107 protein-coding genes and 1 tRNA gene (1 of these 108 only partly in view) are annotated in these 112,572 nt (G+C 66.9%); 64 read left to right on the top strand and 44 right to left on the bottom strand.

What is annotated here, in order from left to right; genetic code table 11:
• A protein-coding gene (locus HWX08_RS30175; RefSeq protein ID WP_174921183.1) for a lactonase family protein crosses the window boundary here: on the top strand, positions 1 to 533 show its 3' portion. It extends 712 nt beyond the left edge of the window; 533 of the gene's 1,245 nt are visible here — the last part of the coding sequence; its start codon lies off the left edge, out of view; its stop codon occupies positions 531 to 533.
• 102 nt (positions 534 to 635) lie between these two features.
• Here HWX08_RS30175 and HWX08_RS34490 read toward each other — a convergent pair whose 3' ends face one another.
• Both HWX08_RS34490 and HWX08_RS30165 read right to left on the bottom strand, forming a co-directional pair.
• Entirely contained in the window at positions 636 to 5,264 is a 4,629-nt protein-coding gene (locus HWX08_RS34490) for an FtsK/SpoIIIE family DNA translocase (protein ID WP_244122795.1), read from the bottom strand.
• A 177-nt stretch (positions 5,265 to 5,441) separates the two neighbouring features.
• Positions 5,442 to 5,987 (bottom strand): META domain-containing protein, encoded by a 546-nt coding sequence (locus tag HWX08_RS30165; protein ID WP_069257245.1) that lies wholly within the window; start codon positions 5,985 to 5,987, stop codon positions 5,442 to 5,444.
• 213 nt (positions 5,988 to 6,200) lie between these two features.
• Between HWX08_RS30165 and purT the strand changes: the two genes are divergently transcribed.
• The 4 genes from purT (at position 6,201) to HWX08_RS30145 (ending at position 10,011) form a co-directional block, all read left to right on the top strand.
• Positions 6,201 to 7,415: a formate-dependent phosphoribosylglycinamide formyltransferase gene (purT, locus tag HWX08_RS30160; RefSeq protein ID WP_069257244.1), complete on the top strand. Its 1,215-nt coding sequence runs from the start codon at positions 6,201 to 6,203 to the stop codon at positions 7,413 to 7,415.
• 24 nt (positions 7,416 to 7,439) lie between these two features.
• Positions 7,440 to 7,625, top strand: a complete 186-nt coding sequence (locus tag HWX08_RS30155; protein WP_069257243.1) for a DUF6726 family protein — start codon at positions 7,440 to 7,442, stop codon at positions 7,623 to 7,625.
• 84 nt (positions 7,626 to 7,709) lie between these two features.
• Positions 7,710 to 8,090 carry an MliC family protein gene (locus HWX08_RS30150; RefSeq protein WP_174921184.1) on the top strand — a complete coding sequence of 127 codons (381 nt, stop codon included), beginning with the start codon at positions 7,710 to 7,712 and terminating at the stop codon, positions 8,088 to 8,090.
• 442 nt (positions 8,091 to 8,532) lie between these two features.
• Positions 8,533 to 10,011 (top strand): DEAD/DEAH box helicase, encoded by a 1,479-nt coding sequence (locus tag HWX08_RS30145; RefSeq protein WP_481969489.1) that lies wholly within the window; start codon positions 8,533 to 8,535, stop codon positions 10,009 to 10,011.
• A gap of 184 nt (positions 10,012 to 10,195) precedes the next feature.
• On the opposite strand, the gene gluQRS is transcribed toward HWX08_RS30145, so the two are convergent.
• Complete coding sequence (gluQRS, locus tag HWX08_RS30140) at positions 10,196 to 11,089, bottom strand: tRNA glutamyl-Q(34) synthetase GluQRS (protein ID WP_174921186.1); 894 nt, start codon at positions 11,087 to 11,089, stop codon at positions 10,196 to 10,198.
• A 21-nt stretch (positions 11,090 to 11,110) separates the two neighbouring features.
• A complete protein-coding gene (locus HWX08_RS30135; protein WP_069257239.1) occupies positions 11,111 to 11,965 on the bottom strand; it encodes a sulfurtransferase in 855 nt (284 codons plus the stop codon).
• A gap of 216 nt (positions 11,966 to 12,181) precedes the next feature.
• Here HWX08_RS30135 and dnaE point away from each other — a divergent pair, with 216 nt between their 5' ends.
• From dnaE to HWX08_RS30120, 3 genes are all read left to right on the top strand, one after another.
• A complete protein-coding gene (dnaE, locus tag HWX08_RS30130) occupies positions 12,182 to 15,715 on the top strand; it encodes a DNA polymerase III subunit alpha (protein WP_174921187.1) in 3,534 nt (1,177 codons plus the stop codon).
• A gap of 307 nt (positions 15,716 to 16,022) precedes the next feature.
• Positions 16,023 to 17,108, top strand: coding sequence for a glycosyltransferase family 9 protein (locus HWX08_RS30125; RefSeq protein WP_174921188.1), 1,086 nt, complete (start codon positions 16,023 to 16,025; stop codon positions 17,106 to 17,108).
• 273 nt (positions 17,109 to 17,381) lie between these two features.
• Positions 17,382 to 18,560 carry a glycosyltransferase family 9 protein gene (locus HWX08_RS30120; RefSeq protein WP_069258041.1) on the top strand — a complete coding sequence of 393 codons (1,179 nt, stop codon included), beginning with the start codon at positions 17,382 to 17,384 and terminating at the stop codon, positions 18,558 to 18,560.
• A gap of 130 nt (positions 18,561 to 18,690) precedes the next feature.
• On the opposite strand, the gene HWX08_RS30115 is transcribed toward HWX08_RS30120, so the two are convergent.
• The 3 genes from HWX08_RS30115 to HWX08_RS30105 all read right to left on the bottom strand — a co-directional run bounded on the left by HWX08_RS30115 (position 18,691) and on the right by HWX08_RS30105 (position 21,822).
• Positions 18,691 to 19,971 (bottom strand): O-antigen ligase family protein, encoded by a 1,281-nt coding sequence (locus tag HWX08_RS30115; RefSeq protein WP_174921189.1) that lies wholly within the window; start codon positions 19,969 to 19,971, stop codon positions 18,691 to 18,693.
• Between the two features lie 135 nt (positions 19,972 to 20,106).
• Positions 20,107 to 20,949: a glycosyltransferase family 2 protein gene (locus HWX08_RS30110; protein WP_174921190.1), complete on the bottom strand. Its 843-nt coding sequence runs from the start codon at positions 20,947 to 20,949 to the stop codon at positions 20,107 to 20,109.
• A 120-nt stretch (positions 20,950 to 21,069) separates the two neighbouring features.
• Entirely contained in the window at positions 21,070 to 21,822 is a 753-nt protein-coding gene (locus HWX08_RS30105) for a glycosyltransferase family 2 protein (protein ID WP_174921191.1), read from the bottom strand.
• Between the two features lie 224 nt (positions 21,823 to 22,046).
• On the opposite strand from HWX08_RS30105, the gene msbA reads away from it, so the two are divergent.
• A complete protein-coding gene (msbA, locus tag HWX08_RS30100) occupies positions 22,047 to 23,798 on the top strand; it encodes a lipid A export permease/ATP-binding protein MsbA (RefSeq protein ID WP_069257233.1) in 1,752 nt (583 codons plus the stop codon).
• Positions 23,799 to 23,904: 106 nt separating this feature from the next.
• A complete protein-coding gene (locus tag HWX08_RS30095; RefSeq protein WP_174921192.1) occupies positions 23,905 to 24,285 on the top strand; it encodes an RcnB family protein in 381 nt (126 codons plus the stop codon).
• Between the two features lie 64 nt (positions 24,286 to 24,349).
• Here the strand turns inward: HWX08_RS30095 and HWX08_RS30090 are convergent, their stop codons facing one another.
• The 4 genes from HWX08_RS30090 to HWX08_RS30075 form a co-directional block, all read right to left on the bottom strand.
• Complete coding sequence (locus HWX08_RS30090) at positions 24,350 to 24,916, bottom strand: FUSC family protein (RefSeq protein ID WP_069257231.1); 567 nt, start codon at positions 24,914 to 24,916, stop codon at positions 24,350 to 24,352.
• 41 nt (positions 24,917 to 24,957) lie between these two features.
• Positions 24,958 to 26,220, bottom strand: coding sequence for an MFS transporter (locus HWX08_RS30085; protein ID WP_069257230.1), 1,263 nt, complete (start codon positions 26,218 to 26,220; stop codon positions 24,958 to 24,960).
• Positions 26,217 to 27,179, bottom strand: coding sequence for a PRC-barrel domain-containing protein (locus HWX08_RS30080; protein WP_174921193.1), 963 nt, complete (start codon positions 27,177 to 27,179; stop codon positions 26,217 to 26,219). Before HWX08_RS30080 ends, HWX08_RS30085 begins: the two co-directional genes overlap by 4 nt.
• 266 nt (positions 27,180 to 27,445) lie before the next feature.
• Positions 27,446 to 27,781, bottom strand: coding sequence for a YggL 50S ribosome-binding family protein (locus tag HWX08_RS30075; protein ID WP_069257228.1), 336 nt, complete (start codon positions 27,779 to 27,781; stop codon positions 27,446 to 27,448).
• A 237-nt stretch (positions 27,782 to 28,018) separates the two neighbouring features.
• Between HWX08_RS30075 and HWX08_RS30070 the strand changes: the two genes are divergently transcribed.
• Entirely contained in the window at positions 28,019 to 29,044 is a 1,026-nt protein-coding gene (locus tag HWX08_RS30070; RefSeq protein ID WP_174921194.1) for a pentapeptide repeat-containing protein, read from the top strand.
• Between the two features lie 47 nt (positions 29,045 to 29,091).
• Here HWX08_RS30070 and rng read toward each other — a convergent pair whose 3' ends face one another.
• The 9 genes from rng to upp all read right to left on the bottom strand — a co-directional run bounded on the left by rng (position 29,092) and on the right by upp (position 36,935).
• Positions 29,092 to 30,561 carry a ribonuclease G gene (gene rng / locus HWX08_RS30065; RefSeq protein WP_069257227.1) on the bottom strand — a complete coding sequence of 490 codons (1,470 nt, stop codon included), beginning with the start codon at positions 30,559 to 30,561 and terminating at the stop codon, positions 29,092 to 29,094.
• Between the two features lie 7 nt (positions 30,562 to 30,568).
• Positions 30,569 to 31,201, bottom strand: a complete 633-nt coding sequence (locus HWX08_RS30060; RefSeq protein ID WP_069257226.1) for a Maf family protein — start codon at positions 31,199 to 31,201, stop codon at positions 30,569 to 30,571.
• Between the two features lie 51 nt (positions 31,202 to 31,252).
• Positions 31,253 to 31,723, bottom strand: a complete 471-nt coding sequence (rlmH, locus tag HWX08_RS30055; RefSeq protein ID WP_069257225.1) for a 23S rRNA (pseudouridine(1915)-N(3))-methyltransferase RlmH — start codon at positions 31,721 to 31,723, stop codon at positions 31,253 to 31,255.
• 25 nt (positions 31,724 to 31,748) lie between these two features.
• Positions 31,749 to 32,201 (bottom strand): ribosome silencing factor, encoded by a 453-nt coding sequence (rsfS, locus tag HWX08_RS30050; RefSeq protein WP_069257224.1) that lies wholly within the window; start codon positions 32,199 to 32,201, stop codon positions 31,749 to 31,751.
• A gap of 4 nt (positions 32,202 to 32,205) precedes the next feature.
• Positions 32,206 to 32,937 carry a nicotinate-nucleotide adenylyltransferase gene (locus HWX08_RS30045; RefSeq protein ID WP_174921211.1) on the bottom strand — a complete coding sequence of 244 codons (732 nt, stop codon included), beginning with the start codon at positions 32,935 to 32,937 and terminating at the stop codon, positions 32,206 to 32,208.
• Positions 32,934 to 33,857, bottom strand: a complete 924-nt coding sequence (hemF, locus tag HWX08_RS30040; RefSeq protein WP_174921195.1) for an oxygen-dependent coproporphyrinogen oxidase — start codon at positions 33,855 to 33,857, stop codon at positions 32,934 to 32,936. The genes HWX08_RS30045 and hemF overlap by 4 nt, the downstream gene beginning before the upstream one ends.
• Before the next feature lie 118 nt (positions 33,858 to 33,975).
• Positions 33,976 to 35,253, bottom strand: coding sequence for a phosphoribosylamine--glycine ligase (gene purD, locus HWX08_RS30035; RefSeq protein ID WP_069257221.1), 1,278 nt, complete (start codon positions 35,251 to 35,253; stop codon positions 33,976 to 33,978).
• Between the two features lie 104 nt (positions 35,254 to 35,357).
• Positions 35,358 to 36,086, bottom strand: coding sequence for a YebC/PmpR family DNA-binding transcriptional regulator (locus HWX08_RS30030; RefSeq protein WP_069257220.1), 729 nt, complete (start codon positions 36,084 to 36,086; stop codon positions 35,358 to 35,360).
• Between the two features lie 198 nt (positions 36,087 to 36,284).
• Entirely contained in the window at positions 36,285 to 36,935 is a 651-nt protein-coding gene (gene upp, locus HWX08_RS30025; RefSeq protein ID WP_006481871.1) for a uracil phosphoribosyltransferase, read from the bottom strand.
• Between the two features lie 210 nt (positions 36,936 to 37,145).
• Here upp and HWX08_RS30020 point away from each other — a divergent pair, with 210 nt between their 5' ends.
• The 16 genes from HWX08_RS30020 to HWX08_RS29940 all read left to right on the top strand — a co-directional run bounded on the left by HWX08_RS30020 (position 37,146) and on the right by HWX08_RS29940 (position 54,767).
• Entirely contained in the window at positions 37,146 to 37,925 is a 780-nt protein-coding gene (locus HWX08_RS30020; protein WP_069257219.1) for an SDR family oxidoreductase, read from the top strand.
• 63 nt (positions 37,926 to 37,988) lie between these two features.
• The gene (locus tag HWX08_RS30015; RefSeq protein ID WP_006478230.1) at positions 37,989 to 38,381 is read left to right on the top strand and encodes a methylglyoxal synthase; all 393 of its coding nucleotides are present in this window, start codon (positions 37,989 to 37,991) and stop codon (positions 38,379 to 38,381) included.
• A gap of 500 nt (positions 38,382 to 38,881) precedes the next feature.
• Positions 38,882 to 39,856, top strand: a complete 975-nt coding sequence (locus tag HWX08_RS30005; protein WP_069257218.1) for a quinone oxidoreductase family protein — start codon at positions 38,882 to 38,884, stop codon at positions 39,854 to 39,856.
• Positions 39,857 to 40,188: 332 nt separating this feature from the next.
• Positions 40,189 to 40,281: a K(+)-transporting ATPase subunit F gene (kdpF, locus tag HWX08_RS30000; protein ID WP_006752209.1), complete on the top strand. Its 93-nt coding sequence runs from the start codon at positions 40,189 to 40,191 to the stop codon at positions 40,279 to 40,281.
• Positions 40,278 to 42,083: a potassium-transporting ATPase subunit KdpA gene (gene kdpA, locus HWX08_RS29995; RefSeq protein ID WP_174921197.1), complete on the top strand. Its 1,806-nt coding sequence runs from the start codon at positions 40,278 to 40,280 to the stop codon at positions 42,081 to 42,083. The genes kdpF and kdpA overlap by 4 nt, the downstream gene beginning before the upstream one ends.
• A gap of 54 nt (positions 42,084 to 42,137) precedes the next feature.
• Positions 42,138 to 44,222 carry a potassium-transporting ATPase subunit KdpB gene (gene kdpB, locus HWX08_RS29990; RefSeq protein ID WP_069257216.1) on the top strand — a complete coding sequence of 695 codons (2,085 nt, stop codon included), beginning with the start codon at positions 42,138 to 42,140 and terminating at the stop codon, positions 44,220 to 44,222.
• Positions 44,223 to 44,247: 25 nt separating this feature from the next.
• Positions 44,248 to 44,829 carry a potassium-transporting ATPase subunit KdpC gene (gene kdpC, locus HWX08_RS29985; protein WP_069257215.1) on the top strand — a complete coding sequence of 194 codons (582 nt, stop codon included), beginning with the start codon at positions 44,248 to 44,250 and terminating at the stop codon, positions 44,827 to 44,829.
• A gap of 151 nt (positions 44,830 to 44,980) precedes the next feature.
• Positions 44,981 to 47,824, top strand: a complete 2,844-nt coding sequence (locus tag HWX08_RS29980) for a DUF4118 domain-containing protein (protein WP_069257214.1) — start codon at positions 44,981 to 44,983, stop codon at positions 47,822 to 47,824.
• On the top strand, positions 47,817 to 48,515 hold the full coding sequence (kdpE, locus tag HWX08_RS29975; RefSeq protein ID WP_011352732.1) for a two-component system response regulator KdpE: 699 nt from the start codon (positions 47,817 to 47,819) through the stop codon (positions 48,513 to 48,515). The genes HWX08_RS29980 and kdpE overlap by 8 nt, the downstream gene beginning before the upstream one ends.
• Positions 48,516 to 48,647: 132 nt before the next feature.
• Complete coding sequence (locus HWX08_RS29970; RefSeq protein WP_107311414.1) at positions 48,648 to 48,932, top strand: putative hemolysin; 285 nt, start codon at positions 48,648 to 48,650, stop codon at positions 48,930 to 48,932.
• Between the two features lie 166 nt (positions 48,933 to 49,098).
• On the top strand, positions 49,099 to 49,419 hold the full coding sequence (gene sugE / locus HWX08_RS29965; protein WP_069257212.1) for a quaternary ammonium compound efflux SMR transporter SugE: 321 nt from the start codon (positions 49,099 to 49,101) through the stop codon (positions 49,417 to 49,419).
• A 212-nt stretch (positions 49,420 to 49,631) separates the two neighbouring features.
• Positions 49,632 to 50,249, top strand: coding sequence for a DUF4126 domain-containing protein (locus HWX08_RS29960; protein ID WP_069257211.1), 618 nt, complete (start codon positions 49,632 to 49,634; stop codon positions 50,247 to 50,249).
• The gene (locus tag HWX08_RS29955) at positions 50,246 to 52,861 is read left to right on the top strand and encodes an ABC transporter permease (RefSeq protein WP_174921198.1); all 2,616 of its coding nucleotides are present in this window, start codon (positions 50,246 to 50,248) and stop codon (positions 52,859 to 52,861) included. Before HWX08_RS29960 ends, HWX08_RS29955 begins: the two co-directional genes overlap by 4 nt.
• A gap of 43 nt (positions 52,862 to 52,904) precedes the next feature.
• Complete coding sequence (locus HWX08_RS29950; RefSeq protein ID WP_069257209.1) at positions 52,905 to 53,315, top strand: group II truncated hemoglobin; 411 nt, start codon at positions 52,905 to 52,907, stop codon at positions 53,313 to 53,315.
• Between the two features lie 106 nt (positions 53,316 to 53,421).
• Positions 53,422 to 54,153: an alanyl-tRNA editing protein gene (locus HWX08_RS29945; protein ID WP_069257208.1), complete on the top strand. Its 732-nt coding sequence runs from the start codon at positions 53,422 to 53,424 to the stop codon at positions 54,151 to 54,153.
• A complete protein-coding gene (locus tag HWX08_RS29940) occupies positions 54,150 to 54,767 on the top strand; it encodes a DUF924 family protein (protein WP_174921199.1) in 618 nt (205 codons plus the stop codon). Before HWX08_RS29945 ends, HWX08_RS29940 begins: the two co-directional genes overlap by 4 nt.
• A gap of 172 nt (positions 54,768 to 54,939) precedes the next feature.
• Here the strand turns inward: HWX08_RS29940 and HWX08_RS29935 are convergent, their stop codons facing one another.
• From HWX08_RS29935 to HWX08_RS29880, 12 genes are all read right to left on the bottom strand, one after another.
• A complete protein-coding gene (locus tag HWX08_RS29935) occupies positions 54,940 to 56,832 on the bottom strand; it encodes an ArnT family glycosyltransferase (RefSeq protein ID WP_174921200.1) in 1,893 nt (630 codons plus the stop codon).
• A gap of 229 nt (positions 56,833 to 57,061) precedes the next feature.
• Positions 57,062 to 57,823 (bottom strand): SDR family oxidoreductase, encoded by a 762-nt coding sequence (locus tag HWX08_RS29930; RefSeq protein ID WP_069257205.1) that lies wholly within the window; start codon positions 57,821 to 57,823, stop codon positions 57,062 to 57,064.
• Between the two features lie 22 nt (positions 57,824 to 57,845).
• A complete protein-coding gene (locus HWX08_RS29925) occupies positions 57,846 to 58,427 on the bottom strand; it encodes an LOG family protein (RefSeq protein ID WP_069257204.1) in 582 nt (193 codons plus the stop codon).
• Positions 58,424 to 59,182, bottom strand: a complete 759-nt coding sequence (locus tag HWX08_RS29920; protein WP_069257203.1) for a TetR/AcrR family transcriptional regulator — start codon at positions 59,180 to 59,182, stop codon at positions 58,424 to 58,426. The genes HWX08_RS29925 and HWX08_RS29920 overlap by 4 nt, the downstream gene beginning before the upstream one ends.
• A 203-nt stretch (positions 59,183 to 59,385) precedes the next feature.
• On the bottom strand, positions 59,386 to 59,925 hold the full coding sequence (locus HWX08_RS29915) for a diacylglycerol kinase (protein ID WP_174921201.1): 540 nt from the start codon (positions 59,923 to 59,925) through the stop codon (positions 59,386 to 59,388).
• Positions 59,922 to 60,956 carry a glycosyltransferase family 4 protein gene (locus HWX08_RS29910; protein WP_069257201.1) on the bottom strand — a complete coding sequence of 345 codons (1,035 nt, stop codon included), beginning with the start codon at positions 60,954 to 60,956 and terminating at the stop codon, positions 59,922 to 59,924. The genes HWX08_RS29915 and HWX08_RS29910 overlap by 4 nt, the downstream gene beginning before the upstream one ends.
• A 29-nt stretch (positions 60,957 to 60,985) precedes the next feature.
• Positions 60,986 to 61,924 carry a UDP-2,3-diacylglucosamine diphosphatase gene (locus tag HWX08_RS29905; protein ID WP_174921202.1) on the bottom strand — a complete coding sequence of 313 codons (939 nt, stop codon included), beginning with the start codon at positions 61,922 to 61,924 and terminating at the stop codon, positions 60,986 to 60,988.
• Positions 61,925 to 62,149: 225 nt separating this feature from the next.
• The gene (locus HWX08_RS29900; RefSeq protein ID WP_069257199.1) at positions 62,150 to 62,656 is read right to left on the bottom strand and encodes an RDD family protein; all 507 of its coding nucleotides are present in this window, start codon (positions 62,654 to 62,656) and stop codon (positions 62,150 to 62,152) included.
• A gap of 6 nt (positions 62,657 to 62,662) precedes the next feature.
• Entirely contained in the window at positions 62,663 to 63,424 is a 762-nt protein-coding gene (locus tag HWX08_RS29895) for a DUF3106 domain-containing protein (protein ID WP_069257198.1), read from the bottom strand.
• Positions 63,425 to 63,450: 26 nt separating this feature from the next.
• Positions 63,451 to 63,876, bottom strand: coding sequence for a DUF3619 family protein (locus tag HWX08_RS29890; protein ID WP_107311422.1), 426 nt, complete (start codon positions 63,874 to 63,876; stop codon positions 63,451 to 63,453).
• Positions 63,873 to 64,436 carry an RNA polymerase sigma factor gene (locus tag HWX08_RS29885; protein ID WP_069257196.1) on the bottom strand — a complete coding sequence of 188 codons (564 nt, stop codon included), beginning with the start codon at positions 64,434 to 64,436 and terminating at the stop codon, positions 63,873 to 63,875. The genes HWX08_RS29890 and HWX08_RS29885 overlap by 4 nt, the downstream gene beginning before the upstream one ends.
• Before the next feature lie 74 nt (positions 64,437 to 64,510).
• Entirely contained in the window at positions 64,511 to 64,873 is a 363-nt protein-coding gene (locus HWX08_RS29880) for a hypothetical protein (RefSeq protein ID WP_174921166.1), read from the bottom strand.
• On the opposite strand from HWX08_RS29880, the gene HWX08_RS29875 reads away from it, so the two are divergent.
• From HWX08_RS29875 to HWX08_RS29850, 6 genes are all read left to right on the top strand, one after another.
• Positions 64,791 to 66,554: an acetolactate synthase 3 catalytic subunit gene (locus tag HWX08_RS29875; RefSeq protein WP_069257195.1), complete on the top strand. Its 1,764-nt coding sequence runs from the start codon at positions 64,791 to 64,793 to the stop codon at positions 66,552 to 66,554. The genes HWX08_RS29880 and HWX08_RS29875 overlap by 83 nt on opposite strands.
• A gap of 110 nt (positions 66,555 to 66,664) precedes the next feature.
• Positions 66,665 to 67,156, top strand: coding sequence for an acetolactate synthase small subunit (gene ilvN / locus HWX08_RS29870; RefSeq protein ID WP_011352712.1), 492 nt, complete (start codon positions 66,665 to 66,667; stop codon positions 67,154 to 67,156).
• A 96-nt stretch (positions 67,157 to 67,252) separates the two neighbouring features.
• Entirely contained in the window at positions 67,253 to 68,269 is a 1,017-nt protein-coding gene (ilvC, locus tag HWX08_RS29865; protein WP_021162800.1) for a ketol-acid reductoisomerase, read from the top strand.
• 127 nt (positions 68,270 to 68,396) lie between these two features.
• Positions 68,397 to 69,041, top strand: a complete 645-nt coding sequence (locus tag HWX08_RS29860; protein WP_011352710.1) for a phosphatidylserine decarboxylase — start codon at positions 68,397 to 68,399, stop codon at positions 69,039 to 69,041.
• Positions 69,042 to 69,056: 15 nt separating this feature from the next.
• Positions 69,057 to 69,929 carry a CDP-diacylglycerol--serine O-phosphatidyltransferase gene (gene pssA, locus HWX08_RS29855; protein WP_069257194.1) on the top strand — a complete coding sequence of 291 codons (873 nt, stop codon included), beginning with the start codon at positions 69,057 to 69,059 and terminating at the stop codon, positions 69,927 to 69,929.
• Positions 69,930 to 70,244: 315 nt separating this feature from the next.
• Positions 70,245 to 71,789 (top strand): 2-isopropylmalate synthase, encoded by a 1,545-nt coding sequence (locus HWX08_RS29850; RefSeq protein WP_069257193.1) that lies wholly within the window; start codon positions 70,245 to 70,247, stop codon positions 71,787 to 71,789.
• An 83-nt stretch (positions 71,790 to 71,872) separates the two neighbouring features.
• Here the strand turns inward: HWX08_RS29850 and HWX08_RS29845 are convergent, their stop codons facing one another.
• The 3 genes from HWX08_RS29845 to HWX08_RS29835 form a co-directional block, all read right to left on the bottom strand.
• Positions 71,873 to 73,423, bottom strand: a complete 1,551-nt coding sequence (locus tag HWX08_RS29845) for a SulP family inorganic anion transporter (RefSeq protein WP_174921203.1) — start codon at positions 73,421 to 73,423, stop codon at positions 71,873 to 71,875.
• Between the two features lie 38 nt (positions 73,424 to 73,461).
• Entirely contained in the window at positions 73,462 to 74,103 is a 642-nt protein-coding gene (locus HWX08_RS29840) for a carbonic anhydrase (RefSeq protein ID WP_174921204.1), read from the bottom strand.
• Positions 74,104 to 74,486: 383 nt separating this feature from the next.
• Positions 74,487 to 74,999, bottom strand: a complete 513-nt coding sequence (locus HWX08_RS29835; protein WP_107311424.1) for a hypothetical protein — start codon at positions 74,997 to 74,999, stop codon at positions 74,487 to 74,489.
• A 168-nt stretch (positions 75,000 to 75,167) separates the two neighbouring features.
• Between HWX08_RS29835 and HWX08_RS29830 the strand changes: the two genes are divergently transcribed.
• From HWX08_RS29830 to HWX08_RS29695, 28 genes are all read left to right on the top strand, one after another.
• Positions 75,168 to 76,427: a branched-chain amino acid ABC transporter substrate-binding protein gene (locus tag HWX08_RS29830; protein ID WP_174921205.1), complete on the top strand. Its 1,260-nt coding sequence runs from the start codon at positions 75,168 to 75,170 to the stop codon at positions 76,425 to 76,427.
• 118 nt (positions 76,428 to 76,545) lie between these two features.
• Complete coding sequence (gene rpsO, locus HWX08_RS29825) at positions 76,546 to 76,815, top strand: 30S ribosomal protein S15 (RefSeq protein WP_006398792.1); 270 nt, start codon at positions 76,546 to 76,548, stop codon at positions 76,813 to 76,815.
• Positions 76,816 to 77,105: 290 nt separating this feature from the next.
• Positions 77,106 to 79,253, top strand: a complete 2,148-nt coding sequence (pnp, locus tag HWX08_RS29820; RefSeq protein ID WP_069258040.1) for a polyribonucleotide nucleotidyltransferase — start codon at positions 77,106 to 77,108, stop codon at positions 79,251 to 79,253.
• Between the two features lie 152 nt (positions 79,254 to 79,405).
• Positions 79,406 to 80,425 (top strand): NAD(P)H-quinone oxidoreductase, encoded by a 1,020-nt coding sequence (locus tag HWX08_RS29815; protein ID WP_069257188.1) that lies wholly within the window; start codon positions 79,406 to 79,408, stop codon positions 80,423 to 80,425.
• A gap of 141 nt (positions 80,426 to 80,566) precedes the next feature.
• A complete protein-coding gene (tpiA, locus tag HWX08_RS29810; protein ID WP_174921206.1) occupies positions 80,567 to 81,322 on the top strand; it encodes a triose-phosphate isomerase in 756 nt (251 codons plus the stop codon).
• A 72-nt stretch (positions 81,323 to 81,394) separates the two neighbouring features.
• Complete coding sequence (secG, locus tag HWX08_RS29805; protein WP_031401913.1) at positions 81,395 to 81,772, top strand: preprotein translocase subunit SecG; 378 nt, start codon at positions 81,395 to 81,397, stop codon at positions 81,770 to 81,772.
• 111 nt (positions 81,773 to 81,883) lie between these two features.
• Positions 81,884 to 81,968: transfer RNA gene (locus tag HWX08_RS29800), tRNA-Leu, on the top strand.
• A gap of 154 nt (positions 81,969 to 82,122) precedes the next feature.
• Complete coding sequence (locus HWX08_RS29795; RefSeq protein ID WP_006398798.1) at positions 82,123 to 82,482, top strand: NADH-quinone oxidoreductase subunit A; 360 nt, start codon at positions 82,123 to 82,125, stop codon at positions 82,480 to 82,482.
• Positions 82,483 to 82,545: 63 nt separating this feature from the next.
• Complete coding sequence (locus HWX08_RS29790) at positions 82,546 to 83,025, top strand: NuoB/complex I 20 kDa subunit family protein (RefSeq protein ID WP_006398799.1); 480 nt, start codon at positions 82,546 to 82,548, stop codon at positions 83,023 to 83,025.
• Between the two features lie 21 nt (positions 83,026 to 83,046).
• Complete coding sequence (locus HWX08_RS29785; protein ID WP_039370593.1) at positions 83,047 to 83,649, top strand: NADH-quinone oxidoreductase subunit C; 603 nt, start codon at positions 83,047 to 83,049, stop codon at positions 83,647 to 83,649.
• Positions 83,650 to 83,658: 9 nt separating this feature from the next.
• Positions 83,659 to 84,912 (top strand): NADH-quinone oxidoreductase subunit D, encoded by a 1,254-nt coding sequence (locus tag HWX08_RS29780; protein ID WP_069257186.1) that lies wholly within the window; start codon positions 83,659 to 83,661, stop codon positions 84,910 to 84,912.
• A 172-nt stretch (positions 84,913 to 85,084) separates the two neighbouring features.
• The gene (gene nuoE, locus HWX08_RS29775; protein ID WP_069257185.1) at positions 85,085 to 85,570 is read left to right on the top strand and encodes an NADH-quinone oxidoreductase subunit NuoE; all 486 of its coding nucleotides are present in this window, start codon (positions 85,085 to 85,087) and stop codon (positions 85,568 to 85,570) included.
• Positions 85,567 to 86,877, top strand: a complete 1,311-nt coding sequence (gene nuoF / locus HWX08_RS29770; RefSeq protein ID WP_006478267.1) for an NADH-quinone oxidoreductase subunit NuoF — start codon at positions 85,567 to 85,569, stop codon at positions 86,875 to 86,877. Before nuoE ends, nuoF begins: the two co-directional genes overlap by 4 nt.
• A gap of 82 nt (positions 86,878 to 86,959) precedes the next feature.
• Complete coding sequence (nuoG, locus tag HWX08_RS29765; RefSeq protein ID WP_069257184.1) at positions 86,960 to 89,290, top strand: NADH-quinone oxidoreductase subunit NuoG; 2,331 nt, start codon at positions 86,960 to 86,962, stop codon at positions 89,288 to 89,290.
• Positions 89,291 to 90,358, top strand: coding sequence for an NADH-quinone oxidoreductase subunit NuoH (gene nuoH, locus HWX08_RS29760; RefSeq protein ID WP_069257183.1), 1,068 nt, complete (start codon positions 89,291 to 89,293; stop codon positions 90,356 to 90,358).
• Between the two features lie 15 nt (positions 90,359 to 90,373).
• Complete coding sequence (gene nuoI / locus HWX08_RS29755) at positions 90,374 to 90,862, top strand: NADH-quinone oxidoreductase subunit NuoI (protein WP_006478270.1); 489 nt, start codon at positions 90,374 to 90,376, stop codon at positions 90,860 to 90,862.
• 103 nt (positions 90,863 to 90,965) lie between these two features.
• Positions 90,966 to 91,616, top strand: coding sequence for an NADH-quinone oxidoreductase subunit J (locus HWX08_RS29750; protein ID WP_021162815.1), 651 nt, complete (start codon positions 90,966 to 90,968; stop codon positions 91,614 to 91,616).
• Positions 91,617 to 91,634: 18 nt separating this feature from the next.
• Positions 91,635 to 91,940: an NADH-quinone oxidoreductase subunit NuoK gene (nuoK, locus tag HWX08_RS29745; RefSeq protein WP_006478272.1), complete on the top strand. Its 306-nt coding sequence runs from the start codon at positions 91,635 to 91,637 to the stop codon at positions 91,938 to 91,940.
• A gap of 17 nt (positions 91,941 to 91,957) precedes the next feature.
• Positions 91,958 to 94,012 (top strand): NADH-quinone oxidoreductase subunit L, encoded by a 2,055-nt coding sequence (gene nuoL / locus HWX08_RS29740; RefSeq protein ID WP_069257182.1) that lies wholly within the window; start codon positions 91,958 to 91,960, stop codon positions 94,010 to 94,012.
• Between the two features lie 16 nt (positions 94,013 to 94,028).
• The gene (locus tag HWX08_RS29735; protein WP_021162817.1) at positions 94,029 to 95,519 is read left to right on the top strand and encodes an NADH-quinone oxidoreductase subunit M; all 1,491 of its coding nucleotides are present in this window, start codon (positions 94,029 to 94,031) and stop codon (positions 95,517 to 95,519) included.
• A 39-nt stretch (positions 95,520 to 95,558) separates the two neighbouring features.
• The gene (gene nuoN, locus HWX08_RS29730; protein ID WP_069257181.1) at positions 95,559 to 97,013 is read left to right on the top strand and encodes an NADH-quinone oxidoreductase subunit NuoN; all 1,455 of its coding nucleotides are present in this window, start codon (positions 95,559 to 95,561) and stop codon (positions 97,011 to 97,013) included.
• Positions 97,013 to 97,309, top strand: a complete 297-nt coding sequence (locus tag HWX08_RS29725; protein ID WP_034190810.1) for a DUF2818 family protein — start codon at positions 97,013 to 97,015, stop codon at positions 97,307 to 97,309. The genes nuoN and HWX08_RS29725 overlap by 1 nt, the downstream gene beginning before the upstream one ends.
• 38 nt (positions 97,310 to 97,347) lie before the next feature.
• Complete coding sequence (locus tag HWX08_RS29720; protein ID WP_069257180.1) at positions 97,348 to 97,938, top strand: NUDIX domain-containing protein; 591 nt, start codon at positions 97,348 to 97,350, stop codon at positions 97,936 to 97,938.
• Positions 97,939 to 98,074: 136 nt separating this feature from the next.
• Positions 98,075 to 98,497, top strand: coding sequence for a DUF1178 family protein (locus HWX08_RS29715; protein ID WP_069257179.1), 423 nt, complete (start codon positions 98,075 to 98,077; stop codon positions 98,495 to 98,497).
• Positions 98,498 to 98,551: 54 nt separating this feature from the next.
• Complete coding sequence (locus tag HWX08_RS29710; RefSeq protein WP_174921207.1) at positions 98,552 to 99,748, top strand: acyl-CoA dehydrogenase family protein; 1,197 nt, start codon at positions 98,552 to 98,554, stop codon at positions 99,746 to 99,748.
• A 19-nt stretch (positions 99,749 to 99,767) separates the two neighbouring features.
• Positions 99,768 to 100,901 (top strand): acyl-CoA dehydrogenase family protein, encoded by a 1,134-nt coding sequence (locus tag HWX08_RS29705; RefSeq protein ID WP_174921208.1) that lies wholly within the window; start codon positions 99,768 to 99,770, stop codon positions 100,899 to 100,901.
• A gap of 37 nt (positions 100,902 to 100,938) precedes the next feature.
• Positions 100,939 to 101,400 (top strand): MaoC family dehydratase, encoded by a 462-nt coding sequence (locus tag HWX08_RS29700; protein ID WP_069257176.1) that lies wholly within the window; start codon positions 100,939 to 100,941, stop codon positions 101,398 to 101,400.
• The gene (locus tag HWX08_RS29695) at positions 101,397 to 101,873 is read left to right on the top strand and encodes a MaoC family dehydratase (protein WP_069257175.1); all 477 of its coding nucleotides are present in this window, start codon (positions 101,397 to 101,399) and stop codon (positions 101,871 to 101,873) included. The genes HWX08_RS29700 and HWX08_RS29695 overlap by 4 nt, the downstream gene beginning before the upstream one ends.
• A gap of 47 nt (positions 101,874 to 101,920) precedes the next feature.
• Here HWX08_RS29695 and HWX08_RS29690 read toward each other — a convergent pair whose 3' ends face one another.
• The gene (locus tag HWX08_RS29690; protein ID WP_069258039.1) at positions 101,921 to 102,613 is read right to left on the bottom strand and encodes a glutathione binding-like protein; all 693 of its coding nucleotides are present in this window, start codon (positions 102,611 to 102,613) and stop codon (positions 101,921 to 101,923) included.
• Between the two features lie 245 nt (positions 102,614 to 102,858).
• A complete protein-coding gene (locus HWX08_RS29685) occupies positions 102,859 to 103,650 on the bottom strand; it encodes an oxepin-CoA hydrolase, alternative type (protein WP_069257173.1) in 792 nt (263 codons plus the stop codon).
• Positions 103,651 to 103,855: 205 nt separating this feature from the next.
• Between HWX08_RS29685 and HWX08_RS29680 the strand changes: the two genes are divergently transcribed.
• Positions 103,856 to 104,512, top strand: a complete 657-nt coding sequence (locus HWX08_RS29680) for a glutathione S-transferase family protein (protein ID WP_174921212.1) — start codon at positions 103,856 to 103,858, stop codon at positions 104,510 to 104,512.
• Positions 104,513 to 104,554: 42 nt separating this feature from the next.
• Here the strand turns inward: HWX08_RS29680 and HWX08_RS29675 are convergent, their stop codons facing one another.
• Positions 104,555 to 105,727 carry a pyridoxal phosphate-dependent aminotransferase gene (locus HWX08_RS29675; RefSeq protein ID WP_069257172.1) on the bottom strand — a complete coding sequence of 391 codons (1,173 nt, stop codon included), beginning with the start codon at positions 105,725 to 105,727 and terminating at the stop codon, positions 104,555 to 104,557.
• Positions 105,728 to 105,760: 33 nt separating this feature from the next.
• On the bottom strand, positions 105,761 to 106,240 hold the full coding sequence (locus tag HWX08_RS29670; RefSeq protein ID WP_069257171.1) for a putative toxin-antitoxin system toxin component, PIN family: 480 nt from the start codon (positions 106,238 to 106,240) through the stop codon (positions 105,761 to 105,763).
• 57 nt (positions 106,241 to 106,297) lie between these two features.
• Between HWX08_RS29670 and yaaA the strand changes: the two genes are divergently transcribed.
• Positions 106,298 to 107,080, top strand: a complete 783-nt coding sequence (gene yaaA / locus HWX08_RS29665) for a peroxide stress protein YaaA (RefSeq protein ID WP_069257170.1) — start codon at positions 106,298 to 106,300, stop codon at positions 107,078 to 107,080.
• 88 nt (positions 107,081 to 107,168) lie between these two features.
• Positions 107,169 to 108,323, top strand: a complete 1,155-nt coding sequence (locus HWX08_RS29660; RefSeq protein ID WP_069257169.1) for a M14 family metallopeptidase — start codon at positions 107,169 to 107,171, stop codon at positions 108,321 to 108,323.
• 83 nt (positions 108,324 to 108,406) lie between these two features.
• Here HWX08_RS29660 and HWX08_RS29655 read toward each other — a convergent pair whose 3' ends face one another.
• From HWX08_RS29655 to HWX08_RS34225, 5 genes are all read right to left on the bottom strand, one after another.
• Positions 108,407 to 109,063, bottom strand: coding sequence for a BspC domain-containing protein (locus HWX08_RS29655; protein ID WP_174921213.1), 657 nt, complete (start codon positions 109,061 to 109,063; stop codon positions 108,407 to 108,409).
• Between the two features lie 139 nt (positions 109,064 to 109,202).
• Positions 109,203 to 109,877, bottom strand: coding sequence for an energy-coupling factor ABC transporter permease (locus HWX08_RS29650; RefSeq protein WP_069257167.1), 675 nt, complete (start codon positions 109,875 to 109,877; stop codon positions 109,203 to 109,205).
• A gap of 75 nt (positions 109,878 to 109,952) precedes the next feature.
• Positions 109,953 to 110,789: a response regulator transcription factor gene (locus tag HWX08_RS29645; RefSeq protein WP_069257166.1), complete on the bottom strand. Its 837-nt coding sequence runs from the start codon at positions 110,787 to 110,789 to the stop codon at positions 109,953 to 109,955.
• A gap of 211 nt (positions 110,790 to 111,000) precedes the next feature.
• The gene (locus tag HWX08_RS29640) at positions 111,001 to 112,218 is read right to left on the bottom strand and encodes a DUF2863 family protein (protein WP_069257165.1); all 1,218 of its coding nucleotides are present in this window, start codon (positions 112,216 to 112,218) and stop codon (positions 111,001 to 111,003) included.
• Positions 112,219 to 112,377: 159 nt separating this feature from the next.
• Positions 112,378 to 112,572, bottom strand: a 195-nt coding sequence (locus HWX08_RS34225) for a hypothetical protein (RefSeq protein WP_208454969.1), incomplete at its 5' end; no start/stop codon positions are given.

Below are 112,572 nucleotides of genomic sequence, written 5' to 3'. Positions count from 1 at the left end.
ACGGCAGCCGCGGGCTGATCGGCCCGACCGACACGCGCTACACGCCGGTGAAGGCCGGCTCGGGCCCGCGCCACCTGGTGTTCAGCGCCGACGGCCGGTACGCGTACGTGACGAGCGAGCTCAACGCGTCGGTCGAGGTGTTCGGCTACCACGACGGCAAGCTGACGCCGATCGAGACGCTGCCGATGAGCGCGCCGGGCTTCAAGGGCAAGGTCGGCGGCGGCGCGATCCATTTGTCGCCGGACGGCCGCTTCCTGTACGTGAGCAACCGCGGCGACGCGAACGACCTCGTGATCTATGCGGTGAACCAGGCCGACGGCCGGTTGAAGCAGGTCGGCCGCCAGTCGAGCCTGGGCAAGACGCCGCGCGAGTTCCTGATCGACCCGACGGGCAAATGGCTGATCGTCGGCAACCAGGACAGCGATACGTTCTACGTGTTCAGCCGCAATGTCGAAACCGGGCAGCTCGGTCCGAATCCGCAGAAGGTGGCGGTCGGCAAGCCGGTCGATTTCAAGCTGGTGCCGGTGCAGTAAACGAAAAAGGGTGCTGCCGATGCAGCACCCCGTTGTTTTACGCGGCGGCCGGTTTCCCGGTGCGCCCGTGCCGGTTGACGGCGGCCGCCCGGGCCGCCGCACTCAGTCGGCCGCGGCCGGCACGAGCACCTCGCGGCTGCCGTTGATGCCCATCGACGACACGAGCCCGGCCGCTTCCATCTGCTCGACGAGGCGCGCGGCGCGGTTGTAGCCGATGCGCAACTGCCGCTGCACCGACGAGATCGATGCGCGCCGCGTGCGCACGACGAACGCGACCGCTTCGTCGTACAGCGGATCGGCCTCCGCGTCCGGCGCATCGCCGAACAGGTCCTGCGTCGCGCCGTCGGCGGCCGGGCCGTCGAGAATCCCTTCCTCGTACTGCGGCTCGCCGAACTGCTTCAGGTACTCGACGATCCGGTGCACTTCCTCGTCGGCGACGAACGCGCCGTGCACGCGCTGCGGATAACCGGTGCCCGGCGGCAGGAACAGCATGTCGCCCATCCCGAGCAGCGATTCGGCGCCCATTTGATCGAGAATCGTGCGCGAGTCGATCTTCGACGACACCTGGAACGCGACGCGCGTCGGGATGTTCGCCTTGATCAGACCGGTGATCACGTCGACGGACGGACGCTGCGTCGCGAGGATCAGATGGATGCCGGCCGCGCGCGCCTTCTGCGCGAGGCGCGCGATCAGCTCTTCGATCTTCTTGCCGGCGACCATCATCAGGTCGGCCAGCTCGTCGATCACGACGACGATCAGCGGCAGCGTCGACAGCGGTTCGGGGTCCTCGGGCGTCAGCGAGAACGGGTTGCCGATCTTCTTTTCCTTTGCCTGCGCATCGCGGATCTTCTGGTTGAAGCCCGCGAGATTGCGCACGCCGACGGCCGACATCAGCCGGTAGCGCTTCTCCATTTCTCCGACGCACCAGTTCAGTGCGTTCGCCGCGAGCTTCATGTCGGTGACGACCGGCGCGAGCAGGTGCGGGATGCCTTCGTAGACCGACAGCTCCAGCATCTTCGGGTCGATCATGATGAGCCGCACGTCCTCGGGCGTCGCCTTGTACAGCAGCGACAGGATCATCGCGTTGATCGCGACCGACTTGCCCGAGCCGGTGGTGCCCGCGACGAGCATGTGCGGCGCCTTCGCGAGATCGGTGACGACCGGATGGCCGGTGATGTCCTTGCCCATCGCGATCGTCAGCTGGGAGGCCGAGTGCTGGTACTGGCGCGACTCGATGATTTCCGACAGGCGGATCATCTGGCGCTTCGCGTTCGGCAGTTCGAGGCCCATGCAGGTCTTGCCGGGAATCGTCTCGACGACGCGGATCGACGTGAGGCCGAGGCCGCGCGACAGGTCCTTCATCAGCCCGACGATCTGGCTGCCGCGCACGCCGAGCGCGGGCTCGATCTCGAAGCGCGTGATGACCGGGCCGGCCGATGCGCCGACCACCGTCACCGGCACCTTGAATTCCTGCAGCCGCTGTTCGATTACCTGCGCGGTCTGCGCGAGGTGTTCGTCGGTGATCATTTCGATGTCGTCGGACGCGGGCTCGAGCAGGTCGAGCGTCGGCAGTTCGACGTTGAACGACGCGGGCGCGTGGAATTCGAACGCGTTCGGACGCGGCTGGATCGCGGGCGTGGCGGGGGCCGCAGCGGCGGTTGCGTCCGGGGCGGACGTCGCGGTGGCCGGTGCTGCGTCCGGCAGCGCAACCGGGGTCGTCGGTGCGGACGTGACCGCGGTCGGGGCCGACAGGTTCGCGCCGGGGATCGATGCCGCTGGTTGCAGCGGGGCGACGGTCGACGGAGCTGCCGATGCCGTGGAGAAGTTCGGTACGAACCCGCTTGCCGGCGACGCGGCCGTGGCGGGTGGGGACGCGAACGTCGTGGCCGCGAGTGCCGCAGGGGCGGATGCGATCGACGGGGGCTGTGTCGCTGCGGTTGCGCCGAAGGATGTCAGCGAGCCGGCTGGAGTGACGGGCGACGCTGCGACCGGTTGTGCCGGAGTCGCCGCGGCCGTGGTTGTGGCGGTCGGTGCGATTGCGCCGGAGTACGTTGCCGTCGAGTCGGACGCGGCCGGCTGCGATGCGGCAGCGTCGGTGGCGCCGAATGTGCGAAACGTGCCGAATGCGGTACCTGTCGATGAGGTTGCCGGATTGACTTGAAGCATCGAGGCGGGCGCGGAAGACGGTGCGGTGATCGCGCCCGGTACGACATGCACGGGCGTCGCCGCGGCGGTTGCCGACGCGGTCGAAGCGGAGGGCGAAGCCGATGTGCCGGCCGTCGACGGCGTCACGGCGAGTGTAACGGACGGGGCGGACGGGGCCGACGTCGAGGTGCGGGGGAGCGAGCCATAAGTCGTGCTCGCAACGTTCACCGGCGCGACAGATGCAGCGATCGGTGTCGAAGCCGCCGGTTGCGAAAGCGAAGCCGACGCACCGCCGGATACGCCGATCGGGGATGCCGGCACGACGGATGCGACGGTCGATATCGATGCGTTCGGTCGCGAAAGCGAAGCGGATACAGCGCCGGTCACATCATCCGAAGAAGACGTAGCGGTGACAGGCGCCATGCTCGATGCGGATGCAGGTGCTTGCGCGGTCGAATCTTGGGCGGCGCCTGCAAGCGGCGAAGCACCGGCAGCCGAAGCCGTTTGCACGGCGGCGAACGGTTGAGCCGTGACCGGCGATTTCGGCAGTTCCGCTGCGACGGCGGTATTCGTCGTGGCAGGTTGCGCGGTCGACGGCGTCCACGTCGATCCCGCTGGCGCGGCGTCCTGAGCGATTGCCGGCCGTTCCACCGTATCCGGCGTGGCGGCGCCCGATGCCGAGCCCGACGAAGCCGCTACCAGGGCTGCCGCAAACGGCCTGGTTTCGGCATGCGTGCGCGATGTCCTGTCGGCGCCCGCCGAAGAGGGAAGGGCTGCGAACGGCACGGTGTTTCCTGCCGGTTTCACGTCGGCGTGCGCTTCGGCGATGCCGTGCCGCTCACGGTCCAATATCGCGCGATCGATTGCGGGAGCCGGTTGCGCGTTGGACTGGTCGTCGTTATCGAGCGATGCAGGAGGGCGACTCACGACGCTGTCGTGAATCGAGTCGGGTTGCGCAGCGGCTGCATTGGCCGGTTCCGGTCCCGTCACGTCGATCGATGACCCGGCGACGGGGTTCCACGCGGATGCGTCGAATGCGGAAACCGGCTGGCTGGCGAGGTCGTCCCACGGCGCGAGGTCGACGGGCGCGTCGAACGACGGTGCGGACGTGAGATCCGATGCCGGCGCGGCAGCGGCATCGTCGATGTGCCGCATCTCGTCGTCGGCGCGATGCGGGAAAGCGGCATCGTCGACGACGGTATTCGACAGCGCATGCGGCGTGACGTCGTCGGACGCCACGGCGCCCGCATCGCCAACCGGTGCCGGGGCAACGGACGCTGGCGGCATGAACGCGTCGAGCACGATCGGTGCATTGTCGCCAACCGCCGGCGCTGCATCTTGCGCGGGCGGAACACGCGCGTCATGCGCCGCGAGGCCGAGGGTCGCGGACGCGATCCCGGTCGACACGGCCGCCGATACCGGCGCGGCACTGCCGGCTGCCGCCGCGGCCACACCGGCCGCGGTTGCGGAAGCGGCCGTTGCGTGTGCTGCGTCGGCCGACTGCGCACCGCCCAGCGTCGCCCATTGCGCGGTGCTGGCTTCGATCGAGCGCAGTGTGTCGTGCACGCTCGGCGCTGGCGTGATCGGTGCGGCGGGCTTTTCATTCCACGCATAGAGCGGCGCGCGCGCCGGCGTTTGCGGCGCCGGACGACGACGTGCGGCATCCGGCGGCAGGCCGGTCGAACCGGCACTCACGGCGGGGCGCACCGGCGCGCGTGGCGGCTGCGCGGCGGCCGGTCGCGGCGCGACGGTGGTGCGGGGCGGGGTCGGCTTCAACGCGGCGGTGGTCGGCCGCACGGCGGTCGGCCGCGGGCGGACGGGTTCGAATCCGGCGGGAAGCGGGGCCGGATCGGGGCGCGGGACTTGCGCGTTCGCTGCCGCGCGCGCGAGGCTGGCGGTGCTGCCGGTCGTCGGCGGCGGCATCGCGCTGGCCGGGGGAATCGGTGCGGGGGGCGTCGGCATGCGCTGCGGCGCGGTCGGCTTCAACCAGCCCGACGGCGCGACGGGTTCCACGTGGGGGCGCGGCGGCGTGCTGCTACGCGGCTTCGGCCGCGGCTGCGGGTCGGGTTTCCACAGGGTCGGACGCGAGTACCGGCCGTTCCGGCGCGGCGCCATCGAGTTGACGGTATGTGCGGTGGTCGGCTGGACGATGTCGTCGTCGCGATGCAGCGCGCTGCGCGGCAGGTCGGCGATGCCGCGCGCATCGTCGTCACCGCCGTCGCGCGACAGCTTGACGCCGAACGACGTGTCGACCCACGCGGCGAACTGCCGCCAGCCGATGCCGGTCAGCCAGGGCAGGCCGGCGAAGAACAGCACGACCATGGCGACCGGCGTGCCGATCGGGCCGAGCACGCGGGCGAAGCCTGCCGAGAACGCATGGCCGAGCGCGTTCGTGTCGGGGCCCGACAGCGGGCTCGTGAGCGTGCAACTCGCGACGAACACGGCGGCGAAGCCGAGCCACAGGCGGATCGAGCCGCGGCCGGCGAGCCCGCCGCCGCCGGGCAGCATCGCCTGCACGAGACGCCAGAAGAGAAGGAGGAACCAGACGGCGGAGATGCCGAACCAGCCGAAGACAACCGTGTGCATGCTTTGAAACAGGAGTGGGGAGGGGCGCGCGGGGCGCGACCCGCCGAGTTTAACCGGCCGGCGAACAAGACTCTAACGCGGCGTGCATCCGATTCACGCCGCGCGACGCGTGTGCGCGGTACACGCGCGTGGCGCGCTGCGCGAAGGCGGTCGGTCGGCCTTCGCGCGCGCGTTGCATCAGGGGCTCCGGTGCGTGAAGGTCAGCGTCGCGCCGGAAGCGGTCACGATCTGCAACTGCTTCGGCTCGCGCATCTGCACGCCGGTCTTGTCGATGTGTGCGAGTGCGTCGAGGTAAGCGGCTTCGAGCTGGCCGCCGAGCGTATTCGGGCAGGCCATCCGCGTGCCGGCGAGCGGCCCGAAGCTCAGCAGGCCGTTCTTGATCGCGTAGGTGCCCATGTAGCGGTTGCAGCCCGAGAACCCGCTGGCGCGCCGGACGCCCGAATCGGTCGACAGCGCGAGCTTGATCGGCTCGCCGTTGTCGCCGTGCGGGATTGCGCGCTGCGTGCCGTCGGCGTTCAGCCAGCTGGTGAGTTCCCAGCTCGTGTCGTCGAGCAGCTGGACGGCGGCCGGGTTGTACGGGTCGGGCGCGGGGGCGGCGGAATCGGGGTGGGTCGGCATCGCGCAGGCGGCGAGAAGCGTGGCAAGCGTCAGCGCGCTGAGCGGCGCGCGCAGCGGGCGAAGCAGGCCGGTGCGTGCGCGTGCGGCCGCGAACAGGTGGGACATGAGCCTCGTTCCTCATCGGATTCTGATCAAGGCGTAAGAGTAACGCACCCGCCCCGCGGCAGGCGAGCCGACACTTCGTGCGTGAAAACGTTCGCAGGCCGCTCGCGGGCGGCCTGCGGCCGCGCGCCGGTGCGGGCAAACGCGTCAAACCGGGGTCGTCGCGCGTGTTAACATCGAAGCCGTTTTCGTCCTCCACCAGAAGCGGGTAATCACATGCAGATCGGTCAGCGGCTCGGTACGCCGCTCTCACCTTCGGCCACGCGCGTCATGCTGCTCGGCGCCGGCGAACTCGGCAAGGAAGTCATCATTGCGTTGCAGCGGCTCGGCGTCGAAGTCGTCGCGGTCGACCGCTATCCGGACGCACCGGGCCATCAGGTCGCGCACCGCGCGCACGTGATCGACATGACGGACGCCGCCGCGCTGCGCGCGCTCGTCGAGGCCGAACGGCCGCACCTGATCGTGCCCGAGATCGAGGCGATCGCGACCGACGCGCTCGCGGCGATCGAGGCGGCCGGTCTTGCCGAGGTGATCCCGACCGCACGCGCGACGCAGCTCACGATGAACCGCGAAGGGATTCGCCGGCTGGCAGCCGAGGAGCTCGGCCTGCCGACGTCGCCGTATGCGTTCGCGGATTCGTTCGACGCGTTTAGCGCGGCCGTCGCGAAGATCGGCATGCCGTGCGTCGTGAAGCCCGTGATGTCGTCGTCGGGCAAGGGGCAGTCGGTCGTGAAGACCGAAGCCGACGTGAAGCCGGCGTGGGACTACGCGATGGCGGGCGGCCGTGTGAACCACGGCCGCGTGATCGTCGAGGGCTTCGTCGATTTCGACTACGAGATCACGCAGCTCACCGTGCGTGCGATCGATCCGGCGACGAATGCCACGCGCACCTATTTCTGCGAGCCGGTCGGCCACGTGCAGGTCGCGGGCGACTACGTCGAGTCGTGGCAGCCGCAGCCGATGAGTGCGGCGGCGCTCGAGAAGTCGCGCGAAATCGCGCACAAGGTTACCGAGGCGCTCGGCGGGCGCGGATTGTTCGGCGTCGAGCTGTTCGTGCGCGGCGACGACGTGTGGTTTTCCGAGGTGAGCCCGCGGCCGCACGATACGGGGCTCGTCACGCTCGCGTCGCAGCGCCAGTCGGAATTCGAGCTGCACGCCCGCGCGATTCTCGGGCTGCCGGTCGATCCGGCGCTCGGTACGCCGGCCGCGTCGGCCGTGATCTACGGCGGGCTCGACGAGCGCGGGATCGCGTTCGAAGGCGTGCGCGACGCGCTCGCGGTGCCGGGCGCCGACCTGCGCCTGTTCGGCAAGCCGGAAAGTTTCGCGAAGCGGCGCATGGGCGTCGCGCTGGCGACCGGCGCGACCGTCGACGAAGCCCGTGAACGCGCGCGGCGCGCCGCGGCGGCCGTCCGGCCCGTGTCGGCGCGCTGACCTCACCAGGATCTGGAGAAAACGATGGCGCCGATCTGGCTGCGTATCGGAAAGCTGGGCGCCGCGCTGGCGCTTGTCGCGAGTCTCGCGGGTTGCGGCCTCGCGGCCGCACCGTGCCGGGTGGCCTCGGCCGGGCTCAAGATCGTGCCGCTCGTCGGCCATGTCGCGGCCGCGCCGACGGACGCGTGTGCCGACGTCATCGATCCGTGAGCGCGACACCCGCGCGATCGCCAACAATAACGAATTGCGCGCCCCGCGAGGGCGCGTTTCCACCCGTCTCGTGAGAGGACCCGCATGATTCGCCAAACCCTTGCCGCGCTCGCGTTTGCCGGCACCGCCGTTTCCGTCGCGCATGCCGCGCAACTGACCGTCGAAGAGATCGACGCCGATTCGCGCCAGTTCACCGTCTACCAGTGCGCGAACCAGAAGCAGCCCGTGCGGGTGTCGTACTGGCTCGCGGGCAATGGCCAGAGCTTCGCGCTCGTGCCGGTCAACGGGAAGCAGATGCTGTTCGTCGATACGGTGTCGGCGTCGGGCGCGCGCTACCAGGCCGGCCGCTATACGTGGTGGACGAAGGGCAAGGAGGCGACGCTGCGCGACGAGATCGCCGACCAGAATTCGCCGCCGCTGCTGGGCGATTGCGTCCAGGTCGAGAAGAAAAAGAAGAAGGGCTGAGCGTCTGGCGGGAACGGGTCCGCCGGGGGCGGTGAACGGCTCCCGGCCCTGTCCGCGCGACGCGCGGGCGGGCAGCAAGCGGGCAGTCCCGGGATCGAACCCCTGAAATTTCCCACCAGCCGATCGGCATAGTCCGACCGGGCCGTCCGCCGGTCGCGCGGGCCTGCCCGGGCCCGCCGCGCGAACCGCCGTTGCGTCCGTTCGCGGCGTTGTCACGGACAGATGGCCGTGCAGTGCTACAATACGGCCCTTTCCGCCGGCATTCGCGCCGAACGGAGTCCGCACGGCCTGGCGTCCAGCGTTCGCATTGAACCGGTCCCAAGCGCCAGAGCGGCGCCGCGCGGCGTGCCGCGGCTCCGTCTATTTCCGAATTGTGATGAGCGCAGGCCCGGCCGGCCTGACGCACGATGTCCCCGCCGCGCCTTTTGAGCGAAACGCCACCATGTCCGATTCTGTCGCCCAGCCCGTCGACGCAACCTTCGATCAATTCGGCCTTGCCGCCGATATCCTGAAAGCCATTGCGGAGCAGGGTTATACGACGCCGACGCCGATCCAGGCGCAGGCCATTCCGGTCGTGCTCGCCGGCCGCGACGTCATGGGCGCCGCGCAAACGGGCACCGGCAAGACCGCGAGCTTCTCGCTGCCGATCATCCAGCGCCTGCTGCCGCAGGCCAACACGAGCGCGTCACCGGCGCGCCACCCGGTGCGTGCGCTGATTCTCACGCCGACCCGCGAACTCGCCGACCAGGTCGCCGCGAATGTGCACGCGTATGCGAAGCACACGCCGCTGCGCAGCGCGGTCGTGTTCGGCGGCGTCGACATGAACCCGCAGATGGCCGAACTGCGCCGCGGCGTCGAGATCCTGATCGCGACGCCCGGCCGCCTGCTCGACCACGTGCAGCAGAAGACCGCGAATCTCGGCCAGGTCCAGATCCTCGTGCTCGACGAAGCCGACCGGATGCTCGACATGGGCTTCCTGCCCGATCTGCAGCGCATCCTGAACCTGCTGCCGAAGGAGCGTCAGACGCTGCTGTTCTCGGCCACTTTCTCCGGCGAAATCAAGAAGCTCGCGTCGACGTACCTGCGCAACCCGCAGACGATCGAAGTCGCACGCAGCAACTCGACGAACGCGAACGTCACGCAGATCGTCTACGACGTCGCCGAAGGCGACAAGCACGCAGCCGTCGTGCAGTTGCTGCGCGATCGCGGGCTCAAGCAGGTGATCGTGTTCTGCAACAGCAAGATCGGCGCAAGCCGGCTGGCGCGCAATCTCGAGCGCGACGGTGTGGTCGCGTCGGCGATTCACGGCGACAAGACGCAGCTCGAGCGGATGCAGGCGCTCGACGCGTTCAAGCGCGGCGAGATCGAGGCGCTGGTCGCGACCGACGTGGCCGCGCGCGGCCTCGACATCGCCGAGCTGCCGGCCGTGATCAACTTCGATCTGCCGTTCAGCGCGGAAGACTACGTGCACCGGATCGGCCGTACCGGCCGCGCGGGGGCGACGGGCGACGCGCTGTCGCTGTGCAGCCCGAACGAGCGCAAGCAGCTCGCCGATATCGAGAAGCTGATCAAGCGTCCGCTCGAAATGCAGACGCTTACGCTCGACAAGCCGGCGCGCGCCCGTCACGACGAGCGCGGCGGCGATCGCAACGGCGAGCGCGGTGGCGAACGCGGCGGCCGCCGCGATCGCGACGAACATCGCGGTGCGTCGGGGCGCCGGTCGGGCGGCTCCGAGCGCGGCCATCACCGTCGCCACGAAGCGCCGGTCGACGATTTCTTCCTGAAGCCGTACGAGCCGTCGGCGGCGGCGAAGCAGCAGGACGACGCGCAGCCTGCGCAGCAGCCCGAGAAGAAGGGGCCGAAGCGTCAGGTCGCCGCGCTGCTCGGCGGGTTCGGGATGCCGCGCAAGCCGTCGGCATAAGCCCGGCGGACGTGACGGTGCGGCGCGCGAGCGCTGCAGGAAAAACGGGTGCATGCGACGAGCGTGCGCCCGTTTTTCATTGGGGTCGCGACGGGATGGGGAATAGGGTCGTGAGCGACGCAGGCGGCACTCGGCCGCTGCCCGCCCGCCGGCCGATCGCCGCACAATCCGCTCGCTGCGGGCGTTAGCCGGCCTGAGGGCCGTAACGCGCTGCCCACGCGGCCGTTGCGGCTGCGTAGAACGCATCGAGCGTCGTGGCGGCGGGTGCGCCGTCAGGCGCGAGGCCCAGATGCGCGGCAGCGGCGTGCAGCGCCGGCAGCGGATCGTCGCGTTCGAGCGCGGTCGCGCCCGTCTGCTTGCTGAGCTTTTCGCCGTTTTCGTCGACGACGACGGGCACATGCAGGTATTGCGGCGTCGGCACGCCGAGGCAGTGCTGCAGGTGGATCTGGCGCGCGGTGGAGTCGAGCAGGTCGGCGCCGCGCACGACATGCGTGACGCGTGCGTCGGCATCGTCGACGACGACCGCGAGCTGATATGCCCATTGCCCGTCCGCGCGTTTGAGCACGAAATCGCCGACTTCGGTCGCGAGATTCTGCGATTGCGTGTGCTGCCAACGGTCGTCGAACGTGACGATCGCGTCGTCGCCGTCCGGCACGCGCAGCCGCCACGCGCGCGCGGGCTTGCCGTGCAGGCCGGTGCGGCAGGTGCCCGGGTACGCGAGCGTCGTGTGGCGCTCGTGCGCGGCGCGCAGCGAATCGGCGATTTCCTTGCGCGTGCAGCCGCACGGATAGACGAGGCCGGCCGCGACGAGCCGATCCAGCGCGCACGTATAGGCCGCATCGCGCGTGCTTTGCCAGACGGGCGGCTCGTCGGGCGTCATGCCGAAATGGGCAAGCGTCGCGAGGATGTCGTCGGCCGCGCCGGGCACCGTGCGCGGACCGTCGAGATCCTCGATGCGCACGAGCCATGTGCCGCCGTGCGCACGCGCATCGAGCCAGCTCGCGAGCGCGCCGACCAGCGAGCCGAAATGCAGCGGGCCGGTGGGCGACGGCGCGAAGCGGCCGCGGTAGGCGGTCATCGGGGCGCGGGCAACGCGCGCTTACGCGGCGCTGGCTGCCGGTACGCAGGCCGGGCACGACTTGCCGGGCACGTAGCTCGGCGACTGTTGCGCTTCCGGCGTGACGACCGCGCGGCACGCGAAACACGTGACGTTTTCGGTGGGCTGGAGTTGCGGGTTCAGCGCGGTGCGGTAGTCGAACACGAAGCAGTCGCCGTGATAGTGCGCGCCGCCGACTTCCTCGAAATACTTCAGGATCCCGCCTTCGAGCTGGTACACGTTCTCGATGCCGATTTCCTTCATGTGGATCGCGGCTTTCTCGCAGCGGATGCCGCCCGTGCAGAACGACACGACCGTCTTGCCTTCGAGGTCGGCGCGGTTCGCGTCGATCACGTCCGGGAATTCGCTGAACTTGTCGATCCGGTAGTCGAGCGCGTCGTCGAACGTGCCGACGTCCACCTCGAACGCGTTGCGCGTGTCGAGCATCACGACCGGGCGGCCCGCGTCGTCGTGGCCGCGGTCGAGCCACGTCTTCAGCGTGCGTGCGTCGACGAACGGCGCGCGGCCGAGCTCCGGCTTGATCGCCGGCTTCTTCATCGTGATGATCTCGCGCTTCAGGCGCACGAGCATGCGGCGGAACGGCTGCGAGTCGGACAGGCTTTCCTTGAACTGCAGCGACGCGAACTTGCCTTCGAACAGCGGATCGTGGCGGATGTACGCGATGAACGCGTCGGCGGCGTCGCGCGTGCCCGCGACGAACAGGTTGATGCCTTCCGGCGCGAGCAGGATCGTGCCGCGCAGGCCGAGTTCGTTGCAGCGGGCGGTGACGAGCGGGCGCCATTGCTCGATCGCGTCGAGCGACACGAAGTGGTAGGCGGCGAGGTTGACGATGGTCATGATGGTCCGACGGGAAAACGACCGCACGGCGGCCCGCAAAAAAGGGTGCGAAGCCGGGGCGTTGATTCGAAAAACCGTATTATCCCGCAAACGGCGCCCAGGCCGGCACCCGGCCATTCGGCCGGTCGCGCGACGTGCGGTCGCGCCCATCGGCCGAATGGCCAGCGCGGGGATTTTTTGGGCAGCCTGCGCGGCGGGGCGGCTACAATAGCGCCCATGTCAGATCCTCGCTTCGTCCATCTTCGCGTTCACTCCGAATTCTCGATTGCCGACGGCATCGTGCGCATTGACGACATCGTCAAGGCGGCGGCCGCAGACGGTCAGGGTGCGCTCGCGCTCACCGATCTCGGCAACGCATTCGGCCTCGTCCGTTTCTACCAGGAAGCCCGCGGCAAGGGCGTCAAGCCGATCGCCGGCTGCGACGTCTGGATCGCCAATCCCGACGACCGCGACAAGCCGTCGCGGCTGCTGCTGCTTGTCAAGGACAAGGTCGGCTACCTGAATCTCTGCGAGCTGCTGTCGAAGGCGTGGCTCACGAACCAGTACCGCGGCCGTGCGGAACTCGATGCGAGCTGGCTCGAAGGCGAGCTTGCGCAGGGGCTGCTCGCGCTGTCGGGCGCGCAACAGGGCGACATCGGGCTTGCGCTGGCCGCGGGCAACGAAGAAGCCGCGCGCCGGCACGCCGAGCGCTGGGCGAAGGTGTTCCCGGGCGGTTTCTACATCGAGCTGCAGCGTTATGGCCAGCCGGGCGCCGAGGCGTACATCCAGCAGGCCGCGACGCTCGCCGCGGCGCTGAAGCTGCCGGTCGTCGCGACGCATCCGACGCAGTTCATGACTGGCGACGATTTCACCGCGCACGAGGCGCGCGTGTGTATCTCGGAAGGCGACATCCTCGCGAACCCGCGGCGCCAGAAGCGCTTCACGACCGATCAGTATTTCCGCACGCAGGACGACATGGTCGCGCTGTTCGCCGACCTGCCGTCGGCGATCGCGAACACGGTCGAAATCGCGAAACGCTGCAACCTGAAGCTCGAGCTCGGCAAGCCGAAACTGCCGCTGTTCCCGACGCCGGACGGCATGTCGCTCGACGACTACCTGGTCCAGCTGTCGAAGGAAGGGCTCGAGACCCGGCTCGTGCAGCTGTATCCGGTCGAGGCGGAGCGCGACGCGCAGCGCGAAACGTACTACAAGCGCCTCGAATTCGAGTGCGGGACCATCACGAAGATGGGGTTCCCGGGCTACTTCCTGATCGTCGCGGACTTCATCAACTGGGCGAAGAACAACGGCGTGCCGGTCGGCCCGGGCCGCGGTTCGGGCGCCGGTTCGCTGGTCGCATACGCGCTCGGCATCACCGATCTGGATCCGCTGCGCTACAACCTGCTGTTCGAGCGCTTCCTGAACCCGGAACGCGTGTCGATGCCCGACTTCGACATCGACTTCTGCCAGCACGGCCGCGACCGCGTGATCCAGTACGTGAAGGAGAAGTACGGCGCGGACGCCGTGTCGCAGATCGCCACGTTCGGCACGATGGCCGCGAAGGCGGCCGTGCGCGACATCGGCCGCGTGCTCGACCTCGGCTACATGTTCACCGACGGCGTCGCGAAGCTGATCCCGTTCAAGCCGGGCAAGCACGTGACGATCGCCGACGCGATGAAGGAGGAGCCGCAGCTTCAGGAGCGCTACGACCACGAGGACGAAGTGCATCAGTTGCTCGACCTCGCGCAGCGCGTCGAGGGCCTCACGCGTAACGTCGGGATGCACGCGGGCGGCGTGCTGATCGCGCCGGGCAAGCTGACCGATTTCTGCCCGCTGTACACGCAGGGCGACGACGGCGGCGTGGTCAGCCAGTACGACAAGGACGACGTCGAAGCCGTCGGCCTCGTGAAGTTCGACTTTCTGGGTCTGACGACGCTGACGATCCTCGACTGGGCCGAGCGCTTCATCCGCCGCCTCGATCCGTCGAAGGCCGACTGGTCGCTCGCGCAGGTGCCGCTCGACGATCCCGCGTCGTTCCAGATTCTGAAGAAGGCCAACACGGTCGCGGTGTTCCAGCTGGAAAGCCGCGGGATGCAGGGCATGCTGAAGGATGCGCAGCCCGACCGCTTCGAGGACATCATCGCGCTCGTGTCGTTGTATCGTCCGGGCCCGATGGATCTGATTCCGAGCTTCTGCGCGCGGAAGCACGGCCGCGAGAAGGTCGAGTATCCGGATCCGCGCGTCGAACCCGTCCTGAAAGAGACCTACGGCATCATGGTCTATCAGGAGCAGGTGATGCAGATGGCGCAGATCATCGGCGGCTACTCGCTCGGCGGCGCGGACTTGCTGCGTCGCGCGATGGGCAAGAAGAAGCCCGAGGAGATGGTCAAGCACCGTGAGATCTTCGCCGAGGGTGCGGCGAAGAACGGCCTCACGCGCGAGAAGTCGGACGAGATCTTCGACCTGATGGAGAAGTTCGCGGGCTACGGCTTCAACAAGTCGCACGCGGCCGCCTATGCGCTGCTCGCGTATTACACCGCGTGGCTGAAGGCGCATCATCCGGCCGAATTCATGGCGGCCAACATGACGCTCGCGATGGACGACACCGACAAGGTGAAAATCCTGTTCGACGATTGCGTCATGAACAATCTCACCGTGCTGCCGCCGGACATCAACCAGTCGCATTACCGCTTCGAGCCGGTTGCCGAAGCCGACGGCAAGCGCTCGCGCACGATCCGCTACGGCCTCGGCGCGGTGAAGGGCAGCGGCCAGAATGCGATCGAGGAAATCCTGCGTGCGCGCGAGGAGAAGGCGTTCACCGACCTGTTCGACTTCTGTGAGCGGATCGACCGGCGCGTCGTCAACCGCCGCACGGTCGAGGCGCTGATCCGCGCCGGCGCATTCGATTCGCTGAATCCGAACCGCGCGCAGTTGATCGCGTCGGTGCCGCTGGCGATGGAAGCGGCCGACCAGGCCGAGGCGAACGCGATGCAGGCCGGCCTGTTCGACATGGGCGCCGAGTCGCCGCACGCGCATGCGCTCGTCGACGAGCCCGCGTGGGACGACAAGCGCCGCCTGCAGGAAGAAAAGGGCGCGCTCGGCTTCTACCTGTCCGGCCACCTGTTCGACGCGTATCGCGACGAAGTGCGCCGCTTCGTGCGGCAGAAGCTCGGCGACCTGAAGGAAGGGCGCGACAAGCTCGTGGCGGGCATCATCGCGTCGCTGCGTACGCAGATGACCCAGCGCGGCAAGATGCTGATCGCGCTGCTCGACGATGGCACGGGCCAGTGTGAAATCACGATCTTCAACGAGCAGTTCGAGGCCAACAAGGCGCTGTTCAAGGAAGACGAGTTGCTGATCGTGCAGGGGCAGGCACGCAACGATGCGTTCACGGGCGGCATCCGCTTCACAGCCGATACCGTGATGGATCTCGAACGCGCGCGCAGCCGCTATGCGCAGGCGGTGCGGCTGACGATGAACGGCAACGCCGACGCGGCCGTGTTGCGCCGCGTGCTCGAGTCGCACGTGTCGAAGGACGATCCGGCGGCTGCGAACATGGTCGAAGCACCCGCGCCGCGCGGCGGCGGGCGCGACGGCGGTCGCCGCCCGCAGGCGCCTCTGCCGAACGGGCTCGCGGTCCAGGTGCTCTACAGCAACGCGCGGGCACAAGGTGAAATGCGTCTCGGCGACGCGTGGCGCGTGAAGCCGAGCGACGTGCTGCTCGCGGAGCTGCGCGCGGCGTTCGACGGCAGCGTCGTCGAAATCACGTACTGAGCGCGCCCGCACCGGACGGCTGTCGCGCCATGCGGCCCGTCGCATCGCCATCGTGCGGTGCGACGGGCCTTTTTTCATCTTCTCGCCAAGCGGGTCTTGGGCGGGTCATCGGGACGCTATACAATCCGGCGCTGGCCGCACGCACGCGGTGTCGATCGTCTTTTCCGGGCGGGCGGCGCCCGGATCGCGCACATGAACGGGGGCGTATCCGTGCGGCGAGCGGCGACATGCGACAGGGCCGGCCCGGAACCGGATAGTGAGGAATGGCCCGTCGCGACGATAAAAAACTGACAGTCACCACACGACCATGGCCAATGGGAACCCGACGCAGCGGATCCTCGTGATCCGGATTGATTTTCTGGGCGACATGCTTTGCACGACGGCGTTTCTCGGCGCGCTGAAGGCGCGCTGGCCCGACGCGGAGCTGCATGTGGTCGCGAACCGCTACAACGCGGCCGCGCTGGCCGGAAACCCCGACGTGGACGTGATCCACACCTACGTGTACAGCCGCCAATGCGAGCGCAACGACCGTCCCGGGCGGATGCGCGCATTTTTCGACCGGGCACGGCTCGTGCGCCGCCTGCGTCGCCTGCGGTTCGACCTCGTGGTCGTGCCGAACGGCGGCATGCATCGCAGCAGCATACAGTTCGCGCGTCAGATCGGCGCGAAGGACTGCCGCTGGCACGATGCCGAGACCGAATTCGACGATCGCAAGCCCGAGCACGTCGCGCGGCGACCGATGTGCCACGAGGCGCTGTCAGGTTTCCGGCTCGTGCCCGAACTCGGCCGCGCCGATCTCGACCGCCTCGCGTTGTCGGTTCATCCGGACCGTTCGCTGCAGGACGCGTGGTATCGGCTGCTCGGCGCGCGCACGAAGCCGCGCGTCGGCTTGTTCGTGACGAACAAGGCGGCCGAGCGACGCTGGCCGATGGACCGCTGGCGCGACCTCGCCGAGCGGCTTGTGCCGCGCGCCGACGTCATCGTGTTCCGCGATCCGGCCATCGGCCATGCCCCCGAGGACGACGCGTGGCGCGACGTGAGCGCGCGTCATGTGGCGCCGTCGTCGGTCGCCGAGCTGGTCGCTGCCGCGAGCCTGCTCGATGCGATCGTCTCGGCCGACAGCGCCCCCGTGCATCTCGCGTCGGCGCTCGGCGTGCCGGTCGCCGCGCTGTTCGAGGACCGTCCCGAGAAATACCTGCGCTGGCATCCGATCGGTGTGCCGCACGTGATCCTGCGCGCCGGCGCGACCGTCGACGCGATCGGAGTCGATGCGGTCGAGCGGGCGGTGCGTCACCTGCTGCCGCAGGCCATCCGTCGCGACGAGCCGCTGACCGACGCGGCGCGTACGCGGCCGGCTGCCGCTGCGCCCGCGGTCATGACAGTCGCTTCCTAATTTCACGGGCGTCGCAGGCATTGCGTACCGCACCGGCTGGGTACCTGCACCTGCACTGGGGGCGACCGGTGACCGGTAATTTGTGAGCGGCGCACGGCGCATCGTGCACGGGGGGAGAGGAAGGGGGGACGGCGACGGAAAACCGGAAACCGATGCCCCCGCGCCCAGGGCCACATCAGTCCACCCGCACGGCCGACTCGCGATGCCGCGCCGGTTGCTGCAAAATCCTGTAAATTGCCAGCCTTGTTCAGCCAGCCGGATACCCCCATCGTCGTGGCCCTGTTTTCTTCCGCCCGCCCGCCCAAAACCATTCTCGTCGCCGCGCCGCGCCGTATCGGCGACGTGCTGCTGACGACACCGCTCGTCCGTTCGCTGAAGGCCCGCTGGCCGGATGCACAGATCGACATGCTGGTGTTTCGCGGTACCGAGGGCGTGCTCGAGCACAATCCGGACGTGCGGCGCGTGATCGTCGTCGCGCAACGTGCGGGATTCCGCGAGCGGCTGCGCGACGCGCTGTCGATGTGGCGCCGCTATGATCTCGCGTGCGCGGCGCTGAGCTCCGACCGGCCGCGTTTCTACAGCTGGTTTGCGGGCCGCAAGCGGGTCGGCCTCGTCGATCCGAACCGCGTGACATGGCTCACGCGAATGATGCTCAACGGCATCGCGATCAATCACCACGAATCCGCGCATACGGTCGTCAGCACGCTCGCGCTCGCTCCCGTGATCGGCATCGAGCCGGTGTCCGAGGTCGTCGCGCCCGGCATCGGCGACGATCCGGCGCGACGCGCGCGCTTCGACGCGTGGCTCGCCGAGTCGCCGGCGATCCGCGACGGCAGGCCGCTGGTCGTCCTGCATCCGTATCCGATGTTCCGTTACAAGCAATGGCGGCTCGACGGCTGGGTCGAAATGATCGGCTGGCTGCGCGGGCACGGCTTCGCGGTCGCGCTGTCGGGCGGGCCGGCCGACAGCGAGCGCGAGTATGCGGAGCAGATCGCGGCCGAAGCGGGCGGCGACGTGCTGAACCTGGTCGGTCGCCTGACGTTCGGCGAAAGTGCGGAACTCGTGCGGCGCGCGCGCCTCTTCATCGGGCCCGACACCGGCGCGACACACGTCGCGGCCGCGACCGGCACCGACACGATCGCGCTGTTCGGGCCGTCCGATCCCGTGCGCTGGGGGCCGTGGCCGCAGCACTGGCCGGCCACCGAGAATCCGTGGCCGCTGCGCGGCTCGGGGCGTCACGGGAACGTCTGGTTGTTGCAGGGGGAGGGCGATTGCGTGCCGTGCCGGCACGAAGGCTGCGAGCGCAAGGTCGACAGCCGCAGCGACTGCCTCGTCAATCTCGGTGCGCAGCGCGTGAAAGCCGCGGCGGCCGAGATGCTCGGACTGAATCCGCAGGGGCCGGCCGAAGCCGTCGTCGATACGTCGCGACTGCATCGCACCGGCTCGGCCTGACGCGCGGCAACCGCGCGTTTTCGGCAGGCGGGGCGCGGCGGGCGCCGCGACGAGCCACCCGTTTCCGTCGAAGCGCGTGCGGTCCGCAGCGGCTGAAGGCGACCGCCGGCGGAGCACAGACCGTGGCGTGTTATGCGCTGCGGCGGATCGCAGACGTCTCGCGCGGCAGTGCTTCGGAGCGTGCGCCGCAGCCGAGCAGGATGCCGGCCAGCAGCACGATCAGGTGCCCTTCGGCGAAATCGAGCAGCAGGGAGTTCGCGAGACTGCCGATCGCAAAGATCGCGAGCCAGCCGAGCAGCAGGTGCCGCGAGCGCGGATCGAGCGCGCGGCTGCCGCGCACGATCTGCACGATCAGATTGACGAACAGCGCGAGGCCCAGCGTGCCGAGTTGCACGGCCATCAGCAGATATTCGTTGTGCGGGTTCGACGTGAGCTGGCCTTCGGCTGCCGTCTTGCCGGCCGTCAGCTTCTCGAACTCCGACTCGAGGCCGCCCGCACCGTAACCGATCAGCGGGCGCTGGCGATACAGCTCGAGCCCCTTCTTGTACCACTCGAGGCGCAGGCCGGTGGACGTGACCGCATCGCTCTGCCGATATTGCTGCACTTCCGATACGACCTTCACGAGCCGGCCGTTGTGGACCGTGCATGCGGCGACCACGAGTGCGATGCCGGCCAGCGCGAATGCGCCGGCGGCGAGCCCCGCGCGCAGGGCCGACTGGCGGCGCAGCAGCAGCACGAAACGCACCGCGACGACGAGGATCAGCAGCAGCGCGATGACCTGCCCGGTGCGTCCCTGCAGCATCACGAACACGTTGACGAGCGACCACGCGGCGACGCCCGCATACGCGGCGCGCGACAGCGCCGTGCGGGCCGCGAGCGCAAGGTCGGCCGCCTGGTAGAACAGCAGCGCGCCGAACATGCCGGCGGCGATGTGGTTCTTGAACACCCAGGCGCGCGACAGCGGCAGCTCGGTGGCGTGCGCGGGCCCGATCGCGGTCAGGCCGAGATAATTGGTGGTCGACAGCAGCAGGATCACGCACAGCGTGCCGAACCAGCAACGCCGCACGATCGGCGCCCAGTTCGAATGACGGAACGCGAGCATGGCGAACGGCAGCAGCAGCAGCTTGTCGTACTTGGCGACCCAGTTCCACGCCTTGTTGTGCGGCGCGACCGTATAGGCGAGGCTCGCGGCCAGCGCGGCCAGGATCAGCAGCGCCGCGAGCGAAGCCTGGTCGGTGACGAACGAGCGCAGGTCGCGCCAGAATTCGGGGGAAATCACGAGCGCGGCGGCGAACAGCCCGCAGAACACGTTGGTCAGCGCGGTCGAGACGGGCACCATGCAGAGTGCGGCGACGGCAAAGGCACGGGCGGCGGTCAGGCGCCGCGAGGCGGGAGCGGAAAACGAAAGCATCGGAACCTGTCGAATGAACGAATGCGGCTTGCGGACAGCGTGCTGCGCGCCGCGCGCCCCGGCGGTAGATCCGGGACGAACGGCGCAGAGTATACGCGAAGCAGGGGGCGTTTCCGTGCGGTTTTCGGGGTCCGATCAGCTGAATGCGCGCTTGATCCGCGAGCGCAACAGGGCACGCTTGAGACGACCTTCTACAACCGGCGTGTCGAGCGCGATCTGCGTACCGACCGGTTCGCCGCGATGCAGGTAGTAGCGGTCGAACGTCGCCTGGGTCATGCCCCATTTGTTCAGGAACTGGCGGCGGCCGTCGTTCTTGACGATCTTGCCCGTGCTCTTCTGCTGGAAGTGGTAGACGAGGCTATCGCCGACGCCGACGAAGATCCGGCAGCCGGCATCCCAGAATTTCATCGAGAAGTCGTTGTCGCTGCTCATGCCGGGCGACAGTTCGCTGCTGTAGCCGCCGATCCGGTTCCACCAGTCGCGGTGCACGAGCGTCGGCGGCCAGGTCGAGCCGAGCCAGTCCGCGCGCACGAGCTTCGGAGCCGCCGCGACGAGGCCAGCCGCGTCGAACTGCTCGGCGTCGCGGCCGAAATTGCTGACCACGACGCACGGGTTACGCGTGTCGACCGGCTCGACCATCGTGCCCGACAGCATGAAGAGGTTGGTCGGCATCTGTTCGATGCGGCGTACGAGCGCCGTGTCCCAGCCGGGGCAGCAGAACATGTCGTCGTTCATGTAGACGACGTAGTCGCGCGTGGCGCGCGCGGCGGCCCAATTCACCGCGTGGCAGATGCCGATGTTGGTCGGCGACGCGGTGTGTTCGATGCCTTCGCTGCGCACCCAGTCAAGCGTGCCGTCCGAGCCGTCGTTTACGTGCACGATGATCTGGTGGTCGTACGCGGAGTGGCGGTGCAGGCTGTCGACGACGAGCTTGAGGTACGGCAGGTTGTTCCAGGTCGGAATGATGATGGAGAACATGGCGGTCGGATTCGGTGGTCGTCGTGGCGGGCGGCGCGCGGCGCCGCCGGTCGGGCGGGCTCGCGCGGCGCGGGCAGCCCGGCATTGTAACGCCGGGCCGGCCGTGTGCCGGGCGCTGGCTCAGCGCGCCCGTTCGTGGCCGAGCTTCAGGAAACGGTAGTACACGGTTTCCGCGTTGAACACGGCGATCATGAAGCCCGCGCGACCGTCGAGGAAGCCGCGCCGCAGCAGGTAGGTGCGCACGAACGCCCACGCGCCGCGCGCGAGCGCCTTGCCGAAGCCGCCGCGCTGGCCGGCCGCGCGCCGCTGGCGCGCGCCGGCCGTCGAATACGCGTCGAGCTTGCGCACGACCGTTTCGAAATCCTCGTACGAATAGTGCATCAGCTTGCCGGACAGGCGCTGCGCGGCGCCGTCGAACACGAGGCGCTCGTGCACGAGGTCGTCCGAGAAGCGCGCGGCGCCGCGCCGGAACAGGCGCGGGATCCAGTCCGGATACCAGCCGCTGTGATGAATCCACTGGCCGCAGAAGCTGGACAGCCGGTCGACCGCATAAACCTGCGCGGCCGGCGTGCGGATCGTGTCGCGGATCGATTGCGCGAGTTCCGGGGTAACGACTTCGTCGGTATCGACGGACAGGATCCAGTCGGTGTCGAGTGCGTCGAGCGCGCGGTTCTTCTGCGGGCCGAAGCCCGGCCAGTCGTGCTCGACGATCACGCGCGCGCCGTGCGCCTGCGCGATCGCGACGGTATCGTCGGTGCTGCCGCCGTCGATGACGACGACGTCGTCGGCGAACGACAGCGCGTCAAGGCACTGCGCGAGCCGCGCGGACGCGTTGAGGGCGATGAGGGCGACGCCGAGGGTGGGTTCAGCCATGAAATCGTCGGAAAGGCGGAGAAAACGGTGAGCGGCAGTATACCCGCGGCCCGGCCGCCGCCTGCGCCGGTCATGACCGTGCCGGCGGGGGCGGTGCGGCTATAATGTTGAGCCCTTTTCGGCACCCGCCCGACAGGGGCGCAATCCCGGGCGGCCATGCCCGGGCGCCGCTTCGCGGCTCAAGAAGGATCGCCTTGGAAACCCAGAACACTCTTCGCAAACCGATGGACGGCACGGGCACCTCGCCGGTCACGGTCCTCAAGCGCCTGTGGCCGTACATCCGGCCGTTGATCGGCATCGTCGTGCTCGCCGTGATGACGATGGGCGTCGTCGCGGCCACCGAGGCCGGTATCCCGGCGCTGCTCAAGCCGCTTCTCGATCACGGCTTCGGCGCGCACGGCAGCGACCGCGCGAAATGGTACGTGCCGATCGCGGTGATCGGCCTCGCGCTCGTGCGCGGCGTGTCGCAGTACGCATCCAATTACCTGCTCAACTATGTGTCGAACCGCATCCTGCTGCAACTGCGGCTCGAGATGTTCCAGCGGATGATCCATACGGGCGCGTCGTTCTTTCAGCGCGAAACCGCGAGCACGGTGATCAACGCGATCGTGTTCGAGGTCAACCAGATCCTGTCGGTGCTGACGGGCGTGATGGTCACGCTCGTGCGCGATTCGCTGACGGTGATCTTCCTGCTCGGCTACCTGTTCTACCTGAACTGGCGGCTCACGCTGATCGTCGCGGTGATCCTGCCGGGCATCGGCTGGCTCGTCAGCAAGATCAACCGCCGCCTGCGCCGCCTGAACCGCGAACACCAGACGCTGACCAACGAGCTGTCGTATATCGTCGAGGAGACGGTCGGTGGCTACAAGGTCGTCAAGGTGCACAACGGCGAAGCGTACGAGACCGACCGCTTCACGCAGATGAGCAAGCGCCTGCGCGGCTATGCGATGCGCATGACGATTTCCGGCGGCCTCGCGCAGCCGCTCACGCAGTTCCTCGCGTCGATCGCGCTTGCGGTCGTGATCACGATCGCGGTCGTGCAGTCGTCGAACGACCAGACGACGGTTGGCGGTTTCGTCGCGTTCGTCACGTCGATGCTGCTGGTGATCTCGCCGCTCAAGCACCTGATCGACGTCAACCAGCCGCTGCAGCGCGGGATGACGGCCGCCGAGCTGATCTTCGGGCTGATCGACGAACCGGCCGAGCCGCAGGGCGGCGGCCGGCTGCTGCCGCATGCGCGCGGCGAGATCGAGTTCCGCAACGTGTCGTTCGACTACGGCGCGGCCGAACGGCCGACGCTCGACCGGATCTCGTTCAAGGTCGCGCCGGGTGAAATGATCGCGCTCGCCGGCCCGTCCGGCAGCGGCAAGACGACGCTCGTGAACCTGCTGCCGCGCTTTTTCGACCCGACGGGCGGCGCGATCCTGGTCGACGGCGTGCCGGTTGCCGACTACGATCTCCATGCGCTGCGCAGCCAGATGGCGATGGTCAGCCAGGACGTCGTGCTGTTCAACGATACGATTGCCGCGAACGTCGCGTACGGCCAGACGCCCGACCGCGCACGCGTGCAGGCCGCGCTCGAGGCCGCGAACCTCGCCGATGCGGTCGCCGCGATGCCCGACGGGCTCGACACACTCGTCGGCGGCAACGGGATGCGGTTGTCCGGCGGCCAGCGCCAGCGGCTCGCGATCGCGCGCGCGATCTACAAGGACGCGCCGATCCTGATCCTCGACGAAGCGACGTCGGCGCTCGATTCGGAATCGGAACGCCACGTGCAGGCCGCGCTCGAACGGCTGATGGAAGGCCGCACGACGCTCGTGATCGCGCACCGGCTGTCGACGATCGAGCGTGCGGACCGCATCCTCGTGCTCGAGGCCGGCAAGATCGTCGAAGAGGGCAGTCACGACGAATTGCTGCGCCACGGCGGCCTCTACGCGCACCTGCACCGGATCCAGTACCAGCAGCAGGCGGCGTAACGCGGGGGCATCTGCGCGGTGATGTGGCCGCGCGATGCCGTGTGCTAGTCTTCATCGGGTAGTTCAGGTGGTTTCGTTCGACGTGACAACACGGAGGGAAGGCACGATGAAGAAGATGCACGGGATGATACTGGCCGCGCTGATCGCGGCGGGTTTCGCCGCGCCGGCCGCGATGGCGCAGGATCACGACAACCACGATGACCACGGCGGCCGCGGCATGCAGCGCGGCCACGGCCCGAAACACATGCCGCCCGGCCAGATGCGTCATGAGGATGACGTACCCCCGCGCTGGGCCGACCAGCCGCGCCGCGAGTGGCACAGAGGCGACCGGCTTCCGCCCGAATTCCGCGATCGCCAGTACGTGATCGACGACTGGCGCGGCTATCACCTGAGCCCGCCGCCGCGCGGCTATCAATGGGTCGGCGTCGGCGGCGATCACCTGCTGGTGCAGATCGGTTCCGGCATCGTGCTGCGGATCGGCGACTGACCCGGCCGATCGCCCGACGCGTATCGCGAGGCCGCGATGCGCGTCGCGCAGCCGGTTCGTCGCGTTATTTTGCCGCTGCGTGACGGAACCAGCGGCGTTCGATTTTCGACATCACCCAGCACACGCCCAGCGCGCACACGGTGCCGAGCGTCACCTCGCCGAGCCGTATCAGCGGAATGTCCCACAGCGGGCCGTTGCCCGGAAACAGCAGCACGATCGTCGCGGTCACGCCGCCGAGCCGGGCCGCGCTGCCGACGTTCAGACACCAGCAGCAGACGATCACGACCGCGACGGTAATCGCGTACGCGACGAGGCGGTCGCCGCCGAGCGCCGCGCCGGCGAAGCCGAGCAACCCGCCGACCATCGCGCCGACGAACTGGTCGCGCGACAGCGACATCGTGTCCGAGTAGTTGTGCTGCGTCACGGCGATTGCGGTGATCGACGCCCACACGGCCTGCTCGGAATGCATCGCGCGGCCGATCGCATACGCGAGGCACGCGCCGCACACGGCCTGCAGCGCCATCAGTGCGCCTTGCGCGAGCCGTTCGCCGAACGACAGTCCCTTGAAGAGATCGAAGATCGACTGCTGGATCTGCTGGCGGGCTTCGTTGAGTGTCCTGATCGTATCCATCATGCGTTGGCCAAGGAGCGGGTAACGGCGGCGCGCGGGCGTCAGTGTGCCTGCTCGGGCGATGCGGCGGCCGGCTCGTTCGCGGCCGCGTCGCCGTTCTCGACACGCGTCTCAGGCATCACGAGCCAGACCAGCAGCACCGCGAGCGCACCGGCGCCCGCGAGCCCGAAGAAGCTGACGGCATTGCCGAAGTGATCGGCGACGTAGCCGGCCGCGGCCGTGCTGAGCGTCGCGCCGATCCCGGCCGCGAGGCCGAACAGCCCGATGCACAGGTTGTAGCGGCCTTTGCCGCCCGCGACGTCGGCCGCGATCAGCGGCAGCATCACGCCGAACACGGCCGCGCTGATACCGTCGAGCATCTGCACGGGCACCAGCAGGTACGGGCTGCTCACGCCCGCGAACAGCAGCGCGCGCACCGGCAGCGCGGAGAAGCCGAGCAGCAGGATCGGCCGGCGGCCCCAGCGCTGCGCGGAGCGCCCGACCCACGGCGACAGCATCGCGACGATCGCCTGCGGCACGATGATGCACGCGGCAATCACGAGCTGCACGTTCTCGCCCATGCCGGCCGTGACTTCGCCGGCCGCGAGGTTCAGCATCGCCGCGTTCGACAGGTGGAACAGCACGACGCACGCCGCGAAGATCAGCATCCGGCGGTCGCGCAGCAGTTCGAGCAGCGTTTCGCGCTCGCCGGCTTCGTCGGCGTGATCGTCGGGTTTCGACGACTGCGGGATCACCTCGTGCGTCGGCTGGATCATCGCGAGCGCGAACAGCGCGGGCAGCGCCAGCACGGCGGTCAGCCAGAACACCGCGCGCGCCGAGAAGTATTCGCCGGTGAGCCCCATCAGGCCCGCCGCGACTGCGCTGCCGATCGACGCCCAGCGCGCGTTGCGGCCGAGCCGGTCGCCGAGGTCGGCACGGCCGACGAGCGAGAACGAGATCGCGGCCATCGCCGGCACGAGCATGCAGCTCGCGAAGCCGTGGAACACCTCGGCGGCGATCACCGGCACGATCGTCGGGCTCGACGCGAGCAGCACCGCGGACAGAATGATGGCCGCGATCGCCCATGCGGCCGCGCCTTTCTTGTTCTTCAGCGCATCGACGGCCGCGCCGCCCGGCACCTGGCTGACCATCGCGCTGATCGTGCCGATCGACAGCACCATGCCGATCTCGCCCTGCGTCCACTTGTGCGACGCGAGGTAGGACGCGATGAACGGACCGAACCCGGTTTGAACGTTTGCAACGAAGAAGTTGAGCCAGTCGAGGGACCGCAGACTGCGTACGCTGACGGAATGCTTGATCGTCATCGGGGCGCACTCGCAGACGAAGCCGGTGCCGGAGCAACGGGCGGGTAGACCGCGACGATCGGCTTGTCGGCCGCGTAGGGCGGCGATGCCTTGATCTGTGCGTCGTTCAGGTCGAGTTGCGGGCGCAGCGCCTTGTCGCGCGTGACGAAGCGCAGCGCGCCCCAACTCGCGGCGATCGACCGGCGGTCGGTATTGACGAGGCCGCCGAGGTCGAGCACGACGGCCTGCGGCTGCGCGGCGCGGTCGATCAGCACGTCGACGATGCGGCCGATCTTCGTGCCGTTCGGGCGTTCGACGTCGCTGTCGAGCATCTGCAGCCGCGTCGCGGGCGAGGCCGCGGCCGTGCCGGACAGCGGCACGGCCTTGGGGCGCGCGGCCGGCGGCAGGTCGCCCGACGGCACGTCGAGCACGATCGGCTCCTGTTTGCCTCCCGGCGTGAAGCGGAACACGTTCCACGGGAAGATGACCTTGCGGTCGCCCACGCCCATGAAGCCCTGCAGATTGACGATCATCTCGCGCGGCTTGCCGCTCGCGTCGGTCACCATGTCGACCGCGCGGCCGATCACCTTGCCGTTGCGACGCGCGACTTCGCTGTCGAGCAGCGCATGGATCTGGGTGCGGTCAAGCGGGCGCGTCGCGACGATCGGCGGCGGTGGCGGGGGCGGCGGTGTCGGCGATTCGGGGCGCTGCACGGGCTTCGGCCGCGTGACTTCGCGATGCGGCTTCTTCGGCGCTTCCGGTTCCTCCGGGTGCGTCGGCGCCGGCATCGGCGGTATCGTCAGCGGTTCGCCGGCGGTCTCCTCGACGGGCTCGACGAGCGCCTCGCTGATCGGCGCGGGCGGGTTCTGGACCGGCAGCAGCCCGCAGCCGGACAGCAGCGCGGCGGCGGCGAGGATCAGGAAGGCCGTCGAGGACGGCAACGACTTGCGGGATGCGGGAAACGGAGGTCCGCCGCTCATTGACACTCACTCCATGGGTCGGGGGCGGCCCGAGGGCACGCGGCTGGCGATGGATGGCGGGTGCGGGCGGCGCACCACGCGAGGTGGGATTTTAACGTGTCTTGCTTTCAGGTCCGATTTCAGTGGCGTGCTGAAGGCGGACTGTCGGGGAAAAGGAAGGGATGGCGGGGTGGGGCGGCGGGGTGACGGGAGCCATGCGCGGGGTGCCCGGCACGCCGCGAGTGCGTCCGGCGCGTGCGCCGGACGAAGCAGGAGAAACCGGAAACTCAGGCGTCCGGGTACCACGCATCGGTGAATTCGCTGACCTTGACGTCGGTCAGTTCCGGCCGTGCGGCCAGCCAGCCGCGCACGAGTTCGCGGTCGGCGTCGGTCGTCGTGCCGCGCGGCGCGCCGGAAATCACGTACGCGCCGATGCCTTCGTCCGCCGACGCGACGGTCAGCAGCCCGTTCGCTTCGACGAAGTCGATGAACGCGTCGATCAGCTGGCCGCGTTCGAGATCGGACAGTTCGTTGCGGTAGTGTGCGGTCGCGTTGAACGCGAGCTCCTGGAATTCGGCAATGTGGAGTTTCTTGCGCTGCCGGCGGTTGTGGCGTTGGCTCATGGTGTGCAGTACGTAAAGGGTTGCAGGGGGAATGGTCGGGCAGTGTAGCGCATGACTGAGGGGCGAGTGCGTAAGCATGATGGCAGCTTCGGCGGTAACGCCGCAAATGGCGACGTGCAGTGCGGGGAAGGATCAATCGGGAACAGGTGGGGGCCGTGTACGAGATGGTCATGACCAGAGGAAGATCGATGGCGCGTAAATTTCCAAAATAAATACGTATATGCCCGGAGAAATTGCATGCAGATGAACGACGCCGACGTGCGGGAATTGCGGGATCGATGGCGATCAGGGAAGTACAAGGATTTGCTCGACGCAATCGCGAACGCGTTGCCGGACGACGTATGGGCGCCTTTGTGCGACACCGTGCCGCATTTTGGGGACGGCTCGCCGGCGCTCGACCTGCGCGGCGCCGCGCTACGGGACGGCAAGCTGAAAAACCTGGAACTGGGTGGCAGCCATCTAGGTTTTGCGGTGTTCGATGCCGCGCAGTTCGACGAGGTCGGGTTTCAGTACGCCATTCTCGATGGCGCATCCTTCAGGGGATGCGAATTCCATCTCGCGCAGATGCTTCCCGTCTACGGCGATGGCACCGATTTTCGTCATGCACGATTCCGGAAATCGTTCATTGAATCCGCCAAGTTCACCCATGCCGATTTTTCCGGTGCGACACTGTTCGACGGAAGCTTGAATTCGTCGCAGATAACGGTGTGCAATTTTTCCGGCCTGCTGACCGAACGAAACGACTGGCGATGGAATACGATGACTCGCTGCGATTTCGTGGCAGCACGTTTCGTCGAGTGCAGACTGACGGCGACCCGATTCGGCGGCGCCAGGCTGATCGATGCAGCGTTCGAGAATTGCGATCTGAGCGGGGTGGACTTTCGGGGTGCCGATTTGACGAGCGTGCGCTTTCTCGGTGGCACATTCGGCGACGTGCAGCAGGGCGAGACGACATACCGTACGCGGTTCGACGATACGCCGGAAGCGCGCCGAGCGGTTGCCGCGGGCGGTACGGAGAATCGGCACGCGATCGAATGGTGTCCTGTCACGCCCGATTCGAGCGAACCGATTCCGCCAACCGCTTCACGAAGACTGAAGGGCAGGCCCGGTGACGTCGTACCGCAGAGCGGCTGGTGGGTGAGCCCGGCCCTCGGCAGCGAGCAGGGCCGGCGCTACTTCAACGCGGGAGAGCGGTTTCCGGACATCAAGTCGACGAACTGGGGGCTTGTGATCTGGCGTTATCACGCAGACGATCAAGGTTGAAATGCGCGCGTGTCGATCGCAACCGATATTCGCGCGCCCGACAACCGTCACATCAGCACGATATCGTACTGCTCCTGGCTCAGATTCGACTCCACCTGCAGCGACACCGGCTTGCCGATGAAGTCGATCAGCATCGCGAGATGCTGCGACTCTTCGTCGAGGAACAGGTCGATCACCTGTTGCGCGGCGATCACGCGGAATTCGCGCGGGTTGAACTGGCGCGATTCGCGCAGGATCTCGCGCAGGATGTCGTAGCACACGGTGCGCGAGGTCTTCACCTGGCCCTTGCCCTGACAGGTCGGGCACGGCTCGCACAGCACGTGCGCGAGCGATTCGCGCGTGCGCTTGCGCGTCATCTCGACGAGCCCGAGCTGCGAGAAGCCGTTGACCGTCACGCGCGTGCGGTCGCGCGACAGCGCCTTCTTCAGTTCGGACAGCACCGCGTCGCGATGCTCGGCATTCTCCATGTCGATGAAGTCGATGATGATGATCCCGCCGAGGTTGCGCAGCCGCAGCTGCCGCGCGATCGTGTGCGCGGCCTCGAGGTTGGTCTTGAAGATCGTGTCGTCGAAGTTGCGTGCGCCGACGTAGCCGCCGGTGTTCACGTCGATCGTCGTCATCGCCTCGGTCTGGTCGATCATCAGGTAGCCGCCCGACTTCAGGTCGACGCGGCGCGACAGCGCGCGCTGGATCTCCGTCTCGATGTTGTACAGGTCGAACAGCGGCCGCTCGCCCGTGTAGTGGTGCAGCTTCGGGCTCACGGCCGGCGTGAACTCGCCCGCGAATTCCGCGAGGCGCTGGTACGTCTCGCGCGAATCGACCTGGATGCGCGTCGTGTCGTCGTTCGCGAAATCGCGCAGCACGCGCTGCGCGAGATCGAGATCCTGGTACAGCAGGCTCGTCGCCGGCAGCCGCTGCGCCTGGCTGACGATGGTCGCCCACGTCTTGCGCAGGTACGTGACGTCGCCGGCGAGTTCGTCGGAGGTCGCATCCTCGGCGATCGTGCGCACGATGTAGCCGCCTTTCTCGTCCGCCGGGATCACGGCGGTCAGGCGCGCGCGCACGGCCTCGCGCTCGGCCTCGCTCTCGATCTTCTGCGAGATGCCGATATGCGGCTCCTGCGGCAGATAGACGAGCGTGCGGCCCGCGATGCTGACCTGGGTCGACAGCCGCGCGCCTTTCGTGCCGATCGGATCCTTGATGACCTGGACCATCAGCGTCTGGCCCTCGAACACGATCTTCTCGATCGGCTGGTGCGGCGCGCCCGACTGCGGCTCGCCCGCAAGCCGCGGATGCCAGATGTCGGCGACGTGCAGGAACGCCGCGCGTTCGAGGCCGATGTCGATGAATGCCGACTGCATGCCGGGCAGCACGCGCACGACCTTGCCGAGATAGATGTTGCCGACCCGCCCGCGCGACAGCGTGCGCTCGACGTGAAGCTCCTGCACCGCGCCTTGCTGCACGAGTGCGACCCGCGTTTCCTGCGGCGTGAGGTTGATCAGGATTTCTTCGTTCATGGTGGGTTCAGAAGGCGACGCGCGCGGTGCGGAGCAGCGCGGCAGTCTCAAAAAGGGGCAGACCCATGATACCTGAATGGGAACCGTCGATTCGCTCGATGAATTCGGCGGCGCGCCCCTGGATCGCGTATGCGCCGGCCTTGCCGAACGGCTCGCCCGATTCGACGTAGCGTGCGTATGCGTCGCGCGACGCGGCCGCGAAGCGCACCGACGAGCGCGACAGCGCGGGCGGCAGCAGCTTGCCGTCGGCATCGATCACGGCGACGGCGGTCAGCACCGCGTGTTCGCGGCCCGCGAGGCGCGTGAGCATCGCGAGCGCGTCGTCGGCGTCGGCCGGCTTGCCGAGGATCGCGCCGTCGATCGTGACGGTGGTATCGGCGACCAGCACCGGCGAGGCCGGCTTGCCGCTCGCGACGAGACGCGCACGCGCGGCCTCGGCCTTCGCGATGGTCACGCGCCGCACGTAGGCATCGGCGGCTTCGCCGGGCAGCTCGGCCTCGAGCGCCTCGGCGTCTTCGTCGGGGCGCGGCAGCAGCAGCTCGAAACGCACGCCGATCTGCTGCAGCAGCTCCTGGCGGCGCGGGCTTTGCGAAGCGAGGTAAAGGGTCGGGAAAAGCGCGGGGGGCGTGCTGGACGGCATGGTGTCGTTATCTCGGTGTGCGCGCGCGGCGCGCGTCTCGAGGACGACACGTCATGCGCGGTGGTAGGGGTGATTCTGCGTGATGCTCCACGCCCGGTAAAGCTGTTCGGCGAGCAGCACGCGCACCATTCCGTGCGGCAGCGTCATGCTCGAGATGCGCAGCAGCGTATCGGCCCGCGCTTTCAGTTCCGGATCGAGGCCGTCGGCGCCGCCGATCACGAACGCGACGTCGCGGCCGTCCTGCTGCCAGCCGGGCAGCGCCTGCGCGAGCTGCATCGTGGTCCAGTCGCGGCCGCGCTCGTCGAGCGCGACGACGCGCGCGCCCTTCGGCAACGCGGCCTCGATCTTCTGCCGCTCGGCCGCCATCACGCTTTCGGCGCTGCGGCCGCCCGAACGCAGTTCAGGCTTGATCTCGCGCAACTCGATGCGCAGCTCGGGCGGCATCCGCTTCGTGTATTCGTCGAAGCCGGATGCGATCCAGCCCGGCATCTTATGGCCGACCGCAAGGATGAAAAGCTTCATCGGGACACGTGTAACGACCCAGCGCTCAACGGCGGCGGGCGGCCGTCTTGCGTGCCGGACGGGCGGGCGCGGCTTCTTCTTCGTCCTCGTCGCCGTCGCTTTCGCTGGCCGTCGCGAAGCCGTTGCCCTTGCCGCCGCCGAGCTTCATCCGCACGGGCTTGTCGCCCCAGATTTCCTCGAGGTTGTAGTACTGGCGCAGGGCCGGTTGCAGGATGTGCACGATCGCGTCGCCGCAGTCGACGAGCACCCATTCGCCGGTGTCTTCGCCCTCGGAGCTGACGATGTCCCCGCCGGCTTCCTTGACCTTGTCGCGCACGCTCGACGCGAGGGCCTTGGTCTGGCGGTTGGAGGTGCCCGAGGCGACGACCACGCGGTCGAACAGTTCGGTCAGGTGGCTGGTGTTGAACACCTTGATGTCTTGCGCCTTGACGTCTTCGAGGGCGTCGACGATCACGCGCTGCAGTTTGCGAATATCCATGGAATCAGGAATGGTAGAGGCGATGTTGAAGAATATAGGCCCATACGGCGGCCGGCACATGTTCGGCCGATGCGTCGGGCATTTGCGCATGGCGTGCGATGCATTCGCGCAGGTGCGCACGGATGTCGGTCGCGGCGATGTCGAACGAAAGGGTCGTATCGATCAGCAGGCAGCCGGCCGGCGTGGCCTTCAGCACGTCGGGGCCTGCCTGCCGCGCGGCGATTTCCTGCGCGACGTCCGGCGGCGCCGCGCCCAGGTCGAAACCCGGGCGCGTCGACACGCAGATGTGCGCGTAATCGAACAGCTTGCGCCAGTCGCGCCACGTGTCGAGGCGCACGAGCTGGTCGGCGCCGATCAGCAGCGACAGCGACGTGTGCGGGCCGATCCGTTCGCGCCAGCGCGCGAGCGTCTCGACCGTGTAGGTCGGGCCGGTATGCTCGATCTCGTCGGTGGCGACGGTCACGCTCACGCCCGGCACGGACAGCGAGCCGGCGGCCGCGCGCGTCATCGCGAGCCGGTGCTCGGCGGCCGACACGTCGCGCTTCTGGTACGGCTGTCCGGCGGGCAGCAGCACGAGTTCGGTCAGGTCGAGCAGCGCGGCGAACCGGCGCGCGAGCGCGAGATGGCCGTCGTGGATCGGGTCGAAAGTGCCGCCCAGCAGGCCGATACGACGCGGCAGCGGGGCGGGGCGGGCGGTGGTGTTCAGAAACGCGTCCTTGTGTTGAGGCAGGGTCAGACCCAGTCGCGCGGCACGATGAAGTCGCTGTACAGGCGCGCTTCAGGCGAACCCGGCTCGGGTTGCCAGTTGTAGCGCCAGTTCGCGACCGGCGGCATCGACATCAGGATCGACTCGGTGCGGCCGCCGCTTTGCAGGCCGAACAGCGTGCCGCGGTCGAACACGAGGTTGAATTCGACGTAGCGGCCGCGGCGGTACGCCTGGAAGTCGCGCTCGCGCTCGCCGTACGGCAGCGCCGCGCGGCGCTCGACGATCGGCAGGTACGCTTGCAGGAACGCGTCGCCGACGCTTTGCATCATGTCAAACGAGCGTTCGAAACCGGGCTCCGAGAAATCGTCGAAGAAGATCCCGCCGATGCCGCGCATCTCGTTGCGGTGCTTCAGGAAGAAATACTCGTCGCACCATTTCTTGAAGCGCGGGTAGAGCTCGACGCCGAATGGGTCGAGCGCATCCTTGCAGGTCTGGTGGAAATGCCGCGCGTCGTCCTCGAAACCGTAAACGGGTGTCAGATCCATGCCGCCGCCGAACCAGAACACGGGCGCTTCGCCCGGTTTCGTCGCGATCAGCATCCGCACGTTCATGTGGACGGTCGGGCAGTACGGGTTGCGCGGGTGCAGCACCAGCGACACGCCGAGCGCCTCGAAGCCGCGGCCCGCGAGCTGCGGGCGTGCCGCGCTCGCCGACGGCGGCAGCGCATCGCCCGCGACGTCGGAAAAGCCGATCCCCGCGCGTTCGAATACGCGGCTGCCTTCGAGAATGCGCGTGCAGCCGCCGCCGCGCAGGCGCTCGCCCGGCTCGCGCTGCCACGTGTCGGTGGCGAGCGGCGTGCCGTCGAGCGCGCCGAGCGCGTCGGCGATGCGTGTTTGCAGGCCCTGAAGGTACGTGCGCACACGCGCCACGTCGTAGGTCGAATCGGTCATGTCTGGACTGGGTGCTCCCGCCCGAAGCGGGGGCCGTAAAAAAAGCCTCTGCCGGGCATTCTATCGAACCCCGGCAGAGTGGCCGCCGCCGCGCAGCGGCTAAGCGGCGATGGCGGCGTCAAGCGCTCTTGCGGTTGAGCGCGCGAAAGCCGATGTCGCGGCGGTACTGCATGCCTTCGAAATTGATCTGGTTGATCGTGTCGTACGCATGCTGCTGCGCTTCGCGCACCGAATCGGCGAGGCCGACCACGCACAGCACGCGGCCGCCGGACGTCGTCAGCTTGTCGCCGTCGAGCGTCGTGCCCGCATGGAACGTGACCGCCTGTTCGGTCTCGGCCGGGATCCCGTTGATGCGGTCGCCCTTGCGCGGCGCGTCCGGATAGCCGTGCGCGGCCAGCACGACGCCGAGTGCGGTACGGCGGTCCCAGTCGAGCTCGACCGTATCGAGCGTGCCTGCGATCGCCTGCTCGACGACCTTCGAGAAATCGCTCTTCAGGCGCGCCATGATCGGCTGCGTTTCCGGATCGCCCATCCGGCAGTTGAACTCGAGCGTGCGCGGATTGCCTTCCTTGTCGATCATCAGGCCCGCATACAGGAAGCCCGTGAAGCGGATGCCGTCCTTCTCCATCCCGCGCACCGTCGGCATGATGATCTCGCGCATCACGCGTGCGTGCATCTGCGGCGTGACGATCGGCGCGGGCGAATACGCGCCCATGCCGCCCGTGTTCGGGCCGCGATCCTCGTCGAGCAGGCGCTTGTGATCCTGGCTGGAAGCCAGCGCGAGCGCGTGCTTGCCGTCGACCATCACGATGAAGCTCGCTTCCTCGCCGTCGAGGAATTCCTCGATCACGACACGCGCGCCGGCGTCGCCGAGCTTGTTGCCCGACAGCATCATGTCGACGGCCGCATGCGCTTCTTCCAGCGTCATCGCGACGACGACGCCCTTGCCGGCCGCGAGGCCGTCGGCCTTCACGACGATCGGCGCGCCCTTCGCGTCGATGTACGCGTGGGCGGCGGCCACGTCGGAGAACGTTTCGTACTCGGCGGTCGGGATGCCGTGGCGCTTCATGAACGCCTTCGCGAAATCCTTCGAGCTTTCGAGCTGCGCGGCTTCGCGGGTCGGGCCGAACACCTTCAGGCCGCGTGCGCGGAACAGGTTGACGATGCCGGCCGCAAGCGGCGCTTCCGGCCCGACGAGCGTGAACGCGACGCCTTCGCGTTCCGCGAAATCGGCGAGTTCGTCGAGCGCCGTGATGTCGACGTTCTTCAGGCGCTCGTCCTGCGCCGTGCCGCCATTGCCGGGCGCGACGTAGACCATCTGGACGCGCGGCGACTGCGCGAGCTTCCACGCCAGCGCATGTTCGCGGCCGCCGGAACCGACGACGAGTAGTTTCATGGGATTCCCCGCAGACTAGAAAACAGGGCGGCCGGCACGCTCAGGCGCGCCGGCCGCGGATTCGGTCGGGCCGCCGCCGCGACAGGAGCACGGCGGCCGGCACATCATTCCTCGACGATGACGGCGTTCGTATACACGTCCTGCACGTCGTCGAGGTTCTCGAGCGCGTCCAGGAGCTTCTGCATCTTCGCCGCGTCGTCGCCGGTGAACTCGACTTCGTTCTGCGGCTTCATCGTCACTTCGGCGAGTTCGGCCTTGAAGCCGCCGGCTTCGAGCGCGTCCTTCACCTTCGAGAATTCCTGCCAGTCGCACAGCACTTCGATCGAGCCGTCGTCGTTCGTGTTCACGTCGTTCGCGCCGGCTTCGAGCGCGGCTTCCATCAGCGCGTCTTCCGACGTGCCCGGTGCGAACAGGAACTGGCCGACGTGATCGAACATGAACGCGACCGAGCCGTCGGTGCCCATGTTGCCGCCGAACTTCGAGAACGCGTGGCGGACTTCCGCGACCGTGCGGGTGCGGTTGTCGGTCAGCGTGTCGACGATGATCGCCGCGCCGCTGATGCCGTAGCCTTCGTAACGGATCTCTTCGTAGTTCGCGCCGTCCGCGCCGCCGACGCCGCGATCGATCGCGCGCTTGACGTTGTCCTTCGGCATGTTCGCGTCGGCCGCCTTGTCGACCGCGAGACGCAGGCGCGGGTTCGAGGTGACGTCGCCGCCGCCGAGGCGCGCCGCCACCTGGATTTCCTTGATCAGACGGGTCCAGATCTTGCCGCGCTTCGCGTCGGCCGCTGCCTTCTTATGCTTGATGTTGGCCCATTTCGAATGACCAGCCATACCTTTCTCCGTGCCCGGGCGCGCAGCGCGGGCGATTGTTTCAGTGTGTCGTTGAATCGGCGGCCGTGTCGGCGGGCATGAAGCCGCGGGGCCGCGCGTGTCGAGTGGATCGAGATTTTATCACGCGGCGACCGCCGGATCGGGGCCGCCGCACATGGCCGAACGGCCAGGCCGCGCGTCGCGCGGCCGTGCAGGTGCTCAGTTCTTGGTGCCGAACAGGCGGTCGCCCGCGTCGCCGAGGCCCGGCACGATGTACGCGTGCTCGTTCAGGTGCGAGTCGAGCGACGCGACGAACAGCTTCACGTCCGGGTGCGCGTCCTGGAATACCTGCACGCCCTCGGGCGCGGCGACCAGCGCGACGAACATGATGTTCGCGGCCGGCACGTTGCGGCGCTTGAGCACGTCGACCGCGTGCACGGCCGAGTAGCCGGTCGCGACCATCGGGTCGCACAGGATGAAGATGCGGTCTTCGAGGTCCGGCAGGCGCACCAGGTATTCGACCGGGCGGTGGTCGTCGGCGCGGTACACGCCGATGTGGCCGACGCGCGCGGACGGCACCAGGTCGAGCAGGCCGTCCGACATCCCGATGCCCGCGCGCAGCACGGGCACGATCGCGAGCTTCTTGCCCGCGATCACCGGCGCGTCGACCGCCACCAGCGGGGTTTCGACCCGCTTGGTCGTGATCGGCAGGTTGCGGGTGATCTCATAGCCCATCAGCAGCGTGATCTCGCGCAGCAGCTCGCGGAACGTGCGCGTGGACGTGTCCTTGTCGCGCATGTGCGTGAGCTTGTGCTGGATCAGCGGATGATCGGTGATGAAGAGGTTCGGGAAACGGCTGTCCTGTTTCATGACGGGGTGCCTTGGCGGCAAAAGGGGATCGGGGGGCGGCGGCGGGCACGGGCCGGCCATCGCTTATGGCCGCAATTTTACCAAGGCGCGCCGCGCGATCCGGATATTATCGACGTCTCACGACAATCCGCGTGCCGCGCACGCCCGTTCGCCCGCCCGCCGGCGGCCACGCGGGGCTGTGCCGGCACGCGCGCCACCAGGGAAGCGACGATGGATCTCGGCATTGAAGGAAAGACCGCGCTCGTGTGCGCGGCAAGCAAGGGGCTCGGGCGCGGCTGCGCGGAAGCGTTGGCCGCCGAGGGCGTGAACCTCGTGATCGTCGCGCGCACGCGCGACACGCTGGAGGAAACCGCGGAAGAGATCCGCGCCGGCGCGAACGTGTCGGTCACGGCGGTCGCGTGCGACATCACGACGCCGGACGGCCGCGCGGCCGCGCTCGCCGCGTGCCCGCAGCCGGACATTCTCGTGACGAATGCCGGCGGCCCGCCGCCCGGCGACTTCCGCGACTTCTCGCACGACGACTGGATCCGCGCGCTCGAATCGAACATGCTGACGCCGATCGAGCTGATTCGCGCGACCGTCGACGGGATGATCGCGCGCGGCTTCGGCCGGATCGTCAACATCACGAGTTCGGCCGTGAAGGCGCCGATCGACGTGCTCGCGCTGTCGAACGGCGCGCGCTCGGGGCTGACCGGCTTCGTCGCGGGGCTGTCGCGCAAGGTCGCGGGGCAGGGCGTGACGATCAACAACCTGCTGCCGGGGCTGTTCGACACCGACCGGATCGCGACGACGCTCGCCGCGTCGGCGAAGGCGCAGGGCGTGTCGGTCGACGAGATGCGCGCACGTCGTACGAAGGACATCCCGGCCGGGCGCCTCGGCACGCGCGCCGAATTCGGCGCGGCCTGCGCGTTTCTGTGCAGCGTGCACGCCGGGTACATCACCGGGCAGAACTGGCTGCTCGACGGCGGCGCGTATCCGGGCACGTTCTGACGCCGCTACGCACACCGCGCCATTCACGATGACGACAACCACTGAACGACGAAGGAACCGGAGATGAGCAAACCCCGCATCGCATTGATTGCGCACGACGCGAAGAAGGACGAGATCGTCGCGCTCGCGGGCCAGTATCGCGAGACGCTCGCGCAGTGCCGGCTGGTCGCGACCGGCACGACGGGCGGCCGGATCGCCGCTGCCCACGGGCTCGAAGTCGAGCGCAAGCTGTCGGGGCCGCTCGGCGGCGACCTGCAGATCGGCGCGGAACTGGCCGACGGCCGCGTCGACATCGTCGTGTTCCTGCGCGATCCGATGACCGCGCAGCCGCACGACCCCGACATCACCGCGCTGGTGCGTGCGTGCGACGTGCACGACGTGCCGGTCGCGACCAATGTCGCGACCGCGCGGATGCTGCTCGACGATCTGGCGCGCAACATGCAGGACGTTTGCTAACGACACGGGTATTTTTGTCGCAAGACATGGGCGACCAAGGCTGCCGCACTGGCCTTCAGCGCATCTCGTGGCCGTTTCCTGAGATCGCCGAGCACTTCCGAATCGATTTCTCCGGATTTGACTTGTCGCCTGCCGGCTGCCAGGCGCAGACCCGGGGTGGCAGTCAGGTCCGGCCATCGCGGACAGAACGAGAATTCGTCTGACTCGAAAGGCGACGATTTAAACGTGTGGAAGTGTGACGACCATCATTGGGCGCGATTTCGATCAAATCGCTGCGAGTGGTTCGACGCCGCGAGCCTCGCCCGCGTACTTGGTTCGGCAATTCCGTTTCCCGCGAAAACCCTACCACTGTGAAGGGATTGCGACGACGCGCTGCACGACCGCGCACGACGCGCGAGAATCGTCCGCTGCGACCCGCGCTCGCACGCATCGCGCAGTGGCGATGTCGATGCATTCGCCGGACCGGATTTCCAGATTCCAGACAAACGAGGAGCGAAACGATGCCGAAAGCAATCCGATACGACCAGCCGGGCGGCCCGGACGTGATGAAGTGGGTCGACGTCGAGGTCGGCGAACCGAAAGCCGGAGAGGTGCGCGTGAAGCAGCACGCGGTCGGCCTCAACTACATCGACGTATATTTCCGCACGGGCCTGTATCCGCAGCCGCTGCCCGGCGGCCTCGGGATGGAAGCGGCGGGCGAGGTGACGGCCGTCGGCGAAGGCGTGACCGCGCTCAAGGCGGGCGACCGCGTCGCGTACGTCGGGCAGCCGCCGGGCGCATACGCGCAGGAGCGCGTGATGCCGGCCGAGCGGCTCGTGAAGCTGCCCGACGGGATCAGCTACGACGACGCGGCATCGGTGATGCTGCAGGGCCTGACCGCGCACTACCTGCTGCGCCGCACGTATCCGGTGAAGGCCGGCGACACGATCCTGATCCATGCGGCGGCCGGCGGCGTCGGTCTGCTCGTGTGCCAGTGGGCGAAGGCGCTCGGCGTGACGGTGATCGGCACGGTCGGCTCCGACGAGAAGGCCGAACTCGCGAAGGCGCACGGTTGCGATCATCCGATCGTCTATACGCGCGAAAACTTCACGCAGCGCGTGAAGGAGATCACGAACGGCGCGGGCGTGCCGGTCGTCTACGATTCGATCGGCAAGGACACCTACATCGGCTCGCTCGACTGCCTCGCGCCGCTCGGCTACTTCGTCAGCTTCGGCAGCGCGTCGGGCCCGCTGCCGCCGATCGATTCGAAGGAATTCTCGTCGCGCGGCTCGCTGTTCTTCACGCGGCCCACGTTGTTCTCGTACATCGCGAAGCGCGCCGATCTCGAAGCCGCGGCCGCCGAGCTGTTCGATGTGATCCTGTCGGGGAAGGTGAAGACGAGTATCAACCAGCGTTATCCGCTCGCCGAAGTCGGTCGCGCGCATGCCGATCTCGAGGCGCGCAAGACCACCGGCTCGACGATTCTGATTCCCTGATCTGCCTGCTGCGCGCCGGCGCCATGCCGGCACGCGCTTTTTCCGGACGGCGCCTTCGCGCCGTCCGTCCCGCCTTCCGCTTTCCGCCTCCCGCCTCCGATTCCCGCCGCAGCACCCGATTCCCGCGTTTACACGTTTTTTATATCCGCCCCGATACCTTTGACCCGCCCTTTACGTGCGTTCCCATAAGGTTCTAGTCGTCTCACTTCGACGACGGAGAACATAAAAATGGATGCGGTATTTATCGGCGCCCTGGTGCTTTTCACCGCGCTGATCCTGGGTTTGGTCGCAGGTTGCGACAAGCTCGCGCAATACGGTCGCGGGGGGCGAGCATGACCTGGATGCTTTGGCTGGCGGGCGCATCGACGGCCCTGCTGTTCGCGTATCTCGTCTTTGCGCTGCTGCGCGCGGAGGACATCGAATGAACGCGAACAACCTGTTGCAGACGCTGCTGTTCATCGCCGTGCTGCTGGCGGCGGCCGTGCCGGTCGCGCGCTACCTGAGCGCGGTGATGGACGGCAGCTCGCGCGTCGTGCGCGTGTTCGGCCCGCTCGAGCGCGTGCTGTACCGCATCGCCGGCGTCGACGCCGGCAGCGAGATGAACTGGAAGCAGTACGCGATCGCGACGATCGCGTTCAATGCGCTCGGCGCGCTGTTCCTCTACGGGCTGCTGCGCCTGCAGGGCTTCCTGCCCGGCAACCCGCAGCAATTCGGCGCGATGACGGTCGACGGCGCGTTCAACACGGCCGTGAGCTTCGTCACCAACACGAACTGGCAGGACTACACGCCCGAGCAGACGGTCAGCTATCTGGCGCAGATGCTCGGCCTGACCGTGCAGAACTTCCTGTCGGCCGCGACCGGCATCGTCGTCGTGATCGCGCTGATCCGCGGCTTCGCGCGCCACACCGCGCAGACGATCGGCAACTTCTGGGTCGACCTCACGCGCGTGACGCTGTACGTGCTCGTGCCGATGGCCGCGCTCGTCGCCGCGCTGCTGATGAGCCAGGGCGTGATCCAGAACATGAAGGCGTATCAGGACGTGCCGGTGCTGCAGGCGAGCACCTACGCGGCGCCGAAGCTCGACGCGCAGGGCAACCCGGTCAAGGACGACAAGGGCAACCCGGTGACGGTGCCGACCCCGCTCACGAAGCAGACGCTCGCGATGGGCCCGGTTGCGTCGCAGGAAGCGATCAAGATGCTCGGCACCAACGGCGGCGGCTTCTTCAACGCGAATTCCGCGCACCCGTACGAGAACCCGACGCCGTTCGCGAACTTCCTGCAGATCTTCTCGATTCTGATCATCCCGGCCGCGCTGTGCCTCGTGTTCGGCCGCGTGATCGGCGACCGCCGCCAGGGCATCGCGGTGCTCGCGGCGATGACGGTCGCGTTCACGATCGCGGTCGGCGTGGAGGTGAGCGCCGAGCAGGGCGGCAATCCGACGCTCGCCGCGCTGCACGTCGACCAGTCGGCGAACGCGCTGCAGCCGGGCGGCAACATGGAAGGCAAGGAAACCCGCTTCGGGATCGCGCAGACCGGCATCTTCACGGTCGCGACCACGGCCGCGTCGTGCGGCGCGGTCGACACGATGCACGACTCGCTGACGCCGCTCGGCGGCCTCGTGCCGATGCTGCTGATGCAGCTCGGCGAAGTGATCTACGGCGGGGTCGGCTCGGGCCTCTACGGGATGCTCGTGTTCGCGCTGCTCGCGGTGTTCGTCGCCGGTCTGATGATCGGCCGCACGCCGGAATACGTCGGCAAGAAGATCGAGTCGTACGAGATGAAGATGGTGTCGATCGTCGTGCTGCTCACGCCGCTGCTCGTGCTGGTCGGCACGTCGATCGCCGTGCTCGCCGATGCGGGCAAGGCCGGCATCGCGAACCCGGGCCCGCACGGATTCTCGGAAATCCTCTATGCGTTCAGTTCGGCCGCGAACAACAACGGCAGCGCGTTTGCGGGCCTGACGGTCGGCACGCCGTTCTACAACTGGATGACCGCGATCGCGATGTGGTTCGGCCGCTTCGGCACGATCGTGCCGGTGCTGGCGATCGCCGGCTCGCTCGCCGCGAAGAAACGCATCGCGGTGACGAGCGGCACGCTGCCGACCCACGGCCCGCTGTTCGTCGTGCTGCTGCTCGGCACCGTGCTGCTGGTGGGCGCGCTGACTTACGTGCCGGCGCTTGCGCTCGGCCCGGGCGTCGAGCACCTGATGATGTGGCTGGGCGCGTGATGCGCGTCCGCATGGCGACACATTGAAAAGACTGAAGAGCTTGAAGAGATCGCAATGACTCAACATTCCGCAACACGGTCCATGTTCGATCCGGCGCTGCTGCGCCCGGCGATCGTGGACTCGTTCAAGAAACTCACGCCGCGCACGCAGTTCCGCAACCCGGTGATGTTCTGCGTGTACGTCGGCAGCATCCTGACCACGATCCTGTGGATCGCGGCGCTCGCCGGCCAGGCCGAGGCACCGGCTGGCTTCATCCTCGCGATCGCGCTGTGGCTGTGGTTCACGGTGCTGTTCGCGAACTTCGCCGAAGCGCTCGCCGAGGGGCGCTCGAAGGCGCAGGCTGCATCGCTGCGCAGCGCGAAGAAGGACGTGATGGCGAAGAAGCTCAACGAGCCGCATCCAAAGTCGCCGATCCGCATCACCACCGCGTCCGACCTGCGTCGTGGCGACGTCGTGCTGGTCGAGGCCGGCGACGTGATCCCGGCCGACGGCGAGGTCGTCGACGGCGTCGCATCGGTCGACGAATCGGCGATCACCGGCGAGTCCGCGCCGGTGATCCGCGAATCGGGCGGCGACTTCTCGTCGGTGACGGGCGGCACGCGCGTGCTGTCCGACTGGATCGTCGTCAAGGTCACCGCGAACCCCGGCGAGGCGTTCCTCGACCGGATGATCGCGATGGTCGAAGGGGCGAAGCGCAAGAAAACGCCGAACGAGATCGCGCTGACGATCCTGCTGGTCGCGCTGACGATCGTGATGCTGCTCGCGACCGCGACGCTGCTGCCGTTCTCGATGTTCTCGGTCGAAGCGATGAAGGCCGGCCACGTGGTGACGATCACTGCGCTCGTCGCGCTGCTCGTGTGCCTGATCCCGACGACGATCGGCGGGCTGCTGTCCGCGATCGGCGTGGCCGGGATGAGCCGGATGATGCAGGCGAACGTGATCGCGACGTCGGGCCGCGCGGTGGAAGCGGCCGGCGACGTCGACGTGCTGCTGCTCGACAAGACCGGCACGATCACGCTCGGCAACCGCCAGGCGTCGACGTTCGTGCCGGCGCCGGGCGTGACCGAGGAAGCGCTGGCCGATGCCGCGCAACTGTCGTCGCTCGCCGACGAAACGCCGGAAGGCCGCAGCATCGTCGTGCTCGCGAAGGAGCGCTTCAACATTCGCCAGCGCGACATGGGGCAGCTCCACGCGACGTTCCTCGGCTTTTCCGCGCAGACGCGGATGAGCGGCGTCGATCTTCCGGGGCGCGAGATCCGCAAGGGCGCGGCCGACGCGATCCGCCACTACGTCGAAACGCGCGGCAGCCGCTTCCCCGAGGAAGTGCGCCGCGCGGTGGACGACGTCGCGCGCCGCGGCAGCACGCCGCTCGTCGTGGCCGACCTGCATGAAGGCGCGGCGCGCGTGCTCGGCGTGATCGAGCTGAAGGACATCGTGAAGGGCGGCATCAAGGAGCGCTTCGCGGAACTGCGCAAGATGGGCATCAAGACCGTGATGGTGACGGGCGACAACCGGCTGACGGCTGCCGCGATCGCGGCGGAGGCGGGCGTCGACGATTTCCTCGCGGAAGCGACGCCGGAAACCAAGCTCGCGACGATCCGCGAGCACCAGGCGGCGGGGCGTCTCGTCGCGATGACGGGCGACGGCACCAACGACGCGCCGGCGCTCGCGCAGGCCGACGTCGCGGTGGCGATGAACACCGGCACGCAGGCGGCGAAGGAAGCCGGCAACATGGTCGACCTCGACTCGAACCCGACGAAGCTGATCGAGATCGTCGAGATCGGCAAGCAGATGCTGATGACGCGCGGCTCGCTGACGACGTTCTCGATCGCGAACGACATCGCGAAGTATTTCGCGATCATCCCGGCCGCGTTCGTGACGACCTACCCGCAACTGCGCGTGCTCGACATCATGCACCTGACGTCGCCGGCGTCGGCGATCCTGTCGGCGGTGATCTTCAACGCGCTGATCATCGTCGCGCTGATTCCGCTCGCGCTGAAGGGCGTCACGTACCGGCCGCTCGGCGCCGCGTCGCTGCTGCGCCGCAACCTGCTGGTCTACGGCCTCGGCGGCGTGCTGCTGCCGTTCCCGTTCATCAAGCTGATCGACATGACGCTCGCCGCGCTCGGCTGGGCGTGAGCCGGCCGTATTTGAAGGAAACCTCATGAAAACGTTGATTCGTCCGCTCGTCGTGATCTTTGCCGTCCTGACCGCCGTGACGGGCCTTGCCTACCCGGCCGTGATGACCGTGTTCGGCCAGGCGGTGTTCCCGTCGCAGGCGAACGGCAGCCTGATCGAGAAGGACGGCAAGCCGGTCGGCTCCGCACTGATCGGCCAGCCGTTCGACGCGCCGAAGTACTTCTGGGGCCGGCTGTCGGCCACGTCGCCGATGCCGTACAACGCAAGCGGCTCCGGCGGCTCGAACCTCGGCCCGCTGAACCCGTCGCTCGCCGACCAGGTGAAGGGGCGCATCGCCGCGCTGCGCGACGCGGGCACCGACCTGTCGAAGCCGGTGCCGGTCGACCTCGTGACGGCCTCGGCGAGCGGCCTCGATCCGGAGATCACGCCGGCCGCCGCCGCATACCAGGTCGAGCGCGTCGCGAAGGCGCGCAACCTGGCGCCCGACGCGGTCGCGCAGCTCGTCGCCGCGAACACGACGGGCCGCCAGTTCGGCGTGCTCGGCGAGCCGCGCGTGAACGTGCTGAAGCTGAACCTTGCGCTCGACGCGGCGCAGGCCGCGCACTGATCGGGCGCGCGCTGACCGGCGTCCGGCGCGGCCCGCTTCGCGCCGGACGCTCCTTTTCCCGACGGCGCATGCGCCGTCTTTGCCTTTTGCGGCGATTTGGCACAACAATGCTCGTACACGCGCGCATCCGTGCGCTCCGCCTTTCCGACGCATGAATCGTCCCGATCCAGACCAACTCCTCGACAAGCTGCAGCGCGACGAAGAAAAGCAGCGGCGCGGCCAGCTCAAGATCTTCTTCGGCGCCTCGGCCGGCGTCGGCAAGACCTACGCCATGCTGCAGGCCGCACGCCAGCGCCTGCAGGAAGGCGTCGACGTCGTCGTCGGCATCGTCGAGACCCACGGGCGGGGCGAAACCGCTGCGCTGCTCGACGGCCTCGACGTCCTGCCGCTCGCGCGCATCGACTATCGCGGCCGCACGCTCGCCGAATTCGATCTCGACGGCGCGCTCGCACGCCGGCCGCAACTGATCCTCGTCGACGAACTCGCGCACTCGAACGTGCAGGGCGCGCGACATCTGAAGCGCTGGCAGGACGTGTACGAACTGCTCGACGCGGGCATCGACGTGTATACGACCGTCAACGTCCAGCACCTCGAAAGCCTGAACGACGTGGTCGGCGCGATCACCGGCATCCGCGTGTGGGAGACCGTGCCTGACCGCGTGTTCGATGCGGCCGACGAAGTCACGCTCGTCGACCTGCCGGCCGAGGAGCTGCTCGAGCGGATGCGCGACGGCAAGGTCTATCTCGCGCAGCAGGCCGAGCGCGCGGTGCGCAACTTCTTCCGCAAGGGCAACTTGATCGCGCTGCGCGAACTGGCGCTGCGGCGCACGGCCGATCGCGTCGACGCGCAGATGCGCGAATACCGCGCGGACCGCTCGATCCAGCGCATCTGGCAGGCGCGCGAACGGCTGCTCGTGTGCGTCGGGCCGGGCCCGGAGGCACCGACGCTCGTGCGCGCGGCCGCCCGGCTCGCCGCGAGCCTGAAGGCCGACTGGATCGCCGTGTACGTCGAGACGCCGCGCCTGCAGCGGCTGCCCGACGCGCAGCGGCAGCGCACGCTCGACGCGCTGAAGCTCGCGGCCGAGCTGGGCGCTGAGACGGCCACGCTCGCCGGCGCCGACGCGGTCGCCGCGCTGATCGGCTATGCGAAGGTCCGCAACGTGTCGAAGCTCGTCGCGGGCGGCTCGCCGAAGGTCGGGCTCATGCGCCGCTTCGCGCGGCCGTTCGGCGAACAGCTCGCCGAACGCGCGGGCGACGTCGACCTGATGCTGATCCGTGCGACCGCGAGCGACGAGGCGCGCGCCGCGCCGCTCGATGCGCGGGCGCGCGACTGGCGCAATGCGTTCGCGCAGTTCGGCACGCACCGCTCGCCGCCGCGCCACTACGTGTATGCGGCCGCGATCTGCGCGGCGATCACCGTTCTCGCGAGCCTCGTGTCCGAGCGGCTCGACCTGACGAACCTCGTGATGCTGTACCTGCTCGGCGTCGTGTTCTCGGCCGTGAGGCTGGGGCGCGGCCCGGGTGTGCTGCAGTCGTTCCTGTCGGTGGCCGCGTTCGATTACTTCTTCGTGCCGCCGCGCATGTCGTTCTCGGTGAGCGACACGCAATACCTGCTGACTTTCTTCGGGATGCTGCTGACGTCGCTCGTGATCAGCCACCTGACGTCGACCCTGACGCGGCAGGCGAGCGTCGCGCAGCGCCGCGAGCGCCGCACCGGCGCGATCTACGCGATGGCGCGCGAGCTCGGCGCGGCGCTGACGACCGAGCAGATCGTCGAGATCGGCAGCCGGCACGTGGGCGAGGTGTTCCGCGCTCGCGTCGCGTTCCTGCTGCCCGACAGCGCGGACAAGGTGCGGCAGAAGATCGAGGAGCCCGACGCGGCCGTCACGCTGACGGGCGCCGATCTCGACAGCGACGTCGGCCAGTGGGTGTACGACCAGCAGAAGCCGGCCGGGCGCGGCACCGACACGCTGCCCGCGACGGCCGCGCTGTACCTGCCGCTGAAGGCGCCGATGCGCACGCGCGGCGTGCTCGCGGTCGCATCGCGCGAGCCGCGCGAACTCGAGGTGCCCGAACAACAGCGGATGCTCGACGCGTTCGCCGCGCAGATCGCGCTCGCGCTCGAACGCGTTCACTACGTGGAGATCGCGCGCGATGCGCTCGTCAACATGGAGTCCGAGCGGCTGCGCAACTCGCTGCTGTCGGCGATCTCGCACGACCTGCGCACGCCGCTCACGACGATCGTCGGCTTCTCGTCGATGCTCGCGAACGGGCGTGCGACCGCGCAGGGCGGCGACGCTGCGGCGGCCGAACGCGTCGCGCAGCGCGAGGGCGAACTCGTCGACGCGATCCACGACGAGGCGCTGCGCATGACGGGCATCGTCACGAACCTGCTCGACATGGCGCGGCTGCAGGCCGGCAGCCTGCAGCTCAAGCGCCAGTGGTCGCTGCTCGAGGAAACCGTCGGCGCTGCGCTCGCCGCATGCAAGCGCGTGCTCGCGCGCCATCCCGCGCGCGTCGCGCTGCCCGCCGACCTGCCGCTGCTGCAGATGGACGCGGTGCTGATGGAACGGCTGTTCACCAACCTGTTCGAGAACGCGGCGAAGTACACGCCGCCCGATACGCCGCTCGACATCGGCGCCGAACGCGTGTCCGACGACGGGCAGCCGTTCGTGCGCGTGCATGTCGACGATCACGGCCCGGGCCTGCCGGCCGGGATGGAAACGCGCATCTTCGACAAGTTCACGCGCGGCGAGAAGGAATCGGCGACGCCGGGCATCGGCCTCGGCCTCGCGATCTGCCGCGCGATCGTCGAGGCGCACGGCGGTAAAATCGGCGCGCTCAACCGCACCGCGCCCGACGGCCACGTGACGGGCGCGCGCTTCTGGTTCACGCTGCCGGTCGAGACGCCGCCGGCCGCGCCCGCCGTACCCGACGACGAACCCGATGTGCCGGGTGCATCGTCACCATCCGAATCATTGCCAGACCATGAGTGAACCCAGCCTGACCGTCGTCCTGATCGAGGACGAAAAGCAGATCCGCCGTTTCGTGCGCGCCGCGCTCGAGGAGGAGGACATCGCGGTGTTCGAGGCCGAGACGGGCAAGCAGGGGCTGATCGACGCGGCGACGCGCAAGCCCGATCTCGTGATCGTCGACCTCGGCCTGCCCGACACCGACGGCCTCGACGTGATCCGCGAACTGCGCGGCTGGTCCGAAGTGCCGGTGATCGTGCTGTCCGCGCGCACGCAGGAGGAGGAGAAGGTCGCCGCGCTCGACGCGGGCGCCGACGATTACCTGACCAAGCCGTTCGGCGTATCCGAACTGCGCGCGCGGATTCGCGCGCAACTGCGCCGGCGCAACCAGGGCGGTGCGAACGAGTCGCCGAAGGTAACTTTCGGCACCGTGATCGTCGATCTCGCGCTGCGCCAGGTGTGGCGCGACAACGAGATCGTGCACCTGACGCCGCTCGAGTACCGGCTGCTCGCGACGCTCGTGCGCCATGCGGGGCGCGTACTCACGCACCGCCAGCTGCTGCGCGACGTGTGGGGGCCGTCGCACGTCGAAAGCCATCACTACCTGCGCATCTACATGGCGCACCTGCGCCAGAAGCTCGAACGCGACCCGGCGCAGCCCGAGTACATCGTCACCGAGACGGGCGTCGGCTACCGGCTCGTCGGCGCGGCGTGACGCGCGTCGCTGTGCCGCTGCGGTGCACGGTTGCGCCGGCGCGACAGTCTCGCGGCCGGTGCGCGCGTTGCACACCCGGCGCGCATTCCCCGCTATCCTGACCGCTCCGCGAACGAAAACGAGGAGCGTGCAATGTCCGTCCGTCTGGTCGTCATCTGTGCGCTGGCGCTTGCCGCGTCCGGCGCGTTCGCCCAACCGCTGCCGCCCGGGCAGCAACCGTCGTCGTCCCAGCAGGCGATGGCCAATCCCGCGTCGGTCAATTGCGCGAAGCTCGGCGGTCGCCACACGATCCGCAACCTGCCGAGCGGGCAGGCCGGCATGTGCGTGTTCAAGGACGGCCGCGTGTGCGAGGAGTGGGCGCTGTACCGCGACGACCGCTGCGTCGGCGGCGCCACGCCGAAGCGCGTATCGAACTGACCGGGCCTGGCAGATTGCGCCCCTGATCGCCCCCGGCCGCCTCATGGCCGGCCGCCGGCGCCGCGCCGCGTTCGTAAGCATCTTGTTATACTCGGCGCCGCCCGGGGACGACCCCGGGTCATTCGCTTCAACGGGGACGGCCCCATCCGATACGGAGTACGTCGAGATGGCGTGGGTATGGTTGTTGATTGCCGGTTTGCTGGAAGTGGCCTGGGCGGCCGGCTTGAAATCGTCGGACGGGTTCACGAAGCTCGGCCCGTCGGTGTTTACGGTCGTGACCGCGCTGGCCAGCTTCGGGCTGCTCGCGATCGCGATGCGCCAGTTGCCGCTCGGCACCGCATACGCGGTGTGGACGGGCATCGGCGCGGTCGGTGCGTTCGTGTTCGGCATCGTGATGCTGGGCGAGGCGTTGACCGTCGCACGCATCGCAAGCGCGGCGCTGATCGTCGCGGGGCTGATCGGCCTCAAGCTGTCGTCGGCTGCCTGACGAACGCACCCGGGCGCGCATGCGCCCGGGGTGCCGCACCGCGTAATTGCGCCGGCCGCCCGCCGAGCCTGTCTATAATGGAACGTATTCGGGCCTGAATACCGCCGTGCTTCTCGCGGCACGCGGTGCCGGTCGCCACGCGCCGCGCGGCCTGTCTGTCCGACCCGATCCGGTCAATCGGCAAAGCGCACGGAAAGTGCAAGGAGAGGGCCATGATCGAAGCCATTTCGCTCGGCGCGGGGCTCGCGTGGGCGAGCGGCCTGCGCCTGTACCTGACGGTGCTGATCGCCGGTGTGCTGGCGCGGTTCGGCTGGCTCCATCTGCCCGACACGCTGGCCGTGCTGATGTCGCCTTGGGTCATCGGCGCCGCGGCCGTGCTCGCCGTGACCGAATTCCTTGCCGACAAGATCCCCGCGTTCGACTCGCTGTGGGATGCCGTGCACACCTTCATCCGCATTCCGGCCGGCGCCGTGCTCGCAGCCGGCGCGCTCGGCCATGCCGATCCGACCATGCTCGCGGTCGCAGGGCTCGCCGGCGGCTCGCTTGCCGGCGCCGCGCACGTGGCGAAGGCCGGCACGCGCGCGATGATCAACCTGTCTCCCGAACCGATTTCGAACTGGATCGCGTCGTCGACCGAGGACGGCCTCGTGGTCGGCGGGCTCGTGCTCGCGTTCTTCGTTCCGCTCGCGTTCCTCGTGCTGCTCGCCGCGTTCATCGCCGCTTCCGCGTGGGCGCTCCCGCGCCTGTGGCGCGGCGTTTCGGGCGGTTTTCGCGGCATGGCGAACCATATGGTCTCGCGGCTGAACTCGATCGGGGGGAAGCGCGATTGAAGGAGGCGCAACACGCGGCGCCGCCGCCAGCCGGGCAATCCGGTCATGAAGCCCGTGCGCATGCCGGCCGCTTCGGCCTGCGCGACCTGATCCGCCAGGCAGCGCGCATGACCGCGCGCGACTGGCGCGCGGGCGAACTGACGCTGCTCGTGCTCGCGCTGGTGCTTGCGGTCGCGGCGCTGACGAGCGTCGGCTTCCTCGCCGACCGGCTGCGCCAGGGGCTCGAGCGCGATGCGCGCCAGATGCTCGGCGCCGATTTCGTCGTGCGGGCCGATCGCCCCGTCGATCCGTCGTTCGATCGCCAGGCGCGCGCGCTCGGCCTGCGTACCGCGACGACCGCGATCTTCCCGAGCATGATCGCGTCCGCCACCGGCGGGCAGGCAACCGACGCGGCGCCGTCGCGCCTCGCGGCCGTGAAGGCCGTGTCGCCCGGATATCCGTTGCGCGGCGCGGTGGACATCGTGCCGGCCGGCGCCGCCACCGCGCAGAAGGCCGCGGAGATTCCCGCGCCCGGCACCGTGTGGGCCGACCCGGCGCTGCTCGATGCGCTGCACCTGAAGGCGGGCGATACGGTGCGCGTCGGGCTGCGCACGTTCAAGGTCGCCGCATCGATTTCCCGCGAGCTCGATCGCGGCTTTTCGTTCGTCAATTTTTCGCCGCGGCTGATGATGCGCGCGGACGAACTCGCCGCGACGGGGCTCACCGGCTACGGCAGCCGCGTCACGTACCGGCTGCTGGTGGCCGGCGCCGCACCGGCCGTCGCGCGTTTCGAAGCGTATGCGCATGCGCGCGTCGACGGCGGCAAACTGCGCGGCGTCGGCCTCGAGTCGCTGCAGGAGGGCCAGCCGCAGGTACGGCAGACGCTCGATCGCGCACGGCACTTCCTGACGCTCGTCGCGCTGCTGACCGCGCTGCTCGCGGCGGTCGCGATCGCGATGGCCGCGCAGCGCTACATGCGGCGCCACCTCGACGGCTGCGCGACGATGCGCTGCCTCGGCGTGAGCCGGCGCACGCTCGGCGCGCTGTTCGCGCTCGAATTCGCCGGTATCGGCATCGTGTCGGGCGCCGCCGGCGCGGTGCTCGGCTATGGCGGCCACTGGGCATTGCTGGCCGCGCTCGGCGGACTGATCGACGTGGTGCTGCCGCCGCCCACGCTGTGGCCGGCACTGATCGGCATGGGTGCCGCACTCGTGCTGCTGCTCGGTTTCGCGCTGCCGCCGCTCGTGCCGCTCACGCGCGTGCCGCCAGTGCGCGTGCTGCGGCGCGAGTGGGGCGACGCGTCGCGCACCGCGTGGGCCGCGTATGCGATCGGCGTCGTGCTGTTCGCGGGGCTGCTGATCGCGGCTGCCGGCAACCTGAAGCTCGGGCTGATCGTCGCGGGCGGTTTCGCCGGCGCGCTGGTCGGTTTCGCGCTGATCGCGCGGCTCGTGCTGTTCGCCGCCGCGCGCGCGGTGCGCAACGCACGCGTGGCCGCGGGCGTCGGCTGGCGCTACGCGCTCGCGTCGCTGCACCGGCGCGGTACGGCCAGCGCGCTGCAAATCACCGCGCTCGCGCTCGGCCTGATGTGCCTGCTGCTGATCGCGATCACGCGCAACGACCTCGTCGCGGGCTGGCGGCAATCGACGCCGCCCGATGCACCGAACCAGTTCCTGATCGACATCCAGCCCGACCAGCGCGACGACGTCGCCGCCTATCTGGCCGCGCACGGCGTGCGCGACGCGGTGCCGGCACCGATGGTGCGCGGCCGCCTCGTCGCGATCAACGGCAAGCCGGTGAATCCGGACGCGTACCCGTCCGAAGAGGCGCGCCGGCTCGTCGACCGCGAATTCAACCTGTCCTATACGACCGAGCTGCCGTCCGACAACCGGATCGTCGACGGCAACTGGTTCGGCACCGCGGCCACGCCGCAGATCTCGATCGAGGCCGGCCTTGCGAAGACGCTGAACGTGAAGCCGGGCGACGTGCTGCGCTTCGACGTGACGGGGCTCACGGTCGACGCGCCCGTCACGAGCGTGCGCAAGCTCGACTGGGGCTCGTTCCGCGTCAATTTCTTCGTGCTGATGCCGCCGCCAGTGCTGAAGGATTTCCCGGCCGTGTACCTGACGAGCTTCCATTTGCCCGCATCGAACGCCGCGCTGCTCGATCCGTTGATCGCGCGCTACCCGAACCTGACCGCGATCGACGTCGCGCCGATCCTCGCGCAGTTGCAGCGGATGATGCTGCAGGTGGTCGGGGCCGTGCAGTTCCTGTTCGCGTTCACGCTCGCGGCCGGCGTGCTCGTGCTGTACACCGCGCTGGCCGGCACGCGCGACGAACGCGTGCGCGAGGCCGCGCTGCTGCGCGCGCTCGGCGCGTCGCGCGCGCAGGTGAATGCGGTGCAGCGCGCGGAATTCATCGTGGTCGGCTCGCTGGCCGGTGCGCTGGCGTCCGCGGGCGCGATCGCGGTCGGTTGGGTGCTCGCGTCGCGCGTATTCGACTTCCAGCTGGCCGTCGATCCGTGGCTCGTGCCGGCCGGCATCGCGGCCGGCGTCGCGTGCGCCGGTGCGGCCGGCTGGCTGAGCCTGCATAATGTGTTGCGGCGCCCCGCGCTGCAGTCGCTGCGCGACGCATGAGCGTCGCCGGCGGCCCTGACGATTCCGTTTTCCGACTATCCGTATGACCGATGTGAATGACGATGCGCCGTCGCAGCCGACGGCGTTCGAACTCGTGGGCGGCGAAGCCCGCGTGCGCGACATGGTGGACCGCTTTTACGACCTGATGGACCTCGAGCCCGAGTTTGCGCAGATTCGCGCGCTGCACCCGGCGTCGCTCGACGGTTCGCGCGACAAGCTGTTCTGGTTCCTGTGCGGGTGGCTCGGCGGCCCCGATCACTACATCAGCCGCTTCGGCCATCCGCGGCTGCGCGCGCGGCACCTGCCGTTCCCGATCGCGTCGGTCGAGCGCGACCAGTGGCTGCGCTGCATGGCGTGGGCGATGGAAGACATCGGGCTGCCCGAGCCGCTGCGCGAGCGGCTCATGCATTCGTTCTACGACACGGCCGACTGGATGCGCAACCGGCCCGGTTGATCGACCGGTACGCCGCTGCCCGCGCGCGGGACGATCTGCGTCTGGGCGCGCTTACCACGCGGCGCGACACTAGCCGCTTCCCCTCCATCGATACGAGGCTCGCCCGATGACGACCCAAGCGCTGTTTCGCGAAGACGCGTACCTCAAGCAATGCGATGCGGTCGTTCTGGCCGTCGGCGACGACGGCATCCGGCTCGACCGCACCGTGTTCTATCCGCTCGGCGGCGGCCAGGCCGGCGATGCCGGCACGTTGACGCTGCCCGACGGCAGCACGATTGCGATTGCCGATACGCGCAAGGCGAAATTCGACGGCGCGACGCCCGACGACGCCGTGCACGTGCCCGCACCGGAGCAGGAGGCGAGCGTCGCGGCGCTCGCGCCCGGCACGCGCGTGGTCGCGCAGATCGACTGGCTGCGCCGCTACCGGCACATGCGCCTGCATACGGCCGCGCACCTGATGTGTGCGGTGCTGCCGTACGCGGTCGACGGCTGCAGCGTGACGGCAGACTACGTGCGGCTCGATTTCGCGACGTCCGACGCGATCGATCGCGACGACGTCGAGCGGCGCCTCGCCGGCCTCGTGGCCGGCGCGCACGCGGTCACGACCGAATGGATCACCGACGACGAGATGGCCGAGCGGCCGGAGCTCGTGCGCACGATGAGCGTGAAGCCGCCGATGGGCCTCGGCCGCGTGCGGCTGCTGCGCATCGACGAGGTCGACCTGCAGCCGTGCGGCGGCACGCATGTGCGCAACACGTCCGAAATCGGCGAACTGCGGGTCGCGAAACTGGAAAAGAAGAGCGCGCGTACCCGGCGCCTCGTACTGGAGTTTGCATGACGATCGACCTCAGCCCCGCGGGCGCGCCGACGCTCGATCCGCAAGCGCGGGAGATCCTGGATTTCTGGTTCGGCGAGCCGGGCTCGGCCGAATTCGGACAGAACCGCAAGGTCTGGTTCAACGGCGGCGACGCGTTCGACGACGTGCTGCGCACGCGCTACCGCGCACTGCTCGACGCCGCGTGCGACGGCGCATGCGATCAATGGGCCGACTCGCCGCTGGGAGCGCTGGCGTTAATCGTCGTGCTCGACCAGTTTTCGCGCAACATCCATCGCGGCACGCCGCGCGCGTTCGCCGCCGATCCGAAGGCGCTCGCGCTCGCGCGCCGCGTCGTCGCGGCCGGCTGGGACGCGCAGTTGCCGAGCGGGCATCACCGTGCGTTCGCGTATCTGCCGTTCGAGCACGACGAGTCGGTCGACAGCCAGCGCGAGGCCGTGCGCCTGTGCGCGGGCATTCGCGATGAGGCAGGATGCGAGAGCTATCACCGTTTCGCGGTGCTGCACGCGGCCGTCGTCGAGCGCTTCGGCCGCTTTCCGCACCGGAACGCGATCCTCGGTCGTGCATCGAGCGACGAGGAGACGGCGTTTCTTCGCGAGCCCGGTTCGTCGTTCTGACGATGCGCGCAGCGGCGTGACGAGGGGAGGGGGCGGCCCGCGATGTCGTGCGGGCAACCTTGGCGAGCGGGAGCGCCTCTATGTCGGCGGCGGTCGGCGCTTCAGGCGGTGGTGCTGACCGCTCCACGCCCGGGATGAAGGCAGGCACGACAGCGCGTCGTGCCGCGCCGTATTACTGCAGGTGCTCTTCGGGCGTGCGCACGTACACGCGCAGCATTTCCTCGTTGTCGCCCGGGCGCGCGCCCGTCCAGAACAGTTTCCAATCGCTGCCGGGCGCCGGATCGACGGCCCGTACGCCCTGGACGATCATCCACGTGCAGCGCGTCGTCCTGGCGTCGTCGATCGGCGTGTGCTGGATGCCGGAGAAGTAGTACAGCATCGGCGCTTCCGATTCGCCGAGCCCGTGCAGGCTCGCCATGCAGTCGCCGTCGTTCCATTCGAGCGCGAGATGCGCGTTCAGGTCGTCGAACACCGAGCGGTAGCTCTTCGCGACGTCGAGCCATGGCAGCAGCAGCGTGTACACGAGCCCCCACGCGACGAGTGCGCCCGCGCCCCACGACAGCGCGCCGCGCCAGAGGCCCGTCGCGCGCAGCTTCGGCAGCAGCGTCAGCCAGCCGACCGTCAGCGCGAGCGCGCCGGACACGAGCGCGGGCTCGATCGGCATCGTCCAGTCGAGCGGCAGCCAGCGGCCGAGCGGCGCGAGATCCGCGCGCGATGCGGCCGGATTGGCCATCACGGCCCAGATTGCCCACGCGAGTGCGGCGGTCGCGCCGAACAGGATGCGGCTCAGGTAATCCCACGCGAGATGCAGCCGGCGCGGCAGGCGTTCGATGGCCAGCGCGGCGACCAGCGCGAGCGGGGCGAAGAACGGCAGGATGTAGAGCTGGCGCGACGTCGCGGACACGTGCAGCACGACGAGCCCGATGCCCGCGAACATCACCGGCAGCGCGACGCGCGGCGTGCGCCAGTCGCGCCACGCACCGCGCAGGAGCGCCACGATCGCAAGCGGCGCGACCGGGAAGCCCACGAGCAGGAACGCACGCAGGATGAAGAACGGCTTGTCGTTTTCCGCGCCCAGCTCGGGGACGGAGAAACCGAAGAAGCGGCCGACGTTGTTATCCCAGAACCACGTCATGAACAGCGTCTCGGAGCGCAGGAACAGCGCGGTCGGCCAGACGAGCGCGAACGGCGCGAACACGAGCGCGGCGACGCCGAGCGAACGCACGAACGCGCGGGTGCGGCAGGCCGGATAAACCACCAGCGTACCGACCAGCGTGGCCGCGAACACGAGCGGCACGAACAGCCCCTTCGTCATCAGCGCGATGCCGACGCCCGCACCGAAGAGCGGGGCGGCCCAGCGGCCCGACGGCCGGACCGGCAGCCCATGCCGCATCTGCTGCGCGCGCGCGACGTGCTGCGTGACGAGTTCGAGCAGCCCGCAGAAGCCCATCGACGTACCGGCGAACAGCGCGACGTCGGTCAACATGTCGTGCGTGTGCTTGATGACGACGAGCGTGCCCGCGCTCAACACGACGGGGCCGATCACGCGCAGGTCGAACCAGGTGTCCGCGCGGCTGGCGACGCGTGCCGCGCGCGCGATGAAGCCGAATGCGAGCGCCGCGAACAGCGCGCTCGCGAGCCGCGCCGCGTCGTGCAGCGGCATCACGCGCTGCAGCAGCCATGCGAGGCTGGTCGCGACCCACGCGTAAAGCGGCGGCTTTTCCATGAACGGCTGGCCGGCATTGGTCGGCACGACGAAATCGCCGGTCTCGAGCATGTGCTGGATGATGCCGAACGTGTAGGTTTCGTCCTGCTTCCACGGATCGTGGCCGAGCACGCCCGGCAGCGTATATGCGCAGATCAGCGCGGCGACGAACAGCCATGCGCGCCAGCCGAGCAGGATCGAGCGTTCGCGCGGGGCGCCGGCTGCGGGGCTCGGGGCGGCGACAGGCGTGCCGCCGGCGTCGAGCGTTGCAATGACGTCGGCATCGGCGGTCGAGCGGGTGAGCTGGGCCGGAGCGGGCACAGACGTGCGTCGCCGGCTGGGCGCTGCGGTTCCAGGCATGAAAGGAATCTCGGGTCGAGTCGAGCCGGTCCGGCGACATGGGTAGGACCGATTGGGGTCATATCAAGACGAAACGGACAGGTATTCAGGCCACCTGTCTGAATGCCCGCTAGTAGACCATGGATTTGTTACGGCGGATTACCGTTTGTGTCACGAAATTGTGGAGATTTGTGGTGTCGTGACGACGGATGGCTTCGGGCTGCGTTTTTTGACGCGCTGCCGTGCGGAATTACCGGCCGCCGCCGACGTCGAGCAGCGCGCCCGTCGTGTAGGAGGCGGCATCGCCGAGCAGCCAGACGATCGCTTCGGCGATCTCCTGCGCTTCGCCCGCGCGGCCGAGCGGCGTCGTGGCGCCGAGGCGGGCGGCCCGGCCCGGCTGGCCGCCGCTCGCGTGAATTTCGGTCTCGATCAGGCCGGGGCGCACCGCGTTGACGCGCACGCCGTGCGGGCCGAGTTCCTTCGCCAGACCGATCGTCAGCGAGTCGACCGCGCCTTTCGAGCCCGCGTAGTCGACGTATTCGTTCGGCGAGCCGAGCCGGGACGCAATCGACGAGACGTTGACGATCGCGCCGCCGCGGCCGCCGCGGTCGGTGGACAGCCGGCGCGCGGCTTCGCGCGCGCACAGGTACGCGCCGAGTACGTTGGTGTCGAACATCCGCCGCAGCCGGTCGGCCGGCATGTCGGCGAGCGGCATTGACGGCGCGACGATGCCCGCATTGTTGACGAGTGCGTCGAAGCGGCCGAATGCGTCCGCGACGGTGTCGAACATCGCGACGACGTCGGCTTCGTTCGCGACGTCGCCCGCGACGACGCACGCGCGGCCGCCCGCGTCGCGGACCGCCCGAGCGGTGAGTTCGGCCGCCGCCGCGTCGCGCGCGTAGTTGATGCCGACGTCCCAGCCGCGACTGGCCGCGAGCACGGCGGTCGCACGGCCGATGCCGCGGCTCGCGCCGGTGATGAGGACGGCCTTGCGGTCGGAGGGGGCGGTCATCGCGCGCGGGTTCCGGTGACGGTTACTTGGCTGCGTCGGGCGCCCACTTGTCGCGGGCGGGCGGCTGGTAGCGACGCAGTCGCTCGATCAGTTCGACGGGTTCCGATTCGACGCACAGGGCGTCGAAATAGGCCGGACGCATGAAGCCTTCGTCGACCGTGTGGCGCAGCAGCGCGATCAGCGGATCGTAGAACGAATCGATGTTGTAGACCGCGACGGGCTTGCGGTGATAGCCGAGCTGCGCCCACGTGTAAACCTCGAAAAGCTCTTCGAGCGTGCCGGCGCCGCCGGGCATCGCGACGAACGCGTCCGACAGGTCGGCCATCATTTTCTTGCGATGGTGCATGTCGGGCACGACGTGCAATTCCGACAGCCCCGTGTGGCCAACTTCCTTGTCGACCAGCAGTTCGGGGATCACGCCGACCGCACGGCCGCCGGCCGCCATCACCTCGTCGGCGATCACGCCCATCAGGCCGACCCGGCCACCGCCGTAGACGAGCGTGAGGCCCGCGTCGACGAGTGCGCGGCCGAACGCGCGCGCGGCGTCGGCATAGACCGGTCGCACGCCGGGCGACGAGCCGCAGTAAACACAGACTGCCTTCATTGCTTGGAATCCTTGGCGGGGGCTTGCCCACCGGCGACCGGGCTGCCGGCGGGGCGCGGCGAACCGTCGCGCGGCGGCAGGTAGTCGGTGAACTGGCGCTTCGGCAGCTTGCCGGAGACCAGGTCGTCGAACAGCTGGCGCGAACGGCCGCGCAGGTATGGCGCCATCACCGAGATCACGTGCATGCTGACCTGGTGCAGTTCCTCGCGGATCGCGTCCTGGTCGTTGTACTTGCGCGGATGCATCACGTACTGGTACGACAGCCAGTACGTCGAAATGACGGCCATGTTGGTCGCGATGACCTCGATCTCGGCAGGCGTCGCGACCATCTCGGCGTCGGACACGAGCAGCTCGCACATCTCGCGCGCGAAGCGCACCTTGTGGCTGATGATCTGCTTGAAGTGCGTCTCGAGCGTGCGGTTGCGGGCGAGCAGGTCGTTGAGGTCGCGATACAGGAACCGGTAGGTCCACATGAAATCGGCCATGTACTGCAGGTACGACCAGGTTTCGTCGATCGTCGGACGATGATCTTCGGGAAAGCGCAGCCGCCGTTCGATCTGCTGCTCGAACTGCGCGAAGATGCTGTTGATGATGTCGTCCTTGTTGCGGAAATGGTAGTACAGGTTGCCTGGACTGATTTCCATTTCCTCGGCGATCGTCGTGGTCGTGACGTTTGGCTCGCCGATCTCGTTGAAGAGTTTCAACGACAACTCGAGAATCCGTTCGCGGGTGCGGCGGGGAGGTTTCGCTTCCATGTCGTCCGGCCCTGTGTGTGCCGGACTGGCGGGCGCTGCAATCGATGCTGCGTGATTCGTCCGGCGCGGGTTGCTGTTCTATGTCTAGCGGACGATTATAAACCGGGGTTTCGCCGCATCGGGGCATTTCGTGTTCCCGGCCCCGCGCGGCGCATGGTGCAGCGCCGCACGCGGGTGCGGTGCCGGGGGCCCGGGAGGGCCGTCTAGAAGCCGAGCCAGCGTGCGACGACCGGCCCGAGCACGAAGCCCCACGTCGTCACGCAGGCGAACAGCGCGACCGTCACGGCTGCGCTGCCGAGATCCTTCGCGCGCTTGGAGAGTTCGTGGCGTTCGAGCGAAATGCGGTCGATCGCGGCCTCGACGCTCGAGTTCAGCAGTTCGACGATCAGCACCAGCAGCACCGACGCGATCAGCAGTGCGCGCGATGCGGCCGGTACCGGCGCGAACGCGCCGATCGGCAGCATCAGCGCGGCGAGCGTGAGCTCCTGGCGAAACGCGCTCTCTTCGCGGATTGCGACACGAAAGCCGTTCAGCGAATGCTTGAGCGCATACCACGCGCGCGTGATGCCGCGGTGGCGTTTGTACGGGTTCGGCGGCAGCGGCGTCAGCCGATCGTCGGGGCCGAGCGGTTCGTGCGCGTGCACGTCCGCGGCGTCGGCGTGCGGCTCTTCCTCGTCGAACGGGGCGTACCGTTGCGGCGTGGCGTCGGGGGGCGGGGTCTTGTCGTTCAGGTCTCGTTTCAAACGGCGGCACCTTCGGCTGGCGAGTACGCAGTCTTCGGCAGCGGCTTCAGATGCGACGCGAACTGCTCGGACGCCGCGCGCCACGAGAAGCGTTCGGCCCACGCGCGCGCGGTCGTGCGTTCGATCTTCAGCGCCTCCAGGCAGGCTTCCTGCAGGTCTTCGTGCATCGCGCCGGCGCCGCCTTCTCCGAGCACATCGATCGGGCCCGTCACGGGGTACGCGGCCACCGGCGTGCCGCAGGCGAGCGCCTCGAGCAGCACGAGGCCGAACGTGTCGGTGCGACTCGGGAACACGAACACGTCGGCCGCAGCATACACCTTGGCGAGCTCGGTCTGTGACAGGACGCCGAGATAGTTCGCTTCCGGATAGCGCGACTTCAGTTCCGCGAGCGCGGGGCCTTCGCCCGCGACCCACTTCGAGCCGGGCAGGTCCAGGCGCAGGAACGCCTCGACGTTCTTCTCGATCGCGACGCGGCCCACGTACAGGAAGATCGGCCGCGCGGTATTGAGCACCTTCGATTCCATCGGCCGGAACACGTCGAGGTCGACGCCGCGGGTCCACAGCACGACGTTCGTGAAGCCGAATTTCTCGAGATCGTGCTTGACGACCGGCGTCGGCGCCATCACCGCGAGCGACGGGCCGTGGAACCAGTGCAGGAAGCGGTAGGTCGCGGCGAGCGGGATGCCGAAGCGCGCCTGCACGTATTCCGGAAAGCGCGTGTGGTACGCGGTCGTGTACGGCAACTTGCGCGCGCGCGCATAGCGTCGCGCGGCGAGGCCGAGCGGGCCTTCGGTCGCGATGTGCAGCGCGTCGGGTGCGAACGCATCGATGCGTGCGCGCAGCTTGCGGTACGGCAGGATCGACAGGCGGATCTCGGGGTAGGTCGGGCACGGCACCGTGCGGAATTCCAGCGGCGTCAGCAGTTCGACGCGATGGCCGAGCGCGGTGAGTTCGCGCGCCGTGCTCTTCAGCGTGCGCACGACGCCGTTGACCTGCGGTTCCCACGCATCGGTGACGATCATGATCTTCATCGCGGCTTTGTCCTGTAAGTAAGGGGATGTCAGGCAGTGGCCTTGGCCTTGCGCGACGTGGTCTCCGACGGTGCGGTGCGCATCACCGTCCAGTAGACGATCTTCAGTTCGCCTTCCATCGTTTCGACGAGTGCGGACAGGCTTTCGACCCAGTCGCCGTCGTTGCAGTACAGCACGCCGTCGATGTCGCGGATCTCCGCCTTGTGGATGTGGCCGCACACGACGCCGTCGCAGCCGCGGCGGCGCGCCTCGTCGGTCATCACGGTCTCGAACTGCGAGATGAAATTGACGGCGTTCTTGACCTGGTGCTTCAGGTACTGCGACAGCGACCAGTACTGGAAGCCGAGCCGGCTGCGGATCCGGTTGAACCAGCGGTTCAGCACGAGGATCAGCGTGTAGAGCGTGTCGCCGAGGTACGCGAGCCATTTCGCGTGCTGGATCACGCCATCGAACAGGTCGCCGTGCACGATCCACAAACGTTTGCCTGCGAGTGTCGTGTGGAACGCCTCGCCGCGCACCTGGATGTCGCCGAACGCGAGGTCGCAGAACTGACGCGCCCCTTCGTCGTGGTTGCCGGGGATGTAGACGACCTGCGTGCCCTTGCGTGCCTTGCGCAGAATCTTCTGGACCACGTCGTTGTGCGCCTGCGGCCAGTACCAGCCCTTCTTGAGCTGCCAGCCGTCGATGATGTCGCCGACGAGGTACAGGTACTCCGAATCGTTGTGGCGCAGGAAGTCGAGCAGGTACGACGCCTGGCAGCCGCTGGAGCCGAGGTGGATGTCGGACAGCCAGATGGTGCGGTAGCGATGGGCGGACGAATCGGGGTCCTCATGCTGCGTGGCATGCCCGACCGGCCGTTCTTGCGATATCAGCCCGTCGGTGGCGGCGGAGCCGGACAGGAAGGCGGTTGCGGCGCGGGCGCCGAGCGGGTGACGGAACAGGGAGGTCGCAGACGTTTTCTGGCCCATGCATGACTCGCGCCGGTTGACATTACCGGCATTGCGCCATGCGGGCGTGACTGTGCCGTGACAGTCACGAGACGTTCTTATTACGACCGCTGCAGGGTGTTTAGCAGTGAATGAAAGGGCGTTGTGTAATCTGCCGCACTGAACGGCCGATCGTTGTCCGGAAAGGCTGTCGGGCCGGGCAGGGGGCGCCGCGGCGAGCGGTTTTCGTCAGGAGAATGCGGTGCGTCAGCGTGGCATCGCGACGACGCGCGTGCGTGCGATCCGGTCGTGCGGAAACTGGCGGCCGGCATGCAGCCGGGCGGCGCCGGCCCACACGACGATCCACACGGCGGCAAGCGCGAGCGTGACGGGCACCGACAGGCCGAGCAGCGGATGCAGCGCGAGCGGCGGCAGGAACCACAGCCAGCCGAGCGCATAGCGCACGAGCGCATGGCCCGCGCTCAGCGGCCGGCCGCTCGACGATTCGAGCCGCAGCCGCCAGGTTTTCATCGGCAGCGTCTGGCCGCCGTGCGTCCAGAACCACACGAAGTACGTGCCGACCACGAGCGCGATCCACGCGGCGAGCAGGTTGTGATGGACGAGGCCGTTGCGCTGCTGCGTCGCGAGGCTGAACGCGAGCCCGGCGAAGAACACCACGCCGAACAGCAGCACGCCTTCGTAGAGCAGCGCGGCGAGACGCCGCCGCACGGACGGCGCGACGGCCGGGGTGTCGGGTGCGCGGGCGTTCGCCACGGCCGCTCAGGAACCCTTGAACAGCGAAGGAGCGTCGGCGGGCGACACCGGCGCGACGGCGGCCGGCGCGGACGCGGTGCCGGCCGTCGCCGACGCGGGCACCGGCAGCGCGACGGCGGCCGACGCGGGTGCCGGTGCGGCGGCGCTGCTCGCCGGATGCTCGTGCGAATTGACGAGGCGGCGCACGTCGCGGTCGGCGGCGGTCGGCGGTGCGCTGACGACGCTCGGCCGACGGCGGCGTTCCGCGGCCGCAAGACGTTGCTTCTGCTCTTCGGGGAGTTGCTGGTAGGCCTTCCAGGCGCGCTCGCGCGCCTGCGCGGAAAGCTCCTTCGCGCTCTGGTAGTTCTCGCGCGCGACGCGGCGCTGCTCGGGCGTCATCCTGGCCCATTCGGCCATCCGGTCCTGCAGGCGTTTCTGGTCATCGGGCGTCAACTTCGCGAAACGTGACGCGATCTTCAGCCATTTGCGCTTGCGGGCATCGCTGAAGCCGTCCCACTGGTCGGCGAACGGTGCGAGTGCCGCATGCTGGGCCGGCGTGAGGCGCGCCCACGACAGCGGGCCGGTGGCCGCTGGCAGGGGCAGCGGCAGGGGTAGCGGCGGGAGTTCGGTGGTCAGCCCGGTTGCGGCCGGCGCGGACGCGGCCGGACTGGTGGCCGCGACGGTGGTCGTCGCGGGGGCCGGATGGAATCGTGGGTACGTGGCGACGTAGCAAACGGCGATCGCGATGACGCATCCGAAAAATACGGCCAGGCCGCGCTTCTGACTCACCCGTGCGATCCCCTCGTTATTGTCTGTTAGTGAGCGCGCGACAGATACGCGTTGAACCCGTGATCGAGATACGCGTTGAGCGGCAGGTCGTCGCTGAGCATCGCCGCGTCGATGTCGGCGAGTTCGGCGGTGCGCTGCATGTCTTCCCAGTACGCGATGCCGACCAGCCCCGCGAGCAGCAGCGCCAGCGGCCACGCGCGCAGCAGGCGGCGCGCGAACGACGCCTGCGGGCGGCCCGCGGGCGTCGTCCCGTACGCACCAGCCGCGCCGGCGAAGGCCGGCACGAACACCGGCGCGGTCGCGGCTTCGGGCTTCTTGCGCGCGAGCGCGGCCCGGCGTGCGACGGCCAGACGGTCGGTGGTCGCGGCGGGCAGGGCGGCCGCGCGCTCGTCCAGCGCGCGGCGCACCTTCAGCGCGAATTCGTGTTCTCGATTTGCGGGAGCGGAGCTCATAGCGTGATTCCTTTGGCCTTGAGCGCGTGCGCCAGCGCGTGGGTGGCACGTGAGCAGTGCGTCTTGACGCTCCCTTCGGAGCACCCCATTGCGGCGGCAGTCTCGGCGACATCCATATCTTCCCAATAACGCATCAGGAACGCTTCCCGTTGACGCGCCGGAAGTTTCTGGATTTCTTCGTCGATCAGGGCCAGAACCTGCTCTCGTTCGAGGCGGTGCTCGCTGCTTTCGACGCCCGCGTTGTCGTCCGCGGATTCGAGTGTTTCGAGCGGATCGAAGTCGTCGTCGTCGGTGCTGTTCAGCGACGAGAAGAGCGTGACCCACGTGTTGCGGACTTTCTGCCGGCGAAACCAGTCGTGGATCGCGTTCTGCAGGATCCGCTGAAAAAGCAGCGGCAGCTCGGCCGCCGGCCGGTCGCCGTATTTCTCCGCGAGCTTGATCATCGCGTCCTGCACGATGTCGAGCGACGCATCGTCGTCACGCACGGCGTACGCAGCCTGCTTGAACGCGCGCCTTTCGACGCCCGCCAGAAAGTCGGCGAGTTCCTTGTCTGATGCCATTCCGTGAAGGTATGCGCTGCGGACCGCTGCGTGGTGTAAAAGGGCGAAAAATTTCGTAAAACCCGCGGATGCTATCAAATTTTCGCGCCGCTTGGCACCGGGTCGGGCGCCGCACGTTGCGCGCGAGCCGCGACGGCGGGGTGCCGGGCGGCGCCCATGATGCGCTGCGGGATATTTTGCTTGACGACCCATTCGCGACCCGCTATCGTCAACGATTCGCAACATGAAGTGATGGTCTCATTTGAGGCTGGCCCAAGAAGCCTGCCCTTCAACTGGACGCGCCGCTTGAACCCGAGCCACAAGCCCGGCAGAGAGCACCCGATCAATTTTTTGCCGAAAATTCGAAAGGTCAAAATGAACATGCCCAGCGCGGAATTCTCCACGTCGGAACCCCTTTCCCCTCCCGATAGCGACTCCATCGGCGGCACCGTGCTCATGAAGGCACTGGCCGATGAAAACGTCGAATTCATCTGGGGCTACCCCGGCGGCTCGGTACTCTACATCTACGACGAGCTTTACAAGCAGGACAAGATTCAGCACGTGCTGGTGCGCCACGAACAGGCGGCCGTGCACGCAGCCGATGCGTATGCGCGTTCCACCGGCAATGTCGGCGTCTGTCTCGTGACGTCCGGCCCCGGTGTCACCAACGCGGTGACCGGCATCGCAACGGCGTACATGGATTCGATCCCGATGGTCGTGATCAGCGGCCAGGTGCCCACCGCCGCGATCGGCCAGGACGCATTCCAGGAGTGCGACACCGTCGGCATCACGCGTCCGTGCGTGAAGCACAACTTCCTCGTGAAAGACGTGCGCGACCTCGCGGAAACCGTCAAGAAGGCGTTTTACATCGCCCGCACCGGCCGTCCGGGCCCGGTGCTGATCGACATCCCGAAGGACATCTCGAAGACGCCGTGCCAGTACGAGCCCGTCAAGAACGTGTCGCTGCGTTCGTACAACCCGGTCACGAAGGGCCATTCGGGCCAGATCCGCAAGGCCGTGTCGCTGCTGCTCACGGCGAAGCGTCCGTACATCTACACGGGTGGCGGCATCATCCTCGCCGACGCGTCGCGTGAGCTGAACCAGTTCGCGGACCTGCTCGGCTATCCGGTCACGAACACGCTGATGGGTCTCGGCGGCTATCGCGCGTCGGACAAGAAATTCCTCGGCATGCTCGGCATGCACGGCACGTACGAAGCGAACATGGCGATGCAGCACTGCGACGTGCTGATCGCAATCGGCGCCCGCTTCGACGACCGCGTGATCGGCGATCCGGCGCACTTCGCGTCGCGTCCGCGCAAGATCATCCACATCGACATCGACCCGTCGTCGATCTCGAAGCGTGTGAAGGTCGACATCCCGATCGTCGGCGACGTGAAGGAAGTGCTGAAGGAGCTAATCGAGCAGTTGCAGACGGCCGAGCACGGCCCCGACACCGACGCGCTCGCGCAATGGTGGAAGGACATCGAGGGCTGGCGCGCCAAGGACTGCCTGAAGTACGACCGCGAAAGCGAGATCATCAAGCCGCAGTACGTGGTGGAGAAGGCATGGGAGCTGACGGACGGCAATGCGTTCGTGTGCTCGGACGTCGGCCAGCACCAGATGTGGGCGGCGCAGTTCTACCGTTTCAACAAGCCGCGTCGCTGGATCAATTCCGGCGGCCTCGGCACGATGGGCTTCGGCCTGCCGGCAGCGATGGGCGTCAAGATGGCGCACCCGGACGACGACGTGCTGTGCATCACGGGCGAAGGCTCGATCCAGATGTGCATCCAGGAACTGTCGACCTGCCTGCAGTACGACACGCCCGTGAAGATCATTTCGCTGAACAACCGCTATCTCGGCATGGTTCGCCAGTGGCAGCAGATCGAATACAGCAAGCGCTATTCGCATTCGTACATGGATGCGCTGCCTGATTTCGTGAAGCTCGCCGAAGCGTACGGCCATGTCGGCATGCGGATCGAAAAGACTTCGGATGTGGAGCCGGCGCTGAAGGAAGCGCTGCGCCTGAAGGACCGCACCGTGTTTCTCGACTTCCAGACCGATCCGACCGAAAACGTCTGGCCGATGGTACAGGCCGGCAAGGGCATCACCGAGATGCTGCTCGGATCGGAAGATCTGTAACGGCGCGACGCGCGCCCGGCCCGAGGCGGCCGCCTTCACGAAGGGCGGTGCGGCACGCGGCGGCGCGCGGCGCGAGTGAATCGACACGGCACATTCTGGAAGAAGCGAACATGAGACACATCATTTCCGTCCTGCTGGAGAACGAACCGGGCGCGCTGTCGCGCGTGGTCGGTCTGTTTTCCGCACGCGGCTACAACATCGAAACCTTGACGGTGGCGCCGACCGAAGACCAATCGCTGTCGCGGCTCACCATCGTTTCCATCGGCTCCGACGACGTGATCGAACAGATCACGAAGCATCTGAACCGCCTGATCGAGGTGGTGAAAGTGGTGGACCTGACCGACGGTGCACACATCGAACGCGAGCTGATGCTGATCAAGGTACGTGCAGTGGGCAAGGAGCGCGAAGAAATGAAGCGGATGGCGGACATTTTCCGCGGCCGCATCATCGACGTGACCGAAAAGACCTACACGATCGAATTGACGGGCGCGAGCGACAAGCTCGACGCATTCATCCAGGGGCTGGACGCGGGCGCGATCCTAGAGACCGTGCGCACCGGCAGCTCCGGCATCGGACGCGGCGAGCGCATCCTGAAGGTGTGATGCCAGACAGGCACGCCGGGTGCGCCGTCATGTCCCGGCCCGCAGTACTCCATTTGAACGAATTGTTGAATTTTTGAATTAGCGAAGGAACCCATCATGAACGTTTTCTACGACAAAGACGCTGACCTCTCCCTCATCAAGGGCAAGCAAGTCACGATCATCGGCTACGGCTCGCAAGGCCATGCACACGCGCTGAACCTGAAGGACAGCGGCGTGAACGTGACGGTCGGCCTGCGCAAGGGCGGCGCGTCGTGGAGCAAGGCCGAAAACGCCGGCCTGTCGGTCAAGGAAGTCGCGGAAGCGGTGAAGGGCGCCGACGTCGTGATGATGCTGCTGCCGGACGAGCAGATCGCCGACGTGTACGCGAAGGAAGTGCACGAGAACATCAAGCAGGGTTCGGCACTGGCATTCGCACACGGCTTCAACGTCCACTACGGCGCGGTGATCCCGCGCGCCGACCTGGACGTGATCATGATCGCGCCGAAGGCACCGGGCCACACCGTGCGCGGCACGTACTCGCAAGGTGGCGGCGTGCCGCACCTGATCGCGGTTGCGCAGAACAAGTCGGGCGCGGCACGCGACATCGCGCTGTCGTACGCGGCGGCGAACGGCGGCGGCCGTGCGGGCATCATCGAAACCAACTTCCGTGAAGAAACCGAAACCGACCTGTTCGGCGAGCAGGCCGTGCTGTGCGGCGGTACCGTCGAGCTGATCAAGGCAGGTTTCGAGACGCTGGTCGAAGCGGGCTACGCGCCGGAAATGGCGTACTTCGAGTGCCTGCACGAACTGAAGCTGATCGTCGACCTGATCTACGAAGGCGGCATCGCGAACATGAACTACTCGATCTCGAACAACGCCGAGTACGGCGAGTACGTGACGGGTCCGCGTATCGTCACGGAAGAGACGAAGAAGGCGATGAAGCAGTGCCTGACCGACATCCAGACGGGCGAGTACGCGAAGAGCTTCATCCTCGAGAACAAGGCAGGCGCGCCGACGCTGCAGTCGCGCCGCCGCCTGACGGCCGAGCACCAGATCGAGCAGGTCGGTGCGAAGCTGCGCGCGATGATGCCGTGGATCGCGAAGAACAAGCTCGTCGACCAGACGAAGAACTAAGCACCGCGTGCTGTTCCGGCCCTTCGAGTGGAGGGTCGGCATCAAAAAGCCGTCCGAAGGCAGCAGTGCCCCGGGCGGCTTTTGTTATGCTACGGGCTTTGCAATTCACCGAACACAGAACGAATCCATGAACTATCCTCATCCGATCATCGCGCGCGAAGGCTGGCCGTTCATCGCGATTGCAGCCGTCATCGCGTTGTTGATCCATGCCGTCGGGGGCTTCGGCTTCGCGTGGCCGTTCTGGCTGCTGCTCGTCTTCGTCGTCCAGTTCTTCCGCGATCCGCAGCGCCCGATTCCGGCGCAGCCGAACGCGGTGCTGTGCCCGGCGGACGGCCGCATCGTCGCGGTCGAGACCGCGCAGGACCCGTACGCGAACCGCGAAGCGCTGAAGATCAGCGTGTTCATGAATGTCTTCAACGTCCATTCGCAGCGTTCGCCGGTCGACGGCGCGATCTCCAAGGTCGAATACTTCCCGGGCGCGTTCCTGAACGCGGCGATCGACAAGGCGTCGACCGAGAACGAACGCAATGCGGTCGTGATCCAGACGGCGAGCGGCAAGACCGTGACCGCCGTGCAGATCGCAGGCCTCGTCGCACGCCGGATTCTCTGCTACGTGCGCGCCGGCGAGCCGCTGTCGCGCGGCCAGCGTTACGGTTTCATCCGCTTCGGTTCGCGCGTCGACGTGTACCTGCCGCTCGGCAGCCGCGCGAAGGTGTCGATCGGCGAGAAGGTCTACGCGTCGTCGACGATCCTCGCCGAACTCGAACAGTAAGCGGCGAGGCGCACGATGGCCGCATTCAAACCGCGTCGGCCGCGCAACGGCGCCGGCCAGACGCCACGCCCGTTCCGCCGCAACAAGGTGATGGCGTCCGATCAGGCACCGCTCGAGAGCCGCCGCGCCGCGCGCCAGCGGTTCCTGAAGACGCGCGGCATCTACCTGCTGCCGAACGCGTTTACGACCGCCGCGCTGTTCTGCGGCTTCTTCGCGGTCGTGCAGGCGATGAACGTCCGCTTCGAGATCGCCGCGATCGCGATTTTCGTCGCGATGGTGCTCGATGGCATGGACGGGCGCGTCGCGCGCATGACGCACACGCAGAGCGCGTTCGGCGAGCAGTTCGACAGCCTGTCGGACATGGTTTCATTCGGCGTCGCGCCCGCGCTCGTGATGTACGAGTGGGTGCTGAAGGATCTCGGCCGCTGGGGCTGGCTCGCCGCGTTCGTCTACTGCTCGGGCGCCGCGCTGCGCCTCGCGCGCTTCAACACGAACATCGGCGTGGTCGACAAGCGCTTCTTCCAGGGGCTGCCGAGCCCGGCCGCCGCCGCGCTGATCGCCGGCTTCGTGTGGCTCGCCACCGACAACCGCGTGCCGATGAAGCTCGGCTGGCTGCCGTGGGTCGCGTTCGTGCTGACGATCTATGCGGGCGTGACGATGGTGTCGAATGCGCCGTTCTACAGCGGCAAGGCGCTCGACGTGCGTCACCGCGTGCCGTTCGCGGCCATCCTGCTGGTCGTCGTCGCGTTCGTGCTGGTGTCGTCCGACCCGCCGTTGATGCTGTTCTGCCTGTTCGTGCTGTACGGGCTGTCCGGCTACGTGTTCTGGGCCTACATGGCCATCCGCGGGCGCGCGAATCCGGCGCGCTCGTCGCAGCGCGATCACTGACGCGCGTTTTTTTGCCCGGAAACGGCGGCCTGCGGGCCGCCGTTTTCATGTGTCCCCGGTTCGAGCCGGGCCGCCGGAAACCCGGGCGCCGTCCGATTGCGCACCCAGCGGAATGCCGCTATAGTCACCGGCATGACCGCATCGTCCCGCCTCTCCCTCCTTCTAGCCGGCGCGCCGCTACGTGCGCTAGCTTCGGCGCGCCTGCCGCGCTGACCGTTCCCGCCCTCCGTCAAGCCTCGTCTGTTGTTGAGCGTCGCCAGCGGTGGCGCGATCTCGTTACGTTTGACTTCCGTATAAAAAGCCCTGGAGCCCCCCATGACAGACAAGCTGATCATTTTCGATACGACGTTGCGTGACGGCGAACAATCGCCCGGCGCGTCGATGACGAAGGAAGAGAAAATCCGCATCGCGAAGCATCTCGAGCGGATGAAGGTCGACGTGATCGAGGCCGGCTTCGCGGCCAGCTCGAACGGCGATTTCGACGCGATCCACACGATCGCAGGTCTCGTGAAGGACAGCACGATCTGCTCGCTGGCGCGCGCCAACGACAAGGACATCCAGCGTGCAGCCGACGCGCTGAAGCCGGCCGAAAGCTTCCGGATTCACACGTTCATCGCGACGTCGCCGCTGCACATGGAAAAGAAGCTGCGGATGACCCCCGACCAGGTGTTCGAGCAGGCGCGCCTCGCGGTGCGCTTCGCGCGCAAGTTCACCGACAACGTCGAATTCTCGCCGGAAGACGGCAGCCGCTCCGACATGGATTTCCTCTGCCGCGTGCTGGAAGCCGTGATCGCAGAAGGCGCGACGACGATCAACATCGCCGACACGGTCGGCTACGGCGTGCCGGAGCTGTACGGCAACCTCGTGAAGACGCTGCGCGAGCGCATTCCGAACTCGGACAAGGCGATCTTCTCGGTGCACTGCCACAACGACCTCGGGATGGCGGTGGCGAACTCGCTCGCCGGCGTGAAGATCGGCGGTGCGCGTCAGGTCGAATGCACGATCAACGGTCTCGGCGAGCGCGCGGGCAACACGTCGCTCGAAGAAATCGTGATGGCCGTGAAGACGCGCAAGGACTACTTCGGTCTCGACGTCGGTGTCGACACGTCGCAGATCGTGCCGACGTCGAAGCTCGTGTCGCAGATCACCGGTTTCGTCGTGCAGCCGAACAAGGCGGTGGTCGGCGCGAACGCGTTCGCGCACGCGTCGGGCATCCACCAGGACGGCGTGCTGAAGGCGCGCGACACCTACGAGATCATGCGCGCGGAAGACGTGGGCTGGACCGCGAACAAGATCGTGCTCGGCAAGCTGTCGGGCCGTAATGCGTTCAAGCAGCGCCTGCAGGAGCTCGGCGTGTCGCTCGACAGCGAGACCGAACTGAACACCGCGTTCATGCGCTTCAAGGATCTGGCCGACCGCAAGGCCGAGATCTTCGACGAGGACATCATCGCGATCGTGTCCGAGGAATCGGCGTTCGCGCACGAGCAGGAGCACTTCAAGTTCGTGTCGCTGTCGCAGCACTCGGAAACGGGCGAGCAGCCGCACGCGAAGGTCGTGTTCGGGGTCGAAGGCAAGGAAGTGACCGGCGAGGCGCGCGGCAACGGTCCGGTCGATGCGACGTTCAATGCGATCGAGAGCGAAGTCGGCAGCGGTTCCGAGCTGCTGCTGTACTCGGTGAACGCGATCACGACCGGTACGCAGGCGCAGGGCGAAGTGACCGTCCGGCTGTCGAAGAGCGGGCGGATCGTCAACGGCGTCGGCACCGATCCGGACATCGTCGCCGCATCCGCGAAGGCGTACATCTCCGCGCTGAACAAGCTGCATTCGAAGGACGACAAGCTCAACCCGCAGCGCTCGTAAGCGCCGCGCGCCGCGCAGTAACGAAACGCCCCGTGCGGCCTTGCGCCGCCGGGGCGTTTTTTCATTCGGCGCTCATCCGCCGCTCATTCGGCGGCCGGTGCACGGAACAGCCACCGGCGCGTAGCGGGGCGCGGCGCCGGGCTGCGCCGGCGGAACTCGACCGCGATCCCGCGCCGCGGCGCATCGGCGACGAACGCGTCGAGCAGTTCGAGTACGTCGTGATCGATGTAGTCGGCGCGCGTCGCGTCGATGATCACCGCCGCGCGGTCCGGAATGTGCCGCAGGTGATGCTTCACCTGCACCTTGCCGAGAAACGACACGTCCTTGCGGAACGACAGCAGGAAGTGGTCGTCGTGCTGCGCGAGCGTGACGGGGCTTTTCAGGTTCGCGACGGCGACGGCCAGCACGCTGCACGCGAGACCCAGCGCGATGCCGAACAGCAGGTCGACCGAGAGTACGCCGATGATCGTCGCGGCGAACGGCACGAAGGCGGCCGGCCCCTGTTTCATCACCGAGCGGAACAGCGCCGGTTTCGCGAGCTTGAAGCCGGTGTGGATCAGGATCGCGGCCAGGCTCGCGAGCGGGATCAGGTTGATCAGGCCGGTGAGCGCGAACACGCTCGCGAGCAGCAGCATCCCGTGCACGATCGCCGACATCCGGCTTTGCGCGCCCGCATGGACGTTCACCGAGCTGCGCACGATCACCGACGTGATCGGCAGCCCGCCGACCGCACCCGCGACCAGATTGCCGACGCCCTGGGCCTTGAGCTCGCGATCGGGCTGGGTCGGCCGGCGCTTCGGGTCGATCTGCTCGACCGCTTCGAGGCTCAGCAGCGTTTCGAGGCTGGCGACGACCGCGAGCGTGATCGCGACGCGCCACACGTCCGGATTGACGAGCTGCGCGAAGTTCGGCCCCAGCTCCGCATGCTTGAGCGACGCCGCGAAGGCCGCGAACGAGCCGAGTTCGGGCAGCGTCACGCGATGGGCGGCACCCGGCGCGACCGACGGTGCGACGGCGCTCAGTACGAGCGTGGCGCCGATGCCGAGCACGACCACCGCGAGCGGCGCCGGCACGGCGCGCACCAGTGCGAAGCGGCGCAGCGCGGGCGTGCCCCATGCGACCAGCAGCGCGAGCGAGGCGAGCGCGACGGCCGTCGCGGCCCACGCGACCGGCAGGCCCGGCCAGTTCGCAAACGATTGCGCGGCCGTGCCGCCGATCCCGAACGCGAACGGAATCTGCTTCACGATCAGCAGCAGGCCGATCGCGGCGAGCATGCCCTTGATGACGGGCGACGGCACATACGCGGCGAAGCGGCCGGCGCGCAGCATGCCGAATCCGAACTGCAGCACGCCGGACAGCAGGACCGCGAGCAGGAACGCGGAGAAGCTGCCGAGTTGCGCGATCCCTTCGACGACGATCACGACGAGGCCGGCGGCCGGCCCGCTGACGGACAACGACGAGCCGCTCAGCAGCGCGACGACGATGCCGCCGACGATGCCCGACACGAGCCCGGCGAACGGTTCGACGCCGGAGGCGTTGGCGATGCCGAGACAGAGCGGCAGCGCGACGAGAAAGACGACGACGCCGGCGACGATGTCGCGCGGCAGGGTGGACAGGCGCGGGTTCAGTTTCATGGTTGGGGCGATTTCATTGGCGTTGGGGCGGGGATGAATCAGCCGAGCGCGGCGGCGGTTGCGGCCGGCGCCGGTTCGACGTCGGCGGACTGCGCCGCGTAGCCGGAATCGAGTTCCAGCAGGCGGCCGTCGGCGAGCGAAAAGATCCAGCCATGCACGAGCGGCGGCCGTTCGCGGCCGCGCACGATCGGCGATGCGCGCAGCAGTCGTACTTGCTCGAGTACGTTCAGCTCGGCGAGGCGGTCGGCGGCGGCCGTGTCGTCGAGCCCGTCGAGCGTGTCGCGATGGCGGCGCGCGAGTGCGCAGAGCGGCGCGATGCGGCGCGCGACGTGCGGCAGGTCGGACGGCGGCGGCAGCAGCGACGCGCGCACGCCGCCGCACCCGTAGTGCCCGCACACGATCACGTGATCGACCTTCAGCACGCGCACCGCGTACTCGAGCACGCTGGCGGAATTGTCGTCATCGGGATGGAACAGGTTCGCGATGTTGCGGTGGACGAACAGTTCGCCGGGCGCGCAATGCGTGATGGTTTCGGCCGGCACGCGGCTGTCGGCGCAGCCGATCCACAGCACGCGCGGGTTCTGGCCGCGCGCGAGCGCGTCGAAGAAGCCGGGCGTGTGTTCGCGCGTTTCGCGGGCCCAGGCGATGTTGGCAACCAGCATGCTCTTGGGGCGATTCATGAGGACTCCTTTTTGATAAAACCAAACGAATATCGGTGGAAATGACGCGATGTCATGCTTTCTAAATTGAAAGGTTCGATTTCGACTGATATTAGGGGTATGCCCTAGCGCTTCGGGTATGTTGAAACAAATTGTTTCAAATTGGCTTCGCGCAGTGCATTGCATGCACCAATTCGCCGCATGACATGCATCGCGCATGCCTGTTTCCGCGCGCAGGCCCGCATGACGGGGATGTCAGCGGAATGCCATCGGCAAGTTAACGATCGGAAAAGATTTCCGCCGTATTCGCCGAACGATTGGAAAATCGGGAAAAAGGAAAATGGCCATTCACGCAATGATGCGTGAATGGCCATCGTGATAATTGCGTGTAAATGCGTAATGGGTCAGAACAGGTTGCGGCGATCGGGGTCGTGCAGCGGGTCCGGCGTTTTCTGCGTGATGCGCAGGATGCCCTGCGGATCGAAGTAGAAGCTGTACATCATGTACCAGACGTTGTCCTCGAGATACCGGTAGGTCCACACCTCGCGCTTCATCAGCGGGAAGTAGGACGTCTCGACGGGGCGTCCGAAGTTGACGAGCACGTCGGTCTTCGTCCATTTGCCGATCTCCGCGCGATAGAACTCGCTCGGCTGCAGCACCTGGCGCACGTTGACGATCTTGTGGGCCGCGTCGACGTCGGCCGCGACGGTGATTTCGCCCATCGGCTGGGTCGGCCACATCAGGCGCTTGCCGCCGCCGGGCAGGTCGTAGATCTCGCGCGGCGGGCCCATGCGCGCGACGATCGCCGACTCGTCCTGGCCGGCCTGGTATTGCTGCCACGGTTGCGCGCAACCGGCCAGCAGCGCAGCGGCGCCGGCGGCCAGCACCGGCAGGCGCGCGGAAATGCGAATGCGCATGGGATTCTCCAGAACACGGAAACAGGTCCCGTTTTATCACGGACGGCGCGTGATCGCGCATCGTCCGGAAAAAATCGGTGCGGATCGCCGGCGCGCTCGCGCTTGCGGGCGGCGGGGGCGCCGGCCTATGATCCGCGCTTCTCGGGCAGATTGAAGGGCAGGTGGCCGATGCAGGGGTGGAAGCGGTGCGCGCTCGCGTTGAGCGCGGGGTGGATGCTGGTGTCGTCCGCGTTTGCCGGCGGCGAGCCGGTGCGGATCGCGCTGATCGAAGGAATGTCGGGCCCGTTCGCGAATGCGGGCGCGGCGGTCGAGCGCAACCTGCGCTTCGGCGTCGAGCAGGTCAACGCCGCGGGCGGCGTGAAACTGCGCGACGGCGCGCATCCGCTCGAACTGGTGGTGCTCGACAGCAAGGGCAGCCCCGAGGAGGCGCTCGTGCAGCTGCGCGCGGCCGCGGACCGCCATATCGGGTTCGTCGCGCAGGGCAACAGCTCGGCCGTCGCGGCCGCGCTCGTCGCGGCGCTCGACAAGCTGAACGCGCGCGATCCGGACAACCGGATGCTGTTCCTCAACTATTCGGCCGACGATCCGGCGCTGACCGGCGCGCGCTGCAGTTTCTGGCATTTCCGTTTCGATGCGCATGCGGGCATGCGGATGGCCGCACTCGCGGACGTGATGGCGCGCGATCGCGCGCTGCGCAAGGTGTACCTGCTGAACCAGGACTACAGCTTCGGCCACGACGTCAGCACGCTGGCGCGCCAGGCGCTGGCCGCGCGGCGCCCGGACGTGACGATCGCGGGCGACGAATTCCACCCGATCGGCCGGATCAAGGATTTCTCTCCGTACATCGCGAAGATCCGCGCGAGCGGCGCCGACGCCGTCGTGACCGGCAACTGGGGCAACGATCTCACGTTGCTCGTGAAGGCGGCGCGCGAGCAGGGGCTGAACACGACGTTCTACACGTTCTACGGCAACAGCCTCGGCGCGCCGGCGGCACTCGGCGATGCCGGTGTCGGGCGGGTCGTGGCCGTGGCGGACTGGCACCCGAACGCGGGCGGCGCGAAATCCGACGCGTTCTACCGTGCGTTCCGGAACCGTTTTCCGGCCGCGCAGGACGACTATCCGGTGCGGCGGATGAGCCTGATGGTCGAAATGCTGGCCGCGGCGATGAACCGCGCGGGTTCGGCCGACCCCGTCGCGGTCGCGCGTGCGCTCGAGGGCCTGTCGTTCGACGACGGCTTCCACGCGTCGCGGATGCGCGCGCAGGATCATCAGCTGATCCAGCCCCTTTACGTGATGGAGATGGACAAGGTCGGCACGCCGGGCGTGCGCTTCGACAACGAAGGGTCGGGCTACGGCTTCCGCACGGTGCTCGCGGTGCCGGCGCGGCGCACGGAGATGCCGTCCACGTGCTCGATGACGCGCCCGTGACAGGGGCGGCAAGAACGGCGCGGAGTTGTGCTACAATGCGCGCCGGTTGTAAGTCACGGCACGGCCATTCTTCCGTGTCCGCCTGTTCAGTTAGCAAGTAGGAATCAAAGGAAATCACATGTCTGTTGCAGATATCAAGAAGTCGGAAGTCGTTGCTCAGTTCGCCCGCGGTACCAACGACACGGGGTCGCCCGAAGTCCAGGTCGCACTGCTGACCGCACGTATCGTCGAACTGACGGGTCACTTCAAGACCCACGCGAAGGATCACCACAGCCGCCGCGGCCTGCTGCGCATGGTGAGCCGCCGCCGCAAGCTGCTCGACTACCTCAAGGGCAAGGATGCCGACCGTTACCGCGCACTGATCGAGAAGCTGGGTCTGCGTAAGTAATCGAGGCGATTGCCGCCAGCAAGATGCCTGTGTCAGTCCGCTGATACAGGCATTTTGTTTTTGCGCGGTGCGTAGCGTCACACGCACCGCAGGCTGTCCGGCACGTACGTGCGGGGCCGCCGCAACGACTGATACCGGGGTGGGGTTTGTGTCATTCCAGCGCGACGCTGCACGAGCGCTGCGCTGGAATGGCATAAAAAACACACCTTGCTCCGGGTGATTCGGTCGGGACGCCGCCGCGCGGGATGGCCGGCGCGGCGAATGAAATGCATGAATTCAAAGGAGCAACCATGTCCATGTTCAACAAGGTCGTGAAGGAATTCCAGTGGGGCCAGCACAAGGTGCGCCTCGAAACCGGTGAAGTCGCCCGCCAGGCAAGCGGCGCCGTGATCGTCGACGTCGAAGACACCGTCGTGCTGGCAACCGTCGTCGGCGCGAAGTCGGCGAAGCCGGGCCAGGATTTCTTCCCGCTGACCGTCGACTACCTCGAGAAGACCTATTCGGCCGGCAAGATCCCGGGCGGCTTCTTCCGCCGTGAAGGCCGTCCGTCCGAGCACGAGACGCTGACGTCGCGCCTGATCGACCGTCCGCTGCGCCCGCTGTTTCCGGAAGGCTTCTACAACGAAGTCCAGGTCGTGATCCACGTGCTGTCCGTGAACCCGGAAATCCCGGCGGACATCCCCGCGCTGATCGGCGCATCGGCTGCGCTCGCCGTGTCGGGCCTGCCGTTCAACGGCCCGGTCGGTGCCGCGCGCGTGGCGTACATCGACAACGCGTACGTGCTGAACCCGACGCGTGACCAGATCAAGGCATCGAGCCTCGACCTCGTCGTCGCCGGTACGGAACGTGCGGTGCTGATGGTCGAGTCGGAAGCCGACCAGCTGTCGGAAGAGGTGATGCTGGGCGCCGTGGTGTTCGGCCACGAGCAGATGCAGGTCGCGATCGACGCGATCCACGAACTGGTGCGCGAAGGCGGCAAGCCCGAGTGGGACTGGCAGCCGGCGCCGAAGAACGAAGCGCTGATCGCGCGCGTGACCGAGCTGGCGCAGAACGACCTGCTCGCCGCTTACCAGCTGCGCGACAAGCAGGCGCGTTCGGCGAAGCTGAAGGAAGTGTACGCAGCGACGTCGGCGAAGCTCGAGGAAGACGCGCTGGCGGCCGGTACGGCTGCGGCTGACAAGGCCACTGTCGGCAACGTGCTGTTCGACATCGAAGCGAAGATCGTCCGTTCGCAGATCCTGAACGGCGAGCCGCGTATCGACGGCCGAGACACGCGCACCGTGCGCCCGATCGAGATCCGCACCGGCGTGCTGCCGCGTACCCACGGCTCGGCGCTGTTCACGCGCGGCGAGACGCAGGCGCTGGTTGTCGCGACGCTCGGCACGAAGGGTGACGAGCAGATCATCGACGCGCTCGAAGGCGAATACCGCGAGCGCTTCATGCTCCACTACAACATGCCCCCGTTCGCGACCGGCGAAACGGGCCGCGTCGGCTCGCCGAAGCGCCGCGAAATCGGCCACGGCCGCCTCGCGAAGCGCGCACTGGTCAAGTGCCTGCCGAGCGCCGACGAATTCGGCTACTCGATCCGCGTCGTGTCGGAAATCACCGAGTCGAACGGTTCGTCGTCGATGGCATCGGTGTGCGGCGGCTGCCTCGCGCTGATGGACGCCGGCGTGCCGATGAAGGCACACGTCGCGGGTATCGCGATGGGTCTGATCCTCGAAGGCAACAAGTTCGCGGTGCTGACCGACATCCTCGGCGACGAAGATCACCTCGGCGACATGGACTTCAAGGTGGCCGGCACGGAGCAGGGCGTGACGGCGCTGCAGATGGACATCAAGATCCAGGGCATCACGAAGGAAATCATGCAGGTCGCGCTCGCGCAGGCGAAGGAAGGCCGCATGCACATCCTCGGCAAGATGACGTCGGCGGTTTCGGGTGCGAACACGCAGCTGTCGGAGTTCGCGCCGCGCATGATCACGATCAAGATCAACCCGGAAAAGATCCGCGACGTGATCGGCAAGGGCGGTTCGGTGATCCGCGCGCTGACGGAAGAAACCGGCACGACGATCGACATCTCGGACGACGGCGTCGTGACGATTGCAAGCACGAGCAGCGAGGGCATGGCCGAAGCGAAGAAGCGTATCGAGAACATCACGGCGGAAATCGAAGTCGGCCAGGTGTACGAAGGCACGGTTCTGAAGCTGCTCGATTTCGGTGCGATCGTGAACCTGATTCCGGGCAAGGACGGTCTGCTGCACATCTCGGAAATCGTCAACGAGCGTGTGAAGGACATCAACGACTACCTGAAGGAAGGCCAGCAAGTGAAGGTCAAGGTCATCCAGACGGACGAAAAGGGTCGCGTGCGTCTGTCGGCGAAGGCGCTGCTGAATGAAGCAGCGGCGACGTCGCAGTCGGACACGCCGCCGCAGCAGTAAGCGGACAGGCGTGAAAACGGCCGGCAGTGCGAAAGCGTGCCGGCCGTTTTTTCTGTAGCATCGTTGTGCGGCGCAGCAGCGCCGGCCGGGCGCCCGTGCCCCGTGCGGGCGCGCCATCCGATCCCGATTCCGATCCTGGAGCGACCATCACCATGAAAGCCATCGAAATCACCGAATTCGGTGCCCCCGACGTGCTGAAGCTTGCGGAGCGTCCGCGCCCCGAACCGAAGCGCGGCGAAGTGCTGATCAAGGTGGCGGCTTCCGGCGTGAACCGGCCCGACGTATTCCAGCGCAAGGGTGCCTATGCGCCGCCGCCGGGCGCGTCGGATCTGCCGGGCCTCGAGGTCGCGGGCGAGATCGTCGGCGGCGATCTGTCCGACACCGCGCACAATCCGTTCGGGCTGAAGCTCGGCGATCGCGTGTGCGCGCTGCTCGCGGGCGGCGGCTATGCCGAGTATGCGGTCGCACCGCTGCCGCAATGCCTGCCGGTGCCCGACGGGCTTACCGATATCGAGGCCGCGTCGCTGCCCGAAACGTTTTTCACCGTGTGGAGCAACGTGTTCGACCGTGCGCAGCTCGGCGCGGGCGAGGGTGGCGGGCAAGAGACGCTGCTCGTGCAGGGCGGCTCGAGCGGCATCGGCGTGACCGCGATCCAGATCGCGCATGCGCTCGGCTTTCGCGTGTTCGCGACGGCCGGTACCGCCGACAAGTGCCGCGCGTGCGAGGCGCTCGGCGCCGAGCGTGCGATCAACTACAAGACGGAAGACTTCGTCGAGGTCGTGAAGTCGCTGACGCACGATCGCGGCGTCGACGTGATCCTCGACATGGTGGCGGGCTCGTACGTGCCGCGCGAACTGTCCGCGCTCGCGGATGGCGGCCGTCTCGTGCTGATCGCGCTGCTCGGCGGCGCGAAGGCCGACGTCAACCTGAGCGAGATCCTGCGCCGCCGGCTGACGATCACCGGTTCGACGCTGCGCCCGCGTCCGGTCGAATTCAAGGCGCAGATCGCCGCGCAACTGAAGGCGCGCGTGTGGCCGCTGCTCGCCGACGGCCGCATCAAGCCGGTGATCTATCGCGTATTGCCGGCCGCGGAGGCGGCGCAGGCGCATGCGCTGATGGAAAGCAGCGAGCACACCGGCAAGATCGTGCTCGATTGGGGTACGAACGCCTGATGCCCGTGCGGCCGGGCTTGACATGCGCGGTTTGACCGGTTCAAGCCGCGCGCAGTAAAATCGCCGGTTTGCTTCACCAGATCAAACCAGACGGCCGGTTTTCCGGCGCGTCAATGACCAAGCGGTGACGAGACAGACACGATGTCGAAACAAAGAACGAAGCGTGTGATCGGCAACTGGAAGATGCACGGCCGACTGGCCGGCAACCAGACGTTGCTGAACGAAGTGGTGCAGGGCGTGGGCGCGGTGGCGGCCGAAACGTCGGTCGGCGTGTGCGTGCCGTTCCCGTATCTCGCGCAGGTTCAGGCGCAGCTCGACGGCGGCCGTGTCGCCTGGGGTGCGCAGGACGTGTCGGCGCACGAGCAGGGTGCATTTACCGGCGAAGTCGCGGCTGCGATGGTCGCGGAATTTGGCGCACGCTATGCGATCGTCGGCCACTCGGAGCGGCGCGCGTATCACGGCGAGCGCAACGAGACGGTCGCGGCGAAGACTCAGCGCTCGCTCGCGGCGGGGCTCACGCCTGTCGTGTGCGTCGGCGAGACGCTCGACGAGCGCGAAGCGGGTGCGACCGAGCAGGTGGTCGGTGCGCAGCTCGACGCGGTGCTGGCCGTGCTGACCGCACAAGAGGCTGCGCGCATCGTCGTCGCGTATGAGCCGGTCTGGGCGATCGGCACGGGCAAGAGCGCGACGTCGGCGCAGGCGCAGGACGTGCACGCGTTCCTGCGTGCGCGTCTCGCGGCAAAGGGTGCGGCGGACGTGTCCGTGCTGTACGGCGGCAGTGTGAAGCCGGACAACGCGGAAGAACTGTTCGCGCAGCCGGACATCGACGGTGGCCTGATCGGCGGCGCGTCGCTGAAGGCGGAAGATTTCCTGGCGATCTGCCGGGCCGCGCGCTGAGCGGTCCGCGATCGAATTGAACCATGACGGCGGCCGGTCGGTCCGGTCGCCCGATCCAATCGGGTGGGTGTGATGCTGTTATTCAAGACGCTGATTATTGTGGTGCAGGTGCTGTCTGCACTCGGTGTGATTGGTCTCGTGCTGCTGCAGCACGGCAAGGGTGCCGACATGGGTGCTGCGTTCGGCAGCGGCGCGTCGGGCAGCCTGTTCGGTGCAACGGGTTCGGCGAACTTCCTGTCGCGCACGACGGGCATTCTCGCGACGATCTTCTTCGTCGCGACGCTCGCGCTGACGTACCTTGGTTCGTACAAGTCCACGCCGTCGGCAGGCGTGTTGGGCGCGGTCGCGACCGCGCCGGCATCGGCGCCTGCAGCGTCGGCGCCGGCCGTCGCGGCATCCGCTGCCGCAGGGTCGGCCGCGAGCGCGCCGGGCCAGGATGTCCCGAAATAAAAAGTTAATTTTTTCGCGTTTGTGCGTTGAACAAATCTGGAACTCGGGTTAGAATTTAATTCTTGAAGCGATTCGCGGGAAACAAGCAACACGACCCGAGTTGCATGCAGTGCCGACGTGGTGAAATTGGTAGACACGCTATCTTGAGGGGGTAGTGGCGAAAGCTGTGCGAGTTCGAGTCTCGCCGTCGGCACCAAAGTTACTCAATGCCAGCCGCTTCTAGTGGCTGGCATTTTTCATTTCTGGGGTGTGCTTGCGGTTGTCTTGCGATCGCCTGCACTCCGAAATGATTCCTTCCGCCGGATAGTGGTATTCTCCGGACGCTCAGAACCAACCGATAGAGGATTGCCTTGAACCTCGCAGCCTATTACCCCGTCTTGTTGTTCCTCCTCGTGGGCACTGGTTTAGGTATAGCGCTGGTCAGCATCGGCAAGCTCCTTGGTCCCAACAAGCCGGACGTCGAGAAGAACGCACCGTACGAGTGCGGCTTCGAAGCCTTTGAAGACGCCCGGATGAAATTCGACGTCCGGTACTACCTCGTCGCCATCCTGTTCATCATCTTCGATCTCGAAACCGCATTCCTGTTTCCGTGGGGCGTTGCGCTCCGGGACATCGGCTGGCCGGGTTTCATCGCAATGATGATTTTTCTGCTCGAATTCCTGCTGGGCTTTGCCTATATCTGGAAGAAAGGCGGCCTCGACTGGGAGTGATGGGTTTAATCGCCGGTTTGCATGGGCGGCCACGCTCGGTCGCTCGTCTGGAGTGGAAAGCAAATGAGTATCGAAGGGGTCTTGAAGGAAGGGTTTGTCACCACGACGGCTGACAAGCTGATCAACTGGACGCGTACCGGCTCGCTGTGGCCGATGACGTTCGGGCTCGCATGTTGCGCCGTCGAGATGATGCATGCGGGCGCGGCCCGTTACGATCTGGACCGGTTCGGCGTCGTGTTCCGCCCGAGTCCGCGTCAGTCGGACGTGATGATCGTGGCCGGCACGCTGTGCAACAAGATGGCGCCTGCGCTGCGCCGCGTGTACGACCAGATGGCCGAGCCGCGCTGGGTGATCTCGATGGGGTCGTGTGCGAACGGCGGTGGCTACTACCACTACTCGTACTCGGTGGTTCGCGGCTGCGACCGGATCGTGCCGGTCGACGTCTACGTGCCGGGCTGTCCGCCCACGGCCGAGGCGCTGGTCTACGGCGTGATCCAGCTGCAGGCGAAGATCCGCCGCACCAATACCATCGCCCGTCAATAAAGCCCCGAGCGTCCCCTCAATATGGCAAGCAAAATCGAGACCCTCAAGGCAAACCTCGAAGCCGCGCTCGGCGCGCGCGTGGTGAGCCTCACCGAAGCGATCGGTGAACTGACGCTCGTCGTGAAGGCGAGCGATTACCTCGAAGTCGCAAAGACGCTGCGTGACGATCCGAAGCTCCGTTTCGAGCAGCTGATCGACCTGTGCGGCGTCGACTACCAGACCTTCGGCGACGGCGCCTACGACGGTCCGCGCTTCGCGGCCGTATCGCACCTGCTGTCGGTCACGAACAACTGGCGCCTGCGCCTGCGCACGTTCGCGCCGGACGACGACCTGCCGATCGTGGCGTCGCTGGTCGACATCTGGACCTCCGCGAACTGGTACGAGCGCGAAGCGTTCGACCTGTACGGCATCGTGTTCGAAGGCCACCCCGACCTGCGCCGCATCCTCACCGACTACGGCTTCATCGGTCACCCGTTCCGCAAGGACTTCCCGGTATCGGGCTATGTCGAAATGCGTTACGACCCGGAAGAGAAGCGGGTGGTGTACCAGCCGGTGACGATCGAGCCGCGCGAAATCACGCCGCGCGTGATCCGCGAGGATCGCTATGGCGGTCTGAAACATTAAGGGGGCGTCATGGCAGAAATCAAGAACTACACGCTCAACTTCGGCCCGCAGCACCCGGCAGCGCACGGCGTGCTGCGCCTCGTGCTCGAGCTCGACGGCGAAGTCATCCAGCGCGCCGATCCGCACATCGGCCTGCTGCACCGCGCGACGGAAAAGCTCGCGGAATCCAAAACGTTCATCCAGTCCGTGCCGTACATGGACCGTCTCGACTACGTGTCGATGATGGTCAACGAGCACGGCTACGTGCTCGCGATCGAAAAGCTGCTCGGCATCGAAGTGCCGGAGCGCGCGCAGTACATCCGCGTGCTGTTCGACGAGATCACGCGCGTGCTGAACCACCTGATGTGGATCGGCGCGCACGCGCTCGACGTCGGCGCGATGGCCGTGTTCCTGTACGCATTCCGCGAACGCGAAGACCTGATGGACGTGTACGAAGCGGTGTCCGGCGCCCGGATGCACGCGGCGTACTATCGTCCGGGCGGCGTCTACCGCGATCTGCCTGACGCGATGCCGCAATACAAGGCGTCGAAGATTCGCAACGAGAAGGCGCTCGCGAAGATGAACGAAGCGCGCAGCGGCTCGGTGCTCGACTTCATCGACGATTTCTTCACGCGCTTTCCGAAGTGCGTCGACGAATACGAAACGCTGCTGACCGACAACCGGATCTGGAAGCAGCGTCTGGTCGGGATCGGCGTGGTCAGCCCGGAACGCGCGCTGCAGATGGGCCTGACGGGCCCGATGCTGCGCGGCTCGGGCATCGCGTGGGATCTGCGCAAGAAGCAGCCGTACGAAGTGTACGACCGCATGGATTTCGATGTGCCGGTCGGCGTGAACGGCGACTGCTACGACCGCTATCTGGTGCGCGTCGAAGAAATGCGCCAGTCGGTCCGCATCGCGAAACAGTGTATTGAGTGGCTTCGCAAGAATCCGGGCCCGGTGATGACGGACAATCACAAGGTTGCCCCTCCGTCGCGCGTCGGCATGAAGACCAACATGGAAGACTTGATTCACCACTTCAAGCTCTTCACTGAAGGTTTCCATGTGCCGGAAGGCGAAGCATACGCGGCGGTCGAGCATCCGAAGGGCGAGTTCGGCATCTACCTCGTGTCCGACGGCGCCAACAAGCCGTACCGCCTCAAGATTCGCGCACCGGGTTTCGCGCACCTGGCGTCGCTCGACGAAATGGCGCGCGGTCACATGATCGCCGACGCCGTCACGATCATCGGTACGCAGGACATCGTGTTCGGCGAAATCGATCGTTAATGGTTGCGCCGCCCGCGCGAGCGGGCGGCGAGCGGTAAGTCACACGCGATGCGCGCTGAACCGGCGCGGCTTCGCAAGCTGTCAACAGAGTGAGCGCCAGGTCTGCCGTCCATGCACCCCAGTGTGCGGCAGGTTGTTCGTTCGGTAGGAATTGAAAGAGTCGTGTCTGAAAATGATCTCAGCTGAAGGCCTGAAGGAAATCGATCGAGCGTTGACGAAGTATCCCGCCGATCAGAAACAGTCCGCCGTGATGTCGGCGTTGGCCGTTGCTCAGGAAGAGCACGGCTGGCTGTCGCCCGAACTGATGCAGTTCGTTGCGGACTATCTCGGCATGCCGGCCGTTGCCGTGCAGGAAGTCGCGACGTTCTACACGATGTACGAGCTCAAACCGGTCGGCAAGCACAAGATCACGCTCTGTACGAACCTGCCGTGCCAGCTTGGCCCGCACGGTGGTGCGGAGGCGACCGCCGACTACCTGAAACAGAAGCTGGGCATCGGCTTCGGCGAAACCACGCCCGACGGCAAGTTCACGCTGAAGGAAGGCGAATGCATGGGCTCGTGCGGCGATGCGCCGGTGCTGCTGGTGAACAATCACAGAATGTGCAGCTTCATGAGCCGCGACAAGATCGACCAGCTGCTTGAGGAGCTCTCGAAATGACGTCCCTCCACGACCGTCACATCAAACCGCTGATCCTCGCTGGTCTGAACGGCGAGAACTGGCATCTCGAAGATTACGTTGCGCGCGGCGGCTACAAGCAGCTGCGCCGCATTCTCGAAGAAAAGATTCCGCCCGAGCAGGTGATCGCCGACGTGAAGGCGTCGGGCCTGCGTGGCCGCGGCGGTGCGGGTTTCCCGACCGGCCTGAAGTGGAGCTTCATGCCGCGCCAGTTCCCGGGGCAGAAGTACCTCGTCTGCAACTCGGACGAAGGCGAGCCGGGCACGTTCAAGGATCGCGACATCCTGCGCTGGAACCCGCATGCGCTGATCGAAGGCATGGCCATCGGCGCGTACGCGATGGGCATCACCGTCGGCTACAACTACATCCACGGCGAAATCTTCGAAGTGTATCGACGCTTCGAAGCCGCGCTCGATGAAGCGCGCGCGGCCGGGTTCCTCGGCGACAACATCATGGGCTCGGAATTCTCGTTCCAGCTGCACGCGCACCACGGTTACGGCGCGTACATCTGCGGCGAGGAAACGGCGCTGCTCGAATCGCTCGAAGGCAAGAAGGGCCAGCCGCGCTTCAAGCCGCCGTTCCCGGCGAGCTTCGGCGTGTACGGCAAGCCGACTACGATCAACAACACCGAGACGTTTGCCGCGGTGCCGTTCCTGCTGTCCATCGGGCCGCAGAATTACCTCGAGATCGGCAAGCCGAACAACGGCGGCACGAAGATCTTCTCGGTGTCGGGCGACGTCGAGCGTCCGGGCAACTACGAAGTGCCGCTCGGCACGCCGTTCGCGACGCTGATGGAGCTCGCCGGTGGGATGCGCGGCGGCAAGAAGATCAAGGCCGTGATTCCGGGCGGTTCGTCGGCGCCGGTGATCCCGGGCGACATCATGATGCAGACGGATCTCGACTACGATTCGATCGCGAAGGCGGGTTCGATGCTCGGCTCCGGCGCGGTGATCGTGATGGACGAGACGCGTTGCATGGTGCGCTCGCTGCTGCGCCTGTCGTACTTCTACTACGAGGAATCGTGCGGCCAGTGCACGCCGTGCCGTGAAGGCACCGGCTGGCTGTATCGCGTCGTGAACCGTATCGAGCATGGCGAAGGCCGCCAGGAAGATCTGGACCTGCTGAACTCGGTTGCCGAGAACATCATGGGCCGCACGATCTGCGCGCTCGGCGATGCGGCGGCGATGCCGGTGCGCGGGATGCTCAAGCACTACTGGGACGAATTCGCGTACCACGTCGAACACAAGCACTGCATGGTCGGCGGCCACGCGCACGCGGCGGCAGCCTGAAGCGGACCCGGTTGCGGAATTTGAGCGCACGGTCGGGCGAAGGCGCGAACGGGCGGAAATAGGTTAAGGACCATTCACCATCATGGTTGAACTTGAAATAGACGGCAAGAAGGTCGAGGTGCCCGAAGGCAGCATGGTGATCCAGGCTGCGCACAAGGCGGATACGTACATTCCTCACTTCTGCTATCACAAGAAACTGTCGGTTGCGGCCAACTGCCGGATGTGTCTCGTCGAAGTCGAGAAGATGCCGAAGGCCGTGCCTGCCTGCGCGACCCCCGTGTCGGCCGGCATGATCGTCCACACGCAGTCCGACAAGGCCGTGAAGGCGCAGCAGTCGGTGATGGAATTCCTCCTCATCAATCACCCGCTCGACTGCCCGATCTGCGATCAGGGCGGCGAATGCCAGCTGCAGGATCTGGCGGTCGGCTACGGCAAGTCGTCGTCGCGCTACTCGGAAGAAAAGCGCGTGGTGTTCCACAAGAACGTGGGCCCGCTGATCTCGATGGAAGAAATGTCGCGCTGCATCCACTGCACGCGCTGCGTCCGCTTCGGCCAGGAAATCGCCGGCGTGATGGAGTTCGGCATGCTGGGCCGCGGCGAGCATTCGGAAATCACGACGTTCGTCGGCAAGACGGTCGACTCCGAACTGTCGGGCAACATGATCGACCTGTGCCCGGTCGGCGCGCTGACCAGCAAGCCGTTCCGCTACAGCGCCCGGACGTGGGAACTGTCGCGCCGCAAGTCGGTGAGTCCGCACGATTCCGTCGGCGCGAACCTCGTCGTGCAGGTGAAGAACAACCGCGTGATGCGCGTGCTGCCGTTCGAGAACGAATCCATCAACGAATGCTGGATCTCGGACAAGGACCGCTTCTCGTACGAAGGCCTCAACAGCGAAGAGCGCCTGACGAAGCCGATGCTGAAGCAGGGTGGCCAGTGGATCGAAACCGACTGGCAGACCGCGCTCGAATACGTCGCGAAGGGCCTGAAGGGCATCGCCGCGGATCACGGCGCGAACGCGCTGGCGATGCTCGCGAGCGCGCACAGCACCGCCGAAGAGCTGTTCCTCGTGAAGCAGCTCGCGAACGAACTGAAGACGCCGAACGTCGACTTCCGTCTGCGTCAGCAGGATTTCTCGGCGCCGGTCGACGGCGCACCGTGGCTCGGCATGCCGATCGCCGACCTGTCGAACGTGGATGCCGCGTTCGTCGTCGGTTCGTTCCTGCGCCGCGACCACCCGCTGTTCGCCGCCCGACTGCGTCAGGCCGCGAAGAACGGCGCGAAGCTGCATTTCCTGCACGCGACCGGTGACGACGCACTGATCCCGACCGCGCAGCGTATCGTTGCCGCGCCGTCGGCATGGCTCGACCAACTGGCGGGCATCGCCGCGGCCGTCGCGCAACTGCGCGGCGTCGCGCTGCCCGACACGCTCGCGGGCGTCACCGCATCGCCGGCCGCACAGGCTGTCGCGCAGTCGCTCGCGAACGGCGAACGCCGCGCGGTGCTGCTCGGCAACGTCGCGGTCCGTCATCCGGAATTCGCGAAGCTGCACGCGGTCGCCAAGTGGATCGCCGACAACACCGGCGCCACGTTCGGCTTCCTGACCGAAGCGGCGAACACGGTCGGCGCGCACGTCGTCGGCGCACTGCCGGGCGAAGGCGGCCTGAACGCACGCGAAGCGTTCGCGCAGCCGCGCAAGGGCTACGTGCTGCTGAACGTCGAACCGGAATTCGACACGGCCGATCCGGCGCAGGCGCTTGCCGCGCTGAACCAGGCCGAAATGGTCGTCGTGATGTCGCCGTTCAAGCACGGCCTCGACTACGCCGACGTGCTGCTGCCGGTTGCGCCGTTCACCGAAACGGCCGGCACGTACGTGAATGCGGAAGGCACCGTGCAGAGCTTCAACGGCGTCGTGCGCCCGCTCGGCGACACGCGTCCGGGCTGGAAGGTGCTGCGCGTGCTCGGCAGCCTGCTCGGCCTGCCGAACTTCGAATACGAGACCGCGGAAGAAGTGCGTCTCGCCGCACTCGGCGACGCCGGCGTCGCGAACCGCCTGTCGAACCAGACGTCGGTCGCGCCGGCGCGCGCCGCCGCGAATGCCGCGAACGGCGGCTTCGAGCGCCTGGCCGATGTGCCGATCTATCACGCCGACGCGCTCGTGCGCCGCGCAGGTGCGCTGCACCTGACGGCCGCCGCGAAGGCGGCGAATGCCGCGGCACTGCCGGCCGCGCTGTTCGACAAGCTGGGCTTGAAGGAAGGCGACGCGGTGCGCGTGCGCCAGGGCGAGCGTGCGGTGCAGTTGCCGGCCGTGCGCGACGCGAATCTTGCGGAGACCGTCGTTCGCGTGTCGGCGGCGACGCCTGCCGGCGCAGCGCTCGGCAGCCTGTCCGGTGAACTGGTGGTGGAGAAGGCGTAAATGAGCTTGTTCGATACGATCAACGCGGGCGGGTCCCAGCTTCTCGGCGTCGCATGGCCGACGGTGTGGGCCATCGTGCGCATCCTCGTCGTCTCCGTCGTCATCCTGCTGTGCGTCGCGTACCTGATTCTGTGGGAACGCAAGCTGATCGGCTGGATGCACGTGCGTCTCGGCCCGAACCGCGTCGGCCCCGGCGGCCTGCTGCAGCCGATCGCCGACGTGCTGAAGCTGCTGCTGAAGGAAGTCATTCAGCCGAGCGCCGCCAGCCGCTGGCTGTACCTGATCGCGCCGGTGATGACCGTCGTGCCGGCGTTCGCCGTATGGGCCGTGATCCCGTTCCAGGCCGAAGCGGTCCTCGCGAACGTGAACGCGGGCCTGCTGTACGCGATGGCGATCTCATCGATCGGCGTGTACGCGGTGATTCTCGCGGGCTGGGCATCGAACTCGAAGTACGCGTTCCTCGGCGCGATGCGCGCCGCGGCACAGATGGTGTCGTACGAAATCTCGATGGGCTTCGCGCTGGTGCTGGTGCTGATGACGGCCGGCAGCCTGAACCTGTCGGAAATCGTCGGTTCGCAACAGCACGGCTTCTTCGCGGGCCACGGCGTGAACTTCCTGTCGTGGAACTGGCTGCCGCTGCTGCCGGCGTTCGTCGTGTACTTCATCTCGGGCATCGCCGAAACGAACCGCCACCCGTTCGACGTGGTGGAAGGGGAGTCGGAAATCGTTGCCGGTCACATGATCGATTACTCGGGTATGGCGTTCGCGCTGTTCTTCCTCGCCGAGTACATCAACATGATCGTGATCTCGGCGCTGGCTGCGACGCTGTTCCTCGGTGGCTGGGATGCACCGTTCGAATTCCTGTCGTTCATCCCGGGCATCTTCTGGCTGGTGCTGAAGGTCTTCGCACTGCTGTCGGTGTTCATCTGGGTCCGCGCGACGTTCCCGCGCTACCGTTACGACCAGATCATGCGTCTGGGCTGGAAGGTGTTCCTGCCCGTCACGGTGATCTGGGTGGTCGTGGTCGGCTTCTGGATGATGTCGCCGCTGAACATCTGGGTGAAGTAAAGATCGGACGAAATCATGACGGCTATCCAACACTTCTTTAAGACCTTCTTCCTGACCGAGCTGCTGAAGGGGCTCGCGCTGACCGGGCGTTACACGTTCAAGCGCAAGTTCACCGTGCAGTTCCCGGAAGAGAAGACCCCGATCTCGCCGCGTTTTCGCGGGCTGCATGCACTGCGCCGCTATGAAAACGGCGAAGAGCGCTGCATCGCGTGCAAGCTGTGCGAGGCCGTGTGCCCCGCGCTGGCGATCACGATCGAATCGGAAACGCGCGCGGACAATACGCGCCGCACGACGCGCTACGACATCGACCTGACGAAGTGCATCTTCTGCGGTTTCTGCGAAGAAAGCTGCCCGGTCGATTCGATCGTCGAGACGCAGATTCTCGAGTACCACGGCGAAAAGCGCGGCGATCTGTATTTCACGAAGGAAATGCTGCTCGCGGTGGGCGATCGTTACGAGAAGGACATCGCCGCGGCGAAGGCTGCCGACGCGCCGTATCGTTGATTGTGTTTGCAGTGCCGGCCCGGAGCACGGGCCGAGCCGCCGCGACGGGTGCGGGCGTCCCGCAAGCCGCGCCTGACTATGGCCTAACGATGAACCGGTAATCATGGAATTCACGACCGTACTGTTCTACATCTTCGCGCTGCTCCTGGTGGTATCAGGGCTGAAGGTGATCACTTCGCGCAACCCGGTGGCGTCTGCGCTTTTCCTTGTGCTGGCGTTCTTCAACGCCGCCGCGATCTGGATGCTGCTGGAAGCGGAGTTCCTCGCGATCCTGCTGGTGCTGGTCTACGTGGGCGCCGTGATGGTGCTGTTCCTGTTCGTCGTGATGATGCTGGACATCAACATCGACTACCTGCGCCGCGACTTCAAGCGCTTCGTCCCGATGGCGACCGTGGTCGGCGCGATCATCGTGATCGAAACCGCGCTGATCCTGTGGCGCGGCTACGGCGACACGCAGACGGTGCACGCGATGGCGACGGGCGAGATGGCCAACTGGTCGAACACGCGCCTGATCGGCAAGGTGATCTACACCGACTACATCTTCGCGTTTGAAATCGCCGGCCTCGTGCTGCTGGTCGCGATCATTGCCGCGATCGGGCTGACCGAGCGCAAGGGCAAGGACAGCAAGCGCCAGCGCGTGTCGGATCAGGTCAAGGTGCGTCGCAACGACCGCGTGCGCCTCGTGAAGATGGAAGCGGACAAGCCGCAGCCGGAAACGGCGCAGAGCGAAGCCGGTTCGGGCACCAACGGCTAAGCGGAGGAAAAGAAAACCATGCTGACTCTTGCTCACTACCTTGTGCTCGGCGCGATCCTGTTTGCGATCGCGATCGTCGGGATCTTCCTGAACCGCCGCAACGTCATCATCATCCTGATGTCGATCGAACTGATGCTGCTGGCGGTGAATACCAACTTCGTCGCGTTCTCGCATTACCTCGGCGACGTGCACGGCCAGATCTTCGTGTTCTTCGTCCTGACCGTCGCCGCAGCGGAAGCCGCGATCGGCCTCGCGATTCTGGTGACCCTGTTCCGTAAGCTCGACACGATCAATGTCGAGGATCTCGATCAGCTCAAAGGTTAATTTCAGGCAACGCTGTTATGTCAACGACACTCAATGAAAACCTGCTGCTGGCGATTCCGCTCGCTCCGCTGGCCGGCTCGCTGATTGCGGGGCTGTTCGGGAACGCAGTCGGGCGCAAGGGCGCACACCGGATCACGATCCTCGGCGTAATGATCGCGTTCCTCCTGTCGGCGAAAGTCTTCTTCGACGTGATGGGCGGCGCGAGCTTCAACGCGACCGTCTACGAATGGATGAACGTCGGCTCGCTGAAGCTGGAAGTCGGCTTCCTCGTCGATTCGCTGACCGCGATGATGATGGTCGTCGTGACCTTCGTCTCGCTGATGGTGCACGTGTACACGATCGGCTACATGGCGGAAGAAGACGGCTACCAGCGCTTCTTCTCGTACATCTCGCTGTTCACGTTCTCGATGCTGATGCTCGTGATGAGCAACAACTTCCTGCAGCTGTTCTTCGGCTGGGAAGCGGTGGGTCTGGTGTCGTACCTGCTGATCGGCTTCTACTTCACGCGTGAGAGCGCGATCTACGCGAACATGAAGGCGTTCCTCGTGAACCGCGTGGGCGACTTCGGCTTCCTGCTCGGCATCGGCCTGCTGCTCGCGTTCGCCGGGTCGATGAACTACGGCGAAGTGTTTGCGAAGCGCGCGGAACTCGCGAGCCTGCACTTCCCGGGCACCGACTGGGGCCTGCTGACCGTCGCCTGTATCTGCCTGTTCATCGGTGCGATGGGCAAGTCGGCCCAGTTCCCGCTGCACGTGTGGCTGCCGGACTCGATGGAAGGCCCGACCCCGATCTCCGCGCTGATTCACGCGGCGACGATGGTGACCGCCGGCATCTTCATGGTGTCGCGCATGTCGCCGCTGTTCGAGCTGTCGGATACCGCGCTGTCGTTCATCACGGTGATCGGCGCGATCACGGCGCTCTTCATGGGCTTCCTCGGCATCGTCCAGAACGACATCAAGCGCGTGGTCGCGTACTCGACGCTGTCGCAGCTCGGCTACATGACCGTCGCGCTCGGCGTGTCCGCTTACCCGGTCGCCGTGTTCCACCTGATGACGCACGCGTTCTTCAAGGCGCTGCTGTTCCTCGGCGCCGGCTCGGTCATTATGGGCATGCACCACGACCAGGACATGCGCAACATGGGCGGCCTGCGCAAGTACATGCCGATCACGTGGATCACGTCGCTCGTCGGTTCGCTCGCGCTGATCGGTACGCCGTTCTTCTCGGGCTTCTACTCGAAAGATTCGATCATCGACGCGGTGAAGCTGTCGCACCTGCCGGGTTCGGGCTTCGCGTACTTCGCGGTCGTCGCGAGCGTGTTCGTCACGGCGCTGTACTCGTTCCGCATGTACTTCCTGGTGTTCCACGGCGAAGAGCGCTTCCGCCAGCCGAAGCATCCGGAGTCGCCGATGGGCATGGCAGCCGCGCACGGCCACGACGATCACGGCCATGGCCACGGTCACGACGACCATGCACACGAGCCGCACGAGACCCCGTGGGTCGTGTGGGTGCCGCTGGTCCTGCTGGCGATCCCGTCGGTCATCATCGGTGCGATCGCGATCAGCCCGATGCTGTTCGGCGACTTCTTCCAGCACGGCGTTGCATTCGACAAGGTGATCTTCATCGGCGAAAACCATCCGGCGCTGGCCGAGATGGCCGAAGAGTTCCACGGCTGGGTAGGCATGGGCCTGCACTCGGTGTCGGGCCTGCCGGTCTGGCTCGCACTCGCCGGTGTGGTCGTCGCGTGGTTCCTGTACCTGAAGCGTCCGGAGCTGCCGGCGTCGATCCGCCGCGCGTTCGGCCCGATCTACACGCTGCTCGACAACAAGTACTACATGGACAAGATCAACGAAGTGGTGTTCGCCCGCGGTTCGGTGGCGATCGGCCGCGGCCTGTGGAAGGAGGGTGACGTCGTGGTGATCGACGGCCTCGTCAACGGCAGCGCACGGTTCATCGGCTGGTTCGCCGGCGTGATCCGCTTCCTCCAATCCGGTTACATCTATCACTACGCGTTCGCCATGATCATCGGCATGCTGGGGCTCCTGACCCTGTTTGTAACGCTCGGCGGCAAATAAGGCGGGGGACAACTTAATGCACGCTTTTCCGATTCTCAGTACCGCGATCTGGCTGCCGATCGTTTTCGGCCTCCTCGTGCTCGCGGTGGGTAACGACAAAAATCCGGGGACGGCCCGCTGGATCGCGCTGATCGGTTCGCTGCTCGGCCTCGCGGTCACGATCCCGCTGATTACCGGCTTCGATTCGAGCACGGCTGCGCTGCAGTTCGTCGAGAAGTCGACTTGGATCGAGCGCTTCGACATCGCGTATCACCTCGGCGTCGACGGCATTTCGATGTGGTTCGTCGTGCTGACCGCGCTGATCACGGTGATCGTCGTGATCGCCGCATGGGAAGTGATCACCGAGAACGTCGCGCAGTACCTCGCGGCGTTCCTGATCCTGTCCGGGATCATGATCGGCGTATTCTCGGCGGCCGACGGCCTGCTGTTCTACGTGTTCTTCGAAGCGACCCTGATCCCGATGTACATCATCATCGGCGTGTGGGGCGGCCCGAACCGCGTGTACGCGGCATTCAAGTTCTTCCTGTACACGCTGGCCGGCTCGCTGCTGATGCTGGTCGCGCTGATCTACCTGTACACGGAAACGCATTCGTTCGACCTCGCGACGTGGCAGAACGCGAAGATCGCGATGACGCCGCAGATACTGTTGTTCATTGCCTTCTTCCTCGCGTTCGCGGTGAAGGTGCCGATGTGGCCGGTGCACACGTGGCTGCCGGACGCGCACGTGGAAGCGCCGACGGGCGGCTCGGTCGTGCTGGCCGCGATCATGCTGAAGCTCGGCGCATACGGTTTCCTGCGCTTCTCGCTGCCGATCACCCCTGACGCGAGCCACTTCCTGGCGCCCGTCGTGATCACGCTGTCGCTGATCGCGGTGATCTACATCGGCCTCGTCGCGATGGTGCAGGCCGACATGAAGAAGCTGGTCGCGTATTCGTCGATCGCGCATATGGGCTTCGTCACGCTCGGCTTCTTCATCTTCAACCAGCTCGGCGTCGAAGGCGCGATCATCCAGATGATCTCGCACGGCTTCGTGTCGGGCGCGATGTTCCTCTGCATCGGCGTGCTGTACGACCGCGTGCACTCGCGCCAGATCGCCGACTACGGTGGCGTCGTCAACGTGATGCCGAAGTTCGCGGCATTCGCGATGCTGTTCTCGATGGCCAACTGCGGCCTGCCGGGTACGTCGGGGTTCGTCGGCGAGTTCATGGTGATTCTCGCTGCCGTCCAGTACAACTTCTGGATCGCATTCGGCGCGGCATTCACGCTGATTCTCGGCGCGGCCTACACGCTGTGGATGTACAAGCGCGTGTACTTCGGCGCGGTCGCGAACGATCACGTCGCCAAGCTGAAGGACATCGGCCGTCGCGAATTCCTGATGCTGGCCGTGCTCGCCGCGTTCACGCTGCTGATGGGCCTGTATCCGAAGCCTTTCACCGACGTGATGCACGTTTCCGTGGAAAACCTCCTCTCCCATGTCGCGCAGTCCAAGCTGCCGCTGGCGCAGTAATCGCGAGCGGAGGAACTCAAGATCATGCAAAACGCTCCTATGAATGTCCTGTTGCCTGACGCGCTGGTGTTGGCCGCCATCGTCGTCGCTTGGCTGAACGACACCTTTACCGGTGCCTCCGGCCGCCGCCTGACCTATCTGATCGCGGTCGTCTCGTCGGTCGTCGCCGGCGTGTGGTTCGCGGTGCAGGCGCTCGACCCGCAGCAGTACTACTTCTTCTCGAAGATGGTCGTCGTCGACTCGTTCGCGAGCATGATGAAGGCCGTCGTGTCGTTCGGTTTCGCGGTCTCGCTCGTCTATTCGCGCAAGTACCTCGAAGATCGCGACATGTTCCGCGGCGACGTGTTCCTGCTCGGCATGTTCTCGCTGCTCGGCCAGCTGGTGATGGTGTCGGGCAACAACTTCCTGACGCTGTACCTCGGTCTCGAACTGATGTCGCTGTCGCTGTACGCGGTCATCGCGCTGCGCCGCGACGCCGCGCAGTCGAGCGAAGCCGCGATGAAGTACTACGTGCTGGGCGCGCTCGCGTCGGGCTTCGTGCTGTACGGCATCTCGATGCTCTACGGTGCGACCGGCTCGCTCGAGCTGGGCGAGGTGTACAAGGCGGTCGGCGGCAACACTGACGCAGCCGTGCTGATGTTCGGCGTGGTCTTCATCGTCGCCGGTATCGCGTTCAAGCTCGGCGCCGTGCCGTTCCACATGTGGGTGCCGGACGTCTACCAGGGCGCACCGACCGCGATGACGCTGTTCGTCGGCGGCGGTCCGAAGGTTGCCGCGTTCGCGTGGGGCCTGCGCTTCCTGGTGATGGGCCTGCTGCCGCTCGCGCAGAACTGGCAGACCGCGCTCGTGATCCTCGCCGCGCTGTCGCTGATCGTCGGTAACATCACCGGTATCGTCCAGCGCAATATCAAGCGGATGCTCGCGTACTCGGCGATCTCGAACATGGGCTTCGTGCTGCTCGGCCTGCTCGCGGGTATCGTGAAGGGCGACGCGGCGGCGCCGGCGAATGCCTACAGCTCGGCGATGTTCTACGCGATCGTCTACCTGATCACGACGCTCGGCTCGTTCGGCGTGGTGATGCTGCTCGCACGCCGCGATTTCGAAGCGGAAACGATCGACGACTTCAAGGGCCTCAACAAGCGCAGCCCGGTGTTCGCGTTCGTGATGATGGTCATGATGTTCTCGCTGGCCGGCATCCCGCCGACCGTCGGCTTCTACGCGAAGCTCGCGGTGCTCGAGGCGACCGTCAATGCGGGCCTCACGTGGCTGGCCGTGCTGGCCGTGATCACGTCGCTGTTCGGCGCGTTCTACTACCTGCGCATCGTGAAGCTGATGTACTTCGATGCCCCGCAGGATGCGACGCCGATCTCGGGCGACTTCTGCAAGCGCACGATCCTCGTGCTGAACGGCCTGGCGGTCGTCGTGCTCGGCCTGATCCCGAGCCCGCTGCTGACGGCCTGCCTGCAGGCAATTCGTCACACGCTGCCGCTGTAATGTCGGCAGCCGGCTGGTTTATCGTGCTGTTGGCGCTCGTCTGCGCCAACCTGCCGTTCCTGAACCAACGCCTCTTCGCCGTCGTGCCGTTCGGCGCGGCGAAGAAGAGTGCGTGGGTGCGGATCGGCGAGCTGATCGTGCTGTACTTCATCGTCGGCGCGCTCGGCTTCTGGCTCGAGTCGCGTGCCGGTAACCGCTTCGAACAGGGCTGGCAGTTCTACGCGATCACGTTCAGTCTGTTCGTCGTGTTCGCGTTTCCCGGCTTCACGTTCCAGTATCTCGTCAAACGACGCTGACAGGCCCTTGGCCGTCGCGCTCATTCCCGGAGCCCCCGATGGCCGAACTACCCAATCACGACGCCGCACTGACCGAAACCTGCCTCGAAAGCGAGGCGATCTTCGAAGGCGCGTTCCTCAAGCTCAAGCGCGATACCGTCCGTCTGCCGGACGGCAAGAAGGCCACGCGCGAGTACGTCCAGCATCCGGGCGCGGTGATGGTGATCCCGCTGTTCGACGATGGCCGCGTGCTGATGGAAAGCCAGTTTCGCTACCCGATCGGCAAGGTGATGGCCGAATTCCCGGCCGGCAAGCTCGATCCGGACGAAGGCGCGCTTGCATGCGCGGTGCGCGAGCTGCGCGAGGAAACGGGTTATACGGCGCGCGAATATGTGTTCCTGACCCGCATTCACCCGATCATTTCCTATTCGACCGAATTCATCGACCTCTATCTCGCGCGCGGGCTGACGGCCGGCGAACGCAAGCTCGACGAAGGCGAATTCCTCGAGACCTTCACCGCGACGCAGGCCGACCTGCAGGAGTGGGTGCGCACGGGCCAGATCTCCGACGTGAAGACGATCATCGGCACGATGTGGCTCGACAAGGTGCTGTCCGGCACGTGGCCGCTCGGGCAGGTCCTGACGCCCTGAGCGCGGCGTCAGCGGCGGGTGGGGCACCGCGTTACAATCCGGTGACGCGACGCCTTCGCGCCGCGCGATCAGTATTTAGCACGATCGTTCACAAAACCGCTTTTTGCGCTACACTCGTCACACGCCCTGATTCAGCATGAAGGTCCTCGATTTACAGTGCCCGCACGGTCATCGGTTCGAAGGCTGGTTCGCTTCCGCCGATGAATTCGAAGCGCAGTTGTCCCGCAAGCTGGTCGAATGCCCGGTGTGCGGAACGACCGAGGTCAACCGTCTGCCGTCGGCGCCGCGCCTGAACCTGTCGGGCGCGACGCAGGCGCAGCCGGCCGATCCGCGTGCACTGCAGGCGCAGGTGATGCGTGCGCTGCGCGAGGTGCTGGAGAAAACCGAGAACGTGGGCGAGCGCTTCGCCGAGGAAGCGCGGCGCATCCATTACAACGAGGCGCCGGCGCGCAGCATTCGTGGCGTCACGACGCCCGAAGATGCGCAATCCTTGGCCGAAGAAGGCATCGACGTGATGCCGCTGCCGATTCCTGCCGTGCTGAAAGAACCGCTGCAATGACGTATGCAGTGAGTCCTTGCCGGGCCGGACGGCTGCGGACAGGAGACACTGCGCATGGATCTGGACTATTCCCCCGCCGACGACGCGTTCCGCGCCGACGTCCGCGCCTGGCTCGAGGCCAATCTGCCTCACGCACTGCGCGCCAAGGTACTCGATCACAAACGACTCGACCGCGAGGATTTCGCGAGCTGGCACCGGATTCTCGGCCATCGCGGCTGGTCCGCGCCCGCATGGCCGGTCGAATATGGCGGCCCCGGCTGGAACGCGACGCAGCGGCACGTCTGGGACGAGGAGTGCGCGCGGATCGGTGCGCCGACCGTGCTGCCGTTCGGCGTATCGATGGTCGCGCCGGTATTGATGAAATACGGCAGCGAAGCGCAGAAGCGCCACTATCTGCCGCGCATTCTCGACGGCTCGGACTGGTGGTGCCAGGGTTATTCGGAGCCGGGTTCGGGTTCCGACCTCGCATCGTTGCGCACGCGCGCCGAGCGCCAGGGCGACCACTACATCGTCAATGGCCAGAAGACCTGGACGACGCTCGGCCAGTATGCCGACATGATGTTCTGCCTCGTGCGTACCGACCCGGCCGCGAAGAAACAGGAAGGCATTTCGTTCCTGCTGATCGACATGAAGACGCCCGGCATCACGGTGCGCCCGATCGTGATGTTCGACGAGGACCACGAAGTCAACGAGGTGTTCTTCGAGGACGTGAAGGTGCCGGTCGAGAACCTCGTCGGCGACGAGAACCGCGGCTGGACCTACGCGAAATACCTGCTCGGCCATGAGCGCACCGGCATCGCGCGCGTCGGCGCGTCCAAGCGCGAGCTCGCGTTCCTGAAGCGCGTGGCGTCGAACCAGCGCAAGAACGGCAAGCCGTTGCTCGCCGATCCGGTCTTCGCCGCGAAGGTGGCGGCGCTCGAAGTCGAGCTGATGGCGCTCGAGGTGACGGTGCTGCGCGTCGTCAGCCGCGAGACGAGCGGCAAGGGGCCGGGCCCGGAGGCGTCGATGCTGAAGATCAAGGGCACGGAAGTGCAGCAGGCGCTCACCGAGCTGATGGTCGAAGCGATCGGCCCGCTTGCCGCACCGTTCGACGTACCGTTCCTCGACGGCCGGCGCGAGCGCAGTATCGCGGGCGACGACGATGCGGCGCCGCTTGCCGCGTACTACTTCAATTACCGGAAGACGTCGATCTACGGCGGTTCGAACGAGATCCAGAAGAACATCATCGCGCAGATGATTCTGGGGCTGTGATCAGGGAACGGAGACAACCATGGATTTCAGCTTTACCGATGAGCAGCAGCAGTTCGCCGACGCGCTGCGCCGTTATCTCGGCGAGCAATACGGCTTCGAAGCGCGCCAGGCGATCGTGCGCAGCGACGCGGGCGTGTCCGCCACGCAATGGAGCGCGTTCGCCGAACTGGGGTTGACCGCGCTGCCCGTGCCGGAAGCACAGGGCGGCTTCGGTGGCGGCCCGGTCGACATGCTGGTCGTGATGCAGGAGCTCGGCCGCGCGCTCGTGATCGAGCCGTACTGGGCCACGGCGGTCGGCGTCGAGGCGCTGCGCATCGCCGGCTCCGGCGCGGGCGACGATGCGGCGCTGCTGGAGGCGATCGCGCAGGGGCACAAACGTGTGGCGGTCGCGTTCCACGAGCCGCACGCGCGCTACGACCTGTTCGAACTCGATACGCATGCGCGCGAGCAGGGCGGCACGTACCGGCTGACCGGCACGAAGTCGGTCGTTCAGCACGGCGCGCAGGCGGATGCGTGGATCGTGCCCGCGCGCGTCGACGGCGGCGGCATTGGCCTGTTCGTCGTCGAACGGGATGCCGCGAACGCGAAGGTGGCCGACTACCGGACGATCGACGGCCAGCGTGCCGCGACGATCGGATTCGATGAAACGCCGGCGCGGCTGCTGACGGGCGGCGCGCGCGATGCGGCGGCGCTCGAGCAGGTCGCCGATTACGCGACGTTCCTGCTGTGCGCGGAAGCGGTCGGCGTGCTCGACGAACTCAACCGCGCGACGGTCGAATACACGAAGACGCGCGAACAGTTCGGCGTGCCGATCGCGCGGTTCCAGGCGCTGCAGCACCGGATGGTCGACATGCTGATCCATGCCGAACAGGCGCGTTCGCTGACCTACCTCGCAGCCGTACGCTACGCGAGCGGCGATGCCGATGCGCGGCGCAAGGCCGTGTCGGCCGCGAAAGCGCGCGTCGGCGCCGCCGCGCGCTTCGTCGGCCAGCAGGCCATTCAACTGCACGGCGGCATGGGCGTGACCAACGAGGTTGCCGCCGCGCACCTGTTCAAGCGGTTGACGATCATCGAGACGACGCTCGGCGACACCGATCATCATCTTGCCCGCATCGCGGCGCTGCCCGATTTCGCGCAGGCCGACGCGGCATGACGGCGACGCGCGAGCGCGCCTGACAAGGAGACACACAGTGGGCATCAGTTACGAAGACCTGGTGGTGGGCAGCACCACCGAAATCGGCCGCTACACGTTCGAGCCCGACGACATCAAGGCGTTCGCGCAACGCTACGACCCGCAGCCGTTCCATCTCGACGAAGAAGCCGGCAAGGCATCGCATTTCGGCGGGCTCGTCGCGAGCGGCTGGCATACGTGTTCGGTGTTCATGGGCCTGCTCATCAAGAAGCTCGGCCGGGACTCGACCAGCATGGGTTCGCCGGGCATCGACTCGATCCGCTGGCTCAAGCCGGTGCGCGCCGGCGATACGATCACGATGTATCAGAAGGTGCACGACAAGCGCGTGTCGGAGAGCAAGCCCGACCGCGGCATCGTGTCGACGGAGTGGGTCGGCGTGAACGGCGCCGGCGAGACGGTGATCACCGTGCATACCAAGGTGATCTTCGGGCTGCGCGATCCGGGAGGCACGCACGCATGACCGACGTGACGTTGCCGCTGATCGCATCGGCCCAGGCGCTGCAGGCGCGGGTCGGCGCGGAGCCGCTCGCGAGCGGCTGGATCGTGATCGACCAGCGTCGTGTCGACGGCTTCGCCGACGCGACCGGCGATCGTCAATGGATTCACGTCGATCCCGAACGCGCGCGGCGCGAGTCTCCGTTCGGCGGCCCGATCGCGCACGGGTTCTTGACGCTGTCGCTGATTCCGGCGTTGATGGACGACGCGATGCGGGTCGAGCAGAAGATGGGCGTGAACTACGGGCTGAACCGCGTACGGTTCCTGAAGCCGGTGCCGGTCGGCGCGCGCGTGCGTGCGCTGTTCGCGGTAAAGGAAACCGCCGAGGCCGCACGGGGCGGTGTGCAGGTGACGTGGTCGGTGACGATGCAGGTCGAGGGGCCCGATGCGCCGGTGCCGGTCTGTGCGGCGGAATTCATCACGCTGCATTACTTCTGACGCGGGGAGCGGCATGCACGGATGCCGCTCCGCCCGTCACGTGCGCGTCAGTGCTTCGTGTATTGCGTCGCGCCGAACAGCACCTCGCGCGCCTTGTCGTCCTGCAGCGCCTTGCGCATCGATGCGAGCACTTCGACGCCGCGCTGCACGGCCGGTCGCGCGGCGATCGCGTCGTACCAGCGCTTCACGTTCGGCAATTCGTCGAGCACGATGCCCTGGTTCTGCCACGAACGCGTCCACGGGAACGTCGCGATGTCGGCGATCGTGTACGCGTCGCCGGCGAGATATTCGGATTCGCCGAGACGCTTGTCCATCACGTTGTACAGGCGCTTCGCCTCGTTCGTGTAGCGGTTGACCGCATACTCGATCTTCTCCGGCGCATACAGGCGGAAATGATGCGCCTGCCCGAGCATCGGGCCGACACCGCCCATCTGGAACATCAGCCATTCGAGCGTCGCATAGCGTGCGGCCGGATCGGTCGGCAGGAACTTGCCGGTCTTCTCCGCAAGATAGATCAGGATCGCACCCGATTCGAATAGCGAGATCGGCTGGCCGCCGGGGCCGTCCGGGTCGACGATCGCGGGGATCTTGTTGTTCGGGCTGATCTTCAGGAATTCCGGCTTGAACTGGTCGCCCGCGCCGATATCGACCGGATGGACGCGATAGGCGAGGCCCGTTTCCTCGAGCATGATGTGCACCTTGTGGCCGTTCGGGGTCGCCCAGCTATAGACGTCGATCATCGTGAACTCCTTCGTTGCATGCGCGAAAACGGCGCCCGCAGCGCCGCGACAGGCGGTCATTAGAGCATGGATCGACGCGGTTCGCTGGCGACCGAAACGTGCGTGCCGACGCCGGTGCGCGAGTGTGTGCGTGTCGGGTCGCGGGGTGTCGGGAGCGATCTCGTGTCGTCGGGATCGGAAGCGTCGCCGTGCAGCATCGGGGCGCTGCGATGGCGACGCGTCGATTCGACGGCAGGCGCGGCGGATCAGCGCTTGTAGCGGGCCGGGCGTTTCTCGAGAAAGGCGGTGATGCCTTCGAGCGCGTCCGCATGATGCAGCGATGCGACGAAGTGATCGCGCTCGGTGCCGAGATGCGCGTCGAGCGGTTGCATCGTCGCGTCGTCGAGCAGCGATTTGATGCGCGCGAGTGCGTTCGGCGAGATGCCGGCGAGCGCATCGGCCCATGCCAGCGCGTCGGTGAGCGCTGCGCCGGGCGCGGCGAGCCGGTTGACGACGCCGAGCGCGTGCAGACGTTCGGCCGCGACGGGTTTGCCTTCGAACAGGATCTCGGCCGCGATCGGACGTGGCAGCGCGCGCGCGATGAACCACGAACCGCCGCCATCGGGCGTCAGGCCGACACGCGCATACGACATCACGAACTTCGCATCGTGCGCGGCGACGATCAGGTCGCATGCGAGCGCGAGCGAGAAACCCGCGCCGGCCGCGGCGCCTTCGACCGCTGCGATCACCGGCTTCGTCGACGCGTGGATCGCCGTCACCCACGCGGCAAGCTGATCGATGCTGTCGGCCTGGTAGGACGGATCCTTCGAGCGGTTGTCGAGCAGCCGGTTCAGGTTGCCGCCCGCGCAGAAGAAGCGATCGGCTCCGGTAAGCACGACCGCGCGAATCCCGGGATCGCGTTCGGCGGTGGCGAGCGCTTCGACGCCGGCCGCATACATGTCGGGGTGCAGCGCGTTGCGTGCGCCGGGATTGGATAGCGTGAGGACGAGCGTCGATTCGCTCTCGGGCGGACGCGAGGCCAGCAGTTCAGCACTCATGCGAGCGTGTCTCCATCGGATGGCGGGGCTGCGGCACCGTGCGGGTTGCGCGTACTGATGCGACCGACGCCGCAGCGGATGTAATGTTGTCGTGACGAACGAACGCAAAACTTGCTTTAGACTAGCACGAACGTGCTTTTCAGCACGACGAATCCCGATGCGGCCGGTATCGTTGCGGCCGCGCTTCAGCAAGGAAGGAGACCCGATGCTACAGCTGTGCGGTATTCCGTTGTCCAACTACTACAACAAGGTGAAGTTCGTCCTGCTCGAATACGATATTCCGTTCGAGGAGTCGGTGTGCGGTTTGCCGATCAGCGATCCGGCGCATCTCGCCGATTCGCCGCTCGGCAAGATTCCGTTCCTGAAGACCGAAGAAGGCGCGCTGTTCGAGTCGCAGGTGATCATCGAGTACCTGGCGGCGCGCTATCCGGAGAAGGGGATTTTCCCGGCGAGCCCGTTCGCGGCCGCGAAGGTGCGCGAACTGGTCGAGACGCTCGAGCTGTATCTCGAATGGACGGCGCGCGAGGTCTATACGGAGGCGTTTTTCGGCGGCAAGGTCAGCGATGGGACGAAGGCGCACGTCGAGAAGCGCCTGCCGCGCGCGATCGATGCATTCAAGCGGATGACGCAGTTTTCGCCGTATGTGCTCGGCGAGTCGTTCGGCCTGGCGGACATCGCCGCCTCGGTCCATCTGCCGGTCGTCGGCATGGCGACGAAAGCCCTATTCGGACACGATTTCTTGCTCGACGCAGGCATCGACTGGAAGGCCCATGCAAAACAGGTGGGCGAGCGGCCCGCCGCGCAGCGCGTGGCGGCCGAGCGCAAGGCGTATGTCGAAGCGACGAGCGCCGCGCGTTCGTAAGCGCAACTCCCGCGGGGCGGCGTGTAGCCGCCCGTGCGGGGCTTACAGGCGGGCGAGCCGTTCGAGCGCGGATGCGAGCGTGCTTTCCCGCTTCGCGAAGCAGAATCGGACGACGCCCGATTCGTGCGGCGCGTGATAGAACGCCGATACCGGAATGGCGGCCACGCCGATCTCCGACGTGAGCCACTTCGAGAATTCGGCTTCGGGCAGGTCGCTGATCGCCGAATAATCGACGCACTGGAAGTACGTGCCCGTGCAGGGCAGCAGCTTGAAGCGCGTGCCCGCGAGGCCGGCGCGGAAGAAGTCGCGCTTCTTCTGGTAGAAGTCGGCAAGCGTCAGGTACGGCGCCGGGTCGCGCAGGTAGTCGGCGAGCCCGATCTGCATCGGCGTGTTCACCGTGAACACGTTGAACTGATGGACCTTGCGGAATTCCGCAGTCAGCGCGGCAGGCGCGGCGACGTAGCCGACCTTCCAGCCCGTCACGTGATAGGTCTTGCCGAAGCTCGACACGATGAAGCTGCGCGCGGCGAGCTCCGGATAGCGCGCGACGCTCTCGTGGCGCGCGCCGTCATAGACCATGTGTTCGTAGACCTCGTCGGACAGGATCAGTACGCGGGTGCCGCGCACGATCTCCTCGAGCTTGCGCATGTCCGCCTCGCGCCACACGGTTCCTGTCGGGTTGTGCGGCGTGTTGATCAGGATCATGCGCGTTTTCGGCGTGATCGCGGCTGCCAGACGGTCGAACGGGATCGCATAGTCGGGCGCCTCCAGCGTGACGAACACCGGTTTGCCGCCCGCGAGTTCGATCGACGGCAGGTAGCTGTCGTAGGTCGGTTCGATGACGATCACTTCATCGCCCGGATGCACCGCGCACTGGATCGCCGTCAACAGCGCCTGCGTCGCACCGGCCGTGACGGTGATTTCGGTCGCCGGATCGTAACGCCGGCCGTAGACCTGCGCGATCTTGTCCGCGATCGCTTCGCGCAGCGGTGCGACCCCGGCCATCGGCGGATACTGGTTGTGCCCGTTGCGCATCGCAGCGGCAACCGCATCGACGATGCGCGGGTCGCAGTCGAAATCCGGAAAGCCCTGGCCGAGGTTCACGGCGCCTTTTTCTGCGGCAAGCGCGCTCATGACCGTGAAGATCGTCGTGCCCACGTTCGGCAGGCGCGAAGGAAAAACGGGAGTCGTTGGCATGTCTGAAGGAGCGTTCATCGATACGGTCGAAGTCGGGTGGGGTTGCGTGCGTCAGGCCGGCGTGGCGTCGAGCGCGCAGGCCTCGGCAAAGGGGGCCGGTTGCGCGATCCGGAAGCCGAAGTCGCGTGCGGTTCGCTTGGCGAGCTTCAGCAGCGCGCGGTCTTTCGACACGAGCCACTCGGCCTGCGCGGCGCGGGCGAGTTCGAGAAACTTCTGGTCGTCGCGGTCCTTGCATTTCGGCAGCGGCGGCGCGTCGGCGTCGGCGGCCGGCGGCTCGACGAGGCTCGTCAGGCGGGCGACGGTCGCGAGCGCGGCCGCCTTGTCGATCGCGCGGGACTGGAACTGCGGATAATCCAGCACGTACTCGAGTTCGGTCAGGCAGCGGGCGTCGATCACGGCGGCAAGCGTGCCGCGTTCCAGCGCGGCACGGATCGGGCGCGTGGCGGGGTCGTCGAATACGAGAATGTCGATCCAGACGTTCGAGTCGAGCACGACGCGATGCGCGGCATGCGGGGCGAGAGAGCGGGTCATTCGTTACAATCGGTGGTTTTCGTCTGACCGCAAGGCACGGCGTGCCAGCGAGCCTCTATGATAATCGTTCTCTCTCCCGCCAAATCCCTCGACTACGATACGCCCGCGCACGTCCAGTCTTACACGAAGCCTGCATTCGTCGACGACGCGTCCGAGCTGATCGACGGCCTGCGCAAGCTTTCGCCGCAGGACATCGCAACGCTGATGGATATCTCCGATCCGCTCGCGCGCCTGAATTTCCAGCGCTATGCGGACTGGTCGCCGACCTTTACGCCGGCCAACGCGAAGCAGGCCGTGCTGGCGTTCAACGGCGACGTATATGAAGGATTCGACGCCAGATCGCTGTCGTCCGCCGATCTCGACTATGCGCAGCAGCACGTGCGCGTGCTGTCGGGCCTGTACGGGCTGTTGCGTCCGCTCGACCTGCTGCAGCCGTACCGTCTCGAGATGGGTACGCGCTTCGCGAACGCGCGCGGCAAGGATCTGTACGCGTTCTGGGGCGACCGCATCACGCGGGCGCTGAACGAACAGCTCGAAACGCGCAGCGGTGCGGCGCGCGTGCTGGTCAACTGCGCGTCGACCGAATACTTCAAGTCGGTCAAGCCGAAACTGCTGGCCGCGCCCGTCATCACGCCGGTGTTCGAGGACTGGAAGGGCGGCCGCTACAAGATCATCAGCTTCCATGCGAAGCGTGCGCGCGGCCTGATGGCGCGTTTCATCGTCGAGAACCGGATTGCCGACCCGAAGGCGCTGAAGGATTTTGCACTGGAAGGCTATGCGTTCGATTCGGCTGCATCGAACGATTCCACTTACGTATATCGCCGGCGAGTCGGCGAGTGACCCTGCCGGCCGTTCACGAGACGGCCGGCGCATGCATGAGGCCGGGCCGGCGCTACACCGCCTGTTCCGGTCGCCCAAGGAGAGACAGATGGCCCTTTCGATCACCAGCAATTTCGACGCGGGCGCAATCGACGTCGTGTCATGCGACAGCCCTGACGCGATTCGTCTGCGCGTGCGGGGCGACAACCGCTCGGAATTCGCGCAATGGTTCTATTACCGCCTGACGGGCGCGCGCGGCGAGCGCTGCGTGATGACGTTCGAGAATGCTGCCGAATGTGCGTATCCGTCGGGCTGGCGCAATTACAACGCGGTGGCGAGCTATGACCGGGTCGACTGGTTCCGGGTGCCGACGACGTTCGACGGCAAGACGATGACCATCGACCATACGCCGGAATTCGACAGCATCTACTACGCGTATTTCGAACCGTACTCGGAAGAGCGTCACGCGGCATTTCTCGGCGCGGTCCAGCAGTTGCCGCAGGCGAGCGTGACCGAACTCGGCCGTACGGTCGAAGGCCGTCCGATGTCGCTGTTGACGCTCGGTACGCCGGAGACCGACGGTGCGCCGAAGAAGAAGGTGTGGATCATCGCGCGCCAGCATCCGGGCGAATCGATGGCCGAATGGTTCGTCGAGGGCCTCGTCAAGCGGCTGGCCGGATGGGGTGACTGGGCCGGCGATCCGGTCGCGCGCAAGCTGTACGACCGCGTGACGTTCCACATCGTCCCGAACATGAACCCGGACGGCAGCGTGCATGGCAACCTGCGCACCAATGCGGCAGGCGCGAACCTGAACCGCGAGTGGATGGCGCCCGATGCCGAGCGCAGCCCCGAGGTGCTGGCCGTGCGCGATGCGATTCATGCGATCGGCTGCGACATGTTCTTCGACATTCACGGCGACGAGGATCTGCCGTACGTGTTCGTTGCCGGATCGGAGATGCTGCCGAGCTTTACCGAACAGCAGGGCAAGGAGCAAACCGCGTTCATCGAAGCGTTCAAGGTCGCGAGCCCCGACTTCCAGACCGAACACGGCTATGCGGCGAGCAAGTACAAGGAAGACGCGCTCAAGCTCGCGTCGAAGTACATCGGCCATCAGTTCGGTTGCCTGTCGCTGACGCTCGAGATGCCGTTCAAGGACAACGCAAACCTGCCCGACGAGCGAGTCGGCTGGAACGGCGAGCGTAGCGCGGCGCTTGGCGCGGCGATGCTGGCGGCGATCCTGGTGCACGTCGACACGTTTGCGTAAGCTACGGGTCGCCGTATGAAAAAAAGCCGGAGCATCTCAGGATGCTCCGGCTTTTTTGCTTCTGTCGATGCCGCTTCGTCGTATCAGGACTTCTTCGCGGATTTCTTCTTCACGGCCTTCTTCGGGCTGCTCGATTTTTTCGTCGCGACGGCTTTCTTGCTGCCGGTGCGGCCCGAAGCGTTTGCCTTGCCCTTGCCGCGGTGCGACTTGCCCTTGAATTTCTTCGTCGAGGACGAGGAGCGTTCGACGCGCGGCTTCAGCGGCGGAACCGGGTCGTTCCAGCTGAACGCGAGCATTTGCTGACCGACATAGCCGCATCGGAATTTCAGCGGCGTCGGGTCGCTGCCGTTGCTGTGGATGCCGAGTCCGTCGACCGTGACGATATTGTCGACCTTCACGCGCTGCTTGCCCTGGTCGAACGAGTCGTTCCACGGCGTGATCGTCGCGTTGCCGCTGTCGAATGCATTTGGCGCGAAGTCGACGCGGTCGAAGGCCGACGACGTGCTGGCGATGAAGCTGCCGTGCGCTGCACAATCGGCAGCGAGCGGATCGGCATGCATTTCGTTGACGAATTTGTTGATCAGTTCGGAGCGCTGGTCGAGCAGGTCGGCGAATGCCGGTGTCGGAAGCGCAAGTGACAGGCCTGCAATACAGGCTGCCAGCTTGCCGAGCGCCCGGATAATCCGGAGCGACGCAGGAGAGCTGTCCATCTGGTTATTGGTGAGGAGCGAATGAGACATCGGGCACATATAGATGCCCGATGAAGAACCGGAGTTCAATCTTAGCGTAAAAAAGTCGCCCGGCAGTAGACGCCGCATTCTGCCGTACTGCCTGAGCGGCCGCCGGCACGGGATGACGGCGCCGCCGCAAGAAGGCCATTCAGGCGCGCGGGCCGCCGAGGCGATAGCGCCGGACGTCGAAGGTCGTCACCCATGCGGGACGATAGACGGCGATGAGTGCCGTCGCCATCCCGGTGAACCACGCTTCGCCGAGAGCGAGCAGTGCGGTGTTCAGCAGATAGCCGGCGGGAATCACGACGGGAACGCCATCCGCGAGCGCGAGCTGGACACCGGCCGCGGCGGCTGCGACAGCGAGGATTGCGATGGCGGGCGACAGGAATCCCTGGCCGGTGATGAACGACGCGAGATTGTGCGGCAACCATGCAAGCGCAGCGCGCTGCAGCAATGCAGACACGCCGACCGGCAGCGCGCCGTAGACCAGATAGGTCAGGCCGATGCCCTGCCAGGGCGCGTCGAAGATGATCGCCGCAACTGCCGTGATCGCCCCCATCGCGATCAGTGCGAGGGTCCAGTCGAACAGTGTGACGAGCAGCGTCGCGCCGAGCAGGTGCATGACGATGCCATCTTCGAGCCACGCATTCGACGCCCAGAGGACGGCAATGGCGGTGACGAGCGCGAGCCACACGTGCTGGAGCGTGGCGTCCTGCAGGCGTACGAAGGGACGATTCCAGATCGCGAGCGCGAGCAGGGCCACGGCGGCGATCCAGCCGCCGATGCCAACCCAGAGCGGAAGCGGTGTGAAAAGAAAACCCATGCGTCCATATTACTCGTTGAGCATGAAAGGTGGGAATCCGCACACGCCGACCGTCGCAATATCGAGACTGTTTGCCTAGCGTTCGCGCCGGAACCGCGCCGGCGGCTCGGCGGCGACCGGCAGGTCCTGCGCGCCGTCGATCGAGGCCGGCAACGGGTACGGACGATCGTTCCGTTGCGCACGCAGCGGAACCGGGCCGCGTTCGCCGATGGTGGGCTTGCGCAGGCGGTTGCGGTTCGCTAGCAGCATCTCGAGATGGGGCGACAGCCAGCCGTTGTAGATCGCGACCGCGGCGGCGCGGTTGGTGGCGCCGAGCTGCTGGAAGATGCTGGCGAGGTGGATCTTCACGGTGCCTTCGCTGATGCCGAGCGTACGGGCGATCATCTTGTTGGTGCTGCCCATGTGGACGAAGCGCATGATCTGCGCTTGCCGCGGCGACAGGAGACTGCCCAGCGGTCGGCGGGGAAGGGTTTCGGCGAGCGTCTGGAAATGGGCATCGTAGCGCGCCGCAGCAGTGGATGGCAGCAGACGGAGCGCGATCGGCGGGATGTAGTGCCCGCCCAGCAACACGATTTCGAGCGCTCGCACGATCAGGTGCGGCCGCGTGGAATGCGGGATCACGCCCGAGACGCCGTAGTTGAAGAAGCGCTGAATGGCTTCCGGCGAGGTTTCGTCGACCAGGACGGCGACAGGTGTCGGCGAGCATGCGCTGCAGAGCGCCTGGAGTTCGCTGAGCCGGCCGACGTCGAGCCAGTCGATCGCGACCAGGTCGAAACGTTGATTGCGCAGCAGACTGCGCGCCTGGAAACTGTCGGCCGCATCGTTGACGCTGGCGTGACGGTCGATCTGTCGCAACAGGGCCTTCAGTCCGTCACGCCGCTCGGCGTCTGAATTGAGCATCAGGAACCGCATATTCAACCTCCATCATGTGAGCCATTGATCTGCCGTCTGGCATGCGTTGGGTTTGATAATGACAAAGACCTTACACGATGTCTGCTTGTCTGAAAGGCTTAGGAAAAGTATGAAATTTCGGGCGGCTGGATGACGGGCAAGAAAAAAGCCGCTCCGGCGGGAACCGTGAGCGGCTTCGGACCGGCAGGACGTGGGGCCTGCGGTGCGGGGGTCAGTGGAAGTGCGGCTGCGCGGGTGACGCGTCTTCCGGCATTTCCGCGTGGACGATTTCGCCGAGCGGATCGGCATAGAGCGGCACGCCGCAGTCATCGCAATATTCGGGTTCGAAACGGCCCGCGTGCCGCCGGACGTCGGTTACACCGCATTCCTTCAGCAAGTTCACGATTTCTTCGAGCGGTCCTTCGATCGGTGCTTCGCCCTCGAGCGTCGCGCTGTCGGTCGACACGTCGCCGTTTTCGCGGCCGTAGAGCGGCCATACGACGCCGTAAATGACGTCGTTGCTGGCGCGTCGTGTGAAGCCGACACGGTACTCGTCGATACGTCGTTCGCCGAAGCCCGCGACCACCGCGCGCAGCTCTTGCGGTGCCGCACCAAGTGTGTCGAAAAGATAACGAATGGCCGTTCTTACCGTGTGCGGACGGATGCGTTCGTCCGCATCCCGGCAGGCCGAGTAGTACGCGTCCGGAAGCAGGCATTCGAACTCGCAGCCGGGCAGGGCGATCGACAGGTTCGGACCGCCCTGGGCCGTCCATTGCTCGAGGCACTGGCCACGTTCGATTCGGCTGCCGTTTTCTTCTTCCTGCCAGCGGAACAGCGGTGCGCCGACGGGGGCGGCGACGACGGCGAGCAGAAAGCGCGGGTCGGCCAGGATCGGCGAAGTTTCGGGCAGGTCGCCGAAGCCGAGCTTGGGCGTGTGCTGGCCGATCGCCGCATGCGCGAGTTGCTGGGCCAGTCGGTAGGTTTCGACGTGGTGTCGCGGCAGCTGGTCGATGCTGTAGAGGAACGGGGCAAGCCCGACGAGGGTGCCGTTCGCGAGGACGTGAGCCTGCAGGTGGGTTCGCAGCGCTTCGGCGACATCTCCCTTGAGCGGGCCCGACGGGATCATGTAGCGCGTCCATGCGAGAACCGGGACGGCGACCAGCAGCGCATCGAACGGTTGGCCGTCGTGCTCGATCACCATCGACTCGCTGTGCGTCTCGGCCATGTCGGCGAGCGCGCCATAGGCGTCGGGATGATTCTGCTGAAGATGGTCGAGCGCGGCGTCGAGCGTGGTCTGGTTGCCGTTGCGGACAATCTTCGCGAGTAGCGCGTCGAGCTTCGCTTCCCAGAAGCGATCCTCGATGCGGCTGCCCGAGGCGAAGAGCGCGAGCGACAGACCGACCAGTTTGTCGGCATCGGGGGGGAGGCGTTTGGCGATTCGCTGGCGCATATTAAAGACGTATATAGAAAGAGGCGAAGAACCTCACATTCTAGTCCGTTCTTTGCGCGATAAGCGGTCTCGTGCCGAGGCATGGACGGTCGGCCAAATCGCGGCTTTTGTGAAAAAGTTACGCCAACCCCTTGCGCGAATGCCGCGAGCTACCTACAATCACGCCTCTTTCGCGCTAACGGAAACGCGGCGCGGAAGAGGGAAGCAGGGTGGGTGGAGCGCTGGAGTCTGGAGCGCACGGCTGACCTGGAAGTTGAGCCCCGCAGTCGCAACGATCTGATGTAAAAAGTTGTTGACGCGCTGCGAAACACGGTTCATAATCTCGCTTCTCTGCTGCTGAAAACGCAGCGCTGC

Origin of the sequence: Burkholderia metallica, assembly GCF_902832845.1 — a bacterium.
Classification (GTDB): domain Bacteria; phylum Pseudomonadota; class Gammaproteobacteria; order Burkholderiales; family Burkholderiaceae; genus Burkholderia; species Burkholderia metallica.
The sequence above is the reverse complement of the archived record's forward strand: the minus strand, read 5'-3'. Positions and strand labels throughout refer to the sequence as shown.

What these genes read in the sequence shown, in the direction of transcription:
- HWX08_RS34490 (WP_244122795.1), bottom strand. Translation starts at nt 5,264, where the DNA reads ATGCACACGGTTGTCTTCGGCTGGTTCGGCATCTCCGCCGTCTGGTTC.
- HWX08_RS30165 (WP_069257245.1), bottom strand. Translation starts at nt 5,987, where the DNA reads ATGTCCCACCTGTTCGCGGCCGCACGCGCACGCACCGGCCTGCTTCGC.
- purT (WP_069257244.1), top strand. Translation starts at nt 6,201, where the DNA reads ATGCAGATCGGTCAGCGGCTCGGTACGCCGCTCTCACCTTCGGCCACG.
- HWX08_RS30155 (WP_069257243.1), top strand. Translation starts at nt 7,440, where the DNA reads ATGGCGCCGATCTGGCTGCGTATCGGAAAGCTGGGCGCCGCGCTGGCG.
- HWX08_RS30150 (WP_174921184.1), top strand. Translation starts at nt 7,710, where the DNA reads ATGATTCGCCAAACCCTTGCCGCGCTCGCGTTTGCCGGCACCGCCGTT.
- HWX08_RS30145 (WP_481969489.1), top strand. Translation starts at nt 8,533, where the DNA reads ATGTCCGATTCTGTCGCCCAGCCCGTCGACGCAACCTTCGATCAATTC.
- gluQRS (WP_174921186.1), bottom strand. Translation starts at nt 11,089, where the DNA reads ATGACCGCCTACCGCGGCCGCTTCGCGCCGTCGCCCACCGGCCCGCTG.
- HWX08_RS30135 (WP_069257239.1), bottom strand. Translation starts at nt 11,965, where the DNA reads ATGACCATCGTCAACCTCGCCGCCTACCACTTCGTGTCGCTCGACGCG.
- dnaE (WP_174921187.1), top strand. Translation starts at nt 12,182, where the DNA reads ATGTCAGATCCTCGCTTCGTCCATCTTCGCGTTCACTCCGAATTCTCG.
- HWX08_RS30125 (WP_174921188.1), top strand. Translation starts at nt 16,023, where the DNA reads ATGGCCAATGGGAACCCGACGCAGCGGATCCTCGTGATCCGGATTGAT.
- HWX08_RS30115 (WP_174921189.1), bottom strand. Translation starts at nt 19,971, where the DNA reads ATGCTTTCGTTTTCCGCTCCCGCCTCGCGGCGCCTGACCGCCGCCCGT.
- HWX08_RS30110 (WP_174921190.1), bottom strand. Translation starts at nt 20,949, where the DNA reads ATGTTCTCCATCATCATTCCGACCTGGAACAACCTGCCGTACCTCAAG.
- HWX08_RS30105 (WP_174921191.1), bottom strand. Translation starts at nt 21,822, where the DNA reads ATGGCTGAACCCACCCTCGGCGTCGCCCTCATCGCCCTCAACGCGTCC.
- msbA (WP_069257233.1), top strand. Translation starts at nt 22,047, where the DNA reads ATGGACGGCACGGGCACCTCGCCGGTCACGGTCCTCAAGCGCCTGTGG.
- HWX08_RS30095 (WP_174921192.1), top strand. Translation starts at nt 23,905, where the DNA reads ATGAAGAAGATGCACGGGATGATACTGGCCGCGCTGATCGCGGCGGGT.
- HWX08_RS30090 (WP_069257231.1), bottom strand. Translation starts at nt 24,916, where the DNA reads ATGGATACGATCAGGACACTCAACGAAGCCCGCCAGCAGATCCAGCAG.
- HWX08_RS30085 (WP_069257230.1), bottom strand. Translation starts at nt 26,220, where the DNA reads ATGACGATCAAGCATTCCGTCAGCGTACGCAGTCTGCGGTCCCTCGAC.
- HWX08_RS30080 (WP_174921193.1), bottom strand. Translation starts at nt 27,179, where the DNA reads ATGAGCGGCGGACCTCCGTTTCCCGCATCCCGCAAGTCGTTGCCGTCC.
- HWX08_RS30075 (WP_069257228.1), bottom strand. Translation starts at nt 27,781, where the DNA reads ATGAGCCAACGCCACAACCGCCGGCAGCGCAAGAAACTCCACATTGCC.
- HWX08_RS30070 (WP_174921194.1), top strand. Translation starts at nt 28,019, where the DNA reads ATGCAGATGAACGACGCCGACGTGCGGGAATTGCGGGATCGATGGCGA.
- rng (WP_069257227.1), bottom strand. Translation starts at nt 30,561, where the DNA reads ATGAACGAAGAAATCCTGATCAACCTCACGCCGCAGGAAACGCGGGTC.
- HWX08_RS30060 (WP_069257226.1), bottom strand. Translation starts at nt 31,201, where the DNA reads ATGCCGTCCAGCACGCCCCCCGCGCTTTTCCCGACCCTTTACCTCGCT.
- rlmH (WP_069257225.1), bottom strand. Translation starts at nt 31,723, where the DNA reads ATGAAGCTTTTCATCCTTGCGGTCGGCCATAAGATGCCGGGCTGGATC.
- rsfS (WP_069257224.1), bottom strand. Translation starts at nt 32,201, where the DNA reads ATGGATATTCGCAAACTGCAGCGCGTGATCGTCGACGCCCTCGAAGAC.
- hemF (WP_174921195.1), bottom strand. Translation starts at nt 33,857, where the DNA reads ATGACCGATTCGACCTACGACGTGGCGCGTGTGCGCACGTACCTTCAG.
- purD (WP_069257221.1), bottom strand. Translation starts at nt 35,253, where the DNA reads ATGAAACTACTCGTCGTCGGTTCCGGCGGCCGCGAACATGCGCTGGCG.
- HWX08_RS30030 (WP_069257220.1), bottom strand. Translation starts at nt 36,086, where the DNA reads ATGGCTGGTCATTCGAAATGGGCCAACATCAAGCATAAGAAGGCAGCG.
- upp (WP_006481871.1), bottom strand. Translation starts at nt 36,935, where the DNA reads ATGAAACAGGACAGCCGTTTCCCGAACCTCTTCATCACCGATCATCCG.
- HWX08_RS30020 (WP_069257219.1), top strand. Translation starts at nt 37,146, where the DNA reads ATGGATCTCGGCATTGAAGGAAAGACCGCGCTCGTGTGCGCGGCAAGC.
- HWX08_RS30015 (WP_006478230.1), top strand. Translation starts at nt 37,989, where the DNA reads ATGAGCAAACCCCGCATCGCATTGATTGCGCACGACGCGAAGAAGGAC.
- HWX08_RS30005 (WP_069257218.1), top strand. Translation starts at nt 38,882, where the DNA reads ATGCCGAAAGCAATCCGATACGACCAGCCGGGCGGCCCGGACGTGATG.
- kdpF (WP_006752209.1), top strand. Translation starts at nt 40,189, where the DNA reads ATGACCTGGATGCTTTGGCTGGCGGGCGCATCGACGGCCCTGCTGTTC.
- kdpA (WP_174921197.1), top strand. Translation starts at nt 40,278, where the DNA reads ATGAACGCGAACAACCTGTTGCAGACGCTGCTGTTCATCGCCGTGCTG.
- kdpB (WP_069257216.1), top strand. Translation starts at nt 42,138, where the DNA reads ATGACTCAACATTCCGCAACACGGTCCATGTTCGATCCGGCGCTGCTG.
- kdpC (WP_069257215.1), top strand. Translation starts at nt 44,248, where the DNA reads ATGAAAACGTTGATTCGTCCGCTCGTCGTGATCTTTGCCGTCCTGACC.
- HWX08_RS29980 (WP_069257214.1), top strand. Translation starts at nt 44,981, where the DNA reads ATGAATCGTCCCGATCCAGACCAACTCCTCGACAAGCTGCAGCGCGAC.
- kdpE (WP_011352732.1), top strand. Translation starts at nt 47,817, where the DNA reads ATGAGTGAACCCAGCCTGACCGTCGTCCTGATCGAGGACGAAAAGCAG.
- HWX08_RS29970 (WP_107311414.1), top strand. Translation starts at nt 48,648, where the DNA reads ATGTCCGTCCGTCTGGTCGTCATCTGTGCGCTGGCGCTTGCCGCGTCC.
- sugE (WP_069257212.1), top strand. Translation starts at nt 49,099, where the DNA reads ATGGCGTGGGTATGGTTGTTGATTGCCGGTTTGCTGGAAGTGGCCTGG.
- HWX08_RS29960 (WP_069257211.1), top strand. Translation starts at nt 49,632, where the DNA reads ATGATCGAAGCCATTTCGCTCGGCGCGGGGCTCGCGTGGGCGAGCGGC.
- HWX08_RS29950 (WP_069257209.1), top strand. Translation starts at nt 52,905, where the DNA reads ATGACCGATGTGAATGACGATGCGCCGTCGCAGCCGACGGCGTTCGAA.
- HWX08_RS29945 (WP_069257208.1), top strand. Translation starts at nt 53,422, where the DNA reads ATGACGACCCAAGCGCTGTTTCGCGAAGACGCGTACCTCAAGCAATGC.
- HWX08_RS29940 (WP_174921199.1), top strand. Translation starts at nt 54,150, where the DNA reads ATGACGATCGACCTCAGCCCCGCGGGCGCGCCGACGCTCGATCCGCAA.
- HWX08_RS29935 (WP_174921200.1), bottom strand. Translation starts at nt 56,832, where the DNA reads ATGCCTGGAACCGCAGCGCCCAGCCGGCGACGCACGTCTGTGCCCGCT.
- HWX08_RS29930 (WP_069257205.1), bottom strand. Translation starts at nt 57,823, where the DNA reads ATGACCGCCCCCTCCGACCGCAAGGCCGTCCTCATCACCGGCGCGAGC.
- HWX08_RS29925 (WP_069257204.1), bottom strand. Translation starts at nt 58,427, where the DNA reads ATGAAGGCAGTCTGTGTTTACTGCGGCTCGTCGCCCGGCGTGCGACCG.
- HWX08_RS29920 (WP_069257203.1), bottom strand. Translation starts at nt 59,182, where the DNA reads ATGGAAGCGAAACCTCCCCGCCGCACCCGCGAACGGATTCTCGAGTTG.
- HWX08_RS29910 (WP_069257201.1), bottom strand. Translation starts at nt 60,956, where the DNA reads ATGAAGATCATGATCGTCACCGATGCGTGGGAACCGCAGGTCAACGGC.
- HWX08_RS29905 (WP_174921202.1), bottom strand. Translation starts at nt 61,924, where the DNA reads ATGGGCCAGAAAACGTCTGCGACCTCCCTGTTCCGTCACCCGCTCGGC.
- HWX08_RS29890 (WP_107311422.1), bottom strand. Translation starts at nt 63,876, where the DNA reads ATGAGCTCCGCTCCCGCAAATCGAGAACACGAATTCGCGCTGAAGGTG.
- HWX08_RS29885 (WP_069257196.1), bottom strand. Translation starts at nt 64,436, where the DNA reads ATGGCATCAGACAAGGAACTCGCCGACTTTCTGGCGGGCGTCGAAAGG.
- HWX08_RS29875 (WP_069257195.1), top strand. Translation starts at nt 64,791, where the DNA reads ATGAACATGCCCAGCGCGGAATTCTCCACGTCGGAACCCCTTTCCCCT.
- HWX08_RS29880 (WP_174921166.1), bottom strand. Translation starts at nt 64,873, where the DNA reads ATGAGCACGGTGCCGCCGATGGAGTCGCTATCGGGAGGGGAAAGGGGT.
- ilvN (WP_011352712.1), top strand. Translation starts at nt 66,665, where the DNA reads ATGAGACACATCATTTCCGTCCTGCTGGAGAACGAACCGGGCGCGCTG.
- ilvC (WP_021162800.1), top strand. Translation starts at nt 67,253, where the DNA reads ATGAACGTTTTCTACGACAAAGACGCTGACCTCTCCCTCATCAAGGGC.
- HWX08_RS29860 (WP_011352710.1), top strand. Translation starts at nt 68,397, where the DNA reads ATGAACTATCCTCATCCGATCATCGCGCGCGAAGGCTGGCCGTTCATC.
- pssA (WP_069257194.1), top strand. Translation starts at nt 69,057, where the DNA reads ATGGCCGCATTCAAACCGCGTCGGCCGCGCAACGGCGCCGGCCAGACG.
- HWX08_RS29850 (WP_069257193.1), top strand. Translation starts at nt 70,245, where the DNA reads ATGACAGACAAGCTGATCATTTTCGATACGACGTTGCGTGACGGCGAA.
- HWX08_RS29845 (WP_174921203.1), bottom strand. Translation starts at nt 73,423, where the DNA reads ATGAAACTGAACCCGCGCCTGTCCACCCTGCCGCGCGACATCGTCGCC.
- HWX08_RS29840 (WP_174921204.1), bottom strand. Translation starts at nt 74,103, where the DNA reads ATGAATCGCCCCAAGAGCATGCTGGTTGCCAACATCGCCTGGGCCCGC.
- HWX08_RS29835 (WP_107311424.1), bottom strand. Translation starts at nt 74,999, where the DNA reads ATGCGCATTCGCATTTCCGCGCGCCTGCCGGTGCTGGCCGCCGGCGCC.
- HWX08_RS29830 (WP_174921205.1), top strand. Translation starts at nt 75,168, where the DNA reads ATGCAGGGGTGGAAGCGGTGCGCGCTCGCGTTGAGCGCGGGGTGGATG.
- rpsO (WP_006398792.1), top strand. Translation starts at nt 76,546, where the DNA reads ATGTCTGTTGCAGATATCAAGAAGTCGGAAGTCGTTGCTCAGTTCGCC.
- pnp (WP_069258040.1), top strand. Translation starts at nt 77,106, where the DNA reads ATGTCCATGTTCAACAAGGTCGTGAAGGAATTCCAGTGGGGCCAGCAC.
- HWX08_RS29815 (WP_069257188.1), top strand. Translation starts at nt 79,406, where the DNA reads ATGAAAGCCATCGAAATCACCGAATTCGGTGCCCCCGACGTGCTGAAG.
- tpiA (WP_174921206.1), top strand. Translation starts at nt 80,567, where the DNA reads ATGTCGAAACAAAGAACGAAGCGTGTGATCGGCAACTGGAAGATGCAC.
- secG (WP_031401913.1), top strand. Translation starts at nt 81,395, where the DNA reads ATGCTGTTATTCAAGACGCTGATTATTGTGGTGCAGGTGCTGTCTGCA.
- HWX08_RS29790 (WP_006398799.1), top strand. Translation starts at nt 82,546, where the DNA reads ATGAGTATCGAAGGGGTCTTGAAGGAAGGGTTTGTCACCACGACGGCT.
- HWX08_RS29785 (WP_039370593.1), top strand. Translation starts at nt 83,047, where the DNA reads ATGGCAAGCAAAATCGAGACCCTCAAGGCAAACCTCGAAGCCGCGCTC.
- HWX08_RS29780 (WP_069257186.1), top strand. Translation starts at nt 83,659, where the DNA reads ATGGCAGAAATCAAGAACTACACGCTCAACTTCGGCCCGCAGCACCCG.
- nuoE (WP_069257185.1), top strand. Translation starts at nt 85,085, where the DNA reads ATGATCTCAGCTGAAGGCCTGAAGGAAATCGATCGAGCGTTGACGAAG.
- nuoF (WP_006478267.1), top strand. Translation starts at nt 85,567, where the DNA reads ATGACGTCCCTCCACGACCGTCACATCAAACCGCTGATCCTCGCTGGT.
- nuoG (WP_069257184.1), top strand. Translation starts at nt 86,960, where the DNA reads ATGGTTGAACTTGAAATAGACGGCAAGAAGGTCGAGGTGCCCGAAGGC.
- nuoH (WP_069257183.1), top strand. Translation starts at nt 89,291, where the DNA reads ATGAGCTTGTTCGATACGATCAACGCGGGCGGGTCCCAGCTTCTCGGC.
- nuoI (WP_006478270.1), top strand. Translation starts at nt 90,374, where the DNA reads ATGACGGCTATCCAACACTTCTTTAAGACCTTCTTCCTGACCGAGCTG.
- HWX08_RS29750 (WP_021162815.1), top strand. Translation starts at nt 90,966, where the DNA reads ATGGAATTCACGACCGTACTGTTCTACATCTTCGCGCTGCTCCTGGTG.
- nuoK (WP_006478272.1), top strand. Translation starts at nt 91,635, where the DNA reads ATGCTGACTCTTGCTCACTACCTTGTGCTCGGCGCGATCCTGTTTGCG.
- nuoL (WP_069257182.1), top strand. Translation starts at nt 91,958, where the DNA reads ATGTCAACGACACTCAATGAAAACCTGCTGCTGGCGATTCCGCTCGCT.
- HWX08_RS29735 (WP_021162817.1), top strand. Translation starts at nt 94,029, where the DNA reads ATGCACGCTTTTCCGATTCTCAGTACCGCGATCTGGCTGCCGATCGTT.
- nuoN (WP_069257181.1), top strand. Translation starts at nt 95,559, where the DNA reads ATGAATGTCCTGTTGCCTGACGCGCTGGTGTTGGCCGCCATCGTCGTC.
- HWX08_RS29725 (WP_034190810.1), top strand. Translation starts at nt 97,013, where the DNA reads ATGTCGGCAGCCGGCTGGTTTATCGTGCTGTTGGCGCTCGTCTGCGCC.
- HWX08_RS29720 (WP_069257180.1), top strand. Translation starts at nt 97,348, where the DNA reads ATGGCCGAACTACCCAATCACGACGCCGCACTGACCGAAACCTGCCTC.
- HWX08_RS29715 (WP_069257179.1), top strand. Translation starts at nt 98,075, where the DNA reads ATGAAGGTCCTCGATTTACAGTGCCCGCACGGTCATCGGTTCGAAGGC.
- HWX08_RS29710 (WP_174921207.1), top strand. Translation starts at nt 98,552, where the DNA reads ATGGATCTGGACTATTCCCCCGCCGACGACGCGTTCCGCGCCGACGTC.
- HWX08_RS29705 (WP_174921208.1), top strand. Translation starts at nt 99,768, where the DNA reads ATGGATTTCAGCTTTACCGATGAGCAGCAGCAGTTCGCCGACGCGCTG.
- HWX08_RS29695 (WP_069257175.1), top strand. Translation starts at nt 101,397, where the DNA reads ATGACCGACGTGACGTTGCCGCTGATCGCATCGGCCCAGGCGCTGCAG.
- HWX08_RS29690 (WP_069258039.1), bottom strand. Translation starts at nt 102,613, where the DNA reads ATGATCGACGTCTATAGCTGGGCGACCCCGAACGGCCACAAGGTGCAC.
- HWX08_RS29685 (WP_069257173.1), bottom strand. Translation starts at nt 103,650, where the DNA reads ATGAGTGCTGAACTGCTGGCCTCGCGTCCGCCCGAGAGCGAATCGACG.
- HWX08_RS29680 (WP_174921212.1), top strand. Translation starts at nt 103,856, where the DNA reads ATGCTACAGCTGTGCGGTATTCCGTTGTCCAACTACTACAACAAGGTG.
- HWX08_RS29675 (WP_069257172.1), bottom strand. Translation starts at nt 105,727, where the DNA reads ATGAACGCTCCTTCAGACATGCCAACGACTCCCGTTTTTCCTTCGCGC.
- HWX08_RS29670 (WP_069257171.1), bottom strand. Translation starts at nt 106,240, where the DNA reads ATGACCCGCTCTCTCGCCCCGCATGCCGCGCATCGCGTCGTGCTCGAC.
- yaaA (WP_069257170.1), top strand. Translation starts at nt 106,298, where the DNA reads ATGATAATCGTTCTCTCTCCCGCCAAATCCCTCGACTACGATACGCCC.
- HWX08_RS29660 (WP_069257169.1), top strand. Translation starts at nt 107,169, where the DNA reads ATGGCCCTTTCGATCACCAGCAATTTCGACGCGGGCGCAATCGACGTC.
- HWX08_RS29655 (WP_174921213.1), bottom strand. Translation starts at nt 109,063, where the DNA reads ATGTCTCATTCGCTCCTCACCAATAACCAGATGGACAGCTCTCCTGCG.
- HWX08_RS29650 (WP_069257167.1), bottom strand. Translation starts at nt 109,877, where the DNA reads ATGGGTTTTCTTTTCACACCGCTTCCGCTCTGGGTTGGCATCGGCGGC.
- HWX08_RS29645 (WP_069257166.1), bottom strand. Translation starts at nt 110,789, where the DNA reads ATGCGGTTCCTGATGCTCAATTCAGACGCCGAGCGGCGTGACGGACTG.
- HWX08_RS29640 (WP_069257165.1), bottom strand. Translation starts at nt 112,218, where the DNA reads ATGCGCCAGCGAATCGCCAAACGCCTCCCCCCCGATGCCGACAAACTG.